The organism is Mesorhizobium sp. P2_F5 (assembly GCF_056403715.1).
Map to the genome: position 1 here is coordinate 111,711 of NZ_JBFUEY010000014.1, position 106,966 is coordinate 218,676.

Genomic DNA, 106,966 nt, shown 5'->3' on the forward strand with positions numbered 1-106,966 from the left:
AGGCGGTGATGCGCCGCTACGATGTCATCGCCGAGATCTGCGACCATATGCTGGCGCTGGGCTGGAGCCCCTACCAGAACGACCATGAGGACGCCAACGGCCAGTTCGAGATGAACTGGGCCTTCGACGACGTGCTGGCGACCGCCGACAAGCACTCCTTCTTCAAGTTCATGGTCAAGTCCGTGGCCGAAAAGCACGGCCTGCGCGCCACCTTCATGCCAAAGCCCTTCCAGGGCCTGACCGGCAATGGCTGCCATGCGCATATCTCGGTGTGGGACAAGGCAGGCAAGACCAACGTCTTTGCCGACAATGCCATGGAGCTCGGCCTGTCGGCCAAGGGCAAGAACTTCCTCGGCGGCATCATGAAACATGCCTCGGCGCTCGCCGCAATCACCAACCCGACGGTCAATTCCTACAAGCGCATCAACGCGCCGCGCACCATTTCGGGCGCCACCTGGGCGCCGAACACGGTGACCTGGACCGGCAACAACCGCACCCACATGGTGCGCGTGCCCGGCCCCGGCCGCTTCGAGCTGCGCCTACCCGATGGCGCCGCCAACCCCTATCTGCTGCAGGCCGTCATCATCGCGGCCGGCCTCGATGGCATCCGCTCCAAGGCCGATCCCGGCAAGCGCTACGACATCGACATGTATCAGCACGGCCACACGGTTAAGGGTGCGCCGAAGCTGCCGCTTAACCTGCTCGACGCGCTGCGCGAATATGACAAGGACAAATCGTTGAAGGCGGCGCTGGGTGAGGAATTCTCGTCGGCCTACCTAAAGCTGAAGCACCAGGAATGGAATTCCTATGCTTCGCACTTCACGCAATGGGAGCGCGACCACACGCTGGATATCTAACCACCAGCGTGGAGCGAGCGACCTCGGAATGACCTGATGAAATATTCGATCTTCTCGCTCGCCCGTGCTGCTCTTTCCGGCCACAAGAACTGGCAGCGCACATGGCGCGACGCCAGCCCGAAAGACCACTACGATGTGGTGATCATCGGCGGCGGCGGCCATGGGCTCGCCACCGCCTGGTTCCTGGCCAGCGAGTTCGGCATCAGAAACGTCGCCGTGCTGGAAAAGGGCTGGATCGGCTCCGGCAATGCCGGCCGCAACACCACCATCATCCGCTCCAATTACGGCCTGCCCGGCAATACCGGCTTCTACGAATTGTCGATGAAGCTGTGGGAGCGGATGGAGCAGGACCTCAACTACAATTCGATGGTCAGCCAGCGCGGCGTGCTCAACCTCTACCACTCCGACGCGCAGCGTGATGCCTATGCGCGGCGCGGCAACACGATGCGCATTAACGGCATCGATGCCGAACTGCTCGATCAGGCGGCGCTGAAGAAAATGCTGCCCTTCCTGAATTTCGACCATGCGCGCTTTCCCGTGCAGGGCGGTCTGCTGCAACGGCGCGGCGGCACGGCGCGCCACGACGCGGTGGTATGGGGCTATGCGCATGCGGCGAGCGAACTCGGCGTTGATATCATCCAGAATTGCGAAGTCACCGGCTTTGTCCGGGACGGCAACGGCAAGGTCACCGGCGTCGAGACGTCGCGCGGCAAGATCGGCGCCGGCAAGGTCGGCATGGCGGTTGCCGGCTCCTCCTCGCGCGTCGCGGCGATGGCCGGCCTGCGCCTGCCGATCGAGAGCCATGTGCTGCAAGCCTTCGTCTCGGAAGCGATCAAGCCGCTCATCCCCGGCGTCATGACCTTCGGCGCCGGGCATTTCTATGTCAGCCAGTCGGACAAGGGCGGCCTGGTCTTCGGCGGCGACATCGATGGCTACAATTCCTACGCCCAGCGCGGCAATCTGCCTGTGATGGAGGATGTCTGCGAAGGTGGCATGGCGCTGATCCCGATGATCGGCCGCGTGCGGCTTCTGCGCCAATGGGGCGGCATCATGGACATGTCGATGGACGGCTCGCCGATCATCGACAAGACGCCGGTCGACGGGCTCTATCTCAACGCCGGCTGGTGCTATGGCGGCTTCAAGGCAACGCCGGGCTCGGGCTTCGTCTTTGCCCATCTTCTGGCCCGCGACGAGTCGCACAAGGAGGCGGCATTGTTCCGCCTCGACCGCTTCCAGCGCGGCGCCATGATCGACGAAAAGGGCCAGGGCGCCCAACCGAACCTGCACTAAGGACAGTCGGAAACCCATGCGTATTGTCTGTCCCTTCTGCGGCGAACGCGAACTCGGGGAGTTCACCTATCTCGGCGACGCCAAGCCTGCGCGACCGGCGGCCGGTGCCGGCGAAGATGCCGTCTACGACTATGTCTATCTGCGCGACAACATCGCTGGCGTGATGGCTGAGAACTGGTATCACGGCGGCGGCTGCCGGGCCTGGCTGAAGGTCACCCGCAACACGCTGACGCATGAGATTTCGGCGGTGGAGCCGACGGCGGGTGCTGGTGCAGCAAAGGTTGGCGCGTGATGGCCGGCGCACAGACAAACCGGCTGGAGAATGGCGGTCTCATCGACCGCTCGGCGCCGCTCAACTTCCGCTTCGACGGCAAGACCTTCCAAGGCTTCCAAGGTGATACGCTGGCGTCGGCGCTGGTCGCCAATGGCGTCAAGCTGGTCGGCCGCTCGTTCAAATACCACCGTCCGCGCGGCATTCTCACCGCCGGTTCGGAAGAACCCAACGCGCTGGTCGAACTGCGCACTGGCGCACGGCGCGAGGCCAACACCAAGGCGACCACCGCCGAACTCTATGAAGGGCTCGAAGCGGCCAGCCAGAACCGCTGGCCGTCGCTGCGCCACGACGTGATGTCGGTCAACCAGCTGTTCGCGCCGATCTTCGTCGCCGGCTTCTACTACAAGACCTTCATGTGGCCGGCGAAATTCTGGGAGATGATCTACGAGCCGGCAATCCGCCGCGCCGCCGGTCTTGGCCGCGCGGCGGTCGTCGCCGACCCGGATCACTACGACAAGGCCTGGGTGCATTGCGATGTGGTGATCGCCGGCTCCGGCCCGGCGGGTCTGGCGGCAGCTTTGGCCGCCGGTCGCAGCGGCGCTCGCGTCATCCTGTGCGAGGAGGATTTTGTCCCCGGCGGCAGGCTGCTGTCGGATGGCGGCACCATCGACGGGCTGCCGGCCGCGGAATGGACCCAGCGTACGCTGGCCGAGCTTGGCTCAATGCCGGACGTTCGCATTATGACGCGCACGACGCTGTTCGGCGTCTATGATGGCGGCACCTATGGCGCGATCGAGCGGGTCAACGATCATCTGCCGACACCGCCCGAACACCAGGTGCGGCAGCGGCTGTGGCGGATCGTGGCCAAGCGCTGCGTCGTCGCGGCAGGCGCGATCGAGCGGCCCATCGTCTTCGCCGGCAACGACACGCCCGGGGTGATGATGGCGTCAGCCATGCGGACCTATGTCACACGCTATGCCGCCACGCCGGCAAAGCGCCTCGCGCTGTTCACCAACAATGAGGATGGCTGGCGCACGGTCGAGACCGCGCTCGGCGCCGGACTGCCGATCGCGGCGGTCATCGACGCACGACCGGATGTATCGCCTGCTCATCGATCGTTGGCATCCAAAAACGGCTTCACCGTGCTGCATGGCTCGGTCGGCGGCGTCGATGGCGGCAAGGACGGCGTGCGCAAGATTTCGGTGTCGCTGACCGGTGGTGCACGCGCCGAAGTCGAGGCCGACGGGCTTGCGGTTTCCGGCGGCTGGAACCCAGCGGTCGGGCTCACCTCTTACCATCGCGGCCGGCCGAAATGGCGCGACGACATCTCAGCCTTCGTGCCCGACGGCGCGCCTCCCGGCATGGCCGCGGCAGGTGCCGCCAACGGCGATTTCGGGCTCGGCGCCTGCCTCAGCCAAGGCTTTGCCACTGGTGCTGCAGCCGCGCGCGACGCGGGGCGCAATGGCAATGCGGGCGCAGCACCGGTCGCCGATGATGAGGCCTTCTCGCTCACCCCGCTCTGGCATGTCGCGGGTAAAGGCAAGGCGTTCGTTGACCAGCAGCACGACGTCACGGCCTCGGACATCGAATTGGCGCAGCGCGAGGGTTTTGAATCGGTCGAGCATCTGAAGCGCTACACGACGCTCGGCATGGCGACCGACCAGGGCAAGACGTCCAACTTTGCCGGTCTCGCCATCATGGCGGCCGTCTCCGGCAAATCCATCCCCGAGACCGGCACGACGATCTATCGCCCGCCTTACGTGCCGGTCGCCATCGGCGCCTTTGCCGGCCATCATCGCGACGAGAATTTTCATGCAACGCGGCTGACGCCGTCGCATCATTGGGCCGCCGAACAGGGCGCGATCTTTGTCGACACCGGCCTGTGGAAGCGGGCGCAATGGTATCCGCGCGCCGGCGAGAAGGACTGGCTGGACTCGGTCACCCGCGAGGTCAAGGCGGTGCGCGGTGGCGTCGGCTTCTGCGATGTCTCGACGCTCGGCAAGATCGACGTGCACGGCCCCGATGCCGGCGCCTTTCTCGACCGCGTCTACATCAACACCTTCTCCAGCCTCGCCGTCGGCAAGGCGCGCTACGGGCTGATGCTGCGCGAGGACGGCCTGGTCTATGATGACGGCACCACGTCGCGGCTGGCCGAGGATCATTATTTCCTGACCACCACCACGGCCAAGGCCGGGCCGGTGATGCAGCATCTCGAATTCTGCCGCCAGGTGCTGTTTCCCGAACTCGACGTGCAGCTGACCTCGGTCTCCGACCAATGGGCGCAGTTCTCCATCGCCGGGCCGAAGACCCGTGACCTGTTGAAGGAAATCGTCGATCCAGCCGAAGATCTGTCCAACGAAGGTTTTCCGTTCATGGGCGCGCGCGAAGTGGCGCTGCGCGGCGGCATCAAGGCGCGGCTGTTCCGCATCTCCTTCTCCGGCGAGATGGCGTTCGAGATTTCGGTTCCGGCCCGCTATGGCGAGGCGATGGCGCGCAATCTGATGCAGGCCGGAAAGCCGTTCGGCGTGACGCCCTACGGCACCGAAGCGCTGGGCGTCATGCGCGTCGAAAAGGGCCATGTCGCCGGACCGGAGCTGAGCGGCACGACGACCGCGGCCGATCTCGGCCTCGGCAAGATGATGTCGACTAAAAAGGATTTTATCGGCCGCGTCATGGCCGGTCGCCAAGCGCTGGTCGCGCCGGACCGCCAGGTCGTGGTCGGTATCAAGCCGGTCGACAAGGCGCGCCGCCTGCGCTCCGGCGCGCATGTCATTCCGAAGGGGCAGACGCCCGGGCCGGACAACGACCAAGGCTACATCACCTCGGTCTGCTTCTCGCCGACGCTCGACCAGTGGATCGGGCTCGGCCTGGTCGAACGCGGCCGCGAACGCATCGGCGAGATCGTCCACGCGCATGATCCGCTGCGCGGCGAGGACTATGATGTCGAACTCTGCAATCCCGTCTTCTACGACCCGGATGGAGGGCGCCAGCGTGGCTGATTTTTCCTGGGATGTTCGCAGCCCGCTCGACCGCGCACTCGCTGTCGGGCCGTACGGTGCGCCGGGCGATGCCGGCGTGGCGCTGACCGAAATCCGCAACTTCGACCTCGTCCAGGTGATGGCGCGGCGCGGCAAGGCGGCCGAGATGAGCAAAGCCGCTAAGGCACGCTTCGGTGTCGACGCTCCGGAAATGCCGAAGGCAGTCAGCACCGCCGACGCGACGCTGATCTGGTCGGGGCCGGACCAGTTTTTTGCGCTGTCCAAGGGCGGCAAGCACGGGACTGGGGCGCTCGCTCAGACGTTTGCATCTTCCGCGTCACTCTCGGACCAGTCGCATGCACGGGCGCTGATCAGCGTCTCCGGCGCCAGGGCGCGGACGATGCTGGCGAAGCTGTCGTCGATCGATCTGCATCCCGATGCGTTTCCGGTTGGCGCTGCTGCCGCGACCTCGATGGACCACACCAGTGTCACGCTCTGGCGCGGCGCCGACAAGCCGGATGGACAGGCCGTGTTCAACGTTCTGGTGTTTGCGACGTTTGCTGAAAGCCTGTGGCACACGATGCTGGATTCGGCGGCGGAGTATGGTGTCGAGATCGGGTATTCCGAGAGAGTGGCGTAGCGCGCTCTTCCCTTCTCCCCCTGTGGGAGAAGGTGGATCGGCGCGCAGCGCCGAGACGGATGAGGGGTGTTCCAGGAAACACCGACGCCTCACTCCGCTGGAACACCCCTCATCCGTCGCCTTCGGCGACACCTTCTCCCACAAGGGGAGAAGGGGGAGCTTGTGCTCCCTCCGCCTTGCCAAACGCAACCACGCTGCTATTCTTACAGCTAAAGTAATTTTACACACAGGCAAACTTCGAACCGTAAGGCTGAGATGAGCCAGTCGCCCTACCCCACTGTTTCAGCCGGACCGCCCCGGCCGAGCCTCGTCCTGAGGCCCGGCCAGATCGCGCTGCCGCCCGGCATGGAGCGGTATACAATCCAGGGCAATGGCGCGGTGCTGATCGAGGTCGAGGCCGGCGATACGATCACGGTGCGCAATGTCGAGGGCGGTCAGGCTTGCGAGCTGCTGGCCTGGGACAAGTCAGGCGCCACCGACCCTTCCATCCTAGGCGAAAAATCCGACAGAAATGCTGCTGGGATCAAGGCGCTGCTGGCCGAGGGCGATGACAGCCTCGCTTCCGTGCGCCGCGGGCTCGAGCGCCGCCAGGTGCAGCTCGACCAGCCCAAGGCGGTGCGCGTGTTCGGCGGCGCCACGCCAGCCGGTACGGAACAGGCCTTCACCGTCGCGCGTGACGGTGCGATGCTGGTTGCAGCACCCGGCGGGCCGATGCTGGTTGATGGCCATGATACGGCAACGCCGCTCACCGTCATCGTCCGTCGCGCCACGGTGCGCCTGAAATCGAAGTCACAACTCGCCGATCCGCTCGCCGACCCCGTACTCGATCTTCGCGTCCATTCGGCAACCGCCGAATCCTACTTCGTCAAGGCCGGCGACTATCTGCAGATCATCGATGTCGACGGTCGCCAGTGTACCGACTTCCAGTGCTTTTCGGCACGCAAGCTGGACAAGGGTCTCGATCATCCGCTCGACGTGACGACGACGCGCACGCTGATGGGGTCGAGCTATCCGATGCCCGGCCTGCACTCGAAATATTACGACCAGGACATGGAGCCGCTGGTCGAGGTGGTGCAGGACACGTGCGGCCGGCACGATGCTTTCGCGCTGGCATGCGCTGCCAAATATTATGACGACATCGGCTATCCCGGCCACACCAACTGCTCGGAAAATTTTAACCGCGCGCTTTCGGACAAAGGCGTGAATGCCCGCGCCGGCTGGATGGCGATCAACTTCTTCTTCAACACGGCGATCGACGCTCATGGTGTCATGGTGTCCGATGAGCCGTGGTCGCGGGCCGGCGACTATGTGCTGCTCAAGGCCCTGACCGACATCGTCTGTGTTTCCTCCGCCTGCCCCGACGATACGACGCCGGCCAATGGCTGGGACCTCACCGACATCCATGTGCGGACCTATTCCGGCCAGCACAGATTCTCGCGAGCGATCGCCAGACGCATGACGCCCGATTCGGAACCGAAAATGACCCGCGAGACAGCTTTCCATTCATCCTTCGCCAAGCACACCCGCAACTTCGCCGAGTACAGGGGCTATTGGCTGGCCAATTCTTTCGCCAAGGAAGGCCCCATCGCCGAATACTGGGCCTGCCGGCAGGATGCCGTGATCATGGACCTGTCGCCGCTGCGCAAGTTCGAGGTCACCGGCCCGGATTCCGAAGCGCTGCTGCAATACACGCTGACCCGCGACGTCAAGAAGCTCGGCGTCGGCCAGGTCGTCTATTCCGCCATGTGCTACGAGCATGGCGGCATGATCGACGACGGCACGCTGCTCAGACTCGGCAAGGACAATTTCCGCTGGGTCGGCGGCGACGATCTGTCGGGCGAATGGCTGCGCGACACCGCAAAGAAACTCGGCCTCAACGTGCTGGTGCGCTCATCGACCGACCAGATGCACAATGTCGCCGTGCAAGGGCCGAAGAGCCGCGACATTTTGCGGGAAGTGATCTGGACCTCGCCGCTGCAGCCGTCGATCGACGAGCTCGAATGGTTCCGCTTCGCGGTGGCGCGTATCGGCGGCGGCAATGGCATTCCGGTCGTGGTGTCACGCACCGGCTACACCGGCGAGCTTGGCTACGAGGTCTGGTGCCATCCGCGCGACGCCGAAAACGTGTTCGACGCCATCTGGGAGGCCGGCCAGCCACATGGGCTGAAACCGATGGGGCTGCAGGCGCTCGACATGGTGCGCATCGAGGCCGGGCTGATCTTCGCAGGTTACGAGTTTTCCGACCAGACCGACCCGTTCGAGGCCGGCATCGGTTTCACGGTGCCGTTGAAGACCAAGACCGACGATTTCATCGGCCGCGAGGCGCTGATCCGGCGCAAGGAACACCCGCAGCACAAACTCGTCGGCCTCGATATCGACAGCAATGTCGCGGTCGGCCATGGCGACTGTGTGCATGTCGGCCGCGCCCAGATCGGCATCGTCACCTCCGGCATGCGCTCGCCTGTGCTGAACAAGAACATCGCGCTGGCGCGGCTCGACGTCACGCACGCGGCCATCGGCACAGAGGTCGAGATCGGCAAGCTCGACGGCCATGCCAAGCGTCTGCCGGCGCGCGTGGTGGCCTTCGCCCACTACGATCCGCAGAAGACCAAGCCACGCTCCTGAAGGTTGCTCTCAAAGCCTGACCGAACTGCTTCGCCGGCTGTTGCCGACGTCGTTTGGGTCCTGTTTCGCAAGCGTGATGTGCACGACGTCACAAAACGCTTGACGTGAAAGCGCGCCGGATCAATCTTCACTGTTAAGAAAAAAATACGACTGAGTGGAAACACCGGAGTCGTGACGGTCATGTGCCGGGGAACAAGCTTCGCGCAGTCGAGGCATCGCCGGCGGGAACAGCGAAAAAGGGGAATTCACAGACATGAGCACCATAAGCACGGCCCTGGAGCAGCCTGCCGAAAGCAAGCTGCACCGGAATATCGACTGGCGCGGCGCCTTCTGGGTGGCAAGCGGCGTCCCAGCGCTGGTCCTGTTTTCGATCGGCGGTATTGCCGGCACGACGGGAACGCTTGCCTTCGGGATCTGGATCGCCTCCATGATCATGGGCTTCCTGCAGTCCTTCACTTATGCCGAGATCGCCGGCCTGTTCCCGAACAAGTCCGGCGGCGCCTCGATCTACGGCGCCACCGCCTGGCTGCGCTATTCGAAATTCATCGCGCCGCTGTCGGTGTGGTGCAACTGGTTCGCCTGGTCACCGGTGCTGTCGCTCGGCTGCTCGATCGCCGCCGCCTATATCCTCAATGCGCTGGCGCCGGTGCCACTGTTCACCGATGCCTCACCGGATGTCGTCGCCTATATCGCGGCGCATGCCGGAACGGCGCCTGCCGACGCTATCGCCGCGGTGACCGCGGCGGCCACGCCGGCGATCCGCAACTGGACGCTGTTCAGCCACACGCTGGGTCCTGTCTCCTTCACCCTCAACGCCACTTTCTTCATCGGCGCTGTGCTGATGCTGATCATCTTCTCGATCCAGCATCGCGGCATTCTCGGCACCGCCAATGTGCAGAAGTACATCGGCCTGCTGGTCATCATCCCGATGCTGATCGTCGGTGTCGTGCCGATCGTCACCGGCCAGATCAACTGGGCGAATTTTTCGCCGCTGGTGCCGCTCGCCGCCGCCTACGCGCCGGAGCCCGGCTCGTGGAACGTTGCCGGCTGGACCTTGGTTCTCGGCGGCATGTTCATCGCCGCATGGTCGACCTACGGTTTCGAGACCGCCGTCTGCTACACCTCGGAGTTCAAGAACCCCGGCACCGACACCTTCAAGGCGATCTTCTATTCCGGCCTGCTCTGCATGCTGCTGTTCATTCTGGTGCCGTTCACCTTCCAGGGTGTGCTGGGCTTGAACGGCATGCTGGCGACGCCGATCGTCGATGGCTCCGGCGTGGCGGACGCGCTGGCCGGCATGGTCGGCGGCGGCGCATTGATCCACAGCCTCCTGGTGATGCTGATGATCCTGGCGCTGGTGCTGTGCATCATGACGGCAATGGCAGGTTCGTCGCGCACGCTCTACCAGGGTTCGGTCGATGGCTGGCTGCCGCGCTATCTCAGCCACGTCAACGAACATGGCGCACCGACCCGCGCCATGTGGACGGATCTCGTCTTCAACCTGATCGTGCTGGCCATCGCCTCGGCCGATGCGACGAGCTTCTTCTTCATCCTCGCCGTGTCGAATTGCGGCTACATCATCTTCAACTTCCTCAACCTCAATGCCGGCTGGATCCACCGCATCGACAACGGCCACATCAACCGGCCGTGGAAGGCGCCGAGCTGGCTGCTCGGCCTCGGTGCGATCTTCGCCTATGTCAACGCCATCTTCATGGGCGCCGGCGCCAAGGTGTGGAACCCGATGGCGCTGTGGGCCGGCCTGATCACCGCGGCCTTGATCATCCCGGTGTTCTGCTACCGGCATTATGTCCAGGACAAGGGCAAGTTCCCTGACCACATGCTGGCCGATCTCGGCATGACGGGAGCCGACCTCTCGGTCAAAAAGGCCGGCATGCTGCCCTACCTGACGCTGGTAGCCGGCGTGGTGGTGATGCTGCTCGCCAATTGGTACTTCGTCATCTGAAAATGACGGCTTGAAAAGAATGGGCGCGCTTTGGCGCGCCCATTTGCTTTTGATGTCTCCCTGAAGCGTCAGCCGGCCTTGCGGATGGCCGCTTCCTCGCCTTCGAAGAACCGGTTCGGCGGCCGCTTCAGGCCGAGATTCTCGCGCAAGGTCGTGCCCTCATATTCCCGCCTGAACAGCTTTCGCCGCTGCAGCTCCGGCACCACCTTCTCGGCGAAGTCGTCCAGCCCGGCGGGCAGATAGGGGAACATGACGTTGAAGCCGTCGGATCCCTCGGCAACGAGCCATTCCTCCATCGCATCGGCGATGGTCTTCGGCGTGCCGACAAAGGCAAGGCCGGAATAGCCGCCGAGCCGTTGCGCCAGCTGGCGGACGGTCAAATTCTCCCGGCGCGCCAGTTCGATGACGCGCTCGCGGCCGCTCTTCGAGGCGTTGGTCTCGGGGATTTCCGGCAAAGCCGCGTCGGGGTCGAAGGCCGACGCGTCATGGCCAAGCGCGATCGACAGTGAGGCGATGCCGCTCTCGTAGTAGACTAGGCTGTCGAGCTTCGCCCGCTTGGCCCGCGCCTCCTCGACGCTGTCGCCGACGATGACGAAGGCGCCGGGCAGGATCTTGATATCGTCACGATCGCGGCCGAGTTTTTGCGCCCTGCCCTTGACATCGGCAAAGAAGCGCTGCCCGGCGGCGAGATCGGAATGAGCGGCGAAGATGACCTCAGCCGTTTCGGCCGCCAATTGCCGTCCCGCTTCCGACGCTCCGGCCTGGACGATGACCGGCCAGCCCTGCACCGGGCGCGCAATGTTGAGCGGGCCGCGCACCGAGAGATGCTCGCCCTTGTGGTTGAGCACATGCAGTTTGGCGGGATCGAAATAGAGCCCGCTTTCGGCGTCACGGATGAAGGCGTCGTCGGCAAAGCTGTCCCACAGGCCGGTGACGACATCGTAGAATTCCCGCGCGTTGTGATAGCGCTCGTCATGCTCGACATGCTCGTCGAGACCGAAATTCAGCGCGGCATCGGGATTGGATGTCGTCACGATGTTCCAGCCGGCGCGGCCGCCGCTGATGTGGTCGAGCGAGGCGAAGCGGCGAGCGATGTGATAGGGCGCGTCGAAGGTCGTCGATGCGGTGGCGACCAGGCCGATATGCTCGGTGACGGCGGCCAGCGCCGACAACAGCGTGAACGGCTCGAACGACGTCACCGTGTGGCTGCGCCGCAGCGCCTCGATCGGCATATTGAGCACGGCCAGATGGTCGGCCATGAAGAAGGCGTCGAACTTGGCCGCCTCCAGCGTCTGCGCGAAACGCTTCAGATGGGCGAAGTTGAAATTGGCGTCAGGATAGGAGCCGGGGTAGCGCCAGGCGCCGGTGTGAAGACTGACCGGGCGCATGAAGGCGCCGAGCCGCAATTGCTTGTTGTCTGCCATGGGATGATCACCTGAGGTGGACGAGCGCGATCCTTTGTTGGAGCATGATCTTTTCCAAAAACCGGTACCCACTTTTTGGGATCATGCTACCGCTCCGATATATCGCCAAGATCGGACGGCTTTGCCGTCCTGGAAAGGAATTCTGTTTTGCAAAACCCGCGTCGCGGAGCATTTTCGTGTGGGCCGCCGTTCAATCTATTTTGATGAACACGCCCTTGGTGTTGAGATATTCGCCGAGGTGTTCGGCGCCGCCCTCGCGGCCATAGCCGCTCATCTTGTAGCCGCCGAACGGCACCGCCGGATCGATGGCATGGTAGGTGTTGACCCAGACCGAGCCGGCGCGAATCTTCCGCGACAGCTGGTGCGCGGTGGAGACGTTCTGGGTGAAGACTCCGGCGGCAAGGCCGTAGGGTGTGTTGTTGGCGCGCTCGACCGCTTCGTCCAGCGTGTCGAAGGGCAGCGCCGAAATGACCGGCCCGAAGATTTCTTCACGCGCGATTTTCATGTCGTCGGAGACGCCGGCAAAGACGGTCGGCGCGACGAAATTGCCGGCCGCAAGCGCGCCTTGCGTCAACCGTGCACCGCCGGTCACCAGTCTCGCGCCCTCGGCTGCTCCGGCATCGAGATAACCCGTGACACGTTCGAGCTGCCGCAGCGAGATCAGCGGGCCGATCTCGGTCGCCGGATCGATGCCGTCGCCGATTCGCAGGCTCTCAGCGTAAGCGGCGAGCCGCGCGACAAACTCGTCGTGGATGGAGCGCTCGACGAACAGGCGCGAGCCGGCAATGCAGATCTGGCCGGAATTGGCGAACACCGACATCGCCGCCACCGGCACCGCTTTGTCGAGATCGGCATCGGCGCAGACGATGACCGGCGACTTGCCGCCGAGTTCCAGCGAGACGCGCTTCAGATTGCCGGCTGACGCCCGCACGATCGACTGGCCGGTCGCGGTCGAGCCAGTGAAGACGATCTTGTCGACGCCCATATGTTCGGCGAGTGGGGCACCCGCCTCGGCGCCGGTGCCGGTGACGATGTTGACGACGCCCGCGGGCACGCCGGCCTCGTTCATGATGTCGGCGATCAAGAGCGGCGTCAGCGGCGCCTCTTCCGAGGGCTTGAGCACAATGGTGCAGCCGGTGGCGAGCGCCGGACCGATCTTCCAGATCGACGCCGCGGTCGGCGCGTTCCACGGGATGATGGCGCCGACGACGCCGACCGGCTCCTTGCGGGTGAAGGAGATGATCTCGCCGGCAAGCGAATTGTCGATGGTCTCGCCATGCAGCCCCGTCGCCATCCCGGCGTAATAGCGCAGCATGCCGATGACGCGGCTGCGGTTGGCGCGGGTACGTACGATCGGCATGCCCATGTCCGTCGTGTCGGAGCGGCTGATCTCTTCCCAGTGCTTTTCGAAGAGATCGGCGATCTTCAGCAGCAACACCTGCCGCTCATAGGGCTTGAACCGGCTCCATGGTCCTTCGAAGGCTTTTCGCGCCGCGGCCACTGCCAATTCTATGTCCTGACGGTCGCCGCGCGGCACCGTGGCGACCACCGCGCCGGTCGCCGGGTTGCGGCTCTCCATGGTCTGGCCTGAGCGGGCATCGACCCAGGCGCCGTCGATGAACATTTGGCGATGGCGTCCGTCGAGCGGTTGGCGCAGGGCGATCGAGGTCTGGGCCAGGGTCATGATCATCCTCCACGCGACAAAGGGGGCATCATGACCGCCGGAACGCCACAACGCCGCACGTCAAAACGTACGGCGTTGTAGCATTTTTCCAAGGGCGCATCCTATGCGCCAGCTGGGCTCACTCGGCTGCCAGGGCGAGTTGCGGCTGTTCGTTGTCCTGCACTGCCTCGCCCGCCGGTTCTTTGGCCTTCTTCGGCTCGCGGCCGAAGAACAGCGCATAGCCGGCCGGCAGCACCAGGATGGTGAGCACGGTGGCGACCAGGATGCCGCCCATCATGGCGTAGGCGAGCGGCCCCCAGAACACGGCACGCGAGATCGGGATCAGCGCCAGTACCGCCGTCATCGCCGTCAGCACGATCGGCCGGAAACGGCGGACGGCCGAGCCGATGATCGCCTCCGATCGTTCCATGCCTCGGGCTATATCCTGGTCGATCTGGTCGACCAGGATGATCGAGTTGCGCATGATGATGCCGAGCAGCGCAATGACGCCGAGGATGGCAACGAAGCCGAACGGCGCGCCGCTGATCAGCAATGCTGCTGCTGCGCCGATGATGCCGAGCGGACCGGTGGCCAGCACCAGCATCGCCTTGCCGAAATGCTGCAGCTGGATCATCAACAGCACGACGATGATGGCCAGCATGACCGGTGCCTTGGCGGCGATCGAGGCCTGGCTTTCGGCGGAATCCTCCGCACCGCCCTGGATCTCGATCTTGTAGCCGGGCGCCAGGCCGGCGCGCATGCCCTGCATGTCGTTGTAGAGCTTGGTGACGACATCGTTCGACTGGACGCCGTCGGGCAGCGTCGCGCGCACCGAGATGGTCGGCAAACGGTCGCGGCGCCATTCGACGCCCTGCTCGAGCACCGGCACCACTTTGGCCACCTGCGACAGCGGCACGAAGCCGCCGAAATCGGTCGGGATATAGACCGAGTCGACCGAGGACAGCAGGTTGCGGCTGGCATCCGGTTCGCGGGCGACGATGGACACCGTCTCCTCGCCGTCGCGGAAGTCATCCAGCGGAGCGCCCGACATCGATGCCTGCAGCATCTGGCGGATGCGCTGCGAGGTGACGCCGAGCGCCCGTGCCCGATCCTGGTCGATGACCAGCTTCATCGCCGGCACCGGCTCCAGCCAGTCGTCATGGATGGCGCCAAGCAGCGGATTTTCAACGAATTTCGCCTTCACCTGGTCGGCGATGCGGCGCACCTCCTGGCGGTCCGGACCCATGACGCGCATCTGCACCGGCCAGCCGGTCGGCGGACCGAGGAACAGGCGGTCGACCTTGGAACGGATCGAGGGAAAATCCTGCGCCAGGACGGAGCGCAGCTTGAGGATCAACCTCTCGCGTGCCGGCTCGTCATTTGCCATCACCAGAAGCTGGGCAAAGTTCGGGTTGCGCAATTGCTGGTCGAGCGGCAGGAAGAAGCGCGGCGCGCCCTCGCCGATATAGGTGGCGATGAAGCGCTTGTCCTTGTCGTCCATCATCTTCGCTTCCAGCGCCTTGGCCTGCGTCTCGACCTCCTTGATCGAGGTGCCTTCCGGCAGCCAGAGATCGACCAGGATTTCCGGACGCGACGATTGCGGGAAGAAATTCTGCGGGATGAATTGGAACGCCCACAGGCTGGTGGCGAAGGTGACCAGCGTCATCACCAGCACGATGATGCGATGGCGCACCGCCCAGCCGACCGTGGCGCGCAGCCGCCGATAGAAGCGGGTGTCGAAGGCGTCGTGGTGATTGCCGGCATGTTTGCGCTGCTTGAGGATCATGTAGCCGAGCCACGGCGTGAAATAGACGGCGACGAACCACGACACGATCAGCGCGATGCCGACGACATAGAACAGCGTGCGCACATATTCGCCGGCCGTCGAGGCGGCGAAGCCGACCGGGATGAAGCCGGCGGTGGTGATCAGCGTACCGGTCAGCATCGGGAAGGCGGTCGAGGAATAGGCGAAGCTCGCCGCCTCGATCTTGACCAGCCCCTCCTCCAGTTTGCGCTCCATCATCTCGACGACGATCATGGCGTCGTCGACGAGCAGGCCGAGCGCGATGATCAGCGCGCCGAGCGAAATGCGCTGCAGGTCGATGCCGAGCTCGTACATAATGGCGAAGGTGGCGGCGAGCACCAGCGGGATGGCGATGGCGATGACCAGGCCGGAGCGCCAGCCGATCGACAGCAGCGAGACGGCAAGCACGATCAGCAGCGCTTCGCCGAGCGCCTCCATGAACTCCTTCACCGCATCGCGCACGACTTCCGGCTGGTCGGAGATCTGGTCGACCGAAACGCCATAGGGCAGCGCCTCTTCGAAGCGCTTATAGGTCGCCTCGACATCCTTGCCGACATCGGTGACGTTGAAGCCTTTGGCCATGACGACGCCGACCTGTACGCTTTCGTGACCGTTGATGCGATATTTGCGCTGATAGGGATCCTCGAGGCCGGAGGACACGGTGGCGATGTCGCCGAGACGCGTCACCTGGCCACCGGCGCGCAGCCGCAATTCCCTGATGTCGGCGGCCTTGGTGACGTCGCCTTCGACCGAGATGCGCACCGAGCGCAGGCCGGTGTCGACGGAGCCCGCCGGGTCGACATTGTTCTGGCCCTTGATGGCGTTCTGCAGGTCGGTCAGCGTCAGGCCGCGTTCGGCCAGCGCCTTGGATGAGATGTCGATATAGATCTTCTCCGGCTGGTCGCCGATGATGACGGCCTTCTCGACGCCCGGTGTCGTCAACAGCATGTCGCGCGCCTGGATGGCGAACTTCTTCAGCTCGGGGTAGCTGTAGCCGTCGCCGCTGATCGAATGCAGCGTGATGAAAGTGTCGCCGAACTCGTCGTTGAAATAGGGGCCGAGCAGGCCTTGCGGCAGGTCGCCTGAGATGTCGCCGACCTTCTTGCGCACCTGGTAGAAGGCGTCCTTCACCTCCTCGCCATTGGTGTCGCCCTTGATCTGGACGGTGATGATGGCGCTGCCGGCGCGGGTGTAGGAACGAACGAAATCGAGATGCGGCGTTTCCTGCAGCTTGCGCTCGATCTTGTTGACGACCTGGTCCTCCATCTCCTGGATCGAGGAGCCCGGCCAGATCGCCTGGACGACCATGACGCGGAAGGTGAAATCCGGGTCTTCCTTCTGGCCCATGCGCATCAGGCCGAGGCCGCCGGCGATGATAATCAGACCGAACAGGAAGCGCGCAATCGAGGGATGGCCGATAGCCCAGCGCGAAAGATTGAAAGGCCGCTTTTCACTGCTGTCGTTGGTGGTGGTCATCGGCGTCAGTCCAATTCGTTGATCGTACGGGCGTGCGCTTGGCATGCCATGGGGATTTCCGATGCTGGCTTCCGGGCGGCGAGGCTTTCCGAGCGGGAGAGACTCTCATCGCGGTGGGACGCGTGGATCGATGCGGGGGAACTCGACCTTGGCGTCTCGACCATCGGGCACTCGCCGCCCGGAAACCTTGAATGCTTCGCCTGCCCTCTTCGCCGAAGCGACGATCAAGCCGACTTCATGCGTCTGCCTTCAGCGCAAGGCCTTTGCGGCGTCGCCTTCCGCGGAGGCGGCCTGCACCGCGTCGCCGGTCAGTTTGACCTTGAGATTCTCGGTCATGAACTGGGTGCCGGCGGCAACGACGACATCACCCGGCTTCAGCCCGTCGGCGACACTGACGCCGTCGGCGGTAAACTCCGCAACCTTGACCGAGCGCTCGTGCACCGTCTCGCCGGCGCGGTCGACGGTCCAGACAATCTTGCGACCGTCCTTTTCCGCCAGCGCGCTGAGCGGGATCGACACCATCTCCTGCTTCTTGGCCACCGAGGCCTCGATGTTGGCGGTCATGCCAAGCAGTACGCGGGGGTCGTCGGGCAGCGAGACACGGACGGCAAAGGTGCGCGACTGCTGGTCGGCGCTGCCGGCCACTTCGCGAACCTTGCCCGAGAGCTTCAGAGCATCGTCGGACCAGAAGCTAGCCGTGACATCCTTGCCTGGCTTGAAGGCGGCGATGTCCATTTCGGGAACCGCGATCAGCACTTCCTTTTCGCCATCGACGGCAACCGTCATGACCGGGGTTCCGGCGCCGACCACCTGGCCGACATCGGCGGAAACAGCCGTCACGATCCCGTTCTCGCTTGCTTTGAGATCGGTATAGACGACCTGGTTCTGCGCCTGGGAAAGGGTCGAACGGGCGGCATCGCGACTGGCCACCGCCTGGTTGTAGCTCAGCGTCGCCTGCTCAAGCTGCGACTTGGAGGTGAAGTTCTTGGCAAAGAGCTGCTCGGCGCGTTTGCGGGTCAGGTCGACCGTCTCGACCTGGCGCTCGGCGGCATCGAGGCTGGCCTTGGCGCTCTTGACCGAAAGCTCGTAATCGGTGGGATCGATACGGGCGAGCACATCGCCCGTCGTCACATGCTGGCCGATGTCGACCAGGCGCTCAGTGACCTTGCCCGAGATGCGAAAGCCGAGGTTCATTTCGGTGCGGGCGCGCACCGAACCGGAATAGGCGAGTTCGCGGCTGTTTTCGGCCTGACCGATCTCGACCACCTTGACCGGACGGATGATGTCCTGGACCTCGGTCTTCTCCTGGCTGCAGGCGGCGAGCCCGAGCGTGGCGACGATCAGGCCGGCGGCCGGCAGCTTGCGGATGATGGAATTGGACAAAGACACTTTCGTACTCCCGACTGGAGATGAACGGTCGACACCGGCGCCCGGCGGGCGGCGGCTATTTCAGGGCCTTGATCGCGTAATCGATGAGGTCGTCGGGCATCGCCCGATTGGTCTTGGCAAGGCACTGCGCCACCATTTGCGGGTGGCACAAAATGACAGTGGCGGCGCCGAAGCAGCGCGATGCGATGACCGGATCCTGTTCTCTGAACTCTCCGGCCTCGATGCCTTCGCGGATCACCTCGGCAAACAGGTCGTGGATGCTGTCGATATGCTTGTCGATGACACCCCAGTCGCGCTCGAGCGCGACGATGACCATCTCGTGGACCTTCTGGTCGTCGAGCATGACCTCCATCGTCATCTTGTACTGCGCATGCACGTAGCGACGCAGCCGCTCCTCTGCGCTGATCGGCAGGCGGCAGATCGCGTAGGCCATATTGTAGCTGGCAAGCAGCATGCGGCCGCAGACGGCCTGGTGGATTTCGACCTTGGAGGCGAAGAAACGGTAGATATTGGCCGGCGACATGCCGAGTTCGCGGGCGATATCGGCAACATTGGTCTTGCCGTAACCATAGTGGCGGAACAGGCGCTCGGCACAGTCGAGAATGCGCGTGACATTCTCCTGGCGGGCGGCGTCGACCATGATGTTGGCGGCTTCGGACATGGCTCTCTGTCAATTAACGAGTGACGAATTTCAATTTTCGTCAGTCGTAAATCCAAAAGAGCGAGATGTCAACGCGGAATCGACGTACGCGTATAATTGGTGACAGATGGTGACATGGGTTGCGGAGGCGCTCACGCCGGGGGTAGGCGAATGACGCCCGTCCCGTCGTCATCCTAGGGCGAAGCAAGGAGCGAAGCGACGCGGCGCAGACCCTAGGATCCATGCCGCGACGTCTGCCAAAAAGTGATGCGGATCAAGACATTACGCTGATCAACGAGCAGGAGTCATTCTCGACCGTGGGGGTACGGCCGCAAGGTCACGGCATGGATCCTAGGGTTTCCGCGACGTCGCTTCGCGACTGCTCCACCCTAGGATGACGAAGTCGCGGAGGGCCTGGCTATTCAGAGAAATCGTGGCTTAAAACCGCGCCGGCCTAAGCCACCTTCGCCATCTCGCGCAGCCGGAACTTCTGGATCTTCCCTGTCGACGTCTTCGGGATCTCGGCAAAAATCACCGCCTTCGGCACCTTGAAGCGGGCAAGCAGCGCGCGGCAGTGGTCGATGATCTCGGCCTCGCTCGCCGCCTTGCCCGGCTTAAGCTCGACATAGGCGACCGGCACCTCGCCCCATTTGTCGTCAGCCCTGGCGACGACGCCGCAGGACGCTACCGACGGGTGCTTGTAGAGCGCGTCCTCGACCTCGATCGAGGAAATATTCTCGCCGCCGGAGATGATGATGTCCTTGGAGCGGTCCTTGAGCTGGATGTAGCCGTCGGCGTGCATGACGCCGAGATCGCCGGAATGGAACCAGCCGCCGGCGAAGGCCTCGTCGGTTGCCTTCCTGTTTTTCAGATAGCCCTTCATGACGATGTTGCCGCGGAACATGACCTCGCCGATGGTCTCGCCATCGGCCGGCGTCTCCTGCATCGTTTCCGGGTCCATCACGGTCAGGCCTTCAAGCGAAGCATAGCGCACGCCTTGCCTGGCCTTCTTCTGTGCCTTCGATCCCTTGTCGAGCTCGTCCCAGGCGCCGTGCCATTCGTTGACCACCGCGGGGCCGTAGGTCTCGGTCAGGCCATAGAGATGGGTGACGGCAAAGCCGGCATCGGCCATGCCCGAGAGCACCGCTTCCGGCGGTGGCGCGGCCGCGGTGTTGAAAGTCACGGTCTGCGGGAACTGCCGCTTGTCTTCCTCCCTGGCATTGATCAGCACCGACATGACGACCGGCGCACCGCATAGATGCGTGACGCGGTGATCGGCGATCGCATCGTAGATCGGCTTCGGCCGCACCCAGCGCAGGCAGACATGGGTGCCTGCCTGGACGGCCAGCGTCCACGGAAAGCACCAGCCGTTGCAGTGGAACATCGGCAGGGTCCAGAGATAGACGGCGTGCTTGGCCATGCCGGCATGGATGGTGTTGGTGTAGGCCATCAAGGCAGCACCGCGGTGGTGGTAGACGACGCCCTTGGGATTGCCTGTGGTGCCGGAGGTGTAGTTGAGCGAGATGGCATCCCATTCGTCATCGGGCATCGACCAGGCATAGTCCGCATCGCCACCGGCTATGAAATCCTCATAGTCGATCGCGCCGATGCGCTCTCCCTTGGGATAGGGCGCGTCGGCGGCATAGTCGGGATCGTCATAGTCGATGACCAGCGGCTCGACCTTGGCCAGCGCCAGCGCCTGCCTGACAACGCCGGAGAATTCGCGGTCGACGATCAGCACCTTGGTCTCGGCGTGGTCGAGTTGGAAGGCGATGACGGCGGCGTCGAGCCTTGTGTTGAGCGAATGCAGCACCGCCTTGGTCATCGGCACACCGAAATGCGCCTCCAGCATCGGCGGTGTGTTGGACAGCATCACGGTGACCGTATCGCCCTTGCCGATGCCGCGCTTCGACAGCGCCGAGGCGAGCTTCAGGGAGCGCCGCCAAAAGGTGCGATAGGTGATGCGCTGGCTGCCATGGATGATGGCGACATGGTCGGGATAGGTCTTCGCCGCCCGCTCCAGATAGGTGAGCGGTGTCAGCGGCTGGTGGTTGGCGGCGTTCTTGCCGAGATCCTGATCGTAGGGATTGCCCATCCCGTTCTCCCCGAATTTTCTTTTGTTGAGAACTTCTAACCACAGGTACCGGCCACGTCACCATCAGCAATTCCCGACCGGTCACATTTGGCGCAATGATTGTCGAGATTCGGCAGGCAAAAAGGTATCGTGTACCCATGCCAGTTTGACTTTTGTCGAGAGCCGTGAATAATGTCAGCCGAGGAGACGGCATGGCGATCCGACCGGCAGAACAGCTTATCCACAAGGCCGCGTGGCTCTATTATGCCCATGGCCTGCGCCAGGACCAGGTCGCAAGCCAGCTTAACATTTCCCGCGCCTCCGTCGCCATGTATCTGCGCAAGGCGCGCGAGACTGGCATCGTCAACATCTCGACCTCGACGCAGCTGTTCACCGACGATGTGCTGGCACGCCAGCTCGAGGACGCGCTGGTTCTCGACGCCGTTTGGATCGCGCCGGAGAACGACTACGTCCTCGATCCGTCGACAGACATTGCGGTGCTGGCGGCAAGCGTCTTTCTGGAGCTGGTGAAGAAAGGCGACCGCATCGGCGTCGCCTGGGGCCGCACCGTCTACACCATCGCCGACATCATGTCCTATGCCGACCTGCAGGACGTCACCGTTGTGCAGCTCTGCGGCAATCTCGGCGCGCCCTACTCCTATCGTCCCGACCAGTGCACGATGGAAATCGCGCGCCGGCTTAACGCCAAGGGGCTGAACTTCTACGCGCCGCTGGTTCTGACGACGGAATTGCTGGCGCATGGGCTGCGCGCCGAACCGGTGATCCGCGAACAATTGTCCGACATCAGCAACTGCGATCTGGCGCTCTATTCGGTTGGCACCGTCGATGCCGACAGCCATGTCGTCAAATGCGGCGCGCTGAGCGCAGGCGCCATGGCGGTGCTGCGCGAGGCGGGTGCGGCCGGCGTCATCGCCGGCCAGATCATCGATGCCACCGGCAAGGCGCTCGACTGCAGCTATAACAGGCGTGTCATCTCGGCCTCGCTGTCGTCACTGCGGCAGATCGAAAAGCGGCTGATGGTCGTGCAGGAAGACAGCAAGTTCGAACCACTGCTGGCAGCCCTCGCAGGCGGTCTCTGCACGCATCTCGTCGTCGGCGCCAGCATGGCGCGGCGGCTGCTCGACCATGCGGGGGCCGAAAAGGCTTCCTGACCAACGAAATCCCTGCAGCCGGCGCATTGTCATCAAGGCGTCGCGGCATTCCTGTTCACACCAACACAACGAACACAGCAAAGCGGACGAAGCGACATGAAGAACCTTTGGAATGATGGCGACGCGGAAAGACTGGTTGCCGATTATGCGAAAAAGGGCGTTGCCCGCGACCTCGCGCTGCGCGTCTACACGACCCGGCTGCTCGGCGGCGAGCCGCGTCTGGTGCTGCATGGCGGCGGCAACACGTCGTGCAAGACCAAGGCGACCGACCTCGTCGGCGACGAATGGGATGTGCTGTGCGTCAAGGGCAGCGGCTGGGACATGGGGGTCATCGAGCCGCAAGGCCTGCCGGCGGTGAAGATGGGCGCGCTGTTGAAAGCGCGTGCGCTGGACAGCCTGGCCGACGAAGACATGGTGGCGCTGCAGCGGGCGAACCTGATCGACCCCGCCTCGCCCAACCCGTCGGTCGAGACGCTGCTGCACGCCTTCCTGCCGCATAAATTCGTCGACCACACCCACTCTACCGCCATCCTCGCCGTCGTCGACCAGGCGGACAGCAAGGCGCTGATCAAGACCGTGTTCGGCGACAAAATGGGCTATGTCCCCTACATCAAGCCGGGCTTCGACCTCGCCAAGGTGGCGGCCGATGTCTACGACGCCGACCCCAGCGTTGAAGGGCTGATCCTCGATAAGCACGGCATCTTCACTTTCGGCAACGATGCCAGGCAGGCGTACGACCGCATGATCCATTATGTGAACGTCGCCGAAGACTATGTCGCCAAGAACGGCAAGCCGCAGCCTGCGAAGGCCGCGCTGCCGGCCAAGCTCGCGACGCCCGCAGCAATCGCCCCGACACTACGCGGCGCGGTGGCGGTATCGCGCGGCGAAGGCCGCTTCGACCGCATGATCAGCGATTTCCGCACCTCGGATGCCATTGTCGATTTCATCAATTCGGCCGGGATCGCCGACTATGCCGCGCGCGGCGTGTCGACCCCCGACCTATCGATCCGCATCAAGACCGGGCCGATGGCGGTGCCGGCGCCGGACGCCGACAAGGCTGGCGACTACAAGACCGTCATCAAGAACCATGTCGACGCCTTCGCCAAGGAGTATCGCGCCTATTTCGAGACCAACGATGCGCTGGACGACGTCAAGCGCACCATGCTCGACCCGATGCCGCGGCTGACGCTGGTTCCCGGCCTCGGCATGTTCGGCCATGGCCGGACGCTGAAGGATGCGAAGATCGCGTCGGATGTCGGCGAGATGTGGATCGAGGCGGTGCGTGGGGCCGAGGCCGTCGGAAGTTTCCATCCGCTGTCCAAGGCCGATCTGTTCCCGCTCGAATACTGGTCGCTGGAACAGGCCAAGCTCGCTTCCAACAAGCCGAAACCGCTGACCGGCCAGGTGGTGCTGATCACCGGTGGCGCCGGCTCCATCGGTGCTGCGACGGCAAAATTGTTCGCCGCCAATGGCGCACATGCCATCGTCGTCGATCTGGATCCGGCCAGGGCCGCGGAAGCGGCGAAGGCGGCCGGCAACAATTCGATCGGCGTCGGCGCCGATATCACCGACCCCAAGCAGATGCGCGCCGCCTTCGACAAGGCCGTCGCCGTCTATGGCGGCGTCGACATTCTGGTCTCCAACGCCGGCGCCGCCTGGGAAGGCCGCATCGGCGAACTCGACGATGCCCTCCTGCGCAAGAGTTTTGAGCTCAACTTCTTCGCCCACCAGTCGGCGGCGCAAAACGCGGTGCGCATCATGCTGGAACAAGGCACCGGCGGCGTGCTGCTCTTCAACACCTCCAAGCAGGCGGTCAATCCCGGGCCGAAATTCGGCGCTTATGGCGTGCCGAAAGCGGCGACGCTGTTCCTGTCCAGGCAATATGCGCTGGACTATGGCGCACACGGCATCCGCTCGAATGCCGTCAACGCCGACCGCATCCGCTCCGGCCTGTTGACCGACGCCATGATCGCCAGCCGCTCCGGCGCGCGCGGCGTGTCGGAGAAGGAATACATGTCCGGTAATCTGCTCGGACAGGAGGTGACAGCCGATGACGTGGCGCAGGCGTTCCTGCACCACGCGCTGGCCGAGCGCACCACCGCCGATGTGACGACGGTCGACGGCGGCAACATTGCCGCGGCGCTGCGCTGAACATAGAACTGGAGCAGTTCATCCTTTCACCAAAACGGCGAACCGCTCCACCTCCCGGTCCGCTTTCGCACGTCGTGCTGAAAAACTGCTCGAACCGGTCAAAATCCCACTCCAATCCTTCGCTTATTGCTCAACCAGCTTAAGGGGCGCCTTGTGTTTCGCATGCGAGCTCCAACCCTGATCCTTGGTGGAGTTATAGATGGCAGCGAAAAGACTTCGTATCGGCGTGCTCTTCGGCGGGCGCTCCGCCGAGCATGAGGTTTCGCTGCTTTCGGCAACCAATGTCATGCGTGCGCTGGATCCGGCGAAATACGATGCTGTTCCCATCTTCGTCACCCGCGAGGGACAGTGGCTGCTGAGCCGCTTCGAGGATGGTGCGCTGGCGACGCCGTCAGACGGCACACAGCTCTGCCTGGTGCCCGGCGGGCATGGCCGGATGCTGGCGATCCCCACCAAGGACGCGCCTCACGACCTGCCTGATATCGATATATTGTTCCCTGTGCTGCACGGCCTGCATGGCGAGGACGGCGCGGTGCAAGGGCTGGCCGAGGTGGCGCGCGTGCCGCTCGCCGGCTGCGGCATTCTCGGCTCGGCCGCCGCGCTCGACAAGGACGTCGCCAAGCGGTTGTTGAAGGCGGCAGGCGTGCCCGTCGCCCGCTCGGTGACGATCGAGGACGGTGCAGTCCCTCCCCTCGCAGTGCTGGAAGACCAGCTTGGCCTGCCGCTGTTCATCAAGCCGGCGCGCCAGGGTTCGTCGGTCGGCGTGGCCAAGGTCAATGGCAGCCAGGAATTCGACCGGGCACTGGCGGAAGCCTTCCAGCATGATCGCAAACTGCTGGCTGAGGAATTCATTCGCGGCCGCGAGATTGAATTCAGCGTGCTGGAGAGCCCGGCGGGGCAGCTCTTCGTTTCGCGGCCGGGCGAGATCGTGCCAGCGGAAAGCCACGGCTTCTACAACTACAATGCCAAGTACATCGACGAGAATGGCGCGGCGTTGGTGGTGCCGGCCGAGCTGCCGCCGGAGATCGAGGCCGCCATGCGCGCCATGGCGGCAAAGGCCTTCAGGGCCGTTGGTTGCGACGCGATGGCGCGCGTCGACTTTTTCCTGATGCCGGACATGACATTCGTGATCAACGAGCTCAACACCATTCCCGGCTTCACCGACATCAGCATGTACGCCAAGGCGATGGCGGCAAGCGGCGTCAGCTATGCCGAAGTCATCGACGGGTTGGTGGCGCATGGGCTGGCGCGCGCCGGGCGGTCATGATGAAGGTCAGCTTTAACTGCAGTCCCCGCTTGCAATTGCTGCACTTTGTAGCTACATTGTGGCTTCATAGAAGGAGTCACGACATGGCTACTGATTCAGTAGTTCGCGCTCGGATAGATGCCGCGACAAAAGATCAGGCAACAGAGGCGTTGGCGGCGATGGGATTGTCCGTCTCCGATGCCATTCGCCTGCTTCTGGTGCGCGTGGCCGCTGACAAGGAATTTCCCTTTCCCGTGAAAGTGCCTAACGCAACTACGCGAAAGGCCATGGCCGAGTTGGAAAAGGGCAAAGGCAAACGCTTCGCGTCCGCTGATGAATTGTTCAAGGATCTGGGACTCTAGGCATGCCAGTTCTTGTTCGCTCCGGGCAATTTCGCCGGGATGTGAAGCGCATGGAAAAGCGCGGCAAGAACCTCGGCAAGTTGCGCGATCTGCTAGGCCTGCTCATCGCCGGGCATGACCTGCCAGCGGCGTATAAGGACCATCCTGTGAAAGGCGACTGGAGAGGCTTTCGGGACGCCCATATCGAACCGGACTGGCTGCTGATCTACCGCGTTGTCGGCGACGAATTGCAGCTTGCCGTGAACTCTACGGAAAAGCCGCCCGCAACGTTCTGCTGCAAGCGGCTTCGTATCAACTCCCCAGACGTAGAATGCCTGACCCTACTTCGCGTTCGGGTTCGGCATCCACGCCGGCATGGCGACATCGGCATGGGCGAACTGCGGCAGCTTGGCCGACAGGTCTTCCATGTTCTTGATGTCCTTGTCGATCAGGTCCTTCTGGGTGATCAGCGTAGGCGGCACGATGACGTTGTGGCCGGGATCTTCACCGGCGAGCAGCTGCGCCAGCGCGCGCACCGAGACCTGGCCGACGACGGCCGGGTTGGTGGCAGCAGTCGCTGCCCAGGCGCTGTCGGTTTCGCGCATCGCTGATATGTCCGAGGTCGAGATGTCGGCCGAGTAGATCTTGATCTTCTTGTTCAGCCCCGCTTCGTCGACGGCGATCTTCACGCCCTTGGCAAATTCGTCATAGGGGGCGAACATCACATTGATGTCGGTATGCGCCTGGAGCACCGAGCGCGCCTGGTTGGCGACGGAGTTGGCGATCGGGTTGTCGAGCGTGCCGAACATCGCGACTTCCTTGATGCCGGCATATTTCTTCTTCACGTCGACCCAGGTCTCGTTGCGGCGGTCGAGCGGCGCGATGCCGGCGACATAGACATAGCCGGCGTTCCAGCTCTCGCCATTGTCCTTGACCGCTTGTTCGAGCGCGAGGCGCGCAAGGTCTTTGTCGGACTGTTCGATCTGCGGGATCTTCGGGTTTTCGACATTGACGTCGAAGGCAACGACCTTGATGCCGGCATCGACCGCGCGCTGCGCGGCGTCCTTCATCGATTCCGTCAGGCCGTGCTGGATGATGATACCCTGCACGCCAAGCGCGATGGCCTGGTCGACCATGTCGGACTGAAGGGCGGCATCCTGGCGGCTGTCGAGCACGCGCAGATCGATGCCGAGCGCCTTGGACTGCGCCTCGACACCCGAGAGATAGGCCTGGAAGAAATCGCCGGTCGAGAGATAGCGCACCAGCGCGATCTTGACGCCGGGCTTGTCGAACGGCGCCGGCTTGTCGGCGGCAAATGCCGGGACCTGCATCAGCATTGTTGCGCCGGCCAATCCGAGCGCGACCTTCCCCAAAAGTCGTCTTGTGATGTTCACGTTTTTTCCTCCGTTTGTTGAACCCAAAACTGTTCCGGCAGCCGTTCTATCTCCTGCCCCGGCCGGAAAGGGCGAAGGTGAAGACAAGGGCGACGACGAGAACCACGCCCTTGACGAAATCCTGCGTGTAGTAAGGCGCGTTCATCATCGTCAGGCCTTGCAGCAGGATGCCAACGAACAGCGCGCCGACAGCGGTGCCAAAGGCGTTCGGCTTTGCGGCGCCGAGCACAGCGTAGCCGATCAGCGCCGCGGCAACCGCATCGAGCAGCAGATTATTACCCGAGGCGATGTCGCCGCGTCCAAGTCGTGCCGCGAGCAAAATGCCGCCGATCGAGGCAAAAACTCCTGAAATGACGTAGGCCCAGATTTTGTATGCCTTGACAGGCGCACCGGCGAGTTCAGCGGCGCGCTCGTTGGAGCCGACCGCATACATCATGCGGCCGAAGCGGGTGTATTCGAGGAAGAACCAGATCAGTACGGCGAGCACGATGAGCACGACGACCGAGACCGGTATGAGGTTCGGGATGAAGAAATCGAAGCGGTGGCGGCCAAGCGCCAGGAAGGCGTCGGAGAATTTGCCGTTGGCGACGGAACCGTCCGGCATGGTCATACCGGTGGCGATGGAGCGGCCTTCGGTCGGTATGCGCTGCAGGCCGACGAGCAGGAACATCATGCCGAGCGTCGCCAGCAGATCGGGCACGCGCATATAGACGATCAGCCAGCCATTGATCAGGCCGACAATGGCGCCGATCAAGAGGCAGACGACGACCGCGACGACGACATTCTGCTCCAGCACCACCATGACATAGGCCGCCGCCATCATGGCTGACGTCGCGACCGAGCCGATCGAAAGATCGAAGCCGCCGACGACCAGCGTGGCGGTGACGCCGAGCGCCAGCACGCCGGTGATGGCGACCGACTGGAAGATGAAGACGGCACTTTGCGGCGAGACGAACCCATCGGCGGCGATGGCGAAATACGCGATCAGCCCGAACAGAAGCACGATGAACCCATAGCGGATGGCGTAGTCGCGCAACGTCATTCAGCGCCCGCCGTCGATACCCAACTCGAACCCATGCGCTCCATTCCAATTCTCGTCGTCAGTTCTTCAATGATCATGGCTCAGGCCGCGCTATGCAGCGGTCCGCCCGCGACTTCGGCGAGCAGGCGGTCGAGATCGACATCGGCGTTGCGGTGTTCGCCGACGATGGTCTGTTCGGACATCACCAGGATGCGGTCGGCGGTCTCCAGTGCCTCGTCGAGTTCGGTGACGAACAAAAGCGTGGCGCGGCCATTGGCGCTGGCCCTAAGCTTGGCGGCGATGTCGCGCCGGGCCGAGATGTCGACGCCCTGGAACGGCTCGTCGAGGATGAACAGTCTTGCGTCCTGCGCCATCCAGCGCGCAACCATCACCTTCTGCTGGTTGCCGCCCGATAACGTCGGCATTTCATCCTTCTCCGAACGGCAGACGATGCCGAGCTCGTCGATCTGCCGGCGGGCGGTCGTGCGTTCGAGCCCGCGCTTGAGAACGGCAAAGCGCGACATGCGCTTGTGGAAGGGAAGGCTGATGTTTTCCTGGATGTTGAAGCCGCCAACAATACCGTTTTCGCCACGGTCCTTGGCGACAAGGAACACGCCGGCCGCAATGGCCTCGCCTGTCGACGCAGGCGCATACGGCCTGCCGTTCAAATGCATCGTGCCTGACAGTGGCTTGCGCAGGCCGAACAGCGTCTCGGCCAGTGCAGTCTTGCCGACGCCGACGAGACCGGTGACGGCAACGACCTCGCCGTCGCCGAGTGTCAGCGAGAGGGGTCGCGCGCCCGGCGCAATGCGCAAGGCATCGATGGTCAGGATCGGCTTGGTCGAGCTCCTCACTTCGATCCGGTCGAGATTGATCTTGCGACCGAGCATGGCGTTGACGGCGCCCTCATAGTCGAGCGGCTTTTGGTCGAAGACACCTGAGATGACGCCGTCGCGCATCGAGACGATGCGGTCGGCCAGCCGCCTGATATCCGACATGCGGTGCGAGATGTAGAGGATGGCGACCCCGTGCTCGCGCAACCGGTCGAGCAGCGCAAACAGCCGGTCGGCCTCGGCGCTGGACAGGGACGAGGTCGGCTCGTCGAGGATCAGCACTTTGGGCTGGTGCGCCATGGCGCGCGCGATCGCCACCATCTGGCGGTCGGCCAGCGACAGATCGCTGATGCGCGCCTTGAGGTCGATGGTCAGCCCCATGCGGTCGGCGACCGCTTTGGCCTCGCGACGCACGCGGGCGGGATTGAACAGCAGCGGCGCGCCCTTGCCGCTCAGCCGGTCGAGCGTCAGGTTGGTGGCGACATCGAGATCGGCGACGACGCCGTCATTAATGTTCTGGTGGACGGTGACGACACCGGCGCGGATCGCCTCGGCAGGCGTGTTCGGTGCGAAGTCTTGACCAGCGAGGCTCATCGTGCCGCCGGCATGGTCGTAGACGCCGCTGATGATCTTGACGAGGGTGGATTTGCCGGCGCCGTTGGCGCCCATCAGCACGGTGATTTCACCGGCATGCAATTCGAGCGAGACGCCGCCAAGCACCTCGATATGGCCGAAGGACTTCCTCAGGCCGTCCACGCGGAACACGGCATCATTGCCCATTCGTTCCTCCCTGACGATGACGCTATGGGCTATGTCATCAATTGTCAACTCGATTGACAATTGCCAGACAGCTTCCTAGCTTGGCCCCGCCGCCATCGCTCCACTATGATCAGAGCGAGCAAGCGGGAGGATGACGAATGACTGGGAAATTGCCGTTCGAAGCACTGTCGGTGGAGACGCTTGCGGCGCGGCTTGGCGCCAACGAAGCGCTGGGTGCCACGATCGGCAAAGACACCAGCGCCTGGAAGGTGCGCGAGGTCGGCGATGGCAATCTGAACCTCGTCTTCATCGTCGAGGGCGTCTCGGGCGCAGCCGTCGTCAAGCAAGCCTTGCCCTATGTCCGCCTCGTCGGCGACAGCTGGCCACTGCCGCTGAAGCGTTCCTTCTTCGAATATCACGCACTGGCAAGGCAAGAAGCGCGCGCGCCGGGCTCGGTGCCGGCGATCTATCATTTCGACGAAGGCCAGGCGCTGATCATCATGGAGTATCTGGCGCCGCCACACGTCATCCTGCGCCGCGCCCTCATCGATGGCCACCAGCTGCCGAACATTGCCCGTGACATCGGCCTGTTCATGGCCCGCACTTTGTTCCGCGGCTCCGATCTCTCCATGCCAACCAAGGACCGCAAGGCCGACTTGGCGCTGTTCGCCGACAATGTCGAACTCTGCGGCATCACCGAGGATCTGGTGTTTTCCGACCCCTATTTCGACGCCAAGCTGAACCGGCACACGTCGCCGCAGCTTGACGGCCTGGTGGCTGAGTTGCGCGCCGACCGCGATCTCAAGGTCGAGGCGCAGCGGCTGAAGCATATCTTCGCCGCCAATGCCGAAACGCTGCTGCATGGCGACCTGCATTCCGGCTCGATCATGGTCACCGACACCGAGACGCGGATGATCGATCCGGAGTTCGCCTTCTACGGTCCGATGGCTTTTGACGTCGGCATGCTGCTTGCCAATTTCTGGATGTCCTTCTTCTCGCAGCGCGGCCACGAACAGAATGGCAAGCGCGACGCGATGCGCACCTATCTGCTCGGGGTGACCAACGAGACATGGGCGGTGTTCCGCGCCGAGTTCTCGGCCCTGTGGCGCACGGAGCGCACCGGCATGCTCTACCAGAAAAGCCTGTTCGAGGATCAAGGCGACATCCTTGCCTCGGAGCAGGCGCTCGACCATGTGCTGCACCAGATCTGGACCGACCTCTTGGGCTTTGCCGGCATCGAGGTGCACCGGCGCATCCTCGGCCTCGCCCACAATGCCGATTTCGAGACCATTGAAGACGAGGATCTGCGCGCCGGCTGCGAGGCGAAGGCGCTGAAATTCGGCCGCCACCTCGCCGTCAACCGGCGACAGATCCACAGCATGGACGAGGTCAACAATCTGGCCACGCTGATCGAACGGGAGAGCAGGATTTGAACGTCGGCGAGCGCCACTACCGCACCATCTGGCTGAGCGGCGACAAGCGTTCGGTCGAGATCATCGACCAGCGTTGGCTGCCGCATGAATTCCGCATCGAAAGGATCGGCACCGTCGACGGCATCGCCACCGCGATCCGCGACATGTGGGTGCGCGGCGCGCCGCTGATCGGCGTCACGGCGGCCTATGGCGTTGCCATCAAGATGGCGGACGATCCGTCGGACGCAGCGCTCGACGCTGTCTGGGAGACGCTGCACAGGACGCGGCCGACCGCGATCAATCTGCGCTGGGCGCTGGACGAAATGCGGCGCTTCCTGAAACCGATCGCACCAGCGCAACGTGCGGAGGCGGCCTATAAGCGCGCCGCCGAAATCGCCGACGAAGATGTCGGGCTGAACCGCGCCATCGGCGAGAACGGTCTGAAAATCATCAAGGAGATCGCGGCGCGCAAGCAGCCGGGCGAGCCGGTCAACATCCTCACCCACTGCAATGCCGGCTGGCTGGCGACGGTCGATTACGGCACCGCGACGTCGCCAATCTATCTCGCCGTCGAGGCCGGCATTCCGGTCCACGTCTATGTCGACGAGACGCGGCCGCGCAACCAGGGCGCCCAGCTGACCGCCTGGGAGATGGCCGGACACGGCGTGCCGCACACGCTGATCGTCGACAATGCCGGCGGCCATCTGATGCAGCATGGCGAGGTCGACATGGTGATCGTCGGCACCGACCGCACCACCGCCAATGGCGATGTCTGCAACAAGATAGGCACCTATCTCAAGGCGCTCGCCGCCGCCGACAATGATGTGCCCTTCTATGTCGCGCTGCCCTCACCGACCATCGACTGGACGGTGGGCGACGGGCTGGCGGAGATCCCGATCGAGGAGCGGTCGGGTGATGAGGTGTCTTTGGTCTGGGGCAAGACGGCGGACGGCAAGATCGCGCAGGTGCGCGTGTCGCCGGAAGCGACGCCAGCGGCGAACCCGGCGTTCGATGTGACGCCGGCACGGCTGGTCACCGGGCTGATTACCGAACGCGGCGTGGCCAAGGCCTCGCGCGAGGGGTTGAAGGCGATGTTCCCGGAGCGCGGATGAGCTGATCTCCCCCCTCGTGGGGGAGATGTCCGGCAGGACAGAGGGGGGCGCTGTCCCGCCAGCATGTCCGGCACCTGGATTGGCCCGCCAACTTTCGTCATTCTCAAGCTTTACGAACRAGGAAGGCCGCGATCCTTCGCGCCCCCCTCTGCCCTGCCGGGCATCTCCCCCTCAAGGGGGGAGATTAGCGCTCCGCCGCCTGACCCATCGGATCCCGGATTTCAGCCCTGCAACAAGAATTGCGGCCTCGACGGCCGCTGACGGTTGCGGTTCCGGCGAAATCCGGCCAGAAGCATCAGGCCGGCAACCGGCCGGCCCGCGACGTTGCGCTTGAAACCAGATACGGGAGACTATTGGGTGGCTCGCATAACACTGAGACAATTGCTCGACCACGCCGCCGAATACGGCTACGGCGTACCCGCTTTCAACATGAACAATATGGAACAGGGCCTCGCCATCATGGAGGCGGCCGAGGAGACCAAGTCGCCGGTCATCTTGCAGGCAAGCCGCGGCGCCCGCGCCTACGCCAATGACGTGGTGCTGGCCAAGCTGATCGACGCGCTGGTCGAAATCCACCCCGACATTCCGGTCTGCATGCATCTCGACCACGGCAACAACGAAGCCACCTGCGTCACCGCCATCCAGTACGGCTTCACCTCGGTGATGATGGACGGCTCGCTGAAGGAAGACGGCAAGACGCCGGCCGACTATGCCTATAATTCCGGCATTACCCGGCGTGTCGTCGACATGGCGCATTGGGGCGGCGTGTCGGTGGAAGGCGAGATCGGCGTGCTCGGCTCGCTGGAGAGCGGCGGCGGCGAGCAGGAAGACGGCCACGGCGTCGAAGGCGCGATCAGCCATGACCAGCTTCTGACCGATCCGGTGCAGGCGGTCGAGTTCGTCAAGGACACCCATGTCGATGCGCTGGCGGTGGCCATGGGCACCAGCCACGGCGCCTACAAATTCTCGCGCAAACCGGACGGCGCGGTGCTGGCGATGAACGTCATCGAGGAGATCCACCGCCGCCTGCCCAACATGCATCTGGTCATGCATGGCTCGTCCTCGGTGCCGGAGGATTTGCAGGAGATCATCAACAAATATGGCGGCCAGATGAAGCCGACCTGGGGCGTGCCGGTGGAAGAGATCCAGCGCGGCATCAAGCACGGCGTGCGCAAGATCAACATCGACACCGACAACCGCATGGCGCTGACCGGCGCCATCCGCAAGGTGCTGACTGAAAACCCAAGCGAGTTCGATCCGCGCAAATACCTGACGCCGGCGATGGCCGCGATGAGGAAGCTGTGCAAGGAGCGCTTTGAGCAGTTCGGCACCGCCGGCAACGCGCAGAAGATCAAGCCGTTGCCGGTGGCGGAGATGGCCAAGCGGTATAAGTCGGGTAGTCTTGATCCGAAGTTTGGGTGAATAGCCAATCTCCCCCCTCGTGGGGAGATGCCCGGCAGGGCAGAGGGGGGCGTGAAGGAACGCTACCTTGCTCGCTCGGCGCCAGGCGGGAACAGCCCGAGGTGCGCCATTGTACCCCATTGAGAAGCCGGCGGGACAGCGCCCCCCTCTGTCCTGCCGGACATCTCCCCCACAAGGGGGGAGATTGCCCTACACCTTTCGCAAAAACTCGATCACCATGGCCGCCGTCCAGGTGAAGCGGCCGCCACCTAATGGCTCCCCGGTGAGCGGATCGTAGTACTCGGCAAAGCCGCTTTCGCTAATCAGGTCGAGGCTGGACTGCGTGATACGCTGCGCAACGTCGCCATGGCCGGCAGCCGTGAGGCCGTCGGCGATCATGTAGTTGACGACCAGCCAGACCGGACCGCGCCAGTAGCGCTTGGCGTCGAGGCGCGGATCGTCGGGATCGTGCGACGGCACGACATAGCGCGCTCGGCCGGCAAGGCGCTCGACGCGCGCCGCGAGCGCCGCCGCGCGAAGTTCTGGAATGGCCGCGAAGGCGGCCAAGATACCGCCGACGGAGGCGCTGTCGATCAGCTGGCCTGTGGTGCGGTCGAGACAGAGATATTGGCCGTGCGCGTCGCTCCACAGCCGCTCCATCGCCGTCAGGCCCTTTTGGGCACGGTCGCGGTTGGCTTCGGCGATCTTGCTCTCGCCGAGCGCTTCGGCGAGATCGGCAAGGTCGGCGCAGGCGCGGATCAGGATGGCATTGAAGCCGGGGTCGACGACCTGGAACGGCGAAGCGTCGTGCAGCCTGGAATTGTCCCAGCCGAGTGCGCGAAAATGCTGCAGCAGCCAGAGATAGCGGTCGTATTGCGCTTTGGTCGGCCGATGCGCCGGATCAGCGTGCAGAATATCGCGGCGCGTATAGGGCTCGACGCCTTCGGTCGGCACGCGTTCGAACGCATCGTCCCAGTCGATGGAATTGTCGCGGCCGGATTCCCAGGGATGGATGATGGCAACCAGCCCCTCGCCTTTGGGGTCGCGGTTCTCGTAGAACCAGCGATGCCAGGCGTCGATCTTCGGCAGCAGCGCGCGCGCCCGTTCCGCCGCCAGTTTCTTGTCCCTGGCGCGGTCGAACAGGCGGCGCACGGCAAAGCCGGCGACGGCCGGCTGGGTGATGCCGGAGGTCTCCGTCGGCCGGCCGGTGCGCCACACATCGGGCCCGGGAAAATAGCCGTCGTTCCAGACATGGAAGATGATGTGCGGCACCATGCCGTCCGGCCACTGGTGGGCGAACAAAGTATCGATCTCGGTCCAGGCCCGCGCCTCGTCGTAATGAGCGAGGCCCAGCGCGGTCAGGCAGGAATCCCAGTTCCACTGGAAGGGGTAAAGGCCCTTGGTCGGGATGGTGTAAGCGCCCTGGTCGTTTTCCCTGAGCACCTCGACGGCGCGGGCGATGGTTTCGTCGACAGTTAGAGAAGTCATGGAAGGCATTCGTCTTTCTGGTTCAAAGGGCGTTGGTGGTTTCGGGATCGAACCAGCGGATGCGGTCGGGCTTGGGCGCAAGCCGCAGATGATCGCCGACCTTAACGCTGGCATTCGATTCCAGGATGGCGCGGAACAGGCCGCCCTCAACATCGCAGGTGACCAGCGTATGCGGTCCAAGCGGCTCGATGACACGCACGGTGGCGTGCAGCCCTTCGCTGCCGGCGTCGACATCTTCCGGACGGATGGCGAACTCGATCTTTTGCTTGTCCGATTTAGGACCGGGCAGCGTCAGCCCGGCGACACTCCAGCCGTTTGCGGCTTTGGTCGCCGGAATAAAATTCATCGGCGGATTGCCGATGAAGGAACCGACGAAACGGGCGGCCGGGTTGCGGTAGACCTCGACCGGCGACGCAGCCTGGACGATGCGGCCCTGATGCATGACGGCGATGCGGTCGGCGAGGCTCATCGCTTCGACCTGGTCGTGGGTGACATAGATGGTGGTGGTCTTCGACGCCGCGAGCACGCCCTTGAGCTCGGCCCTCATTTCGAGCCGCAGCAGCGCGTCGAGGTTCGACAGCGGTTCGTCCATCAGGATGACATCGGGCTCCATGGCGAGTGCGCGGGCGACCGCGACGCGCTGGCGCTGGCCGCCGGACAGCTGGCCGGAATAACGCTTCAGCAGCTGCTCGATATGCATGAGTTCGGCAGTGCGGTTGACGCGGCGCTCGACGTCGGCCTGCGGCAATTTCTTCATGCGCAGACCGAAGGCGATGTTTTCGAACACGGTCAGGTGCGGAAAGACGGCGTAGTTCTGGAACACCATGGCGATGCCGCGCTCGCGCGGTGGCAGATGGTCGACGCGGCGACCACCGATCCAGACCTCGCCCTGGCTCGGCGTCTCCAGCCCGGCAACGATGCGCAGCAGCGTGGTCTTGCCGCAGCCGGAGGCGCCGAGCAGCACCATGAATTCCTGGTCGGCGATGGCGAGATCGACCTGATGCAGCGCGGTGAAGCCGCCGAAGCGCTTGGCGACGCCCTTGATCGCGATTTCAGCCATGAGCCTTCTCCGTGTCGCGTGTCATCGGTTGGCGATCCCCCACATGGCGAACAGATATTTGCGCACGGCAAAGATGAAGATCAGTGCCGGCACGACCAGCGCCGCACCGCCGGCGAATTTGAGATAGAGCGGCGACTCGCCGAGGCTCTGCAAAAGGAAGGCGGTCAGCGTGCGGTTCTCGATGGTCAGCACGGCGGCGGCGAACACCTCGTTCCAGGAGATGGTGAAGGCGAACACGGCCGAGGCCGCAATGCCGGGCAGCGCCAGCGGCAGGATGACCTTGCGAAACGCCTGCAGCCTGGTGCAGCCGAGCGTCCAGGCCGCCTCCTCCAGTTCGACCGGAATGCCGGAGAACAGCGAGAAGGTGATGAGCACGGCGAAGGGCAGCGCCAGCGTGGTGTGGACGAGTGCCAGGCCGATCGCGGTGTCGTCGAGACCGGTGCGGATGAACATCACCGCCAGCGGCAGCGCCAGCAGCGGCAGCGGGAAGGCGCGCGTCATCAGCACCAGGAAACGGAACGTTCCTTTGCCCGGAAAATCGAAGCGCGACAGCGCGTATCCGGCCGGGGCGCCGAAGCCGATCGACAGGACCATGGTCAGCGTGGCGACGAGCACCGAATTCCACAACGCCCTGGCGACGCCGGCGAAATTGACGAAGAACGAGAGACTGCCGAGATCGAAGGCGGGGAAGAAGCGCTTGGGAAAAGCGGTCACTTGTTCGGGCGACGACAGCGCATTAACGATCAGCAGGTAGATCGGCAGTAGCACCCAGACACAAAGCAGGATGGCGGTGGCGATGAGCAGCCAGTCGCCGGCCTTGCGCGCATCGGTGACTGCCGCGGCCGGGGCTTGCGTGACGGCACTCATATCCGCGCCTCCTTGGGCACACGCAGCACCCTGAGGAAGAAGAGCGTGAAGCCGATCGAGATGGCGAGGATGAGCAGCGCCGAGGCGGCGGCGACGTTGCGGTCCTGCAACGTGAATTGCCAGTTGTAGGTCTCACCCATCAGCACCGGCAGATTGGTGCCGCCAAGGGCGGCGACGACGGCGAAAACCTCGAAGGCGAGGATGACGCGCAGGATGATCGCCGTCTGCAGGCTGGGGCGCAGCAGCGGCAGCGTGATGCGCACGAACCGCTTCCACGGCCCGGCGCCGAACACTTCCGCTGCCTCGTAATATTCCTTGGGGATCAGCCCCATGCCGGCGACGAGGATGACCATCATGATAGCTGTGGCGCGCCAGATCTCGGCCAGCGTAACGGCGATGAAGATTGTGAGTTTGCTCTGGTAGCCGAGGAACATGATCGGGCGGTCGACGACGCCAAGGTGGGAAAGCAAGGTGTTGAGGAAACCGGACTGGTCGAAGATGGCGAGCCAGATCAAGCCGGCGGCAAGATCGGAAACGCCGAGCGGAATGGCGAAGATGTAGAGCGCTGCGCTGCGCCCGGTCTCCAGCCGCGACACAACGCTCGCCATCAGCAGCGCCATGGCGAGCTGGATCGGCACGACGATAGCCGCGAGCAGCAGCGTGTTGCGCACGGTGACCGGGAACTTCCAGCTGCCGGCCATGGCGCGGAAATTGTCGAGGGTGAAGGCGCCGTCGCGGGTCACTGCCTCGAAGGCGACCAACACGAACGGATAGAGGAAGAAGACACACAGGAACAAGGTCGCCGGCATCAGCAGCAGATAGGGCAGAGCCTTGCCGTGCATGGTATTTGTCCTTCTACGATGCCGCGGTCTGGGCGCCCGGAGTGCAACAAACCCCGGACGCCCCCTTGGGAGGATGTCTTATTGTTTGACCATGATCTTTTCCGAAAACCGGCGTCCACTTTTCGGGATCATGGTCTAGTCTACCGGGCAGGCGCCCGTGGACGGCTTGTCGGGCGCCCAGCACGGCGCCTTAGCCTGGTCGATGAGCGCCTTGAGCGCTGCCGCCTGCTCTTCGAGCACGCCGTGCACGTCCTCGCCGCCGAGAACGATGCGCTCAAAGGAGTCGGTGTAGACCTGGTTGAACTTGCCGCCGAGGTCGCCGAGCCCCATCGGCAGCAGCGCCGGCAGCGCGTCGGGAGCGCCGGTCATGGTGGCGATGGCCGGGCCGAACGCCTTGACCGAAGCCGGCATATCGTCAGGCAGCTTGACGTCGACGACGGGGAAGAAATTGGTCGCCTTGAGCGTCGCGATCTGCGTTTCCGGCTTCAGCATATAGGCGACCAGCGCCTTGGCCTTGTCGACATCCGGCGAGGTTTTTGGAATGGCGACGCCAGCCACCACCGGCATGAAGCCGCGGCCGGCCGGGCCGGCGGGCGCCGGGAAGGCGACGAACTCGTCCGGCTTCTTGTTGAAGGCATCGGCAAGCCGCGCGACATGGTCGAACGCCACCCACACTTCACCCGACAGCAGCGGTTCCTGCATGAAGGCGTAGTTGGTCGAATTCGGGTTGGTGTACTGCCAGAGCTCCCTAAACTTGTTCCAGGCGGTCTCGGCCTCGGGCGAGCGGAATTTGGTCACCATCGAGCCGGTGTAGGACGGATAGAGGAAACCCTCGAAGAAGCGGTGCTTCAACCCCTTCGGGCCGGCGGGAAAACCGAATTTCGGCGAGCCGGTTTTTTCGGCGATGTTCTTCGACCATTCGATCAGCTGGTCGTAAGTGATGGTGTTGAGATCGACGCCTTGCGGCAGATATGGCAGCGCCTGCTTGTTGGCGGCCATCAGGTACGTCGCCTGCATCCACGGCATGTATTTCTGTTCGCCGGTGCCGAGCATGCCGAGCTTCTTGTAGGCCTCGTTGACCTTGACGCCGCCGACATCGACAGCCGAGAGATCGACAAGGTTGGAGCCGACGGTGGAGAAGTCGCCATGCAGGCCGCCAAGCAGGCCGATCGTGCCGGTGCCGGCCTGCAGTTCTGCCTGCAGGCGGGTGAGCCAGGGGCCGTCCTCGGCGACCTGATAGTCGACGGCGCCGTCAAAGCCTTTCAGCACCTCGTCGCGCATCTTCTGGGTTTCTTCGACCGGGCGCGCCTGCGTCGACCAGAACAGCACCTGCTGGGCCTGCGCGCCACCAATGGCAAACGACAGCGCCAGCGCGGCACCCGCCAATGTCCTCAACATCTTCATCATGGTCTTCCTCCCTGGATATGCGCCGTCGTTGCGGCGTCAGCGTCTTGTCTGCGGTGCAGGCCCGTGGCTTGCCCTTGGCACCAGCGTCGGCCGGATCAGCCGCGTCAGCGGCGCGGCCGGCTTGTCGGCGATGACGGTGAGCAGCATGTCGGCGATCTCGCGCGCGCACTGGCGGATCGAGGCGTCGAAAGTGGTCAGGCCGGGCGGCGCATAGGCCGAGGCAACGACATTGTCGAAGCCGATGACCGAGAGGTCGCGCGGCACGCTAAGGCCGGCGCGGGCCGCCTCCTCCATCACCGTCAGTGCCAGCTCGTCGAACAAAGCGATGACAGCCGTCGGCCGCTCGGGTTGCTGCAGCATGCGGTTGACGGCCTGGATGCGGGCGCCACGGTCGAAGCGCGGCGCCGTCGCCACGTCGAGGCGCACGGATGGATCGCCGCGGCGGCCGATGGCGGCGGCAAGGCCGTCCTGTCGCAGATGACGGAATGTCATCGGCTCGGAAATCGTCACCAGGCCGAAATGGCGATGGCCGAGATCGTAGAGCATATCGAAGGCTTCGCCGAAGGCGTGAGCGCCATCGGTATCGAGCCAATTGTAGGCAAAGTCGCTGTCGAGCAGGCGACCGTGAGCGACGAAGGGAAAGCCGCGCTCGCGCAGATAGGCGAGCCGCTCGTCGACCTCGGCGATGCGGGTGACGACGACGCCGTCGGCGCGACCGGATTCGACGACATGGCGCAGCACCGACAGTTCGGACTGGCCAAGAGCCGCCGTGGCGAGGATGAGGTCGGCGCCATGCGACACCAGCCCTTCGCCAAGCCCGGTGACGAATTCGCCGAGAAAGGAATCGACGAGGTTGGGGCCGCGGATCGGCAGCACCAGTCCGACGAACCCGCTGCGGCCGGAGACAAGCGTGCGCGCCGCCGTGTTGGGGACGTAACCGACCTGGCGCGCGGCTTGCGCGACACGCTCGCGGGTTTTCAAGGCGATCTGCTCATGCCCGGCAAGCGCGCGCGACACCGTCGTTATCGACAGGTCGAGGCTCGCCGCAAGCTCTTTCAGCGTGGTGACGCGGGGTGGCAACCGTTCCTCCCGAAACGAAGTGTTGAAACGTTTGTAATGCGCTCGAGGAAAATTGCAAACGTTTTAAATCGGCGTGAGGCGGAAGCGCGGATTTGCGAAATAGCTATCGAAACGGTTGGGATAAAAAAGGCCGGGCGCGAAAGCGGCCCGGCCAAAAGAAGGTCAAGAACCTTCAGAGGGGAACACCGTTCGGTGGAATGGGAGGAAACCGCCGAACGATAATTCCTGTATGCGCGTATTCGCGGCGGTTGACGACGAACGGCTTTCTAAAACAGCGCGAGATTCAGAAATTTCGTTCTCGTCCTCGAAGATTTCAGCCGGCTGAGGCGCCGGTCTCAAGGAGATCCGCATAGTGGCGTCGCGCCACGTCGGGATGCGAGCGCAGGCGGCTCTTCAGCACATTGGTGCCGACATTGCGAAACAGCGGATTGTCGGGATCGCTGGCCGGCCCGCGCGCTTCGGCCGCCAGTTCCTCGGGCAGGTCGAGCAGCGGGATCGTGGCGTCGAGCCGGGCGCTGAAGAAGAAGGGAACCGAAATCCGCTCGACGCCGGCCGGCGGCGTCACGACGCGGTGGACGGTTGCCCGGAGATAGCCGTTGGAGGCCAGTTCGAGCAGTTCGCCGATATTGACCACCAGCGTGTCGGGCAGCGGATCGACATCGACCCAGCTGCCGTCATATTCGACCTGCAGCCCCTTGTTTTCGTCCTGCAACAAAAGCGTCAGGAAGCCGCCATCCTTGTGCGCGCCGACGCCCTGGTCGTCGCCGGTGTTATCGCGGCCGGGGTAGCGCACGATCTTCATGCGATGGTTGGGTTCGGCCCGGTAGATCGGATCGAATGCATCCTCGGCCTGGTCGAGCGACAAAGCGAAGGCCCTGAGCAGCCGGATCGCCACCGCCGTCGCCTTGGCCTGCCATGCCAGCAGCGCCGGCCTCAGTTCCGGCAGTGCTGCCGGCCATTGGTTCGGTCCTTGCAGCCGCGTCCAGGCGGGCACGCCGGGGCCTTGCGCGATGGTCGGGCGCTCGACACCGATGTCGAGCTGTTCGCGCCAATCGGCCTTGCCTTTGGTGAGTTCGCCGCCGGCGCGCGTATAGCCGCGAAACTGCGAGGACTTGACCATTTCGATGGCCAGCTTGTCGGCTTCCGGCAGAGCGAAGAACCGGCGCGAGGCGTCTAGCACCTCGGCGGTGTCGGCGGCCGATATGCCGTGGCCGGTCAAATAGAAGAAGCCGACGTCGCGGGCGGCCGTGCGCAGGTCGAACAGAAACGTTCGCTGCTCGGAAGCGCCCTGTTCGAGACGGCTGAGATCAAGCACCGGTACGATCCTGGGCATGGTCAAGCTCCTTGTTTGCCGGCCCCGATGTCCACGGTGGCACGCAGGCTGGTCCAATCAAAGCAATACGCAATCCAATCTCGACGCGAATGAAGAAAGCCGGCGCTGCTTTTTGCTGCCGGTGGGCAAATAACGTTCAGGGACGCTCATCCACGCCGGTCCAGCCTTGCGACCAACCGGTCGCCGACCCACTGGATGCCGCAGACGAGGATGATGAGCACGATGACCACGGCGACCATGACGTTTGTCTCGAAGCGCTGGTAGCCGTAGCGGATGGCGAGGTCGCCAAGCCCGCCGGCGCCGATGGCGCCGGCCATGGCCGAGGCGCCGATCAAGGTCACCAGCGTCACCGTGAAACCGGCAACGATGCCGGGCAGCGCTTCGGGCACCAGCACCTCGCGGATGATCGTCCAGCGGTTGCCGCCCATGGCGCGCGCCGCCTCGATCAGCCCGCGATCGACCTCGCGCAGCGACACTTCGGCGATGCGGGCATAGTAGGGCGTCGCGGCGATCGACAGCGGCACGATCGCCGCCCAGGTGCCGATCGAGGTGCCGACGATCAGCCGCGTCACCGGGATCAATGCCACGAGCAGAATGATGAAGGGCACCGAGCGGAAGCCATTGATGACGGCGCCGAGCGCGCGGTTCACCCATATGTTCTCAGCGATGCCGCCGCGCTCGGTGGCAATCAAGGCAAGGCCGAGCGGTAGGCCGAAGACCAGCGAGATGAGGCCCGACGCCGCTGTCATCAGGACGGTCTCCCAGATCGAACGCAGCAGAAGTTCAAACAGAACCGGCGACATGGCCAAGCACCTCCACCCGCGCTTCGCGGGCCTTCAGGAAAGCGATTACTTCGGCGAGATGGCGTGCATCGTTCCCCGACACCGCCAGGAACAGCGTGCCGACCGGCTGCTGCTGGACATGGTCGATGCCGCCATGCACGAGGCGGAATGGACCCGGCACCGCAACAGCAAGATCGGACAGCAGCGGCCCACGTGCCGCCTCGCCGGCGATGTCGATCCTGAGGATAAGCTCGGCGCCGGCGCCCGGGACAAGCCGGCCGGCGATCTCGGCCGGCAGTTGCGGGCGGATGCCGCCGAGCAGGCTCCTGGTGATTTCGGAGCGCGGCTCGGCGAAGACCGACCACACCGGCCCTTGCTCGACGATGCGCCCTGCATCGATGACCGCGACGCGGTCGGCGATCGAACGGATCACCTCCATCTCGTGGGTGATGAGCAGGATGGTCAGGCCGAGCTGGCGGTTGATGTCTTTCAGCAACGCCAGGATGGAACGCGTCGTCTCGGGATCGAGCGCCGAGGTCGCTTCGTCTGACAGCAGCAGCGCCGGGCGCGCGGCAAGCGCCCTGGCAATGCCGACACGCTGCTTCTGCCCGCCCGACAGTGAGGACGGGTAGGCTTTGGCTTTCTCCGACAGGCCGACGAGATCGAGCAGTTCGGCCGCGCGTGCCAGCCGCTCTGCCTTTGGACGGCCTTCGATCTTCAGCGGCAGCGCGACATTGTCCTCGACGGTCTTGGCGGACAAAAGGTTGAAGTGCTGGAAGATCATGCCGATGCGCCGCCGCAGCGGCTGCAGCTCACGCTCACCAAGCCGGCTGATCTCGCGGCCTTCGATGAAGACGTCGCCGGAATCCGGCCGCTCCAGCCCGTTGAGGCAGCGGATCAGCGTCGACTTGCCGGCGCCGCTGCGGCCGATGATGCCGAGGATCTCGCCCTTGCGCACCGTCAGCGAGACGCCGTCGAGCGCAGGCGTCGCGCCGAAGCGCCGCTTGAGGTCGACGAGGCGGACGACGTCCTCCTGCCCGGCGGCAGGTATGTTGACCGGATCGGCCAGTTCGGCCGTGACGTGCTGGTTCATCTCACTGTCCGTTCCGACGGTGCACAAATGTGACAGCGGCCCGCTCAAAAGCGGGCCGCCTGCTCCTGATAGCCAGGCGCCGATCAATAGGCGCTGATCCCGGTGCCCTTGTAGACCTTGTCGAACTCGGCCTTGACCTTCTCGTTCTGGTAGGAGGCAACCAGCGTCTTCACCCAGGCCTCGTTCTCATTGCCGGATTTGACGGCGATGAAGTTGCGGTAGGGATTGTCGGCCACCGGTTCCTGGGCGATGCGGTTGTCGGGGCCGAGGCCGCTCTTCAGCGCCCAGTCGGTGTTGACGACGGCCGCGTCGAGATCCTCGACCGAGCGCCCCACAATGCCGGCGTCGAGCTCCTTGATGACCACCTTCTTCGGGTTCTCGGCGATGTCGGCGGTGGTCGCCAGGATGCCGGTTCCGTCCTTGAGCTTGATCACGCCTTCGTTCTGCAGGACGCGCAGCGCGCGGCCTTCATTGGAGGGGTCGTTGGGCAGGCCGATGACGGCGCCTTCCGGCAGGTCGGCGACCTTGGTGTACTTCTTGGAGTAGAGGCCGATCGGCCAGACGCCGGTATAGCCGACGCGCACGATATGATACCCTTGAGTCTTGATCTGGTTGTCGAGATAGGGCTGGTGCTGGAAGGCGTTGGCGTCGATCTCGCCGCGCTCGAGCGCCTCGTTGGGCTGGGTGTAATCGTTGAACACCACGGTCTCGATGGTCAGGCCCTTTTCGGCGGCCTGAGCAACCACCACGCGCCAGACATCTTCATCCTCGCCGCTGATGATGCCGACCTTGATCGCCTTCTTGTCTTCGGCGAAGGACGGCGTCGGCTGGGCCAGGCCGACAAGCGTGACGGCCGAGGCGAAAAGTGCCGCAAGGGCAGCTCGTCGGCTGATGGCTGATAAAAGATGAGCGTTGGAAGCGTTTCCGCGTTCGGACATTGTCGATCCCTCGTAATCCTGAAGTCATATCGGCCGAGCGGAATGCCAAGCCTTGATGACATCATCGGCAATGCTGTTTGCCGGATCAAAGAACCGCATTTCTTCTCAAACACGAAGCCGGGAATATTCTCTCAAAGATTTCACGTTCCCGAGAACGGCCACGCCGGGCCGATTAGAATGTCTCGACCCAGGGCCGAAGCTCGACCTCAAAGCTCCAGGCGCTTCGATGCTGGCGATGGGTGGCGAGATAGGTCTGCGCGATCGCATCGGGCGACAGCTGGCTATCCGGCCGCTCCGGCTTCTTGCCAACCGGCTCTATCTGGCCGTCGATGATGAAATGCGCGACATGGATGTTCTTCGGGAAGAGTTCGCGCGCCATGGACTGCGCCAGGCCGCGCAGGCCGAATTTCGGCATGGCAAAGCCGGCTGAATTGGGAAACCCCTTGATGCTGGCGGAGGCGCCGGTGAACAGGATCGAGCCGGAGCCGCGCGCGAGCAGCCGCCGCGCCGCCTGCTGGCCGACCAGGAAGCCGCCATAGGCGCCGACCAGCAGCGCCTGCTTGACCGCATCGGCATCGACCTCGGCGATCGGGCCACGCGTGCGGCCGCTGGCGTTGAAGACGGCAAGCGCCAGCGGGCCTTGCTTGTCGGCCGCCTCGAACAGGTTGGCGACGGAAGCAGGATCGGCGACGTCGGTCTCGACGGCCAGCGCGCCGGTCTCCTCGACCAGCGCCGCCAGCTTGGCCGTGTCGCGGGCGGCCAGCACCACGCGGAAGCCTTCCGTGGTGAGAAGGCGTGCCAGCGAGGCGCTCAAGCCCGCGCCCGCACCGGCGATCACTGCAACTTCGGATGCCATGTCGTTCTCCCGATTCAGCGCACGGACATTCGGCCCGATGCCGATGTCGCTTGTGACATAGCTGGCGTCTTGAGCGGCAAGAGGCAAGGACGGCGTTGCTCCATTTTCGCCGTTCGAAGCAAAAAGCCCTTCGGCATATGCGACAACCCCATCAGGAACCCAGAGCAGTCGCCACGGACAGGTGGTCGATGTCAGCGCCGCCCCTCATTGCCCTGCCGGGCATTTCTCCCCGTATAGTGACGGGGAGAAAGGGGCTGGCTGGGGCCTCGGCGCCATTCTAGCAACGCCGGAGATTGGCGAAATCATCGATGAGAGCGACCCCTCTCCCCGTCACTATACGGGGAGAGGATGCCGGCAGGCAGGTGAGGGGCAGCGCCAACGCCGCGGGAAATTCAGATCCTGAAACGCTTGCCTTGATCAATGAAGGCAAAAGACTTGCCTGCCCGACCGATCCGTCCGACACGTGATTCAACGACGATTCGAGAAAGCGACCATGGAACCAATCTGGGCCGTCGGCCTGATGACCGGCACCGTGCTTGACGGCAATATCGACGTCGCGCTGATCAAGACCGATGGCGAGCGCATCGCCGATTTCGGCACCTACACGCTTGCCCGCTACCCCGCAGAGATTCGCAGGCTGCTGGAAGAGACGCTGCGCCAGGCGCGGGCGTGGAATTTCGACGGGCCGGAGCCGGCGATCTTTGGCGAAGCCGAGGAAGCGCTGACGCGGGCGCAGTCGGCAGCGGTGAAAGATCTCGTCGAAAGCTATGGCCTAACCATGGCCGATATTGGCGTGGTCGGCTTCCATGGCCAGACCGTGCTGCACCGCGCCCCGCAGCCAGGACGGCGCGGCGATACGCGCCAGCTGGGTGACGGCGAGCTGATGCATTCCATTTTGGGCGCCAAGGTGGCCTACGACTTCCGCTCGGCCGATGTCCGCGCCGGTGGCCAGGGCGCACCGCTGGCGGCAGCCTATCACGCAGCGCTGCTCAGGGAAGCCGATGCCAGCGGCGACACCGCCGTGCTCAATCTCGGCGGCGTCGGCAACATCACGTGGTGGGATGGCAAGGACAATGTCGTCGCCTTCGACACCGGCCCGGCCAATGCGCCGCTCAACGATTTCATCAAGGCCAACGGCCTCGGCGAGATGGACCGCGACGGCAGGTTGGGCGTGGCAGGCACGGTCGACGAAGCACGGCTGGCCAAATTGCTGCAGCATCCTTACCTGACAAAACCCTATCCGAAATCGCTCGACCGCTTCGACTTTACAGCAGCGATGGCCGATGGGCTTGGCGCAGAGGACGGCGCGGCAACGCTGACGGCCTTCACCGTCTCGGCCGTCGGCAAGGCGCTCGACCTTTTGCCGCGCCGGCCGAAGCGGCTGGCGGTCAGCGGCGGCGGCCGCCGCAACCCTACTATGATGGCGATGCTGGCGAGCCGCGCCGGCGTCGAGGTGGTGCAGGCCGAGACTTTGGGTTGGAAAGGCGATGCGGTGGAAGCCGAATGTTTTGGTTTCCTGGCCGTGCGCGTGCTGCGCGGGCTGCCGATCTCCTTCCCGAGCACGACCGGGGCGCCACGACCGATGCAAGGCGGTAAGCTCGCCGGTTAGAACTTCTTCTGCAGGAAGATGCGGCTGCGGCCGGCGGGAAAGTCGGGCAGTGCGCCGAAAGGCCGGTAGCCCTGCCGCTCATAGACCTTGGCGGCGACGGGATTGAATGTGTCGATCAGGGCGCCGTGGCAGCCGCGCGCCAGCGCTTCCCGTTCGGCGGCGTCCAGCATATCGCCGGCCATATGCTGGCCGCGCAGCCGTTCATCGACCCACAGCCATTGCACATAGAGCCAGCCCCAGGCGGTGTATCCCGAAATGCCGGCGACGACGGTGCCCTCCTCGTCGCGCACGAAGACGGCGAGTGCTTTGCGGCCGGAAGGGCCGACATCGCCGTCATTGAACGCCGTCAGCCGCTCGGCCAGGAAGGCGAGGTCCTCGGGCAAGGGATCGGCGGTGGTCTCAAGGGTCGTTTTCATTGCGTTGGCCATCTTGATGCCTGTCCACGTATCCTTTTCCCGTCGCCATACGTCTTGGATGTTGGCGGGCGATTGTGCCGGCCGGCAAACAGCGGAGAACGCGGGCAATGCTGAAAACCTATGCTGGAAGCTGCCATTGCGGCAAAGTCCGTTTCGAGGCGGATATCGACGTTAGCCAGGGAACCGTCAAATGCAATTGCTCGATATGCACCAAGACGCGTTCCTGGGTGGGGTTCGTCGGCCCCCGGCACTATCGCCTGGTGTCGGGAGCCGATGCGCAGACCGAATATCAGTGGACACCACTAGGCAGGGACCGACCCAGCGTCGAGTATCATTTCTGCGCGACCTGCGGCACGCGCCTGCCGGCGCGAGGCGATATCCCAGCCCTTGGTGGCATCGTCTTCGCCATTCCGATGGCGGCCCTTGACGGCATCGATCCGCAGGAGCTTGCGGCAGCGCCTGTGATGTATGTCGACGGCAGACACGATCGCTTCGACCGGCCTCCCGATGACATCAGGCTGATGTAAGATGGCCAGATCTCTCAACGCCTGCTTCGGCGACGCAGCTGACCGGGATGCCATGACGATGACGCCAAGACTTGACCCCGCAGGGCTCTTCGACATGCGCTATGCCGCATTCCTGGCGACGGTGGTGCATCTGCGCGGACGGCTGCATCGCTATTGCGCGCGCATGACGGGCTCCGCGATCGATGCCGAAGACGTGATGCAGGAAGCGCTGTTCGAGGCCTATCGCAAGATCGAGACACTCGACGATCCGGGCGCCCTTCGGCCGTGGCTGTTTCGCATCGCGCACAACCGCTGCATCGATTTCCTGCGCAGCCGGCAGGCGCGCAGGCGCGCTGAAGCCGGTTTCGCGGAAGACGAGATCATCCTGCCGGTCGAACCGGCGGGCGCGGGCGCCGATCGCGCGATCGAACGGCTGGTGATCCACCTGCCGCCGAAGGAACGCGCCTGCGTTCTGCTGAAGGATGTCTTCGACCATTCCCTGGAAGAGATTTCCGATCTCGTCGGTTCGACAGTTGGCGGCGTCAAGGCGGCGTTGAGCCGTGGCCGCGCCAAGCTGGCCGCGTTGCCGACGGAGCCAACTGTCCGTCCAGAACCTCGGCAAAATCCGCAGCTTGCAAGATTGCTGAACCGCTATGTCGAACTTTTCAACCGCCGTGACTGGGATGGCGTGCGGGCATTGACCAGCGCCGATGCGCAGTTGCGGGTTTCGGATTGCTTCAGGGGTAAACTGTCGCAATCGCCCTATTTCGTCGAATATGAGAACGGCCAGATGAACTGGACGATGGCGATCGGCGCGGTTGATGGCGAGACCATGCTGATTGTGCTCCATCGAGGCGAATGCGGCTGGAAACCGGCCTATCCGGTTCTGATCGAAGCAACCGACGGGGTCATCAATCGCATCAGCGACTATTATGCCTGTCCTTGGCTGATCCCGGCGGCGGACACGGTTGTCGTGCTGCCCCAACTCGGTTGAGCACCGCCGGTCAACCCGGTGAACGCCAAGTCCCAGCCGCGGCTGCGACCAGCATCAGCAAGGCCGCGACGATCGCGCAGGCGGCAAAGCCGAATGTCGAATAAAGCGGCCCGAAGCTGGTGGTGCCGATAAAGACCGCGAGATAGGTGACCGAACTGTTCAGTCCCATGATGGTGCCGCGGCGCGACGGATCGAGCGCGGTGAGGCGCATCACGAGCACGTTCAGGCCGAAATGATTGGCAAGGCCCCATATGGCGATCATGGCCAGGATCAGCGCGAAATTGCTGCTTGCGAGCGCGATCGCGACATAGACGGCGGCGACCAGCAGATAGGCGAAAGGCATGACGCGCCGCGCGCCGATGCGGTCGATGAGGCCGTCGAGAAAGGCCGCCGTGCCGAAGCCGGCGCCATAGGCAAGTGCGGCGAGCGCATTGGCGCTGACGGGCTCACCGAGATCCTGATGCAGATGGTCGCCGAGATAGCCGTAGACGCCATAAAAAGCGGTCATGAAGGCGGTGCAGGCGATAAGCAGCGGCACGATGCCGGGAATCGCCAGCGCACCGAACGGCGTCGGCGCCGGGCCGCTTTTCCTGGCGTCACTGAGCGAGGTCATCGACAAGGCGGCGAGCGCAAGTGCTGAGAGCACCGCCACCGCGGCGAAGACGGCGCGCCAGTGCACGAGGTCGGCAAGTACGGCGGACAGCGACACGCCGGCCACCATGGAGACCGTCCAGCCGGTCAGCACAACGCCGATGGTGCCGCTTTCGCGGCCGGGCGGCGCGATTGCCGCCGCACTGGCATAGATTGCCGGCATGGCAACGCCGGCGGCAATGCCGGCGACCGCCTGGGCCGCGACCAGCATGATCACCGTCGGCGCCAGCGCGCTGGCGAGAAGCCCGACCGCCAGCAACAGCAGCGCGCCCTGCAGCATGCGGCGGGCGCCGATGCCGTCGATGTAGCGGGCGAGGAACAAAGCACTTGCCGAGGTGCCGAGACCGAAGGCGGCCGACGCGGCCATCACCGCCGGCACGCTGGTGCCGAAGGATGCCGCCACCGCCGGGGCGATCGGACCCAGAACCAGTGAGTTCGAGCCGATGACGGCGATACAGCCGGTCAGCAGATAGGCCAGCGCAGGGATCGGCGCTGTTGTTGGGAGCGTTGCGGCTTGATGTGTGTTCGTCATATCGGCATAGTGGCCGAATTAAATTCTGCGACAACAAGGAATTTCGTTATGGATGAAGAAACAGATGGTGTTCTGCAGAACAAGGTAGCTCCCCGTGAGCTCGACGCGATCGACCGAAAAATATTAGGCGTGCTGGTCGAGGATGCAACGATCAGTTACGCCGAACTTGGCGAACGCGTCTGCCTGTCGCCGCCGGCGGCGCATGAGCGGGTGAAGCGCCTGCGGCGTAGCGGCGCCATCCGCGGCACAGCGGTGATCATCGACCCCAAGGCGGTGAAGAAGCCGCTGCTCACCTTCGTGCATATCGATACCAAGGGCTGGGGCAAGACGCCGGAGCTGATGGCGGTTTCGCAATATCCTGAGGTCGAGGAGATCCATTCGGTGGCCGGCGACACCTGCATGTTGCTCAAGGTTCGCACCGAGGACACCAGGGCGCTCGAAGGCCTGCTGGCGAGGCTCTACGAAACGCCCGGCGTCACCTCGACGCGAAGCTATGTCGTGCTGTCGACCTATCTCGAGCGGCCGGTGCAGCCAGGCGTCACGACGGAATGGCCGACGCCCCGGCACATGGCAACGCCGCTGTACTGATCTGCGCGATCTTCGTCTTGCCGGAGCCACAACAATCCTTCACAAACGGCACCCTATACTGATGCCAGGCATTGATTTGGGGTGACGAGAGGCGCGGCTTGGAATTCGACCTGAAAACCATCGAGTCGCTGGCCCCCGATCAGGCATCGCTGAGCGCCGCCTCGAAGCTGACCAAGCGCTCGAACTGGCCACGGCTGGAGAAGAACGAGCAGCAGGCACTGATCTGGGGCGAATGCCAGGGCTCCGGTTCCAATCCCTATCGCACCGTAGTCGATACCGGCGACCACGGCTACAAATGCACCTGCCCGTCGCGAAAATTTCCGTGCAAGCACACGCTGGCGCTGATGTGGATCGCCGCCACCGCGCCGGCCAGCTTCACCGCTGCCCAATCGACGCCGGAATGGGTGAATGACTGGCTTGGCCGGCGCAGGAAGACGACACCCCAGCCGGCCGCTGCGAAGCCGGGCGCCGGAGCCGGCGCGACGGGTAAGAGCATCGGCGAGGCAGCACAGCCGGATGAAGCCACCGCAATCGAGGACGCTGCCGCAGCGGAGCGCCGCGAGACGGCGCAGCGCAAGCGGGCGGAAGAGACGCGGACTGCGGTGGCGGGTGCGCTGGACGAACTCGACCAGTGGATCGCCGACCAGTTRCGGCTCGGTCTTTCCGCATTTGCCGATGCCAGCAGCGAGCGCTGCCGCCGGATTGCCGCCAGGCTGGTCGACATGAAGGCGACAGCGCTTGCCGGACGTATCGACGAGATCCCGGCGCGGCTGATGGCGCTGCGCAGCGAGGAACGGCCGGATGCAGCGATCCGCGAACTCGGCAAGCTGGTGCTTTTGGCCAAGGCCTGGCGCTCGGCGCCCGATGATCCCGAACTGAAGCGGCTGGTGTCGGCCTCCGAGACCCGCGACCAGGTGCTGGCCAGCCCCGATGCAAAACAGGTCGACAGCCATTGGGAAGTCGTCGGCGAGAAGATCGAGACCCGCCGCGACGGTCTCGTCAGCCATTCGACATGGCTGCTCGATCTGAAAAGCCCGACGCCGCAGTTTGCGCTGCTGCTCGATTTCTTCCCGGCCTCGGCCGGCCGCCGTTCGGCTGCGTTCACGCCCGGCAACCGGTTCGATGCACGGCTGGTGTTCTATCCATCGCGCCAGCCGCTGCGGGCGCTGGTGGCGGAGCGCAAGGGCGATGTCGTGTCCGGGGCCTGGCCGGATTTCGGCCTAGGCGCCATGAAAGATCCGCTGGCGGCGCATGCATCGCAGCAGGACGCCGCGCCATGGTCCACCGACTGCCCGCTGATGCTGCCGGCAGGCGCGATCCTGCTCGATGAGCGCGGCGCCGCCTGGTGGCAGGCGGCGCATGACCCGCAAGGGATCGCGCTGCCTGTCGCCGGGACCGTCGATCAGACCGTGCTTGGCCTCGATCTCGCGGCCACGGCAGCCCTTTGGAATGGCGCGCGGCTCGATCTGCTGGCCGCGCAAAGCGACTTCGGGAGGCTCGATTTGTCATGAACGAACTCGAGCAGACCGGCCTGGCGACGATGCGTGACTGCTGGATCACCGGCGGAACCACATTCGATCTGGCCCCGGCCGCGTGGAAGGAAATTGCCGCCGGTGCTACCCCGGACGAACGGGAGCGGCGGCTGCTGGCGATCGCCGCGCAGGCGCTCGATGTCGGCCTGCGGCCGGCCGCGCCGAAGACGCTGAAGCGGCGTCCGCCGCTGCCCAGGCTTGGCCTGCCGCTGCTGCCGGAGCGGCTGCGGCCGCTGTTGCGGGCTGCCCTGAACAACGCCGCCGATGCGCGGCGCAAGTCGCGCGTCGCGACACTTGTCGCCAGCCGCGGCTATGTGCTGCATCCGATGGACTGGATGCCGTCGGCATCAGACCAGACCAGCCCCGACGTCTATGCGCCATGGATCGACTGGCAGGCCAGCTTGGAGGGGCTGAAGATTTCGCCGCAGGAGCAGCTGACGGTGCAGAACTGGGATGACTTCTACCCCGCCGCACGCCGCATCGCGCTGGCCGAGATGCGCCGCCGCGACCCGGCTGCGGCCCGCGACCTGATCGAAGCCAAGGCGCCGGGCGAAGCGGCGGAAGTCCGGCTGGCACTGATCGAACTCATGCATTTCGGCCTGACGCCCGACGACGCGCCGTTCCTGAAAAGCCTGGCCACCGACCGCTCCGGCAAGGTGCAGGAGCTGGCGGGCCGGCTGCTGGCAAGGCTGGGCGAGCACGGCCGCGCCGGCGATGGCGGAGCCGACGATCCCGTTGCCGAACTCGCCGCTTTCATCGCAGAAGGCAAATCCGGCTTCATCCGCCGCCGCACAACCTACACGCCGGCAAAGTTGAAGTCGGGTGCGCAAGAAAGTCGTCGCGTCGACCTGTTTGCAAGCTGTTACCTGGTCGATCTTGCCGCGCGTTTCGGCAAGACAGAGTCCGATTTCATCGGGGCATGGCAGTTCGGTGTCGACGACAGAGCTGATCTGTCTCTCGTTCGGATGGTCGCGGTGTCCGGCAGCGATGCCACGGTGGCTCTGTTGGCAGATACGCTAGCCACCGAGGGCGGCAAGTCGGCATTGTTTGTCTTCCACCTCATGTTGCGTTTGGACAGCGGCAGGAAGCGCAATCTGATCAGGCAGATCCTGAAGGACGCGCAAAATCTTGAAGCGCTCAACCTGGTCGAAGGCGCCGAAGCAAGCTGGCTTGAATGGGGCGATCTGACAAATGGCAAGGCGCTGTCGGCACTGCGTTCCAAGGTTGCGGGAAACGACGAGCCCGCAAAGCGAAGCGCAGACCACGCCCTGGAGACGATAGGCTTTCTTGCCACTGCGGCAACAGCGGAACGACTGATCGGCGACATCGTTGCGGCCGGCATGCCGCCGGCGGCGGCTTCGCTCGCTTTTCTGCGCCTCAACACGGCCCTGACCGGGCCTGGACCCAACACATGAGCAATCGGAGAACAGCACCATGAACGCAGCCATCCGTCTCCCAGTCGAGCAGGCCTATGCGTCCGAATTGCAAGCGCTGGCGCGCGGCGACGACCGGCAGAAGCCGGCCGGCTGGAGCCTCTCGCCGAAGGCCGTGCTGACCTATCTGCTCGGCGGCAAGGCAAGCGACGGCACCGTGATATCGCCGAAATATGTCGGCCGCCGCCGGCTGATGGAAACCGCGGTGGCTACACTCGCCACCGACCGCGCGCTGCTGTTGCTCGGCGTTCCCGGCACCGCCAAATCCTGGGTGTCGGAACATCTCGCCGCCGCCATCATGGGCAATTCGACGCTGATCGTGCAGTGCACAGCCGGCACCGACGAGAACCAGATCCGCTATGGCTGGAACTATGCGCAGCTTCTGGCCAAGGGGCCGAGCCAGGAAGCGCTGGTGCCGACGCCGCTCTACCGCGCCATGGAGAGCGGCAAGCTCTGCCGCCTGGAAGAGCTGACGCGCATGGGGTCGGACGTGCAGGACACGCTGATCACCGTGCTGTCGGAGAAGATGATGCCGATCCCGGAGCTCAACACCTCGCTCTACGCCCAACGTGGCTTCAACATCATCGCCACCGCCAACAATCGCGACAAGGGCGTCAACGAATTGTCCTCGGCGCTCAAGCGCCGCTTCAACGTCGTGGTGCTGCCGCTGCCCGAAGACATGGCCGAAGAGGTGGCGATCGTCGCCAAGCGCGTCGACGAGATGGCCGGCGGGCTCGACCTGCCGGTGCCGAAGAACGTCGGCGAGGAGATCGCGCGCGTGCTGACCATTTTTCGCGAACTGCGCTCCGGCGCAACGGCCGACGGCAAGGTGACGCTTAAGACTCCTTCCGGCTCGCTATCGACCGCAGAGGCGATCGCCACCATGGTCGGCGGCCTCAGCCAGGCGGCGTGGTTCGACAGCGGCAAGCTCGGCGCCGAAGGTCTTGCCGCCAGCCTTGTCGGCGCCATCATCAAGGACCCGGTGCAGGACAAGGTGGTGCTGGAGGAGTATCTCGAAACGGTGCTCAAGAAGCGGCCGGACTATGCCGGCTACTACGCGGCGCTGAACGCAGCGATCTGAGGTCATGAGCGACGTCGCCTATTTCGGCATCCGCCATCACGGGCCGGGCTCCGCCGACAGCCTGGTGCAGGCGCTGCGCGACCTGCAGCCGGTTGCCGTGCTGGTCGAGGGACCGAGCGACGCGTCCGCCCTGCTGCCATTGCTGGCGCGTCCGGAAATGCAGCCGCCGGTGGCGCTGCTTTGTTATCCCGAGGACGATCCGGCCGCGACAAGCTTCTGGCCGTTCGCCGAGTTCTCGCCCGAATACCAGGCGGCGGTGTGGGCGGTGGAGAACAAGGCGGCGCTCAGGTTCATCGACCTGCCGTCGTCAGCGCGATTCGCAGCACCGGCGGACGGCACAGACGAGACGGATGATGCCGACAAGGCCGAGCCCAAGGAGGAAGCCGGCGAGGATGGCGAGGCGGCATCGCATCGCGATCCGATCGGCACGCTGGCTGCGGCCGCAGGCTACGAGGATGGCGAAAGCTGGTGGGCCGATATCATCGAGCAGAACCCGCGGCCGGGCCCGATCTTCGCGGCCATCGCCGATGCGATGACGACGCTGCGCGACGGCGAAGGCGCACTCGCGCCATTCGAGGCCAAACGCGAAGCGCATATGCGGCTCGAAATCGCTGCCGCGCGCAAGGAATTCGACGGACCGATCGCCGTCGTCTGCGGTGCATGGCACGTGCCGGCCCTGCGGGCCGCGCACACGCTGAAGAACGACCAGGCGCTCATCAAGGGAATTGCCCGGCGCAAAAGCACCATGACGTGGGCGCCATGGACGGGACCGCGTCTGGCGCTGGGCTACAGCTATGGCGCCGGCGTCGTCGCACCCGGCTGGTGCAAGCATCTGTGGCGCACACGCGGGCGGCGCGACGCCGCGACCCTGTGGCTGGCGATGATTGCGGCGGTGTTGCGGGCGAAGGGGCATCTGGTCTCCACCGCATCGCTGATCGAAGCCGAGCGGCTCGCCCGCACACTTGCCGCCATTCGCGACCGGCCGAAGCCCGGCTTCGAGGAATTGCGCGACGCGGCGATCGCGGCGCTGTTCAACGGCGAAGCGGTGCTGTGGGCACTGGTCGAGGCCGAGCTGCTGCTGGGTGCCGATGTCGGCGAAATTCCGCCCGACACGCCGCTGGCGCCGCTGATCGAGGATCTGCAGCGCAACCAGAAGGCGGCGCGGCTGAAGCCGGAGGCGCTGGAGCGCGAACTGTCGGTCGACCTGCGCAGCGAAAGCGGGCTGTTTCGCTCGACCTTGCTGCACCGGCTGAACGTGCTCGGCGTGCAATGGGGCAGACTGGCCGATGCCGGCCGCAGCCGCGGCACCTTTCGCGAAAAATGGACGCTTGCCTGGGAGCCGGAATATGCCGTGCGGCTGGTCGAGAACCTGATCTATGGACCAACCATCGAAAAGGCCGCCAATGGCCGCCTGATCCAGATGCTCGGCGCCGCCGCCAGCCTCGATACACTGGCAGCGCTGGTGCAGAGCGCCATCACGGCTGATCTGTCGGAGGCCGCGAGCGCCGGCCTTGCGGCGCTGGAGGCGCGCGCGGCCCACAGCAGCGAGTGCCTGGAGATGCTGGCCTCGGTGCCGCCGCTTGCCGACATCATCCGCTATGGCGAGGCGCGCAAGACCGAAACCAACCGACTGTCCGGTTTGTTGGAACGGCTGATCGTCGAAGGCGCAATCGCCTTGCCTTATGCGGTGCGCGACCTGGACGAGCAGGCCGCCACGACGCTGGTCGGCGCGGTGCGCAAGGCCGACGCGGCGATCCGCCTGGTCGAGCCCGGCGAAGATGTTCTCGATGCCTGGCGCAACGGGTTGGCCGGCGTGCTGGAGGGGCAGCGCTCGACGGCACTGCTCGCCGGCTGCGCCGCGCATCTGCTCTACGAGGCCGGCCAGCTGTTGGCCGAGGACGCTGCCGGACTGCTCGGGCGCAGGCTGTCGCCGGGGACGCCGGTTGTACAGGCGGCGGGTTTCTTCGAAGGTTTCTTCAGCACCGCCGGCCAGCGGCTGATCTATGACGAAGGCTTGCGCGGCGCGGTCGATGCATGGCTGAAATCGCTCGACGAGGACGCCTTCATCGCGCATCTGCCGCTGCTGCGGCGTGTGTTCTCCAATCTGGACAGCATGGAGCGCCGGCGGTTGATCGAGGCTGTCCTCGGCCGCACCGCTCGACTGCCCGCCGGGCTGACGCCGGCGCCTGATGGCGGCGAGGGCTGGCGCCGGCACCTGGAACGGCTTGGGCCCTTGCTGGCGGGCGGAGTATGACGATGGACGACGAAACAAGCGGGGAAAGCTTGGCCATTGCATCGGCCGATGGCGGGCGCGAGCGCCGCTGGCGGCTGGCGATCGGCGCTGATGACGAGGCCTCTTCAGCCCTTTCCAGCGACGATAAAAAACTGTCTTCGGCACTCGATGCGCTTTACGGCGACGGCGTTAATGTCGATGCCGACCCGCGCAAGCGGCGCGGCGGGCTTGGCCGCTCGGCGCCGCGTGTTGCGCAATGGATGGGCGATATCCGCTCCTTCTTTCCCGCGCAGGTGGTCCAGATCGTCCAGAAGGATGCTTTTGAGCGGCTAAACCTGAAGCAGATGCTGATGGAGCCGGAATTCCTCAAGGCGATCGAGGCCGACGTCAATCTCGTCGCCGACCTGATTTCGCTGCGCTCGGTGATGCCGGCCAAGACCAAGGACATCGCCCGTACCATCATCGCCGACATCGTCGCCAAGCTGATGCAGCGGCTGGAGCAGAAGACCGCCGAGGCGATCCGCGGCGCGCTCGACAAGTCGCGACGCACCAACCGGCCGCGGCAGCGCGACATCGACTGGCCGCGCACCATCTCGGCCAATCTTCGCCACTACCAGCCCGAGCACAAAACCATCGTGCCGGAAAAACTGGTCGGTTTCATGCGCAAGCAGCGCCGGCTGGTCGATCTCGACGAGGTGGTGCTGTGCGTCGACCAGTCCGGCTCAATGGCGAGCTCGGTTATCTATGCCTCGATCTTCGCGGCGGTGATGGCCTCGCTGCCGGTCGTGCGCACCAAGCTGGTCTGTTTCGACACGGCCATCGTCGACCTGACCGAGGAGCTCAGCGACCCGGTCGAAGTGCTGTTTGGCGTGCAGCTTGGCGGCGGCACCGACATCAACCAGGCGGTCGCCTATTGCGCCGAGCGCATCGAGCGGCCGACCAAATCGCACTTCGTGCTGATCACCGACCTCTATGAAGGCGGCAACGGCCAGGAATTGCTGCGGCGGCTGGCGGCGCTGGTGCGGTCCGGCGTCAATGTCGTCGTGCTGCTGGCGCTCACCGATCAGGGCCGGCCGGGTTACGATCCGGCAATGTCGGCCTCGGTCGCGGCCCTTGGCATACCGGTCTTTGCCTGCACGCCGGATCTGTTCCCCGACATGATGGCGGCGGCGTTGCGGCGCGAGGATATCGGCGCCTGGGCGGCGGGCGCCGATATCAAGCTGATCCGCGCCGAGACCGAAGCGAGCAGTCAGACCTGACTATTCGAACGAATAGGCAAAGCCGTCGGCCGAAGCGCTGACGGTCACTTTCGTCATCTTCTCGCCATCGAGCGACCGGTTCAGCACGCCGCGGCTGAGTTCCGGCAGCAGCGTGTTGGTGAGGATGGCGTCGATCATGCGGCCGCCGGACTCGATTTCTGTGCAGCGCGCCTTGACCAGCGCCATGACACCGTCGCCGATCACCAGTTCGGCATCGTGGCTGGCTCGCAGCCGCCGGGCGATCTTGCCGAACTGATGGCGAGTGATGGCCTCGATCATCGAATCCGAAAGCGGATAGTAAGGAATAGTCACCACGCGGCCGAGGAAGGCCGCCGGAAAGACTTTTAGCAGCGGCGGGCGCAAGGCCGCGTCGAGACCGTCGAGCCCTGCCCTGACCGTGCCGTTGCCGGTCCGCTCCATGATGACTTCGGAGCCGACATTGGACGTCAGCAGGATGAGCGTGTTCTTGAAGTCGATGCGCCGGCCCTCGCTGTCGTCCATCATGCCCTTGTCGAAGACCTGGAAGAAGATCTCGTGCACGTCGGGATGCGCCTTCTCGACCTCGTCGAGCAGGATCACCGAATAGGGCTTTCTGCGCACGGCCTCGGTCAGGATGCCGCCCTTGCCGTAGCCGACATAGCCGGGCGGCGCGCCCTTCAGCGTCGAGACGGTGTGCGCCTCCTGGAATTCGGACATGTTGATCGAGATCAGGTTCTGCTCGCCGCCATAGAGCGTCTCGGCCAGCGCCAGCGCCGTYTCGGTCTTGCCGACGCCGGAGGGGCCGCAGAGCAGGAACACGCCGACCGGCTTTTCCGGCGCGCCGAGCCCGGCGCGGCTGGTCTGCACGCGCTTGGCGATCATCTCCATGGCATGGTCCTGGCCGACGACGCGCTCGGAGAGAGTGGTGGCGAGCTTGAGCGCCTTCTCGGTCTGGCTGGACAGCATCCGTCCCGTCGGGATGCCGGTCCAGTCCTGAACCACGGCTGCCACCGCATTGCGGTCGACGGAGGGTAGGATCAGCGGCGTCTCGCCTTGCGCGGTGGCAAGCTCAGCCATGAGTTCGCGCAGCCTTGCGAGATCGGCTGCGGGATCCGCGGGCGTCGCCTCAGCGTCCGCAGGCGCTTCGGTCTTGGCTTTGGCTGCCTTGGCCTTCGGCTTTTCAGGCTTGGACGTTTCAGCCTTGGGCGTCTCGGCCTTCGGCACCTTGGTCTTTTCTTCGTCCGGCGCTGCCGTTTCGGCATCCGCCTCAGCGGTCGCCACCTCGTCCAGCGGCACGCCGTCGCCGCGCAGCCGCGCACGCAGTTCGAGGATCTCGGCAACCAACGCTTTTTCGCGTTCCCAGCGCTCCTCGGCGGCCGCAAGCGTGACCTCGGTCTCCGCGAGTCCGGCATCGACCCGCGCCTGGCGCTCGGCCACCTCGATGCCGATCGCCGCCTCGCGGCCGATAATGCCGCTCTCGACCTCCAGCGCCTGGCGGCGGCGCAATATGTCCTCGACCTCGGCCGGCGTCGCATGCTGCGAGACCGCGACCCTGGCGCAAGCGGTGTCGAGCAGGCTCACTGCCTTGTCCGGCAATTGCCGCGCCGGAATATAGCGATGCGACAGGCCGACCGCCGCCTCGATCGCCTCGTCGAGGATCTGCACCTCGTGGTGCTGTTCGAGCACGCCGGCGACGCCGCGCAGCATCAGAACGGCGACTGCTTCCGACGGCTCGTCGATCTTGACCACCTGGAAACGGCGGGTGAGCGCCGGGTCCTTTTCGATGTGCTGCTTGTATTCGGCCCAGGTGGTTGCCGCGATGGTACGCAATTCGCCGCGCGCCAGCGCCGGCTTGAGGAGATTGGCCGCATCGCCGGTGCCGGCCGCACCGCCGGCGCCGATCAGCGTGTGTGCCTCGTCGATGAACAGGATGACCGGCGTCTCGGAGGATTGGACCTCGTCGATGACCGCCTTCAGGCGCTTTTCGAACTCGCCCTTGACGCTGGCGCCGGCCTGCATCAGGCCGACATCGAGCATGCGCACGCTGATACCTTGCAGCGGCGGCGGCACGTCGCCCTGCGCGATGCGCAAGGCAAAGCCCTCGACCACCGCGGTCTTGCCGACGCCGGCCTCGCCGGTCAGGATCGGGTTGTTCTGCCGGCGCCGCATCAGAATATCGATGATCTGCCGGATTTCCGGGTCGCGGCCGACGACTGGATCGATCTTGCCGTCATGGGCGCGCTGGGTCAGGTCGGTGGCGTATTTGGCCAGCGCCGAGTCCCCGCCCGGAGCCCGCCGCGGCGCCTCTGCGGTGGGGATTGCGGCAGCCGCGGCGCCGGCTTCGAGCGAGCCTTCCACCACTTCGGCGAAGCGAGCGATGACCGCGTCGGCGTCGATCTTGTCGAACTCGGCGCTGATCTTCGACACCAGGCCTTCCAATACCGGCGTCTTCAGGCAGGCGAGGACGATATGGGCGCTGCGGACCTCCTCCATGCCGAATTCCAGCGTCGCCAGGTTCCAGGCTTCCTGGATGGCGTGAAAAATGTGGTCGGAAAACTCCTCGATCGAAGTAGCGCCATAGGGCAACTTGTCGACGGCCCGGGTCATGTCGCTGGTAAGCCGGCTGGCATCGAGCCCAGCGTCGGCAATGATCATCTGCACGTCCGAGCGCTCGGACAGCACCAGTTGCTCGATGAAATGGACAAGTTCGACATAGGGATTGCCGCGCAGCTTGGCGCTGTCGGCGGCGGCCTTGAAGGCGCGCAGGCAGACCGGATTGAGCTTACCGACCAGTTCCTTGCGTTTAAACCCCTGCGACGACCGGCGCTGTTCCATCGAACCTGCTCCTGCAATCTGCCTGTCGACAACCTGCCACATAAGCAGCCGCTTGACAAAGCGCGTGATTCAGCCGGCTGCTTCCCTTTGTGGAAAGTCCCGCACCACCAAATGCAGACAACCACGAAATTGCCTGATTCTATGCGACGCACTTCACATACAAGCTTCGCCAGCCACGCCATGGATTGCGCCATTCATGACGCAGTCACATTGCACTGCATCAGCTGCCGTTAACTTTTGGGCAGTTGTTGAATTGTGGGAATGTGCAACGGGTGCTAACGTTGCGTTAATGCGCGGTTTTAGGTCCGGTCGCCGGGGGTAGCAGTGATCGATCTCGCACTTTGGCTCGCTCCGCTGGACGGTGAAAATCCGTCAGGTGAAGACTTGCGCAACGATCCGGCTTTTCACGAGCTCGAGCGCCTTACCGAGCCGCAGGTCAAGGTCGTCCATGACGGGCGCAACAAGCCTGCCGCGCAATCGACGATTCCCGTCGACTGGCCTGCTGTTCTCGGTAAGGCCGAGGAACTGCGTTCGCATGGCCGCGACCTGCGCCTGCTTGTCATCGTCGCCCGGGCGCTCGCCAATGAAGAGGGGCTGGCCGGACTAGCGCAAGGCCTGACGCTGATAGCGCGGACCTTCGAAACACATTGGGAGACGATGCACCCGGCGCTGCGGCCCGGCGGTCAGCCGCGCGATGCCGCCTTGCGCCGCCTCAACGCGCTGGCCGACCTGCAGAATAGCCAGGAAGGCCTGCTGGCGAACCTCAGGCAGATGGTCTTCTTCGCGCCGCGGCCCATCGGGCCGATCAGCGGACGCGACCTCGAACAGGGCGCGCTCGACGATCGTGTCATGCTTCAGGAAGCGGCGTCGGGATTGAATGCCACGGAGAAGGCGGCGCTGGTCAGCGCGCATGGACAGCTGCTGAACCGGGTGGGCAGCGGATGCGCCGCCCAGCAAGACCAGGCCGGTGAACAGATGACGGCGCTCATCGCCGCAGCCCATGCCGCGCTCGAGGCGCTCGACGCGGTCGATACGGCGCTGAATGCCCGTCTTGACGGCAGCGGAGCTACCGTCCCGGACCTGAAGCGGTTTTTGCAGCGCGTTCTGACGACGCTGGAGCGCAATACGGCGGTCGAGACGACAGAAGAGGCGGCGACGAATGGCGCGGCCAGCCCGGCGCCTGCCCCGGTGAACCCGGCAATGCCGGCCAGAAACGGTTATGGAGCCGAGACGATGGCAAGCTACGCAGAGCCAAGTGCGGGGCTCCCCGACAGGATTTCCTCGCGCGACGATGTGGTGAAGTGCCTCGACCTTGTGGTGGCTTTCTACGACCGCACCGAGCCGTCGAGCCCGATCCCGCATCTCGCCCGTCGGGTGCGCCGCATGGTGCACATGGATTTTGTTGAACTGATGGAAGATCTCGCCCCGTCGGGGCTGAAGGAATTCCGGCTGCTCGCCGGCGTTCCGGACGCCAAGAAGACCGCCCAGAAAGATGAAAGGTAGCAACACATGCCAGCCGAAAGCAAAGCGAAGGTCATCGAGCGAAATCGCGCCCCGCGCGTGCAGATCGCCTACGATGTCGAAACCTATGGCAGCCCGACGACGATCGAACTGCCGTTCGTGATGGGCGTGATGGCCGACCTATCGGGCGCATCGCAGACCAGGGAAGCGGCAAAGACGGTGCTCGACCGCTCCTTTGTCGAGACCGATGCCAACCGCTTCCCCAAATTCATGGAAGCGCTGGGTCCCAGGGTCAAGGCGCGGGTCAAGAACACGCTGCCGCAGGCCGAAGGCCAGGAGCGTGACGAAGAGCTCGCGCTCGACCTGACCTTCACCAAGATGGGCGATTTCGCTCCCGACAAGATCGCCGAACAGGTGCCGCAACTGGCCGAGATCCTCAAGATGCGGCGCCAGCTCGAGGAACTGCTCGGCTTCATGGACGGCCGCGTCGATGCCGAAAAGCGCATCGCCCAGTTGCTGAACAATCAGCCGCTGCTTGGCCAGATCGCCGCCCAGGCGCTGTCCGACGACAAGGGTGAGGAATAGATCATGGCCGAACAGCAAAAGACCGCAGCATCCGTCGCCGAGGCCGAGGCCGTCGATCTCGGCGAATTCAGCCAGCTGCTGGAGAAGGACTTCAAGGTCAAGAAGGACGACAGCGAGAAGCTGCAGCAATTGGTGCGCAACCTGGCGCTGGCGGCGCAGTCGCGCTCCGAAACGACGACCATTTCGTCGAACTCGATCAAGTCGATCAAGTCCTTGATCGCCGGCATCGACAAGATGCTGACGACCCAGGTCAACGAAATCCTGCACGCGCCGGAAGTGCGGCAGATGGAAGGCACCTGGCGCGGCCTCTGGTACCTCGTCAACAACACCGAGACGGATCAGAAGCTGAAGATCCGGGTGATGAACATTTCCAAGGAGCAGCTGGCCGATACGCTCGAAGACTATGAAGGCCAGATGTGGGACCAGAGCCCGATCTTCAAGAAGGTCTACACCGACGAGTATTCGATGCTCGGCGGCGAACCGATCGGCTGCGTGATCGGCGCCTACGAGTTCTCCAACCATCCGCGCGATGTCGGCCTGTTGCGCAACATCTCCGGCATCTGCGCCTCGGCGCACACGCCGTTCATCGCGGCCGCCTCGCCGCGGCTGTTCCGCATGGACAGCTGGCAGGAACTGCCCAACCCGCAGGATCTGCAGCAGATCGTCTCCAACCCGGCCTATGCCTCGTGGCAATCGCTGCGCGAGAGCGAGGATGCGCGTTATATCGGGCTGACCATGCCGCGCGTGCTGGCGCGGCTGCCCTACGGCTCCGAGACTGTGCCGGTCAAGGGTTTCTCCTTCGAGGAGGAGGTGCAGGGCGATCACAACAAATATGTCTGGATGAACGCCGCCTTCCCGATGGGCGTCAACATCAACCGCAGCCACAAGCTCTATGGCTGGGGCACGCAGATCCGCGGCGTCGAGAATGGCGGCACGGTGCTCAATCTGCCGGTGCACTCCTTCCCGACCGATGACGGGTCGATCGCGATGAAGTGCCCGACGGAGGTCGCCATCGACGACCGGCGCGAGGCGGAACTGGCCAAGCTCGGCCTGATGCCGATCCTGCACCGCAAGAACACCGATCTCGCGGCCTTCATCGGCGCCCATTCGCTGCAGGACGACGAGACGCGGGCGGGACGCCTGGTCGACCCCGACGCCCAGTCCAACGAGCGGCTCTCCGCCAACCTGCCCTATCTGTTCCCGGTCTCGCGCTTTGCCCACTACCTCAAGGCGATTGCGCGCGACAAGGTCGGCTCGTTCAAGGAACGCACCGACATGCAGATCTGGTTGACCGAATGGATCAACCGGTACGTGCTGGCCAATCCGGCCTTCGCCGACGACAAGGCGCGCGCCAAGCGTCCGCTTGCCGCCGCCGAGGTGCAGGTCGATAGCGTGGAGGGCCGGCCGGGCTACTACAACGCCCGCTTCTATCTGCGCCCGCACTACCAGCTGGAAGGCATCAACGCCTCGCTCAGGCTGGTGTCGGAATTGCCGTCCGTGAAGACCTGATTGCAGCAACCAAACTTTTTGAAAGCGGTGGAGAAAGACTATGCCAGTGAAAATTGATGGTTTCCTGAAGGTTCCGGATATCAAGGGCCCAAGCGTTCGCGATGGCCATGAGGACGAAATCGAAATCCACGGCGTCGACTACAAGATGGTCGCGCCCTACGATCCGAATTCGCTCTCACGCCGTGGCCGCGTGTCGATGGGCATGATCAAGTTCATCAAGCATTACGACAAGGCCTCGCCTTACCTGAAGAAGGCCCTGTTCGAGAACAAGGCCCTGGACGAGGTGGTGTTCTCGGCGCGCCGGACCATCGATGGCGAAACCAGCGACTATCTGGTCGTCACCCTGACCGACGCCTCGATCATGGAATACGACATGTCGCAGGCCGAGGACGAGGAAGACTTGATCCAGGAAGAGGTGTCCTTCGCCTACAAGAAGATCAAGTTCGTCTATGACGGCAACGACGAAGCCGAAATGGATGTCTATGTCGGCAAGTGAGGCGCGGTCAAAGCGCCCCGGCACGGACAAGTCACAGACCGGCGGGTCACGGGCCAAACGTGAAGCGGTCCAGCCTTCGCTGTGGGACCGCTTGGTCAACGACCTGCCGGGCCTGAGCTCGGAGATAGACGGGCTCAGGCAGGCTCTGCAGGAGGAACTCGGCGGGGAGCGTCTTGACGAGCTGCTGGCAGACGGGCCGAGACGCATCGACGCTGATGACGCATTGAACCCCGATCAGAAGCGCCGGCTGCACCGGCTGGCGTTTCAGAACCGGCATCGCGGCGAACTGGAAAGCCGCGGCATCGTGGTATCGCCCGATGTGCTGCGCGAGGCCGTGCGGCGCGACATTGAAGCGCTGTTCAACACCGAGCGCTTCGAGTCCGCGCCGCTCCTGTCCGATCTCGAGGCCGAGCAGATGACCGACAGTCCGACATCGCTGGCCGATTTCCCGGAGGTGCGCCGCAGCGTCGTCAATTATGGCGTGCCGTCCTTCTCGGGCCGTTCGTCGCGCGATTTCGATCGCGATGTGCTGGCCCGCGAAATCCGCGCCGTTCTCGCCACATTCGAGCCGCGGCTGAAGGAGAGCGCGACGAAAGTCACGGTCAACCTTGGCGACAAAACCGGCTTGAAGATCGAGATCGACGCGGTGCTGATCATGACGCCGACGCCGGAGCGCATGCGCCTGCGCACGACGATCAATCTCGACAACGGCCTGGCGCGCACCGAGTTCAGGGAAGCCTGAGATGGACCGGGTCTTCGTAGAATATTACGAGGAGGAACTGTCCCACATACGCGGGCTGGCGGCGGAGTTCGCCGACATGCATCCGGCGGTCGCGCGCAATTTATCGCTGGATACGGTGCCGTGTCCGGACCCTTATGTCGAGCGCCTGCTCGACGGCGTCGCCTTCCTCGCCGCGCGCACGCGGCTGAAGGTGGATGCCGAACGCTCGCGGTTTTCGCGCAGCATCCTCGACGTGCTTTATCCCGATCTCGTCACGCCGGCGCCGGCGACCGCCATGGTGGTGCTGAAGCCCGGCCAGCAGGTGCAGACGATGCTTGCCGGACATGTCGTCAAGCGCGGCACGCGGCTGGTCTCCAGCCTGCAGGCCGGCCTGTCGACACGCTGCACCTTCACCACCGCGCAGGACATGACGCTATTTCCGATCGCGATCAGTTCAGTCGGCTATTTCCAGGACCGCAGCGCATTGGCCGCCGCCGGCATCGGCCCGATTGACGGCAAGGGCGGCGAAGCCGCATTGCGCATTACGCTTGCCCGGACCGGAAAGGGCAAGCTCGACGAACTGGCGCTCGACCGGCTCGACTTCTATTTCGCCAACCGCACCAAGGCGCCGCTGATCTTCGACGCCATCTTCGGCGTCTGCTCTGGTGTCGGCGCGCGACCAGAAGGCAAGTCCAATCCATTGTCGCCGCTACCGGCGCCGGAGATGGTGGGCATCGCAGATGCCGAGGCGCTGATGCCGCGCACGCGGCCGACCTTCGAAGGCTACCGGCTGCTGCGCGAATATTTCATGATGCCCGAGCGCTTCCATTATGCGCGCGTCACTGGCCTGCTTCCGGTGGTGCGCAAATGCCAGGCCGGGCTCGAAATCATCTTTTTGTTTAGGCGCCCGGTGCCCGAGCTTGCCGACCTGACGCCGGCGGATTTCGATCTTTTCGCAACGCCGATCATCAATCTCTTCGAGCGCGAGTGCAACGTCATCGAGCTCGACCAGCGCAAGACACGTCAGGTGCTGCATGCAGACCGCACGCGGGCGCGCGACTTTGAGATCTACCGCGTCATCCGCGTCGAGGACGCCGATGCGGAAGGGCCAGATGCCGAGATACCGGAGCTCTTCAGCCTCGGGCAAAACCGCGGCAGCGGTTGGGTGTACTCGACCGAACGGCGGCCGCGCCGGCCAACCGAGGACGAGCGACGCCAGGGCGTGACGCGTACCTCTTATGCCGGCGACGATGTCTTCCTGGCGATCTCGCGCCCGGTCCACAGTCAAGCCAACCGGCCGCTCAAGCGCGTCGACATCATGGCGCTTTGCACCAATCGCGACCTGGCCATTCTCGATGACACGCCGACGCTGACGCTGGAAGCCGGTGACCCCGTGGAATCGGTCAGGCTGCTGGGCGCGCTGCGTTCGCCGCAGCCGGCCATCCCCGCGGCGTTGCCGGCCGGCGCCGACGGCGAGTCGCGCGCCGACGACCTGGCCTGGCGGCTGGTGTCGCAGCTGGCGCTGAACTTCCTCAGCCTGGCCAAGGAAGGCCGCGGCGTCGATCCACTGCATGCGCTGCTCGATCTCTATGCCGAGCGCGGCGATCCCGGGCTTGCCCGCAATGTGCGCTCGATCGTGCGCATCGACTCGCGCGCGGTGATCGAAAGGCTGGCGATCGAGGGTCCGATGTGTTTCGGCCGCGGCACCGAGGTGACGTTGCATGTCGACCAGTCGGTGCTGGCGGGACAGAGCACTTTGCTTATGTCGGGCCTGCTGTCGCGGCTGTTTGCCCGCCACGCCGGGATTAACGGGTTCGTGCGCACGCGCACGCGGTTGCTCCAGAAACAGGAGGATGTGCCATGGCCGATGACGCCCGGCAATCGCTACCTGATCTAGAGCGAGCCGCAACCCTGTCCGAGAGTTTCGACTTTTTCGAACTGCTGCGCCGGCTCGAACGGCAAGGCGGCCTGTTCGGCCATTCCGGCCGGCCGGACCGCGAGCCGGCAAGGCTCGGCCAGAATGTGCGCCTGTCCTTCGCGGTGCAGGACGTGGTGGATTTCCGCGAGCCGACGGACACGTCGCCTGCGCGAGTCACGGTCAACAATCTCGGCCTGCTCGGGCCTGAAGGGCCGATGCCGCTGCATCTGACGCGCTGGGTGCTCGATCGCCTGTCGCAGCGCTGGTATGCTGGTGCGGAGGCGCGGCAGACGAGCGACACCACCTTTGTCGACTTCGTCAACATCCTGCAGCACAGGATGATCGCGCTCTACTACCGCGCCTGGGCGGATGCGCATCCGGCTGTACAGGTCGAACGCGGGGTCGGCGGCCGCGTCCGCTCGATGCTGGAAGCGATGGCCGGCATAGGGCTACCGGGCACGCAGGATGCCGAACTCGATGCGGTTAAACTTCGCCAGGCCGCGTCGCTCGCCAGCCAGGTTGATGGCCCGGAGCGGCTGACGCTCTTCGTGGCCGAAGCCTTCAAGGTGCCGGTGGTGCTGAAGGAGTTCGTCGCCGCCTGGATGACCATCCCCAAGGCGCTGCAGACGCGGCTTGCCGGCAGCTATGCCACGCTCGGGCGCAGCGCCACGATCGGCCCGCGCAGCTTCAGCCGGCAAAGCCGGATCGAACTGCGCATCGGCGCGCTCAGCTATATCGACTACAAGGCATTCCTGCCGGGCGGCGAGCGGCTGAAGCTGTTGAAGCAGGCGGTGCGCGACCTGATCGGCGAAACCATCGATGTCGATCTGAGGATCGTGCTTGCCGCCAAAGCAGTGCCGCCGGCGAAGCTCGGAACCGTCCAGCTTGCCCGCACCACCTGGCTGGCGCGGCCGGTCGAAAAGGGCGACGCCGACGACATGCGGCTGCGTACCATCGTCGGCTGGCGGGAAGAGGTGGCGGCATGAGCCTGCTGCTGACACTCGAACAGGGACCACGCGCGCAAGTCACGCGGCAGGCGCGGCTGGACGAGGGCGAGTTGGTGATCGGCCGCAGCGCCGACGCCGACTGGCAGATCAACGATCCCGACATGTTTGTCTCGCGCGCCCACTGCAAGATCACCAGCAAACAGGGCGGCTATTTCGTTACCGATACCTCCAGCAGCGGGTTGTTCATCGACGATGCCGCCAGCCCGCTTGGCGCGGGAAATTCGGCGCGCCTGCAAAGCGGCATGCGGCTGCGGCTTGGCGACTATGTGGTGTGCGTCGATCTGCAAACAGCCAAAACCGAGGCGCCGGCCTCCAGGCCTTCGATGCCGGATACCAGACCGGCGGTATCACGAGCACCGGTCAGCCTCGGCGGCGACGATTTCTTTTCGTCCACGACGGAAGAGGAGCCGGGACGGCCGCGGCCCGCCGACCTGCCCGATCCGTTCGAGAAGCCGGTGCCCGGCGCATTCGCGCGTGCGCAGTCCAACGAACGCAGCTCGCAGGCGTTCGACGATCCGTTCAGCCTCGACCCTGTGGCGACGCCGGCGCCCGAGCCCACTGACAGAAACGGCGCCAAGCCATCGTTCAACAATCCCTTCGGCCTCGACGCCGCGCCGCTGTCGAGAGAGCCGAGCAGATCCAGTTCCGAGCAGCCGCCGGCCTTCGATGACGGGTTCGGTTTTGGCCCTGCCGAGTCCACTAGCCTCGACGCAGGCGTGACCGGTGGCGGCGCAATCGATGCACCCTCGCCTGCCTCCTCTCCGGCGCCCTGGGATCTGCCGGCCCGCGCGGCCGAGCCATCGCCACCGCAGCCACCCCCTCCCCCGTCTCCGCCGCCACCGCGCGCACCTGTCCGGCAGGCCGCGGCGCGGCCGTCGGCCGGACCGTCGGACGCGGAATTGCGCGCCGCCTTCCTGCGCGGCATGGGCATGGACGAGGCCGATTTTCCCGGCAGCGATCCGGTGGCCGACATGGAAAAATTCGGCCGCGAATACCGGCTGATGATGGAAGGGCTGATGCAGCTTTTGCGCAAGCGCGCCGAAGAGAAGGGCAACGCCCGCGTCGCTCAAACCGTGGTTGGCGCATCCGAGGTCAACCCGCTCAAATTCCTGCCTTCGGTCGACGATGCGCTGGTCACCATTCTGGCCGAGCGCAGCCCCGGTTTCCTCGGCGCCGAAGCGGCGATCAAGGACGCGGTGCGCGATCTGGCGCAGCATCACGTTCGCGCCTGGCGCGGCGTGCAGGGCGCGCTCAAGCGAATGATCGATCGCTTCGATCCGGCGGCGATCGAACAGGAACTGAAGTCGAGTTCGGCGATCGGCAATCTGCTGACCGGCGGGCGCGGCGCCAAGCTCTGGGAACTGTACCAGAAACGCCACCGTGAAATCGCTCACAGCGCCGAGACGCGTTTTCTGGGCGAGATCGGCGCTGATTTTAGGGACGCATATGAGGAGGACTGAGACATGATCGACAGACGCGAATTCATTCTGGCCATCGGGGCTACGGGACTGCTGACAGCTTGCCAGAGCGGCCCGCCGAAACCGTCCGTCATAACGGTCAATCTGGCCGGTGGCGCCGGCATGAACCCGGGACCGGGCGGCGGCGACAGGCCAGTGACCGTGCTGGTCATGCGGCTGAAGAGCACCGGCGCTTTCAACTCGGCCGATTATTTCGCCCTGCAGGGCGGTGCCGGCGCGGCACTTGGCGGCGATCTGATCGGCTCCGACACGATTTCCGTCGGGCCGGGCAAGACCGCGTCGAAGACGATCACGGTCGAACCGGAAGTGGCAGCACTCGGCTTCGTCGCGCTGATCAGGGAACCCACCGGACGCAACTGGCGCACCACCAAGTCGGTGTCGCCGGGATCGAAGTTCACCGTCAATGTGAAGCTCGGCAGCGGCGGCATTTCCGCCTAGCGGCGGCAATTCCGCAAAGCCGCGCCAGGGTGATGAGCAGGATAAAGAGAGTGCCGGCATGAGCGATGCAAACAGGGTGCTGTGGTCGGAGGGGTTGTTTCTCCGCACCCAGCATTTCCAGCAACAGGACCGCTTCTTCGAAGCGACGGTGCGCGGCGCCTTGCAGGCCGGGCATCTGCATACGTTCGGCTTTCGAACGCTGACGCTCGATCAGGCACTGCTCGATGCCGGCCAGATCTCGGTGCTTTCGGCGCGCGGCATCTTTCCCGACGGGACGCCGTTCGCGATCCCCGAGACGATGGATGCGCCGCGGCCGCTGGCGGTGACGCCGGAGATGGGCGCAGGGCCAGTGCTGATCGCACTGCCGCTCGAACCGCCCGGCGGCGTCGGCTTCGACCCGGCACACGCCGAGCCGTCCGGGGCGCGCTATCGCGGGCGGATCGTCTCGGTGCGCGATGCCGTGCATGGCGGCTCCGACCCCGAAGAAATCGAGATCGCGCGGCCGCAGGCACTGTTGCTGGCGCCGGGCACGGCGGTCGGCGGCTACACCGCCCTGCCGGTGGGCGAGCTCAAGGGCGTTCGTGCCGATGGCGGCGTGGCGTTGGACGACACCTTCCTGCCGCCGACCTTGGTCATCGGCGCGGCCTCCTGGTACAGCCGTCTGCTGCAGGAAGTGGTCACCGGCCTCGACCAGATCGCCGAGGCGCACGGCAAGATGGTGCTGGGCGGTCCGGGGCGCAGCGTCGAGGACCTTCTGATCCTCAATCTGGTCAACGCCGCGCGGCCGCGGCTGGCGCACATGCTGGCGCAGGACGTCTTCCATCCGGCCGAGGTCTATATGGAGCTTGCCGGTCTTGCCGGCTCGATGGCAACCTACGGCTCGAGCGCGCGGCGGCTGGGCGAACTGCCCGTCTATGACCACATGGCGCCGGGCCCGGCCTATTCGGCGCTGTCCGACGCGCTGCGTTCGCTGATCCTAAGCCTGCGCTACATCGAGCCGAAATCCCGCGCGCTGCCCGTCATGCGGCACGCCACCAATGTGTGGAAGATCCGCATCGATAACCCCAAGCTTCTGGTGGCGAGCCGGATCGTGGTGCGGATCGGCTCCGAACTGTCGGAGGATGCCTTGCGCAAGATTTTCGTCAACCAGGCGACCGTCGGCTCGGCCAGCGAATTCGAGGGGCTGTGGAAGTCGCGCCTGCCCGGCATTCCGCTGAAGCCGCTGCATTCGCAGCCGCGCGAAATTCCCTATGACGGCGACCGGCTGTGCCTCGAACTCGACCAGAAAAGTGAGCACTGGGCCTCGCTGCTCGAAGCGCCCGGTTTTGTGATCGGCGTTTCGGGGGTGCTGCCCAGCGAACCGCAGGTCGACTGCTACTCGGTCAACAGGTGAGATGATGAGCAGGGACGATCCATTCGGACTGTCCGAGGATCGCGAACGAACGCGCATCCGGCTGAGCGGAGCGCCGACGCCGCGCGCCATGCCGCTTCCGGCGTCGGGCGTGACTGCAAAGCGCTCAGGGCGTGCGCATCCGAATGTGCTTGTCAACGCGTTCTCGCCGCTGCTCGAATTTGCGCCCGAACTGGAAAACGCGCAGCCGCCGGAGAATCCGGAGGCGCTGCGCACAAGGCTGCTCGAAGAGCTCGTGCGCTGCCGCGATGCCACCATGGCGCAGGGATCGTCACTGGAGCGCGCTGACCAGGCCGCCTGGCTGGTGGCTGCTCTGCTCGACGATCTGGCGCTGAACACACCTTGGGGCGGCGCCAGCGCATGGCCGCGCCAGCCGCTGGTGGTGATGCTGCGCGGCGATGTCGACGCCGGCGCGCAGTTCTTCGCCCGGCTCGAAGACCTCGAGCGCCATCCCAACCGCGATCGCGAAATGCTGGAGCTGCAATATCACTGCATGGCGCTCGGCTTCCGCGGCAAATACCGTGTGCCCGGCCGCTCGGGTGACCGATCGCTCAATGCCGTGCGCGTGGCGGCGGCGCGTTTCCTGCGCGACAGCGACGCCGAAGGCGCACCGCTGTCGCCCAACTGGAAGGGCGTGATCGCGTCCGACGAACCGCAGCGTTTCATCGTGCCGATCTGGGTGATGGCGGCGGCCGCGGCGGTGATCGCAACGGCCATCCATGTCGGCCTGTCGATGGGGCTGAGCAGCCAGGCGGTCGAGCTTTCGGCGCTGGTGCGCGCACTGCCGCCGCCGACGCGCGCCGACGTCAGCCGCGCCTCGCCGAAGGTCGACGCGCCGCCGCCGGTGGCGGTGGATTTCGCGCTGCTGCCGGAGTTCCAGGCGGCAGCACCGGACGAGCTCAAGAAAGCGCTCAGCGGCACCGAGAGCGTGTCGCTGGCGCGGCTGGTGATCCAGGCCTCCAATCCCGAACTCTTCCAGTCGTCGCGCGCGCAGCTGTCCGACGGGTTCGACCCGCTCATCGCTTCGGTCGCCAAGGTGATCCTCGAGAACCAGGAGCTGATCGGCAACATCACAGTGGTCGGTCACACCGACGGCGTTCCGTTGCAAAAGACCAATCCACTATCGACCAATCAGCGGCTGTCGGAAGCCCGCGCAGCCGAGATTGCCGACATCCTGATCCAGAACGGCGTGCCTAGGGATCGCGTGCGCTCCGAAGGCCGCGCCGCCACCGATCCGGTCGCCGACGACGGCACACGCGAAGGGCGGGCCTTGAACCGCCGCGTCGAAGTGCTGGTCGAAAAGAGGCTGTGACATGTTCATCCTGCGCTTCCTCTGGGCGGTCCTGACCTCGCGTTTCCTGTGGACGCTGATCGGGCTGGCGCTGCTGTCGCTGATCATCTGGGTGTTCGGCCCGATCGTGCGGGTCGGCGACTATGTGCCGATGGCGTCGGAGACGGTGCGCATCGTCATCATCGCGTTGCTGGTGATCTTCTGGCTGATCTGGCTGATCGTCGCCCAGCGCCGCGCCATCCGCGCTAATCGCATGTTCGTCGCGGAGATTTCCGCACCCGTCGAGGAGAAGCGGCTCAGCCCCGGCGAGGAAAATGTCGCCGCGGTCGGCGCCAAATTCCAGGACGTCATGGTCGAGCTGAAGCGCCGCAAGCTCGGTGGCCGCAAATTCCTGCGCGAGATGCCGTGGTATGTGATCGTCGGCCCGCCGGCGACCGGCAAGACGACGGCCCTGCGCCAGTCAGGCCTCAACTTTCCAATCGACCTCACCGACGATCTGCAGGGCATCGGCGGCACGCGCAACTGCGACTGGTTCTTCAGTGAAAACGCGGTGATGATCGACACTGCCGGCCGCTATGTCCAGCAGGAGAGTCAGCCCGACGTCGACGCCGCCGAATGGCTGGGCTTCCTCGACCTGTTGAAGAAGCACCGTGGCCGGCGTGCGCTGAACGGCGTCATCGTCGCGCTTGGGATCGATGCGCTGTCGGAAGGCGACGAAGCCGTCAAGGCGCATGGCCGCAAGATCCGCAGGCGCTTGGCCGAGCTCGAAGAGCGGCTGGAAATCCGCCTGCCGGTCTATCTCATGCTGACCAAGGCCGATCTGATCAGGGGATTCGAGGCCTTCTTCGGCGGCCTGTCGACGGCGGCGCGCGAACAGGTCTGGGGGACGACCTTCCCGCTCGACGCACGCGTCGACGCCAAGACGATCGCGGGTGAAATGACGACGCTGTCGCGAGAGCTGGAAAAGCGGCTGGTGCCGCGGCTAGAGGACGAGGACAAGCTGGCGGAGCGGGCCGAAATCTTCCGCTTTCCCGCACAGCTGCAAAGCCTGTCCGAGCCGATCCAGGTGCTGGTCGAGGCGATGTTCGGCGAAAGCCGCTACGAGGAAGCGGCCTGGCTGCGCGGCCTCTATCTGACCTCGGCGACCCAGGAGGGCGCGCCGATCGACCGGCTGACTGCAGCGCTGGCGTCCTCCTTCGGCCTGCCGGCGCGGCGCTCGATGCCGGCGCAGCGTTTTGAGAAGCGCAGCTTCTTCCTGAAGAACCTTTTGACCGAGGTGATCTTCAAGGAGGCCGGGCTCGGCACGTTCGATCCGCTGGCGCAGCGCCGCCGTACATGGATCTGGCGCGGCGCCGCGGCAGCCTGCGCGGCTGCAGCCATCCTCGCCGGCTCGCTGTTCACCTGGTCCTACTACGACAACCGCAATGCCATCGCCGCGCAGGCCGGCCAGTTCGAGGCGCTGCAGGCGCCGCTGACCTCGGCCGCCGCGACGCCCGCCTCGGTGCAGCAGCCGGCGATGGACGTTGCCCTCAACGCCATGGACGAGGTCGCCAGTGCCAGGACCGCGCCTCCCGACAAGCCGCAAGATCTGCTTGGGCCATCGGCTTCCGCCGAGATGATGCGGGCGCAGACCGATACCTATGACCATGCTTTGCGCAACGTGCTGGAGCCGCGCATGGTGGCGCTGCTCGAAGCGACGATGTGGCGGCAGATCCGCGATCCGGATTTCATGCTGGGCGCGCTGAAGACCTACCGCATGATGACCGGCCTGTCGCAGATGGATTCGGATTTCGTGCAGAATTGGTGGGTGAACGACCTGCCCGAATTCGCGCCGGCCGCGCCCTTCCCGACCGCCGATGCCGAAGAGCACCAGTTGGCCGCGATCCGCCGCATGGCGGTCGACGACAGCTACATCGCGCCCGATCAGGCGCTGGTAGCCGAAGCGCTGAAAACGGTCTGTACCATCTCGCTGCCTGCGCGCGCCTACAAGCAGTTGCTGGCCGACCCGGCGGTGGCCGAGTTGAAGGAATGGATCCCCGCCAATTTCGCCGGACCGAACGGCGCCAAGGTGTTTTCGCGACGCTCCGACAAGACGCTTCGTGTCGGCATATCAGGCGCCTTCACCTATGAGGGTTTCCACGATGCGATCCTCGACCGGGTCGAGGATGTCGCCGCCCAGGCAGCACTCGACCGCGCCGTGTTTGCCGGCGGCTGCTCGGAAAATTCCGAAACGTCGGTGTCGGCGCTGTCGGAAGATATCCTGAAGCTCTACTACGACGACTATATCGCGCAGTGGGACAGCTTCCTGCGTGACATGCGGCTGGCACCGCTCAGCGACCTCAACATTGCCAGCGAGAATCTGAAGGACCTTTCCAGCGCCGATTCCGCGCTGAAGCGGCTGCTGACGGCGGTGGTCCAAGAGGTCGACCTCACCCGCTCGGACGAGGCGCCCGCGACCGATGACAAGGCGGCGGCCAAGGGCGGTTCGAAACTGCTGGGCAAGCTCGGCAAGCTTGGCAAGATCGTCAAGACCGGCGCCAAGCTGTTGCCGCGCGCAGGGTCGGCGAGCGAGGTCGACCTGACCGGCACGCTTGTGGCCGAACATTTCAAGCCGCTCAAGAGCACGATTGCCGAGGTCGACGGCCAGCCGCCGGCGCTCGACGCCGCGGTCGTTGCGTTGACGGCGCTGTCCAATGTGCTGCAAACGGTCACCGCCAATCCCGATCCGCAGGACGCGATCAAGAAACAGGGCGGGCTTGCCGAACTGACCGGCGCCGTCGCCCGTCAGGCGCAGATCCTGCCAGACCCGGTCAACACCTGGCTGAGCGGCATTGCCGGCGACACCAGCGGGCTGACGCAGAAGGCCGTGGCCTCGGAACTCAACGCCATCTGGCGTGCCGACATCCTGCCCTTCTGCCAAGCCGCGCTCAACGACCGCTATCCGTTCAGTCCCGACAGCGCGGTCGACGTCAACGTGCGCGACTTCGCCCGCCTGTTCGGACCGGCAGGGATGATCGACAGCTTCATCAACGATCATCTGATCAGCTATGTCGACACCTCGGCGCAGCCGTGGAAATGGCGCGCCGACTTCGGCCTCGACCCGTCCGCCCTTGCCGCCTTCGAACAGGCGCGGCGCATTCGCGACGATCTCTTTCCCGGCGGCCAGGGCCCGGTGATGGCCTTCACGCTCGAGCCGACGGACCTGTCGCCCAACATCACCCGCGTCACCCTCAACCTCGATGGCCAGAGCCTCGTCTACTTCAACAATGCGACGCGGCCGCAGCCGATGACCTGGCCCGGCAAGGACGGCACCGGCGTCATCTCGCTCGCCTTCCAGCCGATCGACGGCTCGCCCGAAATCATGCTCAACGAGACCGGCAGCTGGGCGTGGCTGAGGATGCTGCGCGGCGGCCGCTTCACCGGCACCTCGCTGTCCGATGTCTACAGCCTGCGGCTGGGAACGAAAGGCATGTACGCCGACTTCAAGCTCAAGGCGGCGAGCGTCGAAAATCCCTACAACCTCCAGATGTTCAAGAAATTCTCATGTCCGCCGCAGATCTGATCCTGCCCGGCTTTTACGGCAAAATGCCTGCCACCGGCGATTTCGTGACGCGGCGGCTGACGGGCGATTTCGTGCGGCTGTGGGACCGCTGGCTGGCGCAGCATCTGGTGCCGCTGTTTGGCCAGGACATCTGGGCCACTGGCACCGCGCTTCGCTTTCTGGCCGGCGCGAATTCCTTCGGCGCGTCGGCGGGCATCATCCTACAAAGCGCCGACAAGGTCGGCCGGAAATTCCCCTTGAGCGTCGTCGCCCTGCTATCCGAAGCACCTGTCGCGCTGACGCATGCCGAGGCATGGTTTGCCGGAATCGAGGAGGCCGCCAGCGCCGCCCAGCGGGGCGAGCTGACGCCCGACGAACTGGACGCAGCGCTCGGCGGACTGCCTGTACCGCCTGCTGAGCCGGGCGAGGAACTGATCGCCGACATGGTGATGTGGACGGCGCACTCCGACATTTTCGACGTCGATCCGCACTCGCCGCAAGCGACGCTGGAGACAATCCTTGCCGGCAGTTGGGAGACCAGCTGATGGGAGCGCAACTCTGATGTTCGTCAGCCAGAACACCACCCCGTTTCTCGCGGAGACTTTTCCCTATCAGGATAAGCATTGCGTGAAGTTCTGCGTCGCGGTCGTTCGCGCGACGTACGATGTCGATGAGCAAGGCAACTGCACGCCCAGCAAGAGGCAGTCACCTTTCGTCTACGCCGATACCCACTACGGCGATCCGGAAGTCACGTCCATTCGCGTCGAGACCGACTTTGCCCCCGTCAAACCCAAATGCGAGGTCCTGCTCGATGCGATGGCGGTCGCCCCGCAAGGCAGGCAAGCGGAAGCGGTCGAAGTGCGCCTGGTCGGCCCCGGATTGGACAAGCGCGCGGTGGTTACCGGCCAAAGGCGCTGGTTCAGAGGCGGGCTGGGCATCCAGGCTTCGCGGCCGACCCCTTTCACCTCAATGCCGTTGGCATGGCACCTTACATTCGGCGGCACCGACCGATCCGATCCTGATCCAGCGAAACAACGCAGCGACGCAATCAACCCGATTGGCAGTGGCTATCTTGTCGGCCAGAGTGACATTGATGGAACCCCGCTGCCGTGTGTCGAGCGCCCGGAATCCCGAATGCGCATCTGGAACGACCGACCAAAACCGATCGGCTTTGGTCCTGTGCCGCGCTTTGCCAAGGAGCGCGCACGCTATGCCGGCACCTATGACAAGCATTGGATGGACAACGTGCTGCCCTTCCTGCCGCAGGACTTCGATGACCGCTACTTCCAGGCTGCTCCCCAGGACCAATGGCTCGACAGATTGGGCGAGGGCATGGTCTTCGGCTGCATCGGCATGAGCGAGAGCGGCCGGTTCGGGGTAAAACTGCCGAGACTGTCAGTGCCGGTGCGCTTCGTGTTCGACGACCATTTGGAACGAAAGACGATGGTGCCTGATACGCTCATCATCGTTCCGCACGAGAGCAGAATCGTGCTGGCGGGCCGGGTAGGCACGAAGCTGCCGCGCAAGTTCGTGAGACTTGAGGAGGTTCAAGTCGGCAACGACCTCATCCCCCGCGACGGCGAGAAACCGCATTATGCGGGGCTGGGAGTCGCAGTTGCCGCTCTGAAGGAGATAAGGCGCCTAAAATGACGGTCATTTCCTGCCTTAGCCTCGTGTCGCCGGTCGGCTATTCGGCGGGGAGTGCGGCGGCCGCGATGCGGGCAAACATAGCGGCGTTCGCCGAACTTCCCTATCGTGACGCCGACGGCGAGCCAATACGTGGCGCGTCAGTGGATGCCCTGCCGGCGACGATGCGCGGCCGCAATCGCGTTGCTGCCCTGGCGCGTCTGGCCGCCGAACAGGTCGACCCAAAACAGGCGGACCGGCTGCCCTGGGGCGAGATGCCGATCATCTTGTGCACGCGTGAACCGCAGGTTCCAGGCGCGCGCCTCAACGGCATTGTGGGCGGGCTGGCGCTGCCCAATGGCGCATCCCTTGTCGGACCGCATTCCGTGCATGTGACGGAAGGGGCTGTGTCCACCTTCGTCGGCATCTGGCACGCGCGCAAGCTGCTCGCCGAACGCAAAGTTCCCGCCTGTATCATCCTAGCCGTGGATACGCTTATCGATTCGCGCACTCTCGGCTGGCTCGACAAGGCGGGCCGTCTCAAAACGAGCATCGTCACGGATGGCCTCATTCCTGGCGAGGCGGCGAGCATCTCCGTCGTCAGCGCTCGTCCGCTGCTCGAATCACATGTGACGGTGCATGGCCTCGGCTTGGCGCGCGAGACCGCGACAGTGCTCAACGAAGAGCCGTTCCGCGCGGACGGCCTGGCCTCTGCGCTGCGGACGGCCCTGGCGGAAGCCAGGGTGGAGATTCACGATGTTGCGTTCCGCCTGTCCGACGTCGCCGGCGAGTCCTATGCTTTCGAGGAATTGGTGCTAGCGCAAATGCGGGTGATGCGCACAGTCAGGCCGCAACAACTGGTCTGGCTGGCGGCGGCCTGCATCGGTGACTGCGGAGCGGCCGCGGGTTCCATCCAGTTCGCGTGGGTCGAGCAAGCCTTCCGGCGCGGCTATGCACCCGGGCCTTCCGCGGTGCTCTATGGCAGTTCGACGTTTGGTAGCCGCGCAGCGGCGATCGTCACCGCATAGGGGTCGAGAGAGATGACCAAGAGCGTCTTCGCGGAAAAATGGGAGATTGCCGGAGAGAACGGCATGAACAAGTCGATCGCGCGGTTTCCGGATGTCTGCCTGTCGCCGCCATCCCCACCGGCCGGGCCCATCCCAATTCCCTATCCGGACACGTCGTTCTCCAACAATCTGAAGGAAGGCTCCGAGACCGTGCTGATCGGCGGCAAGCCCGCCGCGCTGGCGCAGAAATCCTACTACAAGGAACCGATGCTCGGAAACGAGGCCGCAACCCGCACGTTCGGATCTTCGGTCGTGACCCACCAGATCACCGGCAAAACCTACTTTCAGGCCTGGTGCATGTCGGTGATGTTCGAAGGCAAGAACGTCTGCCGGCATTTTGACATCACGACGAGCAACCATGCGTCCTATGTTGGCGCGACGCCACCGGCGCCGGCGCTCGAGACGCTGAATGCCAAGGATGCCAAGGCGGCCGCGAAGGCCGGGAATTGCCCGTGCTGCGGTGGCCCGCTGCACGAATGGCAGAAGGATCCATCCGGCAAGGCCTATCCCGTGGTTAAGGAAAAGACGTTCTGGACGAACAAGATCAAGAAAATGAGGACTGGGAACGCCGCGCAGATTGCTAATAAGACTCTTTACGAAACCTCGCTAAAGAGGATGTTGCAACTTAAAGCAAAGCATCGCCGACTGCGGAAAGCCGGCAAACCGGCTTGTCCCAATGTCCACAATAATGACAATCAGGGTTGTGCGATGTACTTCGACATTCCGAAGGGCGCGAGAACCTCTGGGGGGGTCAATACACCGGCGCAGGAAGCCAAGGTGGCCTTCGAAGCGACCGGAGTGAAGGATGGCTGCATTCTTGCCTGGGAAACGGGGAAAGGCTCAGCCATTAGAAGAGGGCCGAATGCTGTCGCCGGGAAGAAGTCCTACCATTCCTTGAATCACTTAACACCTCACATGGCCGGCGGATGCAACGAGCCATCAAACGTATGTCCACAGGATGTGATGGATACGGGTGAATGCCAGGAGATTGAGGACGCACAGACTATTCTTGAGAACGTAAACGATTGCATTCCATAAGGCTTTACAATGTCGAAATACATTCCAGTTCCAGAATCCACTCTCAAGATTCTTTCGATAGGATTCCATGTTCCTGGAGTCGATTTGCGTTCTTATGATCCATCCCGGTTGCTTGGAAGCGATGAAATCTGGGAACAGATAGCAGGCCTCTTTCTGGCCTGCGAGTTGGGTGACTCTTCCGCATTGCGCCACATTCCCGCAATCATGAAGGGCAGCGATGCCTATCTCGTCTGGCGAGCGGTTACCAATTTGGCTGGCTTGGCCAGCACCCTTGGCTTTGTGAAGGACGTCTTCAAGCCGTTCGAGAAGGACGGCTCGGGATCGGAGTACTTCATGGCAACGGCCTTGGGCCTGACGCTAGACCCTGACGCGATCCGGATGCTGCTGGCCCTACACAATGACGCATCGGACGAAGAGACCCGCTATCAAATCGAGAGAGAGTTGTCGTATCTGCTCGAGGACACCAACGGACCCATAAGCAGGGGCGCCGACGAGTCCATCGAATCCGAGGATGAAGATACCGTTCACATCATCAATCGGGAGAAGTACTTTCCCAAGGTAGGGGACGCGTTGTCGCTGATGCTGGGCCAGCTTCCGGGTCCCAATACCCCCATCCTCGGTGGCCAGGTTTTCGACGTGGTCAAGCTCGCAAGGCAGCTGCTTGAACGGGTAGGCGGCGCAGCGCCGGAAATAGGTCGCGTCCACCGGCACCGCCTCATCTTTGAGGCCGCCACCGGTGTGAACTGTGCCGCCTTCTTTGACAGCCCGGTCAAACTCAATTCACTTCAGGCGACAGCAATACTGGAGACATTCCTCGATAGCGACGACGTCAGAAGATTTGTCCCGGGGCAGAGGTATTTTTTCGGCCATTCCATCGGCGCCTGATCCGACTGGAAATGAGGGCTGTGACGTCGTTTCAGTCGCGTAGGGCGCCGGCCGCTCTGGCCCATTCGGCAACCTTATCGGCGAGCGGCACCCGTACGATGCTGTCGCTGAAGTAGTCGATGAAGTCCGGGCCAACCTCTTCCATGTCGGCGGAAGACAGCTCATCCCAGGGAGCTTCTGGAAACAATTCCGCAAATGATGCGCCCGCTGCAATCGATACCGGCGGCTCGCGCATCCTCTCAACAAGCCAGGCAAGCTGGCCGCGATCGCCCAACATGCCGATGCTGCGCACCGCGATTGAGGCGGTCTGGGGCGATTGCATTAATCCGCCGAGCCATGCCCGAACTTCCGTTTCAGGCCCGCCCTTGATCGCGGCGCGGAGCGCTATCAGCCTGTCCTTCCCCGGCGTTTCAACCGCTGATCTCAATGCGTTTTGCGCCAACCGGGCATGACCCAGTTCAACCAGCGACCATGCCGACCAGAATCGCGCATCTTCGTCGGAATCGTTGAGCGCAGCGTTCGCCTCGCCGGCAAGATCGGTTCGTTTGAGAACGCCCACCAGCCGTAAGGCCGCCGCACGAACGCGGGGATCGGGATCGCGGGCTAGCCGCGGCAGCAGGTTCTTTGGATCGACCGAATGCGCCAGACATGCCGAAACGCCGAGAAAGCGCTTAAAGGCGTCGGCATCGGTGATCCAGCCCCTCACATGCGGTCCGATTCGGTCGGCCGCATGCCACCGCAGCGCGCCGATGAACCCGTCCAGGCTCGGTGTCAGCTCGCGAGCATGCCCCACCGCTTCTGAAAGCCTGACTGGATCGTTGAACTCGATCGCGGTCCAGGCAAAGGCAAACAGTTCCCCACGATCAGGATAGTCTTCCAGTTGCTGGAGCAGGCTCGGCCAAGCGGCCTGGCCTGCGACGCGCAGTCCGTCCATGTTGGCTTCGATACGGTCGTCGATATCCTTTGCCGCCACCGCCGCGGGTGGCTCTTGCGCAAGAAGGCTCTCGCGCTGCACCCAAAGAAAGGCCACCAGTTCCGCGTGCTGCCTGACCACAAGGCTGGCGATGCGCGGGCGATGGAAGCTTTCGACGGGCGACATCAGTTCAGATTGATCGAGCCGCCACGGATATAGTTCGGCCCGCTGGAGTGGCTGACCAAGTATGTACCGCGGATGACGATCTGCCCATCACTATCCATCACGATGGATGCCTTGCCGCAACGCAGTTCGAGCCGGTCATTGGCGCGGATGCGTACACGCTTGCCGTCGCGGATAACCTCGACGCCCGGCCTGCGCGCCGGCTCGACGATGCGACCGACGATCAGCGGCTTGCGCGGATCGCCCTCCTGGAAAAGCAACGCCACCTCCTTGCCGACCATATCGGAAGACAATTCGCTGAGGCTGCGTGCAGGCTGCGCCGTTTCCTCGGGATTGCCGGCAAAGACCACCAGGGGTACGCCTTCTTCGCCGAACCCCATGAAAACTCCGATCACAACGCCATCGATCGTGCTCTTGACTCTGCCCATCGCGTCCCTCAATTCTCGTTGATCTTCGAGCCTTTGATGATGACATCGCTCGACGCCTTGACGTTGATTTTCCCTGAACCCGTCACCGTGATGTCCTTGCCGTCGATGATGATGGTACCGTCCTTCTTCATCACGATCTTGGAGCTGCCGCACTTGAGGGTAATGTCGTCGGCTGCTTCCACTGACAGGCTCTTACCGACCTTGATGCCGGTATTCTCCTTCACGTCGGTAAGGCTGCCCTTCGCTACCTTCAGGATGTAACCGCCGCCGACGTCGGTGCTGTCGTTCGACTTGATGTTAGCAGCGCGTGAGGCGCCTACGTCCGTCGTCTGGGATGCGGCGATCGCAACCGACTGTCCGGCACCGATGCTGATGTTCTGTCCCGCGCCTATGGTCCAGGTATCGCTAGTCCCGATGCTGTGGCTCTGGCTGATACCGACCGTGACCGAGCGCGTCGCGCCGATCGTGTTGCTCTGGAGTCCGCCGACGGTGCGCTGTTCCGCCGCTCCGACAGTATCGACGCGCGCCGCCCCGACCGTGACCGTCTGCACAATTCCGACGGTCTGCGAATGGTTGGCGTCGATGTTCTCCGTCGAATTCGACACGACATGAATCGTCTCGTTCGCCATCACCGTCAGCGAACGGTTGGCACCCACCGTCTCGGTGTCGTTCGACCCGATGTTGGTGGTCTGGTCGACGCCGACCTTTATCGTCTTGTTGTTGCCGACGTCCTCGTCGAGGTTGTGGCCGACGGAGTGTTTTGCGTCGTGGTCGATGCGGTCGGACTGGTCGTGCTGGACCAGCTTCTTGCGATCATTCTTGATCAGAAGGTGGTGGTCCTTCTGCGCCTGGAAATTGACCAGCTCGGAGCCGGCCTTGTCCTCGAACATCAGCTCGTTGTAGCCGCCACCGCCCTTCGACGAATTGGACTTCCAACCCGACTGCGTGGCGTTGCCGGGCAGCCCATAGGGCGGCATCTGCGAGGCGTTGTAGACCCGACCGGTGATGATCGGCAGGTCCGGATTGCCTTCGATGAAATCGACGATCACTTCCTGGCCGATGCGCGGGATCTGGATGAAGCCCCAGCCGCTGCCGGCCCAGGTCTGCGAGACCCGCACGAAGCAGGAGCTCTTCTGGTCCTTCTTGCCCAGGCGGTCCCAGTGGAACTGCACTTTCACCCGGGCATATTTGTCGGTGAAGATTTCCTCGCCGGACGGACCGACCACGGTGGCCGTCTGCGGCCCGCGCATGATCGGCCGCGCCGTAATCCGCGGCGGCCGATAAGCAACTGAAGTCGGCGCCACGCCGAGCACGACCTTGAAATTCTCGCCGTCGGTGTCGACGCCGGCGCGATAGCCCGGATCGAACAGTCGGTATTCTGCGCTAACCACCAGATATTCCTTGTTCTGATCGTCGCGCGGAAAGCCGTCTAGCTTGAAGGTGCAGCCGGAGAACAGGCCGCGCACGGTGCCGACGGCGGCAATGCGCATGTGCGGCGCCTGGATCTCCTCGCGCCTGATCGCCGCCAGGCTGTCGCCGCGGCCGACTTCCAGATGCGCGCCGGGGTGGCGATAGTTCTCGCCTGCGGCCTGCTTGTGGCCGAAGGGCTGCGCCGACTTCGCCATCAGGTCGGCGGCCGGCTTCTCGAAATCATAGTCGGTGTGGGCATAGGCGCCCGGGCGCACCGCGCTGCCTGGAATCCATTCGGTGATGTATTCGACGTCGCGGCGCGAGCCCTGCCCTTCGAATTGATAGAGCACCGTCTCATAGCCCGGCGCGGGCTTCAGCTTGCTCATGGCGTCGGCCAGGATCAGTTTGTGCTCGCCCTCGGCATGCTCGAAGAAATACAGGATGCCTTCGTGCTCGAGCAGCCGCTGCACGAAATCGAGATCGCTCTCGTCATATTGCACGCAATATTCGCGCGGCGGATAGGACCCCTGCAGCCGCTTCTCGAACTTGGCGATGCCGCCATATTTGGAGAAGATTTCCTCGACGATCTCGACGACGCTCTTGTCCTGGAAGATGCGGCAGTCGGTGGTATTGCCGAGGAACCACAGCCACGGCCTGACGACCGCCTCGTAATAGGCCAACCGGTCTTCGATGCGGGTGAGGCGAAACTCGGAAATGAGGCCGCTGAACCAGCGCTTCGGGTCGGCCTCGCCTTCGATCGAGACGACGCCGCCCAGCATCTTCAGTGGATCGATGTCGGGATTGGTGCTGACAAATCCCACGGTGTAGGCAAGACAGCGGCTGATCTCGTCGCGACCGACGAGATGCGTGAAGGTCAACAGCTCGGCGCCGACCGGCGTCTGCACAAGTGCGGCGCGTTGTTCACTCGGCATGGCTCGTGCCCCTCCTGGACGCTAGTGTGGCAGGTTCGAAGCCCTTCTTGTGTTAACGACCTCACGTTCAAGGACATTTCCGAATTTGCCAACCCAGCCATGTTGAGGCTACCACATGTTCTGTGGCAGACCAAAGAGGGCAAGCGGCGATCAGGGTATGTTTGCGCCGCTTTCGCCAGTGTGAAACGCCGCTCTCCCGCTGTGCCCGCAAACTGCTAGACTGTGGCGCATCGGATCAACGGCAAAGCCAGCGGTCGACGGGCCATATTGGATGTTCATCAGTCTGCAGATCAGCAATGTCGATGTCCTGCCCGGCGGGCTGCCGCCCGGCTACGCATCGCGCGACCGCGGCTTCGAGATCGGACGCGAGAACTGCGCCTGGACCTTGCCCGATCCGGACAAATTCATCTCCGGCCGGCACTGCGAAATCCGCTATGAAGGCGGCGCTTTCTTTCTCTACGACGTCTCGCGCAACGGCACATTCGTCAATGGCTCGAGCCAGCGCCTGACCGGCCCGCACCGGCTTGCGCAAGGCGACCGGCTTCGGATCGGGCGCTATGTCGTGTCGGTATCGATCGATGACGGGAACCCAGCCTTCGGTGGCCATGGCTCGACGCAACGGCAGATGCCCGCCGCTGGATCCTTTTCAGACCATGTCGCAGCGCCCCGGTCGTCGGCCGCGCCACCGGCATCGGTCTCCAGCCGGCCACAGCAAGCCGACGAGATCCTGCGCGCGATTGCCGCCGGCGCCGGCATCCCGCCGGAAGTGCTTCTGCTGCGCCAGCCGCATGAGGTGGCCGGTGAGATCGGCGCCGTGTTGCGGATCGTCGTCGACGAGCTGGTGCTGCTGTTGAAGGCGCGCGCCGCCGCGAAAGTCCTGGCCAGGACCAGCGATCGAACCATGATCAACGCCGCCGACAACAATCCGCTCAAGTTCGTGCCCGGGACGGACGAAATCCTCGACATCATGTTCGCGCGGCGCAGGGCCGGCTATCTCGATGCCAGGCATAGTATCGAAGACGCTTTCCACGACCTCAAGACGCATGAATTCGCCACCTTCGCCGCCATGCAGGCGGCACTGGCGCGGCTGCTCGACGATTTGTCGCCCGAGGCGATCGCCAAAAAACTGCCGCCGACCTCCTTTGCTTCGAAGAAGACGCGCGCCTGGGACGCGCTGGTCGCGACCTGGCGGGCCAAGGAGGAAGCGCACGAAAACGGCCTCTTGGACATATTCCTCACCTATTTCAGCGAGGCCTACGCCAAGGCCGCCAAACAGAAACCGACAGGCAAGAGCTGACCTCGCCTGCCACGAGGCCGACCCGGGCGGCGGCTGGCGACCAAAATTGCGCCGGGTTTCAATCGGAACCTTCTGAGACTACGATCACATACGACAATTGAGCACGCGGGTACGGTTGGTCGACCTCGGGGGTCTGCGGCAGATGTCATGTCACGGCGAGATAGCGTCCTGCGGTCCGCGTTCGCGCGGGCTTGGCGCTGCGCGTCGCGTGACGCGCGCGTAGATAGAGGCAGGGATCGGCGATGAGCTCGAAGGACGATCCTTTCGATCCGGCCGGAAAGACCGTCATCCGCCCCAGCCGTCCCAATCCCGGCCGCAAGCAGAAGACGGCCCGCGATGCGCCGGCGCCCAACAGCACCGTGATCGCCCCTGCCAGCATCCCGCAATCGACGGTTTTCGATGCCAACGCCGGCCGCCAGCCGCCACCACCGGCCGACGTAACCGGGACAGTTATCTATCAAGGCGCGCCTTTCGCCGCAGCGCCCGCTGGTCCGTCGTTTCCGGCCGAGACGGCGGGGAAAACGCCATTGGATGCGCTGCTCGGCGCCGGCGACGGCGTCGACTATGGAACGGCCAACCCGATCGTCGCTGCCGCGGCGCCGTTGCTGATGCTGCTCGGTCACCTGCGGCTGGTGGCTGTCGAAAGACAGGCCGAGCCCTTGGCGGAACATGTCGCCGGCCTGATCGAGGATTTCGACCGCAAGATCGCCAGGACCGACACCTCGGAAGAGGATGCGCGCATCGCCAGCTATGTGCTTTGCGAAACCGCCGACGATATCATCGCCAACCTGCCCGGCTCCGGCCGGGAGATGTGGGCACAGCACAGCATGCTGCAGCACTTCTTCCAGGTCAAACCCACCGGCGCCGGTTTCTTCCAGGCGCTGAATACGGTGCTGGCGACGCCCGAACCGCATCGCAACCTCATCGAACTGATGCATATCAGCCTGTCGCTTGGCTTCGAAGGCCAGTATCGCGGCCAGCCGCGCGAGGGCCTCGAACGTGTCCGCCGCGACGTCTACGAAACGCTCGCCTATTTCCACGTCCCCGGTGACGACGACATCTCACCGCGCTGGCAAGGCCTGTCGCTGACGTCAGCGCAAGGCTCCAGGCGGGTTCCGCTCTGGGCCATCGCCGCAGCGACGGCCGCGGTTTTGACCGCAGCCTTTTTCACGCTGCGGGTTCTCATCACCAATGACGGCGAGGCCGTCGCCGGCGAATTGCTGGCGCTCAATCCGGCAGCGCCGGTCACCATCGAGCGCACCGGCTTCGTGCCGCTGACCGAGGAGGTGAAAGTCGTCGCGGCACCAGCGACGATTGCGCAGGTCGATCGCATCCGCAACGCGCTGGGCAAGGAGATCGAAGCCGGTGGCGTCAGCGTCGGAACCAAGGGCGATTTCATCGTCGTGGAAATCAGCAACGCCTTGCTGTTCCAGTCCGGACGAGCCGATGTCAAAGCCGAGTTCGAGCCGGTGGCGATCAGCATCGCGGCGGCTCTCAATGCCGAACGCGGGCCGGTCCGGATCGTCGGTCACACCGACAACGTCAAACCGAAGAAGACGAGCGCCTTCAAGTCGAATTTCGACCTCTCCGTCGCCCGGGCGCAATCGGTCGAAAAGATGATTGCGGCGCATTTCAGCGATCCGTCGCGGACAAAGGTCGAGGGCAAGGGCGAGGACGAGCCCATCGCCGACAATGCAACGCCGGAGGGCCGCGCCAAAAACCGCCGTGTCGATGTGATGATTCCGCGGGAGGAGACGCTGTGACCGGCTGGCTGCTGCGCATCTTCAGCACGCTCGCGCTGGCCGGCTTTGCCGCCGCGGTCTGGTTCGCAGGCCCCTTGATCCGCTTCGACGGCGCCAGACCGCTGGACTCCGTCTGGCTGCGCGCCGTGATCATCGGCGTTGTGGTTGGAACGGCAGTGGTCATTTATGCGGTCAGGTTCTGGCGAAGGCGCAAGGCGCAGAAGGCGCTGGAGGCCGCCATGGCGAGCGCAGAGGATGACGGCAGCGATGCAAAGGTGCTGGAAGCCCGCATGAGCGAGGCGGTTGCAATGCTCAGGCAGTCGAGCGGCAAGCGCAACTTCCTCTACGAGGTGCCCTGGTACATCGTCATCGGCCCGCCGGGTGCCGGCAAAACCACCGCACTGGTCAATTCCGGGCTGAACTTTCCGCTTGCCGGGTCGGGCCAGGCGCAGCCGGTGGCCGGCGTCGGCGGCACGCGCAATTGCGACTGGTGGTTCACCGACGAGGCGGTGCTGATCGACACGGCCGGGCGCTACACGACACAGGACTCGCATGCGGGGACCGACAGCAAAAGCTGGCTGGCTTTCCTGTCGCTGCTCAAGCGGCATCGGGCTCGGCAGCCGATCAACGGCGTCATCCTGGCGATCAGCCTTGCCGACCTGATGGCGGACGGCGAGCAGGCCGCCCATGTCGCCGAGATCCGCAGCCGATTGCAGGAAATCCATGCGGTCCTGAAGGTCCGCTTCCCGGTCTATGTGCTGTTCACCAAGGCCGATCTGGTCTCTGGATTCATGGAGACTTTCGGCACTTTCGACGAAGCACGCCGGCGCAAGGTCTGGGGCGCGACCTTCCAGACCGCCGAGCGTGGCCTGAACATGGTCGGTGAGGCCCCGGCCGAATTCGACGCGCTGGTGAAGCGCCTGACCGCAGAGATGAGCGAGCGGCTGCAGGCGGAGGCCGATCCCGTCGCCCGCATCGCCATTTTCGGCTTTGCCGCGCAGCTCGGGGCGCTGAAAGGCCGGATCGTGAATTTCCTCGACGGCGTCTTCGAGCCGACGCGCAAGCAGCTGAACGCCCCCTTGCGCGGCCTCTATTTTTCCTCCGGCACGCAGGAAGGCACGCCAATCGACCAGCTGCTCGGCAGCATCGGCCGCAGTTTCGGCAAGAACGCCCAGGCGCATCTTTCCGGCACCGGCAAAAGCTTCTTCCTGCACGATCTGTTGAGCCGGGTCATCTTCGCCGAGTCCGGCTGGGTCTCCTATGACCGGGCGGCCGACAGGCGGGTCGCGATCGCCCGCTATGCCGGTCTGGCGGCGATAGCGGCCATAGCGGCTGCCGGACTTGGCGTTCTCGGCCTGAGCTTTACAACAAACAAATCGCTGGTCGCCGCCACCAGCCAGGCGGCAGGCCAATACCGCGAGACAGCCGCGCCATTGCTTGCGAGCACGACGGTGTCGGATGCCGACCTCGAAACCGTCATAGGCGCGCTCGATGCGCTGCGCGGCCTGCCGGCCGGCTATGACGCAAAAGACCAGCCGACGCCGGCCGAAGCGACGTTCGGCCTCAGCCAGCGTGAGCGTGTCCTGTCTGCCTCCGAGACCGCCTACCGGCAAGGGCTGGAGCGCATGTTCCGCTCGCGCCTGCTGTTCCAGCTCGAACGCACGATCGACGCCAGGATGGCCGATCCGATGGCGCTGTACGAGCCGCTGAAGATTTACCTGATGCTGGGCGGCAAGGCGCCGAAAGTCGATGACGAACTGGTCGTCACCTGGCTGAAACGGGACTGGGAACAGAACCGCTATCCCGGCGCCCACAATCGCGACGGCCGGGCGCAACTGGAGAAGCATTTGCGCGCCATGCTGTCGCTCGACGACGACCAGGACCCCTCGTTCGAACTCAACCGTTCGCTGGTCGAATCCGCTCAGCGCTCGCTCGGCCGCATGACGCTGGCCGACCGGGCCACCGCGCTCATCCAGTCGGCCACCTATGCGGCGGAACTCAGTGATTTTTCGGTGCCCTCGCAAGCCGGCCCGGAAGCGCCGGTGCTGTTCGAGCGCAATGACGGCAACGATCTCGCCTCGCTTCGCGTCCCGGGTCTCTACACCCATGCTGGCTTCGACTTCTATCTGGCGCAGCTCGCCAAGATCGCGCAGGCGCTGGTCGACGACCAGTGGGTGATCGGCAGCAGCGGCGAGCAAGGCGGTTTCGACCAGGAATTGCTCAAGCTCGGCCCCGAGCTGCTCGATCGCTACGGCAAGGGTTTTGCGGCGGCGTGGAACGAGGTGCTCGACAGGTTGAAGTTCAAGGCGATGGCCGCCGACAAGCCGCAATATCTGGCGCTGTCCGCCGCCGGCTCGCCGACCTCGCCGCTGATGCAGCTGTTCGAGGCGATCGCGCGCGAAACGGCTTTGACGCAAGAGCGCAATCCGGCCGCGCCGTCTCAAGACAGCGACCAGGAAACCGCCGCTCGCGCCAAGGGTCTCGCCCGCATCGGCATCGAGCTTGCCGCGCGCAAATCGCAAAGCCGGGCCGGGACCGCCTTTGTCAGCACGCAGAGCCAGGATCCGGGCGCCAACATCGAAGCCCAGTTCCGGTCTTTCCAGGCTTTGGTGGCCGGCGCACCCGGCCAGCGTCCGCTCGATGCTCTGACCCAGAATTTCCGCGAAATCTATCAGAGCGTGCGGCTGGCGGCCGATGTCCCCGCGCAGACGGACCAGGCCAACGCCAATCTGCAGCTGCAGATCTCGACGCTGCGCGCCAATGCCTCGCGGCTGCCGAAGGCGCTGGCCAGGATGGTCAGTGCGGCGGCGGATGATTTCGAGGGCACTGTCGCCGAAACATCGACCACGCATCTCAACGAAATGCTGGAAGAGACCGTCGGCCGTCCGTGCGAAGAGGTGATTGCCGGGCGCTTTCCCTTCGCCCCCGCCGGCACCGACGATGTCGCCATGGCGGATTTTGCCAGGCTGTTTTCTCCGGGCGGGGTTCTCGACCGGTTCTTCGCGCAGAACCTGGCGTCGCTGGTCGACATGAGCGGCCAGGACTGGGACTGGAAACAGGATACCAAGTTCGGCCGCAATCTGGCGAAATCGACGCTCAGGAATTTTCAGCTTGCAGCACAAATCCGCGCCGCTTTCTTTCCGCTCGGCGGCCCGGTGCCGTCGATCAACATCACCTTCACGCCGTTGTCGTTGCATGGCGACGCCGACATGGCCCTGCTCAACATCGACGGCCAGGTTCTGCAGGCCACCCAGGCCGGCAACACGCCGGGCCTGATTCCGTGGCCGGGCAAGACCGGCTCGGCCAGCCTCAGCCTGACGCCGGAACTGCCGGGGCGCGAGTCGGCGATCAAGTTCGACGGCCCCTGGGCGTTGAAACGATTGCTGGACAAGGGGCAGGTCACCGCCAATGGCGACAGTCTCGAAGCGCATTTCGTCATCGGCGGGCGCGATGTCGCCTACACGATCAAGACCGGCGAGGACGGCAACCCATTCACGCTGCCGGCGCTTTCCGCCTTCAGCTGTCCGAAGGCTTTCTGATGGGGAATTGCATGGCAGGATCGGCGATTGCGGGGCGCAGAGAGAGCAGCGGCACCCCACCGTCCGTCATCAGCGGCTTAGATTTCGATACTCTAATGGATAGGCCTGTGGCAGACTGGCGAGGCACGGCCGACAATGCGTTGCGGAGGGTAGGCAAGTGAGCGGTGCCGCCTTTGAGAGCTACGGCGTGAGCCACCAGGGCTGCGTGCGCGACCACAATGAAGACAGCTATCTGGTCGAGCCGCAGATCGGCCTCTGGGTGGTCGCCGACGGCATGGGCGGGCATGAGGCCGGAGAGGTGGCCTCGGCAAGCATTGTCGAGCATCTGGCAACGATCGGCATTGCCAGCTCGGCGCCGGATCTGCGTGCGCGCTTCGAGGACCGGTTGAACCGGGCGCATGCCGAGATCCGCAGGATTTCGCGCTCACGCGGCGTGACCATCGGCTCCACCGTTGCGGCACTGCTGGCCATGGACGGCAGGTTCGCCTGCCTGTGGTCGGGCGACAGCCGCGTCTATCTCGTGCGCGACGCTGCAATCTCGCAGATTTCGCGCGACCACACCGAGGTCCAGGAACTGCTGGACAGCGGCGCGATCAGTGCGGCCGAGGCGGAGAACTGGCCGCGGCGCAACGTCATCACCCGCGCCATCGGCGTCAACGACGAGATCGCCATCGACTTCCAGCAAGGCGAGACGCTGGCCGGTGACATTTTCATCCTCAGCACGGACGGTCTGACGGCGCATGTCAGCGATGCGGAGATCGCTGCCGCAGTGCTCTCGGCAGCACCACAAGCTGCCTGCGAAAAGCTGCTTGCCATGGTGCTTGAGCGCGGCGGCACCGACAATGTCACCATCGTGCTGGTCAAGATCAAAGACAAAAGCAATGGCCTGTCCCGCGCAGGAGGCCACGACCGATGAGCTCCGACGACAAGACGCGGCTATTGCCCAATATGGCGGATACCAGCGTCGGCACGCAGCTCAGCGGCATCTACGAACTCGACGAACGCATCGCGTCGGGCGGCATGGGCGAGGTCTATCGCGGCCACAACATCCAGACCGGCGATCATGTCGCGATCAAGATCGTGCTGCCGGAATTCGCCCGGGACCAGACGATCCTGTCGCTGTTTCGCAAGGAAGCCTCGATCCTCAACCATCTGTCGCATGACGCCGTGGTGCGCTACCACGTCTTCACCATCGATCCCGGTATAGGGCGGCCCTATCTGGCGATGGAATTCGTCGACGGCCAGTCGCTTTACGACGTCATGCGCGGCGGCGCGATGGCGACGCAGGATGTGCGCAAGCTGTGCCACCGGCTGGCATCGGGCCTGAGCGCCGTGCACCAGGCCGGCGCCATTCACCGCGATCTCTCGCCCGACAACATCATCCTGCCGGGCGGCCGGGTCGAGCGGGCAAAGATCATCGATTTCGGCATTGCGCGATCTGCGGCGGTCGGTGGCGAGACGCTGATCGGCGGCAAGTTCGCCGGAAAATACAACTACGTCTCGCCCGAGCAGCTCGGGCTCTATGGCGGCGAGGTCAGCGAACAGTCCGACATCTACAGCCTGGGGCTGGTGCTGGCAGCGGCGCTGCGCGGCAAGCCGATCGACATGGGCGGCTCGCAATACGAGATCGTCGAAAAGCGGCGGACCGTGCCTGATCTCTCCGGCATCGATGCCGATTTCAGGGACATTGTCGAAGCGATGCTGCAGCCCGATCCGAACGATCGGCCGGCCAGCATGGCCGAAATCGCCCGGTTGACCCGCGACGACAGCGACGCGACCTTACCGCCGGCCTCGCTTGCGCCCCGGCCCGGTCTGCCTCGAACCGGGCAGACCGCCGGGCCTGTCTCGAAGGTTGAGGGCTCGCAGGGCCTTAGTGCGCCCCCCGCAAGCGGCACGGCAGAGCCATCCTTCGTGCCGCACGTCCGCCCGGCGCATCTGTCGCAACCGAAACCGGTTGCTGAAACTCCCAAGCGAGCAAGCACACCGACGAAGCCTGCTACTTCAGGCCGAAGCCTGACGATCGCGGCGCTAGCGGCGGTTGTCGTGGCTTCGCTGGGGGGGCTCTATGCATCGGGCATTCTGGGTTTTGGAGACCGACCTCCCGTCACCGATACCGGCAAGACACCGACGCTCCAACCCGAGCTGAAAAAGCCGGTCGTCGCGGACAAGCCCGCCCCGGACACTGCGCCGGTGGAAGAGGTCGTGCCAAAGCCGCAACCAGCAGATACTCCGGTTGAAGATCAGGCCAAAGCGCCGGTCAAGCCGACGCCGCCAGTCGGGTCGAGCGCCACGGCCCCGCAGCCAGCCGAACCAACCGACAAGACCGTTGAGCTGCAACCGCCATCCGACCCATCACAGCCCGAGGCCGTGAAGAACCCCGAGCCTGCCGGCCCGCCGGTAGAGACCAAGGCGACAGCGCCGACCACGCAAATACCTGAACCAACGGCCGAGGCACCCAAACCCGTAGCACCGACGCCGGAACCCACCGCTCAAGCCCCCAAACCCGAGGCGCAGGCGCCTGAACCGACCGCGGAGCCCAAGCCAAGCCAGCCCGATATTGCCAGCGGTGAGCAGGTTGACAAGCCAGTGAACCCTGATGTTGCCATGAATGTGCCCAAACCGGAGGTGCCGCCGCCGGCCGCTGCGGCCGCGGAGCGGGTTACCTGGGTACGCGCCTTCAATGGTGGTGACTGTTTCTATGCGACGGTGACATCAGCCACCGACAAGGGTGTCGCGATTGAAGGCTTCGGCACGTCGGTGCCACCGTTCGAACAGTTGCTTGGGCAATTCCAGGCCAAGTTCCATGTCGAGCCGGACATCAGCGTCCGCCTCATCCAGCCCACGCAATGCGGGATCACCGCCTTCCTGCGTTTCATGGGGGCAAGCACGGCCGACAGACCGCAGCTGGTGCTCGACCAGACATCGGTGCCGGACGGTTCGCCGATCGGCGGCACGCTGGTGACGCGTGGCGGGCTGGTGTCGAGCGTGATTCTGATCGACCACAGGGGCATTGCCTTCAACCTCGACGACCGTGTTGTCGCACAAGCCGACAAGGCGACCTTCAGCATCCCGATCGGGCTCGGCGCCGCCGACAAGGCGGCAGGCAAGGCGCTGCCGCAGATCATCATGGTGATCACCGGTCCGGACGAGATCAAGGCGGCGGACTTCTCGTCGCCGACGCCGGCCTCGGTACTGTTGCCCAGGATCCTCGACGAGATCGGCGCCAGGACCTCGGCATTTTCGGCGACCGCCAAATATTTCCGCCTCGGCGGGTAGCACGGACACCGATGCAACGCCGTCGCCGTGATCCCATCCTGCTTGCCCTGAATGCGCGCGTGAAGTTTGCCACGATCGCGGTTGCGACGCTGTTGCTGGCGCTTCTTTCCGCCGGACAGGCGCGCGCCGAATTCACCGTCTGCAACCAGACCCTCGACGTCGTCAACCTCGCCGTCGGGCAGAAGGTCGACGATGCCGACCAGACCGATGGCTGGTGGACCATCGGCGCCAATCAATGCGTCAACGTCATCCGCGAGGAGCTGACCAACCGCTACATCTACATCTACGCCACGGATGTCTTCGGCCACGCCATCCTGGCCGGCTCCACCGAGATGTGCATCGAGCGGCGACGGTTCTCGATCCGCGGCATCGGCGAATGCTGGCAACGCGGCCATATCGCCGCGAAGTTTCTCGAAGTCGACACGCAGGAACAGGTGCGCTGGACCTTCTTCCTGACCGGAAGCGCGCCGTGACGCACAGCATCGACACCAGTTTCAAGGCGAAAAAACAGGCGCGCGCCGCGCAACGCAGGCGCAGGATCTGGCTCGGACTGGCGGCTGGCCTGGCGACAATCGTCCTTGCGGCGATCGCCACCGGTTTCTACCTCACCGCCGACTACTGGTCGTTTGGCGACGAAGACGAGGAGCTGCACGCCGTCGAAGGCTCGGACGACGTGCCGGCCGACGCCTCGGTCTATGTGCCCGCCATCATCGATCTTGCCGGCGACCCGATGTGGATCACGCTGGCCCCCGAGGCAGGTGCTGCAACCAAGGGTCGCGCGATGCCGCGCCCGGCGGAGCTCGACCAGGCCGGCATCTCGCCGCAAATCGAAGTCCTGTCCGATGTGATGCTCAGCGCCAGCGAAAAATTCATGACGACGATCCCGTCGACGCAGGAGGATTTCGCCTTCTTCCAGGCGCAGCGGAAGACCGCGGTCGCGCCGCCGACCGAACCCAGCGATCAGCAGAATGACCTGCAGAACGATCTGAATCCATTGCCAGGCGCGGACGAGGCTCCGGCGCCCCCCGGCCCAGAGGCAGCTCCGGATACACAGGCGGCTCCAGATGCGCCGGCGGTTTCAGATTCCGCGGCAGCCGATGACCCCGAAGCCGGCTGGGGCGAGACCATCGATGAGGGCGAAGCAGCACTCCCCGCCTTCCAGAAGACAGCGGTCGAAAACAACACCAGCGTTGCCACCGTCACCTCAGAATATCAGCGCTTCGAGGCGACCGAGGACACGTTCGTGAAAATCCTCAACGACCGCAGCCTGGACAGCGTTGCGCTGGATGCACATTTTTCCGCCGAGGACGCAAAGCTTGCCGGCGAGGCGCTGAAGGCGCTGTTCGACAAGGACGGCCTGCAGCCCGGCTATGTCGTGGCGATGCGCGGCTTCAGGCCGACGCGCGAGACCACGACAATGTCGCTGATGCAGGTCTCGATCTATGCCAAGAATGTCTTTGTCGGCACGCTGACGCGCAATGCGGCCGGCGCCTTCGTGTCGGGTGTCGACCCCTGGGTGCGCGAGGATCTGTTCAACTATTCGGGCGCCGAGACCGAAGGCACACAGAAACGACAGTACCGCCTGCTCGACGCGATTTATTCGACGGCCGCGCGCAACAATGTGCCGAGCGGCATCATCGGCGAAGCCATCATGTATCTGTCGCGGGGGCAGGATCTGGACGCCTTTGCCAGCGAGGACCAGCGCCTGGTGCTGATCTATTCGCAAACGCCGCGCGGCAAGAACGAGACCGACGGGCGGGTGCTCTATGTCGGCGTGCAAGGCACGCAAAAGACCCTCGACTGTTTCGTCTTCCAGCAAAGCGACGGCCAGTTTTCCTGCGTCTCGGGCGACGACCAGGTGCGCTCGCTGACAGTGGCCAACGGCATGGTGACGCCGGTCAGCGGTGTCATGACGTCGACCTTCGGGCCGCGCAAGCATCCGATCCTCGGCGTGGTCCGCATCCACAAGGGCGTCGACTGGGCAGCCCCTGTCGGCACGCCGATCGCCGCCGCCTTCGATGGCGAGATCATCTTCCAGGGCGATGGCGGCGGTTACGGCAATGTGGTAAAGATCGCGCATGCCGGCGGCCGCGAGACGCGCTATGCGCATATGTCGAAATTCGCCATTGCCAGCGGTGTCGGCACCAAGGTGAAGGCCGGCGACATCATCGGCTATATCGGCACCACCGGCCTGTCGACAGGTCCACATCTGCATTTCGAACTCTATCAGAGCGGCGTGGCAATCGATCCGCTGGGCACCGTGACCGCAACGATCGCCGCCACGTCCAGCGATCCCGCCGTCGAAACGCTGACCGACCGTATCGTCCATGTCGAATCGGGCGGCAGTGCTCGGGCGAAGAACCCGCTGTCTTCGGCGACAGGCGCCGGCCAGTTCATCTCCAAGACCTGGATTCGGATGATGAACACCTATCGCCCCGAACTGGCGCGCTCGCTGTCGACCGCCGATCTTTTGGCGCTGCGCTACGACGCCACCATCTCGCGCGAGATGGTGCGCAATCTGGCAAGGGAGGGCGAGGCCTATCTCAAGGCGCGCGGTCATCAGATCACCGCCGGCCGGCTCTATCTCTGCCATTTCCTCGGCATGGAAGGCGCGCATCAGGTGCTGGCGGCGCCTGGATCGGCGCAGTTGAGCGCGGTGCTTGGCTCTGCCGTCATCCAGGCCAACCCTTTCCTCACCGGCAAGACCGCCAGCTACGTCGTCGACTGGGCGGAACGGAAAATGGGCCGCAAATTGCCCACGCCCGCTACGACCGATGCAGGCCAGCAGACGACGACGGAAGTTCGCCAGACATCGCCGGAGTTCGAAAAGTACAAGCAGGCCATCGCGGCGCTGGTGGGTTCGCTTCAGAACAGCCTTGAGCCTGGCTAGCCGCAGTTTCAGCGAGTGGCCGCCCCGGTTCTCCCCAAGCCGATTGGTTTTGAGGCCGGCAAATGGTATATTAGCGGATATTTGGAAGGTTTTTTGGGTCCTTGTGAACCAAAACTGTGGCTGGGATCACATACGCCCAGGAGCCATTTTGGCAGAAGCGACGCTGTCGCTGGTGAAATTTAGCATGCGCAGACATCAATAACGCGCCCCATTGGGGCGGAGGGCTGATCCTATGAAAGCGTTTGCCGTCCTTTTGAGCGGATTTTTTCTGTTAATCCTGACTGCGCTTGGCACCGTCCAGGCCGCAGCGCCGGATGCCGGGGCGCCTGGCGCTAAACGCGTCGCACTGGTCATCGGCAACAGCAAATACGTCCATGCCGTCGAGTTGCCCAATCCGGCCAATGACGCGCATCTCATCGCATCGACGCTGCGCAATGCCGGCTTCGAGGTGATCGAGGGCGTCGACCAGGACAATGCCGGCATGCACGGCCTGATCAGCAAGTTCACCGAGCAGTCCTACGATGCCGACCTCGCCGTCATTTTCTATGCCGGCCACGGCATGCAGGTCGACGGCAAGAACTTTTTGATCCCGGTCGATGCCGAGCTGACGTCACCGGCCTATCTCAAGACCCGCACCATCCAGATCGATGACTTCATGGCGGCACTGCCGCCGGACCCGGCGGTCGGCGTCATCATCCTCGATGCCTGCCGCGACAATCCGCTGGCACGGACACTGGCCGCCGCGATGCCGAAGACCCGCTCCACCGCGCTGGGCACCGGCCTGGCGCCGATCGATCCGAAATCGGAAGGTGTCGGAACCGGCGGCATCCTCATTGCTTATGCCACCGACCCGGGCGCCATCGCCTTTGACGGCAACGGCGTCGACAGCCCCTACTCCACCGCGCTCGCCAGGCACCTGACCGAACCCGGCGTCGAGATCCAGAGCGCGCTGACGCGTGTGCGCGGCGAAGTCGCCGAGACCACCCAAGGCCGCCAGCGGCCCTGGCACAACGCATCGCTGGGCCGCGAGGTCTTCCTTGGCAAACCGGCCGCCGAAGCCGCGCCCGCGGCCAAGCCGGCCGCCGATACCGCCAACGCCACCGCAGCGCCCGCCCCTACCCCCGTCGCTAGCGAACCGCCTGCGTGGGAAGTCGAGCAACGGCTGTGGGACGAGGCGTCGAAGCGCAACACCGCGCCATTCTACGAAGCCTATCTCGAACAGTTCCCGAATGGCCGCTTCGCCACGGTGGCGCGGCTGAACATCGACGCGCTGAAGGATCCGAAAGCCCAGGAACGGGAAGTCGCAGCGCTTGATGCTGCCGAAGCGAACCCCGGCTCTGCCGTGCGCACCTCGGTCGGCATTTCGGACGATATGAAGAAGGTGCTCGGCACCGCGGAGACGGAGAACGCCATCGGTCTCGATCGCCAGGGCCGCATCGACCTGCAATTGCGGGTCGAGGCGCTGGGCAACGAGCTTGGCCGCGTCGACGGCAACATCGGCGCCAAGACCCGGCAAGCCATCGGCGACTGGCAAGAGGAGAACGGGCTGCCGCCAACCACCTTCCTGACGCGTGAGCAGCTGGCGTTCCTGGAGATCCAGACAGATCCGATGATGGAGGCCGTGCGCGCCAAGCATGAGGCCGACCAGGCCGGCGTGGACAAGCCGAAAAAACAGGTGGTGCAGAAGGCCCGCACGCTGAAGCCGGTGGCGGAGAAACCGCGCAAGAAGCAGTACGCCCAGAAGCCGCGCGGACAACAGCAGTTCGTGCAGAAAAGGCGCAACCGCGAGGTCGTGCGCGAGGACGAACCGCCGCCACAGGACAACAATGATTTCCTGACCAAGGCGCTGATCTTCGGCACCGGCGTAGCGGTCGGCGGCGTGCTCAAGAACTGATCGATCACATCAAACAGCAAAAAACGCCGCGTGTCCGTTGGACGCGCGGCGTTGCCGTTAGGTCGACAGAGAGCAGCAAGCAAAGCTACTGCGCCTTTATACGCATCTCGACCCGGCGATTGGTGGGATCGTAGGGGTTGGGGTTGCGTGGATTGGCCTCGCCGAGGCCGACCGCCTTGATGCGCGTGGATTCGATGCCGTTGGATTCCAGGAAAGCCGTCACCGATTGCGCCCTGCGCTGCGACAGGCCCTCATTGTAGTTTGCTGAGCCGGACGCGTCGGTATAACCTTCGACGACGAAGGACAGCTTGCTCAGCCGATCGTCCTTCAGCGCCTTGGCGAACTCGTCGAGTTCGCTGCGCGCCTTGGCGTCGAGCTCGGACGAATCCAGGCTGAAGTTGATCAGCATATCGAGGCCGGTCTTCTCCGGCGGCTTGTCTTTCTGGCTGGTCTTGCTCTTGCACTCATCTTCGGTGCCGACGCAGATCCCGCGCGCCGCGCCGTGATCGATCGCGCCGGCAAAGAACTTCACAATGTCTTCCGATTTCTGAAGTGGGTCGGCATAGGCGTGCGTCGAAAAAAGCACGGCCGCCAACGCTAAGACTGAAATGCCCCGCTGCATAACGGTTACTCCTGCTCTGACTCATTGTTTCGACGCAATTCCGGACGGAAAGCCGCTTCACACCTTTCCTGGAATTGCTCTGAGCTTCCGATATCACCAAAGCCCGATCCGTCGGACCAAGACGGTCAGGCTCCATGTTCCGTTCGACCATCTCTCCGAAAGCCGGCTTCGCCTTTTTTCGGAATCGTGGGTCAGGTTGTGGAATATACCAAAGCGCGGCGCGTTTGTCTGTGAACAACGTCATGGACATGTGGCGGTCGGCAGGCTTGACCCGCGCCTCGCAGGCGAGTTGAGTGAGAGTTGGGGAGGACAACAGCAGCGATGGTCAACGGGCTTCAATTCCAGACCGCACGCGATCTCTTCGCCGCAAACAGCGCCGTTGCCTGGGACATGACGGCTGTTCCCACCGACCAACCCTCGCTCGAGTTCTGCCGCCGGCTGATGGCCGGGCGCATCCCCGAGGAAGCGATCACCTTTTGCGCCTATCTCCTGCCCGACCGGGCGGCGATCTGGTGGGGCCATGAGTGTCTGGGCCACCTGACCGAGCTGCTCGAGGAGCAGGATCTCGAAACGCTGGCGCTGGTCCAGGACTGGGTCGGCGAACCCAACAATGCGAGCCGCCGGGCGGCTGTCGCCGAGGCGGCAACAGTGCGGCAGCAGACCCCTGCCGGCTGGATCGCGCTGGCGGTGGAACGGCATATCAATGGCCTGGCGGATCAGACCAACGGGTCGAGGCTGCGGCCGCTGCCCGCTGCTCATGCCGTCAATGCCGGCATTCTGGCCGGACTGGCGCGCGTTGCGGTGGCGGACCGTTTCTCCGTGCTCACCGCCTTTGTCGAAATGGGCATCCATCTTGCCGAAACCGAGGCGCTGCGCAGAGCCTGACTGCTCTCATTTGCAGCGGTCTCATTTGCAGCCGTTTTGCGCCCATTTGCCCAGCGCCACCTTGAAGCGCGTGCCCAGCGGGTGTTGCAGGCGCAACACCGAGACATCATTGGTGACGTAGGTCTTGGCCTGGTCGCACAGCCGCTCCTCGGTCCATTGATGGCAGTTGCTGCACTGGTTGTCCCAGACGGACTTTTCCAGGCCCTCGACCGGACTGAAATGCGGCTTTCCCTGGATGAGCTGGGCGATGCTCTTGCCATCGATCGCCGGGTCGCCAAAATTGACCGGAACGTCGAAAAGGACCGGCGCGTCCGAGCCCAGCTTCGGAATTTCCTCACGCAGCTTTTCCAGCGCCTGCTCGCCGGCGTCGGCACCCGGCGCATTGGCGGCGGCGCCGGTGCGCGCCTGTGAATCGCCTTCGGGCGCCGCCGCGTTCGAATCGCCGACGATCAGCGGCGCGTTGAGATCGACCTTGTGAAGCACGACATCGGTCGTCAGCGAGACGTTGATCCAGGGCCGTTGGCGGCCGGCGGTGGCCTTGAACACATCTGACGTAACCCGGTTCATCGCTTCAGTGATCGAGACGTTGGCCTCGCCGATATGGGCAAGCAGCGCCGCTGAAAATGGCGAATGCTCGCCCGATCCGTCATAGGCCAGTTGGTTGGGACTGGCAGCGAAGGCGACCAGCGTGCCGGCGCCGCCATTCTCGATCGGAATTTCGGCAAGGCCGCTGCTTGCCGTGCTGTCGCCGCCGGTCTCCTTGGCCAGCACATCGGCAAGCGGGTTGTCGCGGCAGGCGTCGAGGAAAACCAGCCTGATGCTGGTCTCGCGCGACATCTGCCGCAGGATGAAATCCACCTGCACGGCTTCGAAGTCGAGTGAGGTCTCGTCCTCCAGCGCCGCATCGACAGGCAGCAGGTAATTCCTGCCGGAGACCTGCAGCCCGTGGCCGGCATAGAAGAACAGCGCGACATCGGCGCCGCGCACCTGCCTGGCGAATTGCGCGATCTTTTCCTGCGTCTGCGCCTTGGTGAGATCGAGGCCGGAGACGATTTCGAAACCCAGGCCCTTGAGGCGATCGGACATTGCCTGCGCATCGTTCACCGGATTGGGCAGCACCGGCGCGTTCTGGTAATGGGAATTGCCGAGCACCAGGGCAATGCGGCGTTCGGCACTGGCCGCGCTCACGGTCAACACCAGCGCCAGCATGGCCAGTCCGATGCCGCGCATGAAATTGCCGCAACTTGCCATCATCTCCAAACGCACCGGGTTCCTTCTCGGTTGACGGGCCGGCTCAGTTGGCGAGCGGCGTGGCGGAGAACTCGATCCGCCGGTTCAGCGCCTTGTTCTTCGGCGTATCGTTCGGCGCCACCGGCTTTTCCTCGCCATAGCCGGAAGCCGTGATCTGCGCCGATGGAATGCCGGCCGCGATGATCGCGTCGGCGACGGCCTTGGCGCGCCGTTCCGACAGGTTCTTGTTGGCCGTCGGCGAGCCGTCGGAATCGGTATGGCCCGACACCTCGACCTTCAGTTTCGGACACTTGCCGACGACGCCGACCACCTCGGCCAGCAGCGGGCGGCTCTTTTCGTCGAGCCGGGCGCTGGCCGGCCGGAAATAGATGGCCCCGGTGCGTGACAGCACCTCGAACCTGTTCAGGCATTCATCATCACTGAAGGACGTCTTGCCGGCATCGGTGGCAACTGGCCCGGCATCGGCTGCGGCGGCGACGGCAGGTGGCGCGGCCGGCTTGGCACCATCGGCGGTGAAGACGAAGTCGAAGGACACCGAAGCCGTCGGCACGATGCTGCTGACATTGGCCGCCTGCTGGAGTTTTTCGATGTTGGGAAGCAGGCCGAAGTCCTCGACATGCACGGCGACCGGCGCCTCCGAGGCGATCGACACCATCGAGTCGGTGATCATGGTGACCACGACATTGGCCTCAAGGTCCTTGTCGATGCCGTGCAGGCTGAGCCGAAATGGAATCTGCGCCGTCATCCGCCGCTTCGTCGCCAGATCGGCGAAGGCGGCAGGATCGACTTTCGCCGTCACTTCGGCTGTCGGGAATTTGAAGGTCTCGAAGAACAGGAAGCGCATGCGCACATTGCGAAGGTCGATGCCGGTGTCGACCGAGTTGAGGTCGAACGTGACTTTGGCCGCGCCATCCGATGTCAGCGTGCCGGAGAGGTTCCTGATCTTGTTGGTTTCGACAATGGTGTTCTTCTTCACCGATTGATAGGTGAGCGTCGAATTCGCCGGATCGAGGGTCCAGTTCGGCTGCGCGTTGGCCCCTTCCGGTGCGAGCAGCAACAGCCCGAATACAGCGGCGGCCAGAGCAAGGGCGCCGACGATGCGCCGGCCCTTTGACATCGACATTTGCTGCCGAAAAAATCCGCCGACCTCGAACATGGATGCCCCGCCTCAGGACAACAGACCTCAGTTCCGATCATTGCGGTCGAGCGCAGTGATGCCAGCGAGCATAGAACATATGATTTGGCTTTGCGAGTAGCTCCGCCGGTCTGCCCGGGGAGAAGACCCTTCAAAAACTTGTCATCGCTGGCGGATGAACAGGTGCAAAGATTCAGCGGCACCTTTCGCAGTCACGAGCGTCTCGGTGGTGCCCATCGAACGCACAGAAAACGTCAACGGTTTCTTTTATAGCCTTGGTTATATTAGTATATTAGCAATTTCTTGACAATCGCCCAAAGCTCTGGTTTTCTTGACATATTAAACAAAGTTCGTTGCGTTTTTTACGGACGGGGTAACATGTCGACCTTGGTAGTCGCGGACCCGCGGGGGGTGTATCTCGCCGGTCTGGAGTGGGTTTTGCGGAAGGCGGGGCACAGCATTGTCGCAGAATGCCACCACACGATTGAGGTTCTCCCCTTGGTGGAGCGCCACAGGCCTGATCTTGTCATCATAGGGTTGGATGTTGTGGACCGGCAGACGGCCGGTCTGTCCGCAAGGCTGAGAGCCACCAGCAGCCCTTTGGGCATTATCTACATCCTGCAGCCAAACGGCGGCTTCGACTTCAACGAAATCCCGGGGCTCGATGCCGACGGCCTGCTGATGGACGGCATCAGCCACAGCTACCTTGGCGAATGCGTCAATGCGGTGGCAGCCGGCCGAAAGTGGGTCGACAACCACATCCTCCAGCATCTGCTGATGCCGAGACCGCTGCCTCAGCCCGCGCCGAAGCTTACTGGACGCGAGACGGAAGTCGCCGGCCTTGTTTCACGCGGCCTGCGCAACAAGATCATCGCGCAGCGGCTGCATGTATCCGAAGGCACGGTGAAGATGCACCTGCACCACGTCTACGAGAAGCTCCGCCTCGGCAGCAGGGCGGAACTCGCCTGGGCGACTTTCGGCGAACATGCCGACCATACAGGACCAGCTCACAAAAGCGGGCTTTGATCCCAGCCGGCAAGCAGGCTGCGTCGACAGGATACCGGCAACAGGCCGGAAACCCACGGCATATCGATCGATCCACCAAACCAACGCGGTTACCCGCGAGCGCCTGTCGCGGCTCGATCTGTCGAAGGATGTATATCGTTCGATCAGGTAGGGGCATTCACCATAACACTATCGAACCGCAAATGGACGCGCCCTCTGCGTCGGCGGCACTATGGAGGATTACAGGCCGCAATTATGTGCGCCAGCGGATGCACTCGGGGTAGAGGCATCCGCCATCAGGAGAGGGGGGCCCTTTTCTTGATGCGTTCAAAAAAAGGGGAGAATCTCCATGACACTCGTAATCACACCTCAAGACATCATCATCGATGAGACCGCCGAACTTCAGCAGCCCAGTGATATTGATCCGACCGGCAACACCAACCCCACGCTGCTACATCTCCTGGATCTCGGCACCGCGCTTGAGGTCGCCTTCAAGGAGGACTTCGTGGTGGCCTCGACGAGCGGGAGCGATACCATCACCGCGGTCGTTCTCGCCCAGAACGACTCTGGGACTCCGTTTTCCACCACCGTCGGCGTGAACAGCGAAATTCAGACGGTCGATGGCAATTATGTCTGGCTGTTCCAGGACTCAACTGATCCAAACGTCGTGATCGGCGTCATTGGCACCGATGATCCGCTCGCCGCGCCCGCTGCGAACGGGCCGCTCGCCTTCTCGTTTGGGCTGGATCCCACGAGCGCCACCAATGCGGACCTGTACCTGGTCGAGTATGTGCCGTTGTTCCATCCGGACGCGACCAACCCGGACGACCGCATCGATCTGACTGATCATGTGTTCGCCTCGGTCACGGGGACTACCGTAGCTAATTTCTCAGGCCAGAACGCCGCGCCCGGCAATCATGATTTCTACGCGATCAATTCGTCCGGTGGCGCTTCCAATCAGCTTCTGGTGACAGGCTTCCTGGGGGCGAACAATGCCACAGCCAACGTGAGTACACAGGGCTTCGGCGTCAACAACCAGAGCATTAATCCGACCGAATCGCTGCAGGTCGACTTTATCACCGGCAGCACCTTGGCCGCGGGCACTGCCTCGCAAATCGCTTACGGCAGCCATCTCGACAACATCGTGAACGCCGGGTTCACGATCAACCAAATCACGCCTTCCAATCCGAATTTGCGGGTGGACATCAAGATCACCGCCCTCGACGTTACGGGCAACGAGCAAGGCTTGAACTTCTATGACGGCAGCCCGTCCACCGCCGCGCCCATTACCAGCGTCACGTTGACCGGGCAGTCGGGGTTAGCGTCCCCCATTACCGTCAATGGTACCTATGACGTCGCGGGGAGCGTTAACGTCACCGTCAGCGGGCTCGGGACCAACGTCGTCACGATCACCGGGCTCGATAACATCACCACCGTCGATGTCACCACCAGCAGCCAAATGGATCGGTTGCTGGTTACGGGGGTCGATTCAAATGAAGGGTGCGACATCACCGAGTTCCATTTCTCGACGACGAGCACCAACGCCCACACCGAAGAGGTCGGCTCGTTCATCAACTTCGACGACGACGGCCCGACGGCGGCGATCGTGACGACTGCCAACAGCGTGGTGATGGACGAGTCGATCGGCGAGCGGCCGGCTAACTCGGCCGGCGCGGCGGATGCCAACGACACGGCGGACGACAATGTTGCGGGCAATCCGTTCCCGGCGGGCTACGGCACGCCGATCGGACTGCGGTCG

General features: G+C 64.2%; 78 protein-coding genes and 3 pseudogenes (1 of these 81 running past the window's edge). 52 read left to right on the forward strand and 29 right to left on the reverse strand.

Annotation, left to right across the window (positions count from 1 at the left end):
• The 7 genes from glnT to AC1DYO_RS19820 all read left to right on the forward strand — a co-directional run.
• Positions 1 to 857, forward strand: the 3' portion of a protein-coding gene (glnT, locus tag AC1DYO_RS19790; RefSeq protein WP_477266101.1) for a type III glutamate--ammonia ligase. The gene continues 451 nt to the left of window position 1, outside the view; only the last 857 of its 1,308 coding nucleotides appear in the window; its start codon lies off the left edge, out of view; its stop codon occupies positions 855 to 857.
• A gap of 36 nt (positions 858 to 893) precedes the next feature.
• Positions 894 to 2,147 carry a sarcosine oxidase subunit beta family protein gene (locus AC1DYO_RS19795; protein WP_477266103.1) on the forward strand — a complete coding sequence of 418 codons (1,254 nt, stop codon included), beginning with the start codon at positions 894 to 896 and terminating at the stop codon, positions 2,145 to 2,147.
• 16 nt (positions 2,148 to 2,163) lie between these two features.
• Positions 2,164 to 2,439 carry a sarcosine oxidase subunit delta gene (locus AC1DYO_RS19800; protein WP_477266105.1) on the forward strand — a complete coding sequence of 92 codons (276 nt, stop codon included), beginning with the start codon at positions 2,164 to 2,166 and terminating at the stop codon, positions 2,437 to 2,439.
• Positions 2,439 to 5,420, forward strand: a complete 2,982-nt coding sequence (locus AC1DYO_RS19805; protein WP_477266107.1) for a sarcosine oxidase subunit alpha — start codon at positions 2,439 to 2,441, stop codon at positions 5,418 to 5,420. The genes AC1DYO_RS19800 and AC1DYO_RS19805 overlap by 1 nt, the downstream gene beginning before the upstream one ends.
• Complete coding sequence (locus AC1DYO_RS19810; protein ID WP_477266109.1) at positions 5,413 to 6,039, forward strand: sarcosine oxidase subunit gamma; 627 nt, start codon at positions 5,413 to 5,415, stop codon at positions 6,037 to 6,039. The genes AC1DYO_RS19805 and AC1DYO_RS19810 overlap by 8 nt, the downstream gene beginning before the upstream one ends.
• Before the next feature lie 255 nt (positions 6,040 to 6,294).
• The gene (locus AC1DYO_RS19815; RefSeq protein ID WP_477266111.1) at positions 6,295 to 8,664 is read left to right on the forward strand and encodes a DUF1989 domain-containing protein; all 2,370 of its coding nucleotides are present in this window, start codon (positions 6,295 to 6,297) and stop codon (positions 8,662 to 8,664) included.
• 253 nt (positions 8,665 to 8,917) lie between these two features.
• Positions 8,918 to 10,627, forward strand: a complete 1,710-nt coding sequence (locus AC1DYO_RS19820) for an APC family permease (RefSeq protein WP_477266113.1) — start codon at positions 8,918 to 8,920, stop codon at positions 10,625 to 10,627.
• A gap of 68 nt (positions 10,628 to 10,695) precedes the next feature.
• Here the strand turns inward: AC1DYO_RS19820 and AC1DYO_RS19825 are convergent, their stop codons facing one another.
• From AC1DYO_RS19825 to AC1DYO_RS19850, 6 genes are all read right to left on the reverse strand, one after another.
• Positions 10,696 to 12,051 (reverse strand): LLM class flavin-dependent oxidoreductase, encoded by a 1,356-nt coding sequence (locus tag AC1DYO_RS19825; RefSeq protein WP_477266115.1) that lies wholly within the window; start codon positions 12,049 to 12,051, stop codon positions 10,696 to 10,698.
• Positions 12,052 to 12,241: 190 nt separating this feature from the next.
• Positions 12,242 to 13,735: an aldehyde dehydrogenase family protein gene (locus AC1DYO_RS19830; RefSeq protein WP_477266117.1), complete on the reverse strand. Its 1,494-nt coding sequence runs from the start codon at positions 13,733 to 13,735 to the stop codon at positions 12,242 to 12,244.
• Positions 13,736 to 13,853: 118 nt separating this feature from the next.
• Positions 13,854 to 16,994 carry an efflux RND transporter permease subunit gene (locus AC1DYO_RS19835; RefSeq protein ID WP_477266119.1) on the reverse strand — a complete coding sequence of 1,047 codons (3,141 nt, stop codon included), beginning with the start codon at positions 16,992 to 16,994 and terminating at the stop codon, positions 13,854 to 13,856.
• Positions 16,995 to 17,243: 249 nt separating this feature from the next.
• Entirely contained in the window at positions 17,244 to 18,383 is a 1,140-nt protein-coding gene (locus tag AC1DYO_RS19840; protein WP_477266121.1) for an efflux RND transporter periplasmic adaptor subunit, read from the reverse strand.
• A 55-nt stretch (positions 18,384 to 18,438) separates the two neighbouring features.
• Entirely contained in the window at positions 18,439 to 19,044 is a 606-nt protein-coding gene (locus AC1DYO_RS19845; RefSeq protein WP_477266123.1) for a TetR/AcrR family transcriptional regulator, read from the reverse strand.
• Positions 19,045 to 19,477: 433 nt separating this feature from the next.
• The gene (locus AC1DYO_RS19850) at positions 19,478 to 21,118 is read right to left on the reverse strand and encodes an acyl-CoA synthetase (protein ID WP_477266125.1); all 1,641 of its coding nucleotides are present in this window, start codon (positions 21,116 to 21,118) and stop codon (positions 19,478 to 19,480) included.
• Between the two features lie 191 nt (positions 21,119 to 21,309).
• Between AC1DYO_RS19850 and AC1DYO_RS19855 the strand changes: the two genes are divergently transcribed.
• The 5 genes and pseudogenes from AC1DYO_RS19855 to AC1DYO_RS19875 all read left to right on the forward strand — a co-directional run.
• Complete coding sequence (locus tag AC1DYO_RS19855) at positions 21,310 to 22,269, forward strand: sugar-binding transcriptional regulator (RefSeq protein WP_477266127.1); 960 nt, start codon at positions 21,310 to 21,312, stop codon at positions 22,267 to 22,269.
• A 96-nt stretch (positions 22,270 to 22,365) separates the two neighbouring features.
• Positions 22,366 to 24,420: a bifunctional aldolase/short-chain dehydrogenase gene (locus tag AC1DYO_RS19860; protein WP_477266129.1), complete on the forward strand. Its 2,055-nt coding sequence runs from the start codon at positions 22,366 to 22,368 to the stop codon at positions 24,418 to 24,420.
• 199 nt (positions 24,421 to 24,619) lie between these two features.
• Positions 24,620 to 25,687 (forward strand): D-alanine--D-alanine ligase family protein, encoded by a 1,068-nt coding sequence (locus tag AC1DYO_RS19865; RefSeq protein WP_477266131.1) that lies wholly within the window; start codon positions 24,620 to 24,622, stop codon positions 25,685 to 25,687.
• A gap of 83 nt (positions 25,688 to 25,770) precedes the next feature.
• The gene (locus AC1DYO_RS19870; RefSeq protein WP_477266133.1) at positions 25,771 to 26,028 is read left to right on the forward strand and encodes a type II toxin-antitoxin system RelB/DinJ family antitoxin; all 258 of its coding nucleotides are present in this window, start codon (positions 25,771 to 25,773) and stop codon (positions 26,026 to 26,028) included.
• A 2-nt stretch (positions 26,029 to 26,030) separates the two neighbouring features.
• A pseudogene (locus tag AC1DYO_RS19875) lies at positions 26,031 to 26,264 on the forward strand (type II toxin-antitoxin system YafQ family toxin); the annotation flags it as partial.
• An 84-nt stretch (positions 26,265 to 26,348) separates the two neighbouring features.
• Here AC1DYO_RS19875 and AC1DYO_RS19880 read toward each other — a convergent pair.
• The 3 genes from AC1DYO_RS19880 to AC1DYO_RS19890 all read right to left on the reverse strand — a co-directional run bounded on the left by AC1DYO_RS19880 (position 26,349) and on the right by AC1DYO_RS19890 (position 30,035).
• Positions 26,349 to 27,401, reverse strand: a complete 1,053-nt coding sequence (locus AC1DYO_RS19880) for a substrate-binding domain-containing protein (RefSeq protein WP_477266135.1) — start codon at positions 27,399 to 27,401, stop codon at positions 26,349 to 26,351.
• A gap of 46 nt (positions 27,402 to 27,447) precedes the next feature.
• The gene (locus tag AC1DYO_RS19885) at positions 27,448 to 28,443 is read right to left on the reverse strand and encodes an ABC transporter permease (RefSeq protein WP_181058462.1); all 996 of its coding nucleotides are present in this window, start codon (positions 28,441 to 28,443) and stop codon (positions 27,448 to 27,450) included.
• 80 nt (positions 28,444 to 28,523) lie between these two features.
• Entirely contained in the window at positions 28,524 to 30,035 is a 1,512-nt protein-coding gene (locus AC1DYO_RS19890) for a sugar ABC transporter ATP-binding protein (protein WP_477266140.1), read from the reverse strand.
• Positions 30,036 to 30,172: 137 nt separating this feature from the next.
• On the opposite strand from AC1DYO_RS19890, the gene mtnK reads away from it, so the two are divergent.
• The 3 genes from mtnK (at position 30,173) to fba (ending at position 33,960) form a co-directional block, all read left to right on the forward strand.
• A complete protein-coding gene (gene mtnK / locus AC1DYO_RS19895) occupies positions 30,173 to 31,447 on the forward strand; it encodes an S-methyl-5-thioribose kinase (RefSeq protein WP_477266142.1) in 1,275 nt (424 codons plus the stop codon).
• Complete coding sequence (mtnA, locus tag AC1DYO_RS19900; RefSeq protein WP_477266144.1) at positions 31,444 to 32,538, forward strand: S-methyl-5-thioribose-1-phosphate isomerase; 1,095 nt, start codon at positions 31,444 to 31,446, stop codon at positions 32,536 to 32,538. The genes mtnK and mtnA overlap by 4 nt, the downstream gene beginning before the upstream one ends.
• Before the next feature lie 357 nt (positions 32,539 to 32,895).
• Complete coding sequence (gene fba, locus AC1DYO_RS19905) at positions 32,896 to 33,960, forward strand: class II fructose-bisphosphate aldolase (RefSeq protein ID WP_023729260.1); 1,065 nt, start codon at positions 32,896 to 32,898, stop codon at positions 33,958 to 33,960.
• A gap of 189 nt (positions 33,961 to 34,149) precedes the next feature.
• Here the strand turns inward: fba and AC1DYO_RS19910 are convergent, their stop codons facing one another.
• From AC1DYO_RS19910 to AC1DYO_RS19960, 11 genes are all read right to left on the reverse strand, one after another.
• Positions 34,150 to 35,427, reverse strand: coding sequence for an amylo-alpha-1,6-glucosidase (locus tag AC1DYO_RS19910; protein ID WP_477266146.1), 1,278 nt, complete (start codon positions 35,425 to 35,427; stop codon positions 34,150 to 34,152).
• Positions 35,428 to 35,449: 22 nt separating this feature from the next.
• Positions 35,450 to 36,487 carry an ABC transporter ATP-binding protein gene (locus AC1DYO_RS19915; RefSeq protein ID WP_477266148.1) on the reverse strand — a complete coding sequence of 346 codons (1,038 nt, stop codon included), beginning with the start codon at positions 36,485 to 36,487 and terminating at the stop codon, positions 35,450 to 35,452.
• A 21-nt stretch (positions 36,488 to 36,508) separates the two neighbouring features.
• Positions 36,509 to 37,354: a carbohydrate ABC transporter permease gene (locus tag AC1DYO_RS19920; protein ID WP_477266150.1), complete on the reverse strand. Its 846-nt coding sequence runs from the start codon at positions 37,352 to 37,354 to the stop codon at positions 36,509 to 36,511.
• Positions 37,351 to 38,196 carry a carbohydrate ABC transporter permease gene (locus tag AC1DYO_RS19925; protein WP_477266152.1) on the reverse strand — a complete coding sequence of 282 codons (846 nt, stop codon included), beginning with the start codon at positions 38,194 to 38,196 and terminating at the stop codon, positions 37,351 to 37,353. The genes AC1DYO_RS19920 and AC1DYO_RS19925 overlap by 4 nt, the downstream gene beginning before the upstream one ends.
• Before the next feature lie 135 nt (positions 38,197 to 38,331).
• Entirely contained in the window at positions 38,332 to 39,603 is a 1,272-nt protein-coding gene (locus AC1DYO_RS19930) for an ABC transporter substrate-binding protein (protein ID WP_477266154.1), read from the reverse strand.
• A 36-nt stretch (positions 39,604 to 39,639) separates the two neighbouring features.
• Positions 39,640 to 40,683 carry a substrate-binding domain-containing protein gene (locus AC1DYO_RS19935; RefSeq protein WP_477266156.1) on the reverse strand — a complete coding sequence of 348 codons (1,044 nt, stop codon included), beginning with the start codon at positions 40,681 to 40,683 and terminating at the stop codon, positions 39,640 to 39,642.
• Positions 40,684 to 40,996: 313 nt separating this feature from the next.
• Positions 40,997 to 42,016 carry an isopenicillin N synthase family dioxygenase gene (locus tag AC1DYO_RS19940; RefSeq protein WP_477266158.1) on the reverse strand — a complete coding sequence of 340 codons (1,020 nt, stop codon included), beginning with the start codon at positions 42,014 to 42,016 and terminating at the stop codon, positions 40,997 to 40,999.
• A gap of 146 nt (positions 42,017 to 42,162) precedes the next feature.
• Complete coding sequence (locus AC1DYO_RS19945) at positions 42,163 to 42,819, reverse strand: methionine ABC transporter permease (RefSeq protein WP_477266160.1); 657 nt, start codon at positions 42,817 to 42,819, stop codon at positions 42,163 to 42,165.
• The gene (locus AC1DYO_RS19950) at positions 42,800 to 43,891 is read right to left on the reverse strand and encodes a methionine ABC transporter ATP-binding protein (protein WP_477266162.1); all 1,092 of its coding nucleotides are present in this window, start codon (positions 43,889 to 43,891) and stop codon (positions 42,800 to 42,802) included. Before AC1DYO_RS19950 ends, AC1DYO_RS19945 begins: the two co-directional genes overlap by 20 nt.
• A gap of 83 nt (positions 43,892 to 43,974) precedes the next feature.
• The gene (locus AC1DYO_RS19955; RefSeq protein WP_477266164.1) at positions 43,975 to 44,829 is read right to left on the reverse strand and encodes a MetQ/NlpA family lipoprotein; all 855 of its coding nucleotides are present in this window, start codon (positions 44,827 to 44,829) and stop codon (positions 43,975 to 43,977) included.
• Between the two features lie 172 nt (positions 44,830 to 45,001).
• Positions 45,002 to 45,685 (reverse strand): SDR family NAD(P)-dependent oxidoreductase, encoded by a 684-nt coding sequence (locus AC1DYO_RS19960; protein ID WP_477266166.1) that lies wholly within the window; start codon positions 45,683 to 45,685, stop codon positions 45,002 to 45,004.
• A gap of 493 nt (positions 45,686 to 46,178) precedes the next feature.
• Here AC1DYO_RS19960 and AC1DYO_RS19965 point away from each other — a divergent pair, with 493 nt between their 5' ends.
• Entirely contained in the window at positions 46,179 to 47,294 is a 1,116-nt protein-coding gene (locus AC1DYO_RS19965) for an anhydro-N-acetylmuramic acid kinase (protein ID WP_477266168.1), read from the forward strand.
• Here AC1DYO_RS19965 and AC1DYO_RS19970 read toward each other — a convergent pair.
• Entirely contained in the window at positions 47,291 to 47,710 is a 420-nt protein-coding gene (locus AC1DYO_RS19970; protein ID WP_477266170.1) for a GNAT family N-acetyltransferase, read from the reverse strand. The two genes, AC1DYO_RS19965 and AC1DYO_RS19970, sit on opposite strands and share 4 nt — an antisense overlap.
• Positions 47,711 to 47,817: 107 nt before the next feature.
• Between AC1DYO_RS19970 and AC1DYO_RS19975 the strand changes: the two genes are divergently transcribed.
• On the forward strand, positions 47,818 to 48,237 hold the full coding sequence (locus tag AC1DYO_RS19975; RefSeq protein ID WP_477266172.1) for a GFA family protein: 420 nt from the start codon (positions 47,818 to 47,820) through the stop codon (positions 48,235 to 48,237).
• Positions 48,238 to 48,295: 58 nt separating this feature from the next.
• Complete coding sequence (locus AC1DYO_RS19980; RefSeq protein ID WP_477266174.1) at positions 48,296 to 49,210, forward strand: RNA polymerase sigma factor; 915 nt, start codon at positions 48,296 to 48,298, stop codon at positions 49,208 to 49,210.
• Positions 49,211 to 49,220: 10 nt separating this feature from the next.
• Here the strand turns inward: AC1DYO_RS19980 and AC1DYO_RS19985 are convergent, their stop codons facing one another.
• Positions 49,221 to 50,393, reverse strand: a complete 1,173-nt coding sequence (locus AC1DYO_RS19985) for an MFS transporter (RefSeq protein WP_477266176.1) — start codon at positions 50,391 to 50,393, stop codon at positions 49,221 to 49,223.
• A 48-nt stretch (positions 50,394 to 50,441) separates the two neighbouring features.
• Between AC1DYO_RS19985 and AC1DYO_RS19990 the strand changes: the two genes are divergently transcribed.
• From AC1DYO_RS19990 to AC1DYO_RS20015, 6 genes are all read left to right on the forward strand, one after another.
• Positions 50,442 to 50,981 carry an Lrp/AsnC family transcriptional regulator gene (locus tag AC1DYO_RS19990; RefSeq protein ID WP_477266178.1) on the forward strand — a complete coding sequence of 180 codons (540 nt, stop codon included), beginning with the start codon at positions 50,442 to 50,444 and terminating at the stop codon, positions 50,979 to 50,981.
• A 98-nt stretch (positions 50,982 to 51,079) separates the two neighbouring features.
• Positions 51,080 to 52,492: an SWIM zinc finger family protein gene (locus tag AC1DYO_RS19995; protein ID WP_477266180.1), complete on the forward strand. Its 1,413-nt coding sequence runs from the start codon at positions 51,080 to 51,082 to the stop codon at positions 52,490 to 52,492.
• Entirely contained in the window at positions 52,489 to 53,928 is a 1,440-nt protein-coding gene (locus AC1DYO_RS20000; protein WP_477266182.1) for a DUF5691 domain-containing protein, read from the forward strand. The genes AC1DYO_RS19995 and AC1DYO_RS20000 overlap by 4 nt, the downstream gene beginning before the upstream one ends.
• A 19-nt stretch (positions 53,929 to 53,947) precedes the next feature.
• On the forward strand, positions 53,948 to 55,027 hold the full coding sequence (locus AC1DYO_RS20005) for an ATP-binding protein (protein ID WP_477266184.1): 1,080 nt from the start codon (positions 53,948 to 53,950) through the stop codon (positions 55,025 to 55,027).
• Between the two features lie 4 nt (positions 55,028 to 55,031).
• Positions 55,032 to 57,281, forward strand: coding sequence for a DUF5682 family protein (locus tag AC1DYO_RS20010; RefSeq protein ID WP_477266186.1), 2,250 nt, complete (start codon positions 55,032 to 55,034; stop codon positions 57,279 to 57,281).
• 2 nt (positions 57,282 to 57,283) lie between these two features.
• On the forward strand, positions 57,284 to 58,519 hold the full coding sequence (locus AC1DYO_RS20015; RefSeq protein ID WP_477266188.1) for a VWA domain-containing protein: 1,236 nt from the start codon (positions 57,284 to 57,286) through the stop codon (positions 58,517 to 58,519).
• On the opposite strand, the gene tssH is transcribed toward AC1DYO_RS20015, so the two are convergent.
• A complete protein-coding gene (gene tssH, locus AC1DYO_RS20020) occupies positions 58,520 to 61,333 on the reverse strand; it encodes a type VI secretion system ATPase TssH (protein WP_477266190.1) in 2,814 nt (937 codons plus the stop codon).
• 324 nt (positions 61,334 to 61,657) lie between these two features.
• On the opposite strand from tssH, the gene tssA reads away from it, so the two are divergent.
• From tssA to AC1DYO_RS20105, 17 genes and pseudogenes are all read left to right on the forward strand, one after another.
• A complete protein-coding gene (tssA, locus tag AC1DYO_RS20025) occupies positions 61,658 to 62,836 on the forward strand; it encodes a type VI secretion system protein TssA (protein ID WP_477266192.1) in 1,179 nt (392 codons plus the stop codon).
• A 6-nt stretch (positions 62,837 to 62,842) separates the two neighbouring features.
• Complete coding sequence (gene tssB, locus AC1DYO_RS20030) at positions 62,843 to 63,379, forward strand: type VI secretion system contractile sheath small subunit (protein WP_181058488.1); 537 nt, start codon at positions 62,843 to 62,845, stop codon at positions 63,377 to 63,379.
• Between the two features lie 3 nt (positions 63,380 to 63,382).
• Entirely contained in the window at positions 63,383 to 64,888 is a 1,506-nt protein-coding gene (gene tssC, locus AC1DYO_RS20035; RefSeq protein WP_477266194.1) for a type VI secretion system contractile sheath large subunit, read from the forward strand.
• A 40-nt stretch (positions 64,889 to 64,928) separates the two neighbouring features.
• Positions 64,929 to 65,384, forward strand: a complete 456-nt coding sequence (locus tag AC1DYO_RS20040; protein WP_181058489.1) for an Hcp family type VI secretion system effector — start codon at positions 64,929 to 64,931, stop codon at positions 65,382 to 65,384.
• Positions 65,371 to 66,126: a type VI secretion system baseplate subunit TssE gene (tssE, locus tag AC1DYO_RS20045; protein ID WP_477266260.1), complete on the forward strand. Its 756-nt coding sequence runs from the start codon at positions 65,371 to 65,373 to the stop codon at positions 66,124 to 66,126. The genes AC1DYO_RS20040 and tssE overlap by 14 nt, the downstream gene beginning before the upstream one ends.
• A gap of 1 nt (position 66,127) precedes the next feature.
• Positions 66,128 to 68,002: a type VI secretion system baseplate subunit TssF gene (tssF, locus tag AC1DYO_RS20050; protein ID WP_477266197.1), complete on the forward strand. Its 1,875-nt coding sequence runs from the start codon at positions 66,128 to 66,130 to the stop codon at positions 68,000 to 68,002.
• Positions 67,966 to 69,009 carry a type VI secretion system baseplate subunit TssG gene (gene tssG / locus AC1DYO_RS20055; RefSeq protein WP_181058491.1) on the forward strand — a complete coding sequence of 348 codons (1,044 nt, stop codon included), beginning with the start codon at positions 67,966 to 67,968 and terminating at the stop codon, positions 69,007 to 69,009. Before tssF ends, tssG begins: the two co-directional genes overlap by 37 nt.
• Positions 69,006 to 70,490: a type VI secretion system-associated FHA domain protein TagH gene (gene tagH, locus AC1DYO_RS20060; RefSeq protein WP_477266200.1), complete on the forward strand. Its 1,485-nt coding sequence runs from the start codon at positions 69,006 to 69,008 to the stop codon at positions 70,488 to 70,490. Before tssG ends, tagH (AC1DYO_RS20060) begins: the two co-directional genes overlap by 4 nt.
• A 3-nt stretch (positions 70,491 to 70,493) precedes the next feature.
• Positions 70,494 to 70,946 carry a type VI secretion system lipoprotein TssJ gene (gene tssJ, locus AC1DYO_RS20065; protein WP_477266202.1) on the forward strand — a complete coding sequence of 151 codons (453 nt, stop codon included), beginning with the start codon at positions 70,494 to 70,496 and terminating at the stop codon, positions 70,944 to 70,946.
• A gap of 58 nt (positions 70,947 to 71,004) precedes the next feature.
• On the forward strand, positions 71,005 to 72,339 hold the full coding sequence (gene tssK, locus AC1DYO_RS20070) for a type VI secretion system baseplate subunit TssK (protein WP_477266204.1): 1,335 nt from the start codon (positions 71,005 to 71,007) through the stop codon (positions 72,337 to 72,339).
• A gap of 4 nt (positions 72,340 to 72,343) precedes the next feature.
• Positions 72,344 to 73,669 (forward strand): type IVB secretion system protein IcmH/DotU, encoded by a 1,326-nt coding sequence (gene icmH, locus AC1DYO_RS20075; protein ID WP_477266206.1) that lies wholly within the window; start codon positions 72,344 to 72,346, stop codon positions 73,667 to 73,669.
• Position 73,670: 1 nt separating this feature from the next.
• Positions 73,671 to 77,210 (forward strand): type VI secretion system membrane subunit TssM, encoded by a 3,540-nt coding sequence (gene tssM, locus AC1DYO_RS20080; protein ID WP_477266208.1) that lies wholly within the window; start codon positions 73,671 to 73,673, stop codon positions 77,208 to 77,210.
• A complete protein-coding gene (gene tagF / locus AC1DYO_RS20085) occupies positions 77,192 to 77,734 on the forward strand; it encodes a type VI secretion system-associated protein TagF (RefSeq protein WP_477266210.1) in 543 nt (180 codons plus the stop codon). Before tssM (AC1DYO_RS20080) ends, tagF begins: the two co-directional genes overlap by 19 nt.
• A 16-nt stretch (positions 77,735 to 77,750) precedes the next feature.
• Complete coding sequence (locus AC1DYO_RS20090) at positions 77,751 to 78,839, forward strand: DUF2169 family type VI secretion system accessory protein (protein WP_477266212.1); 1,089 nt, start codon at positions 77,751 to 77,753, stop codon at positions 78,837 to 78,839.
• Positions 78,836 to 79,843, forward strand: coding sequence for a hypothetical protein (locus AC1DYO_RS20095; protein ID WP_477266213.1), 1,008 nt, complete (start codon positions 78,836 to 78,838; stop codon positions 79,841 to 79,843). The genes AC1DYO_RS20090 and AC1DYO_RS20095 overlap by 4 nt, the downstream gene beginning before the upstream one ends.
• Before the next feature lie 63 nt (positions 79,844 to 79,906).
• A pseudogene (locus AC1DYO_RS20100) lies at positions 79,907 to 80,242 on the forward strand (PAAR-like domain-containing protein); the annotation flags it as partial.
• Between the two features lie 687 nt (positions 80,243 to 80,929).
• Positions 80,930 to 81,805 carry a hypothetical protein gene (locus tag AC1DYO_RS20105; protein WP_477266215.1) on the forward strand — a complete coding sequence of 292 codons (876 nt, stop codon included), beginning with the start codon at positions 80,930 to 80,932 and terminating at the stop codon, positions 81,803 to 81,805.
• A gap of 31 nt (positions 81,806 to 81,836) precedes the next feature.
• Here AC1DYO_RS20105 and AC1DYO_RS20110 read toward each other — a convergent pair whose 3' ends face one another.
• The 3 genes from AC1DYO_RS20110 to AC1DYO_RS20120 are packed head-to-tail and all read right to left on the reverse strand — an operon-like array spanning position 81,837 to position 85,671.
• A complete protein-coding gene (locus tag AC1DYO_RS20110; RefSeq protein ID WP_477266217.1) occupies positions 81,837 to 82,904 on the reverse strand; it encodes a HEAT repeat domain-containing protein in 1,068 nt (355 codons plus the stop codon).
• A complete protein-coding gene (locus tag AC1DYO_RS20115) occupies positions 82,904 to 83,329 on the reverse strand; it encodes a DUF6484 domain-containing protein (RefSeq protein WP_128341912.1) in 426 nt (141 codons plus the stop codon). The genes AC1DYO_RS20110 and AC1DYO_RS20115 overlap by 1 nt, the downstream gene beginning before the upstream one ends.
• An 8-nt stretch (positions 83,330 to 83,337) precedes the next feature.
• Complete coding sequence (locus AC1DYO_RS20120) at positions 83,338 to 85,671, reverse strand: type VI secretion system Vgr family protein (protein WP_477266220.1); 2,334 nt, start codon at positions 85,669 to 85,671, stop codon at positions 83,338 to 83,340.
• 271 nt (positions 85,672 to 85,942) lie between these two features.
• On the opposite strand from AC1DYO_RS20120, the gene tagH (AC1DYO_RS20125) reads away from it, so the two are divergent.
• From tagH (AC1DYO_RS20125) to AC1DYO_RS20160, 8 genes are all read left to right on the forward strand, one after another.
• The gene (gene tagH, locus AC1DYO_RS20125; RefSeq protein ID WP_477266222.1) at positions 85,943 to 86,968 is read left to right on the forward strand and encodes a type VI secretion system-associated FHA domain protein TagH; all 1,026 of its coding nucleotides are present in this window, start codon (positions 85,943 to 85,945) and stop codon (positions 86,966 to 86,968) included.
• Positions 86,969 to 87,210: 242 nt separating this feature from the next.
• Positions 87,211 to 88,731: a type VI secretion system protein TssL, long form gene (gene tssL, locus AC1DYO_RS20130; protein ID WP_477266224.1), complete on the forward strand. Its 1,521-nt coding sequence runs from the start codon at positions 87,211 to 87,213 to the stop codon at positions 88,729 to 88,731.
• Positions 88,728 to 92,249 (forward strand): type VI secretion system membrane subunit TssM, encoded by a 3,522-nt coding sequence (tssM, locus tag AC1DYO_RS20135; RefSeq protein ID WP_477266226.1) that lies wholly within the window; start codon positions 88,728 to 88,730, stop codon positions 92,247 to 92,249. The genes tssL and tssM (AC1DYO_RS20135) overlap by 4 nt, the downstream gene beginning before the upstream one ends.
• 157 nt (positions 92,250 to 92,406) lie before the next feature.
• Positions 92,407 to 93,165, forward strand: coding sequence for a PP2C family protein-serine/threonine phosphatase (locus tag AC1DYO_RS20140; protein ID WP_477266228.1), 759 nt, complete (start codon positions 92,407 to 92,409; stop codon positions 93,163 to 93,165).
• Positions 93,162 to 95,525: a serine/threonine-protein kinase gene (locus tag AC1DYO_RS20145; RefSeq protein ID WP_477266230.1), complete on the forward strand. Its 2,364-nt coding sequence runs from the start codon at positions 93,162 to 93,164 to the stop codon at positions 95,523 to 95,525. Before AC1DYO_RS20140 ends, AC1DYO_RS20145 begins: the two co-directional genes overlap by 4 nt.
• Before the next feature lie 59 nt (positions 95,526 to 95,584).
• Positions 95,585 to 95,998 carry a DUF1036 domain-containing protein gene (locus tag AC1DYO_RS20150; RefSeq protein WP_477266232.1) on the forward strand — a complete coding sequence of 138 codons (414 nt, stop codon included), beginning with the start codon at positions 95,585 to 95,587 and terminating at the stop codon, positions 95,996 to 95,998.
• Entirely contained in the window at positions 95,995 to 98,415 is a 2,421-nt protein-coding gene (locus AC1DYO_RS20155) for a M23 family metallopeptidase (RefSeq protein ID WP_477266234.1), read from the forward strand. The genes AC1DYO_RS20150 and AC1DYO_RS20155 overlap by 4 nt, the downstream gene beginning before the upstream one ends.
• A 232-nt stretch (positions 98,416 to 98,647) precedes the next feature.
• Complete coding sequence (locus AC1DYO_RS20160; RefSeq protein WP_477266236.1) at positions 98,648 to 100,309, forward strand: caspase family protein; 1,662 nt, start codon at positions 98,648 to 98,650, stop codon at positions 100,307 to 100,309.
• A gap of 85 nt (positions 100,310 to 100,394) precedes the next feature.
• Here AC1DYO_RS20160 and AC1DYO_RS20165 read toward each other — a convergent pair whose 3' ends face one another.
• Positions 100,395 to 100,931, reverse strand: coding sequence for an OmpA family protein (locus tag AC1DYO_RS20165; RefSeq protein ID WP_477266238.1), 537 nt, complete (start codon positions 100,929 to 100,931; stop codon positions 100,395 to 100,397).
• A 321-nt stretch (positions 100,932 to 101,252) separates the two neighbouring features.
• On the opposite strand from AC1DYO_RS20165, the gene AC1DYO_RS20170 reads away from it, so the two are divergent.
• Positions 101,253 to 101,816: a DUF6931 family protein gene (locus AC1DYO_RS20170; RefSeq protein WP_477266240.1), complete on the forward strand. Its 564-nt coding sequence runs from the start codon at positions 101,253 to 101,255 to the stop codon at positions 101,814 to 101,816.
• Between the two features lie 21 nt (positions 101,817 to 101,837).
• Here AC1DYO_RS20170 and AC1DYO_RS20175 read toward each other — a convergent pair whose 3' ends face one another.
• Positions 101,838 to 103,082, reverse strand: coding sequence for a caspase family protein (locus AC1DYO_RS20175; protein ID WP_477266242.1), 1,245 nt, complete (start codon positions 103,080 to 103,082; stop codon positions 101,838 to 101,840).
• Between the two features lie 28 nt (positions 103,083 to 103,110).
• Positions 103,111 to 104,184, reverse strand: coding sequence for an OmpA family protein (locus AC1DYO_RS20180; RefSeq protein ID WP_477266244.1), 1,074 nt, complete (start codon positions 104,182 to 104,184; stop codon positions 103,111 to 103,113).
• A gap of 396 nt (positions 104,185 to 104,580) precedes the next feature.
• Between AC1DYO_RS20180 and AC1DYO_RS20185 the strand changes: the two genes are divergently transcribed.
• Positions 104,581 to 105,228: a LuxR C-terminal-related transcriptional regulator gene (locus AC1DYO_RS20185; protein ID WP_477266246.1), complete on the forward strand. Its 648-nt coding sequence runs from the start codon at positions 104,581 to 104,583 to the stop codon at positions 105,226 to 105,228.
• Between the two features lie 328 nt (positions 105,229 to 105,556).
• Positions 105,557 to 106,966, forward strand: a pseudogene (locus AC1DYO_RS20190) (DUF5801 repeats-in-toxin domain-containing protein); the annotation flags it as partial.

Excerpts from the sequence above, each read along its gene's own strand:
- tssF (WP_477266197.1), top strand. The coding sequence starts at position 66,128 with ATGGACCGGGTCTTCGTAGAATATTACGAGGAGGAACTGTCCCACATA.
- AC1DYO_RS19795 (WP_477266103.1), top strand. The coding sequence starts at position 894 with ATGAAATATTCGATCTTCTCGCTCGCCCGTGCTGCTCTTTCCGGCCAC.
- tssJ (WP_477266202.1), top strand. The coding sequence starts at position 70,494 with ATGATCGACAGACGCGAATTCATTCTGGCCATCGGGGCTACGGGACTG.
- AC1DYO_RS20160 (WP_477266236.1), top strand. The coding sequence starts at position 98,648 with ATGAAAGCGTTTGCCGTCCTTTTGAGCGGATTTTTTCTGTTAATCCTG.
- AC1DYO_RS20105 (WP_477266215.1), top strand. The coding sequence starts at position 80,930 with ATGTCGAAATACATTCCAGTTCCAGAATCCACTCTCAAGATTCTTTCG.
- AC1DYO_RS19845 (WP_477266123.1), bottom strand. The coding sequence starts at position 19,044 with ATGTCCGAAGCCGCCAACATCATGGTCGACGCCGCCCGCCAGGAGAAT.
- tssM (WP_477266208.1), top strand. The coding sequence starts at position 73,671 with ATGTTCATCCTGCGCTTCCTCTGGGCGGTCCTGACCTCGCGTTTCCTG.
- AC1DYO_RS19915 (WP_477266148.1), bottom strand. The coding sequence starts at position 36,487 with ATGGCTGAAATCGCGATCAAGGGCGTCGCCAAGCGCTTCGGCGGCTTC.
- tagH (WP_477266200.1), top strand. The coding sequence starts at position 69,006 with ATGAGCCTGCTGCTGACACTCGAACAGGGACCACGCGCGCAAGTCACG.
- tssE (WP_477266260.1), top strand. The coding sequence starts at position 65,371 with ATGTCGGCAAGTGAGGCGCGGTCAAAGCGCCCCGGCACGGACAAGTCA.
- AC1DYO_RS19800 (WP_477266105.1), top strand. The coding sequence starts at position 2,164 with ATGCGTATTGTCTGTCCCTTCTGCGGCGAACGCGAACTCGGGGAGTTC.
- AC1DYO_RS19865 (WP_477266131.1), top strand. The coding sequence starts at position 24,620 with ATGGCAGCGAAAAGACTTCGTATCGGCGTGCTCTTCGGCGGGCGCTCC.
- tssB (WP_181058488.1), top strand. The coding sequence starts at position 62,843 with ATGCCAGCCGAAAGCAAAGCGAAGGTCATCGAGCGAAATCGCGCCCCG.
- AC1DYO_RS20010 (WP_477266186.1), top strand. The coding sequence starts at position 55,032 with ATGAGCGACGTCGCCTATTTCGGCATCCGCCATCACGGGCCGGGCTCC.
- AC1DYO_RS20000 (WP_477266182.1), top strand. The coding sequence starts at position 52,489 with ATGAACGAACTCGAGCAGACCGGCCTGGCGACGATGCGTGACTGCTGG.
- AC1DYO_RS19965 (WP_477266168.1), top strand. The coding sequence starts at position 46,179 with ATGGAACCAATCTGGGCCGTCGGCCTGATGACCGGCACCGTGCTTGAC.
- tssK (WP_477266204.1), top strand. The coding sequence starts at position 71,005 with ATGAGCGATGCAAACAGGGTGCTGTGGTCGGAGGGGTTGTTTCTCCGC.
- tagH (WP_477266222.1), top strand. The coding sequence starts at position 85,943 with ATGTTCATCAGTCTGCAGATCAGCAATGTCGATGTCCTGCCCGGCGGG.
- tssL (WP_477266224.1), top strand. The coding sequence starts at position 87,211 with ATGAGCTCGAAGGACGATCCTTTCGATCCGGCCGGAAAGACCGTCATC.
- AC1DYO_RS20115 (WP_128341912.1), bottom strand. The coding sequence starts at position 83,329 with ATGGGCAGAGTCAAGAGCACGATCGATGGCGTTGTGATCGGAGTTTTC.
- AC1DYO_RS20005 (WP_477266184.1), top strand. The coding sequence starts at position 53,948 with ATGAACGCAGCCATCCGTCTCCCAGTCGAGCAGGCCTATGCGTCCGAA.
- AC1DYO_RS19950 (WP_477266162.1), bottom strand. The coding sequence starts at position 43,891 with ATGAACCAGCACGTCACGGCCGAACTGGCCGATCCGGTCAACATACCT.
- AC1DYO_RS19890 (WP_477266140.1), bottom strand. The coding sequence starts at position 30,035 with ATGGGCAATGATGCCGTGTTCCGCGTGGACGGCCTGAGGAAGTCCTTC.
- AC1DYO_RS19820 (WP_477266113.1), top strand. The coding sequence starts at position 8,918 with ATGAGCACCATAAGCACGGCCCTGGAGCAGCCTGCCGAAAGCAAGCTG.
- AC1DYO_RS19830 (WP_477266117.1), bottom strand. The coding sequence starts at position 13,735 with ATGACCCTGGCCCAGACCTCGATCGCCCTGCGCCAACCGCTCGACGGA.
- AC1DYO_RS19940 (WP_477266158.1), bottom strand. The coding sequence starts at position 42,016 with ATGCCCAGGATCGTACCGGTGCTTGATCTCAGCCGTCTCGAACAGGGC.
- AC1DYO_RS19825 (WP_477266115.1), bottom strand. The coding sequence starts at position 12,051 with ATGGCAGACAACAAGCAATTGCGGCTCGGCGCCTTCATGCGCCCGGTC.
- tssC (WP_477266194.1), top strand. The coding sequence starts at position 63,383 with ATGGCCGAACAGCAAAAGACCGCAGCATCCGTCGCCGAGGCCGAGGCC.
- AC1DYO_RS19835 (WP_477266119.1), bottom strand. The coding sequence starts at position 16,994 with ATGACCACCACCAACGACAGCAGTGAAAAGCGGCCTTTCAATCTTTCG.
- AC1DYO_RS19990 (WP_477266178.1), top strand. The coding sequence starts at position 50,442 with ATGGATGAAGAAACAGATGGTGTTCTGCAGAACAAGGTAGCTCCCCGT.
- AC1DYO_RS19925 (WP_477266152.1), bottom strand. The coding sequence starts at position 38,196 with ATGCACGGCAAGGCTCTGCCCTATCTGCTGCTGATGCCGGCGACCTTG.
- AC1DYO_RS19975 (WP_477266172.1), top strand. The coding sequence starts at position 47,818 with ATGCTGAAAACCTATGCTGGAAGCTGCCATTGCGGCAAAGTCCGTTTC.
- tagF (WP_477266210.1), top strand. The coding sequence starts at position 77,192 with ATGTCCGCCGCAGATCTGATCCTGCCCGGCTTTTACGGCAAAATGCCT.
- AC1DYO_RS20165 (WP_477266238.1), bottom strand. The coding sequence starts at position 100,931 with ATGCAGCGGGGCATTTCAGTCTTAGCGTTGGCGGCCGTGCTTTTTTCG.
- AC1DYO_RS20110 (WP_477266217.1), bottom strand. The coding sequence starts at position 82,904 with ATGTCGCCCGTCGAAAGCTTCCATCGCCCGCGCATCGCCAGCCTTGTG.
- AC1DYO_RS20040 (WP_181058489.1), top strand. The coding sequence starts at position 64,929 with ATGCCAGTGAAAATTGATGGTTTCCTGAAGGTTCCGGATATCAAGGGC.
- AC1DYO_RS19930 (WP_477266154.1), bottom strand. The coding sequence starts at position 39,603 with ATGATGAAGATGTTGAGGACATTGGCGGGTGCCGCGCTGGCGCTGTCG.
- tssG (WP_181058491.1), top strand. The coding sequence starts at position 67,966 with ATGGCCGATGACGCCCGGCAATCGCTACCTGATCTAGAGCGAGCCGCA.
- AC1DYO_RS19855 (WP_477266127.1), top strand. The coding sequence starts at position 21,310 with ATGGCGATCCGACCGGCAGAACAGCTTATCCACAAGGCCGCGTGGCTC.
- AC1DYO_RS19850 (WP_477266125.1), bottom strand. The coding sequence starts at position 21,118 with ATGGGCAATCCCTACGATCAGGATCTCGGCAAGAACGCCGCCAACCAC.
- AC1DYO_RS19980 (WP_477266174.1), top strand. The coding sequence starts at position 48,296 with ATGACGCCAAGACTTGACCCCGCAGGGCTCTTCGACATGCGCTATGCC.
- AC1DYO_RS19985 (WP_477266176.1), bottom strand. The coding sequence starts at position 50,393 with ATGACGAACACACATCAAGCCGCAACGCTCCCAACAACAGCGCCGATC.
- AC1DYO_RS19910 (WP_477266146.1), bottom strand. The coding sequence starts at position 35,427 with ATGACTTCTCTAACTGTCGACGAAACCATCGCCCGCGCCGTCGAGGTG.
- AC1DYO_RS19860 (WP_477266129.1), top strand. The coding sequence starts at position 22,366 with ATGAAGAACCTTTGGAATGATGGCGACGCGGAAAGACTGGTTGCCGAT.
- AC1DYO_RS20095 (WP_477266213.1), top strand. The coding sequence starts at position 78,836 with ATGACGGTCATTTCCTGCCTTAGCCTCGTGTCGCCGGTCGGCTATTCG.
- AC1DYO_RS19805 (WP_477266107.1), top strand. The coding sequence starts at position 2,439 with ATGGCCGGCGCACAGACAAACCGGCTGGAGAATGGCGGTCTCATCGAC.
- AC1DYO_RS19885 (WP_181058462.1), bottom strand. The coding sequence starts at position 28,443 with ATGACGTTGCGCGACTACGCCATCCGCTATGGGTTCATCGTGCTTCTG.
- AC1DYO_RS20185 (WP_477266246.1), top strand. The coding sequence starts at position 104,581 with ATGTCGACCTTGGTAGTCGCGGACCCGCGGGGGGTGTATCTCGCCGGT.
- mtnK (WP_477266142.1), top strand. The coding sequence starts at position 30,173 with ATGACTGGGAAATTGCCGTTCGAAGCACTGTCGGTGGAGACGCTTGCG.
- AC1DYO_RS20015 (WP_477266188.1), top strand. The coding sequence starts at position 57,284 with ATGGACGACGAAACAAGCGGGGAAAGCTTGGCCATTGCATCGGCCGAT.
- AC1DYO_RS20180 (WP_477266244.1), bottom strand. The coding sequence starts at position 104,184 with ATGTCAAAGGGCCGGCGCATCGTCGGCGCCCTTGCTCTGGCCGCCGCT.
- AC1DYO_RS19955 (WP_477266164.1), bottom strand. The coding sequence starts at position 44,829 with ATGTCCGAACGCGGAAACGCTTCCAACGCTCATCTTTTATCAGCCATC.
- AC1DYO_RS19945 (WP_477266160.1), bottom strand. The coding sequence starts at position 42,819 with ATGTCGCCGGTTCTGTTTGAACTTCTGCTGCGTTCGATCTGGGAGACC.
- AC1DYO_RS19815 (WP_477266111.1), top strand. The coding sequence starts at position 6,295 with ATGAGCCAGTCGCCCTACCCCACTGTTTCAGCCGGACCGCCCCGGCCG.
- AC1DYO_RS20170 (WP_477266240.1), top strand. The coding sequence starts at position 101,253 with ATGGTCAACGGGCTTCAATTCCAGACCGCACGCGATCTCTTCGCCGCA.
- AC1DYO_RS20145 (WP_477266230.1), top strand. The coding sequence starts at position 93,162 with ATGAGCTCCGACGACAAGACGCGGCTATTGCCCAATATGGCGGATACC.
- AC1DYO_RS19970 (WP_477266170.1), bottom strand. The coding sequence starts at position 47,710 with ATGAAAACGACCCTTGAGACCACCGCCGATCCCTTGCCCGAGGACCTC.
- AC1DYO_RS20120 (WP_477266220.1), bottom strand. The coding sequence starts at position 85,671 with ATGCCGAGTGAACAACGCGCCGCACTTGTGCAGACGCCGGTCGGCGCC.
- icmH (WP_477266206.1), top strand. The coding sequence starts at position 72,344 with ATGAGCAGGGACGATCCATTCGGACTGTCCGAGGATCGCGAACGAACG.
- AC1DYO_RS19920 (WP_477266150.1), bottom strand. The coding sequence starts at position 37,354 with ATGAGTGCCGTCACGCAAGCCCCGGCCGCGGCAGTCACCGATGCGCGC.
- AC1DYO_RS20090 (WP_477266212.1), top strand. The coding sequence starts at position 77,751 with ATGTTCGTCAGCCAGAACACCACCCCGTTTCTCGCGGAGACTTTTCCC.
- AC1DYO_RS19960 (WP_477266166.1), bottom strand. The coding sequence starts at position 45,685 with ATGGCATCCGAAGTTGCAGTGATCGCCGGTGCGGGCGCGGGCTTGAGC.
- AC1DYO_RS19870 (WP_477266133.1), top strand. The coding sequence starts at position 25,771 with ATGGCTACTGATTCAGTAGTTCGCGCTCGGATAGATGCCGCGACAAAA.